This is a genomic window from Corynebacterium sp. 21KM1197 (assembly GCF_033783015.1).
Taxonomy (GTDB): Bacteria; Actinomycetota; Actinomycetes; order Mycobacteriales; family Mycobacteriaceae; genus Corynebacterium.
In genome coordinates, this window is sequence record NZ_CP123907.1 from 846,487 (window position 1) to 959,180 (window position 112,694).

Genomic DNA, 112,694 nt, shown 5'->3' on the forward strand with positions numbered 1-112,694 from the left:
TTATCCCCCTGGGGGAGGAGCGCCGAGGCTTGCCCGATGAGCGAGCAGCACCAACGCCACACGGTTGCGGCAGTGGAGTTTGGCGAGCAGGTTCGAGACATGGGTTTTTACCGTGGCAGGGCCGATAAAGAGTTCTTGGGCGATCTCCGCGTTGGTATGGCCCGCCGCGATAAGGGAGAGAATATCGAGTTCGCGCGGAGTGAGCAGGCTTAGACCCTGGCGTTGCTGTGGCGATAACTCCGATACCCCGGCCACGGCCTGCCGGTATGCGCGGAAAAGGTGTCCGGTGGCCCCGGAACTGAGTACGGACTCGCCGCGGGCTACGGCACGGATAGCCTGGGTGAGTTCCTCCGGTTCCGCGTCCTTGAGCAGGAACCCGGCGGCCCCGGCCTCAATGGCTTCCCGCATGAGGGATTCCTCATTAAAAGTAGTGAGGATCAGCACCGTGATTCCGTGTTCCACCAGGGCACGGGTGGCCTCAATGCCGGTGACCTTGGGCATACGAATGTCCAGTACCGCGACGTCGATGAGGTGCTGGCGCGCGGCATCGAGGGCCTGGGAGCCATCGTGGCAGGTGGCCACCACGGTGATGTCCGATTCCGCGCTCACAATGGTGCTTAGCGCGGAGGCCAGCAGTGGTTGATCGTCCGCGATGAGGACGCGCAGAGGATTAGTCATGGGATACCTCCGCGAGGGGTAGCAGCGCCGATACTCGCCAGCCGTCTGCGGTGGGGTGGGCGTGGAACTCACCGCCCAGGGATTCGGCCCGCTCCCGCATACCAACGACCCCCACCCCCGTACCGGAGGAACTTGGCTTCGGCGCGCCGGTGCTGGTGATGGTCAGGCGCAGGGCGCGCGGCTCCCGCGTCAGGCGATAGTCCACGATGGTGCTAGGCCCCTGGTGACGCAGTGCATTGGTGAGAGCCTCGGCGCTGATTCGGTGCAGTGCCAGGGAATGTTGCGCTGGGAGCGTGGAAAGAATATTCGGTGGATACTCTGCCTTAATCGCCAGTCCCGCCGAGCGGAACCGTTCGAGGGTTTCCGCCAGGGTGCTGGGGTGCGCGACGGTCTCATGGACATTACGCAGCGTGGCGACAATCCCGCGCACCTGGGCGAGGGCCTCCGTACTGACTTCGCGTATGGTGCGCAGGGACTCCACGGCGGCAGTGGGATTGACGCGCGAGGCCACGATCCCCGCCGAGGATTGCACGGTAATCAACGTGAGGTTATGGGCCAGGACGTCATGAATCTCCTGGGCGATGAGGACGCGCTCGTGTTGGCGGGCGGCGGCCTGCGCGGCGGCGGCCTCCTGTGCCCGGTGGTGTTCCTGGTGGCGGCGGTACAGCGCCCACAGGTAGGCCAATCCCAGGAGGAGCCAGTGCAGGGCTAGGGTGGCAAGAAAGCTGGTCCCGGAGCGGTAGCGTAGATCGTTCGTCTCGGCGAAAACCCACATGGCGGGGCTAAGAAAGCTGCCCGAGAGGCAGAACAACAGAACACCCACCCCCACGCGGCGGTCCCCCAGGTACCGGGTGGTGGAATACACCGCCAGCGGAGCGGCGAAGAGATAGGGCGGTATGCCGGTATTGGCGGGCAGCGCCACCAACACGGAGGCCGCCCACCCGGCAAGCAGCGCGAGGAGCGCCAGGGCGGCGGGGAGCACGTGGGTGCGCCAGAGGAGGAGCGCCGGCACGAAGCCCAGCGCGAGCACCGCCTGAGCGCATAACACCGGGGTGGGGTGTTCCACGGCGATGAGGAGATAGACCAGTGCCGTGAGCGCCCCGAGTCCGCCCAGGGCGGCGTCGCCCCACTTAATCCCCATCACCCGTGCCTTCCACGAACTGCGCCAGATACCGTCCGGTGGTGGTGCCGGAGGCCGCGAGGCGGGCGGGGGTACCGCTAAACACCACCTGGCCACCCTGGGAACCGGCACCGGGGCCGAGGTCGATCACGTGATCCGCCCGCGCGATCACGGAGAGGGAATGTTCCACCACGATCACGCTGATTCCCTGATCCACCAGGCGATCCAGCACGTTCACCAGGTTCTCCACGTCCGCCAGGTGCAGGCCGCGCGAGGGTTCGTCCAGGATGTACCGGGTGGCTTTGTCCGCCATGTGAGTGGCCAGTTTGAGGCGCTGGCGCTCGCCGCCGGAAAGTTCCGTGAGTGGCTGACCAAGGGTGATGTACCCCAGGCCCACGTCGTTGAGCCGCTGGCAGATCTTGGCGGCGGCCGGAACCTTGGATTCCTTGGCGGCAAAGAACTCTGCGGCCTGGGTGGCGGAGAGTTCCAGCACGTCCGCGATGGTGAGGCCACCAAAGGTGTATTCCAGCACGGATTCCTCGAAGCGGCGGCCCTCGCAGACCTCGCACGGGCTGGCCACCCCTGCCATGATTCCTAGATCCACGTAGATCACGCCCGCGCCCTTGCAGTGGGGGCAGGCACCGTCGGAGTTGGGGGAGAAGAGCCCGGGTTTGACGCCGTTGGCCTTGGCAAAGGCCTTGCGGATGGGGTCGAGCACCCCGGTGTAGGTGCCGGGGTTGGAGCGGCGGGACCCCTTGATGGCGCTCTGGTCGATGTACACGGTGTGCTCGTCGCGCGGCAGGGAGCGCACCAGGGAGGATTTGCCGGACCCGGCCACGCCGGTGATTGCGGTGAGCACGCCCAGGGGAACGTCCACGTCCACGCTTTGGAGGTTGTTGTGCCGCGCGCCGCGAATTTCTATAACGCCCTGCGGCTCGCGCACCTGGGCCTTCAACCGGCCGCGATCAAAAAGGTGCTGGCCGGTGATGGTGCCTGCGGCCTCCAGGCCGGAGACGGGGCCGGAATAACACACCGTTCCGCCCTGGGTACCGGCTCCCGGCCCCATGTCCACCACGTGATCGGCCGTGAGAATGGTCTGCGGATTGTGCTCCACCACCAGCACCGTATTGGACTTATCGCGTAGGCTCCCCAGCAGCGCGTTCATCTTCTCCACGTCGTGCGGGTGCAGGCCCGCGGTGGGTTCGTCGAACACGTAGGTGATGTCCGTGAGCGCGGAGCCCAGGTGGCGCACCATCTTGGCGCGCTGCGCCTCACCCCCGGAAAGCGTGGCGGTGGTGCGATCCAGGGTGAGGTACCCCAGCCCCACGGAAACGAAATTATCGAGGGTGGCGCGCAGGGCGTCGATAAGCGGCGCGAGGTTGGGGTGCTCTAGCCGCGCGGCCCACTCGCGTAGTTCCGTGATCTCCATGTTGCACAGATCCGCGATGTTTTTGCCCTCGATGGTGGATTCCAGGGCGTGCGGGGCCAGACGGGTGCCGCCGCAGGCGGGGCAGGCGATAAACGTGACGGCGCGATCCACAAAGTCGCGGATATGTTTTTGCATTCCCTCCCGATCCTTCGCCAGCATGGAGCGCCGCAGGCGGGGCAGGAGGCCCTCATAGGTCATGTTCATTCCGGCTATTTCCATCTTGGTGGGTTCCTTTTCTAAGAACTCCGCCATTTGCTCCTTATTAAAGGAACCGATGGGCTTATCCGCCGGGAACAGGCCGGATTCCGCGTACATGCGATACGCCCAGCCGCCGGTTTTATAACCGGGTACCTTGAGCGCGCCGTCCTGCAAACTCAAGGAGGAATCAAAAACCTCATCGAGGTCAAAGTCCGTCACGCGGCCCGTGCCATCGCACTCCGGGCACATTCCGCCGGTGCGGTGAAAATCCTGGCGCTCCTTTTTACCCCCATTGACGGACATCGCCCCGGAGGCGCTCACCGAGGGCACGTTAAAGGAATACGCGCCGGGTCCGCCCGCGCTCGGGGTGCCCATGCGGGAGAAGAGGATGCGCAGCATGGCGGTGGCGTCGGTAGCCGTGCCCACCGTGGAGCGCGGATTGGCCCCCAGCGGCTCCTGATCCACCACGATGGCGGTGGTGATCCCCTGGAGCACGTCCACGTCCGGCCGGGGTAGGGAGGGCATAAACCCCTGGACAAAGGAGGAATACGTCTCATTGATCAGCCGTTGCGATTCCGCCGCGATGGTGGAAAACACCAGCGAGGACTTCCCCGAACCGGACACCCCCGTGACCACCGTGAGCGTGCGTTTGGGCAGTTCCAGATCGACTCCGCGCAGGTTGTGCTCGCGCGCGCCGATGATCCGAATGGTCTGGTGGAGGTCGTTTGTGGCCATGCCCGCGATCCTACTAGGTGGGTGGGACGGGCTATGTTCGATAGATATGTCTGATACTTACGACGCCACCCCGGCGGACACCCAGCCCGAAAGACCCCCGCGCCCAGGGCGCACCCGTGCCTTTCTGCGGGAGGTGACCTACCCGCACAGCATTCATCCGGCCCTGGTGCCCGGCGTGAGCGTGGAGGATCAGAAGATTCGCTACCGCATCGACCGCCCCATCACCCTCAGCGTGGGCGGCCTAATCCTGGCGTTCGTGGCCTGGGGCGTGCTCGCGCCGGAGCAGGTGCTGCGCGTCTCCACTGCCGCGCTGGACTGGGTCATGCTCAACCTCGGCTGGGTATTCAGCAGCCTGGCGATCGGCCTGGTGGTATTCCTGTTGGCCCTGGCGCTGTCTCGGTATGGCCGTATCCCCCTGGGACTCGACGGCGAGGAACCGGAATACTCCACGCTCTCCTGGGCCGCCATGCTCTTTGCCGCAGGCATCGGCATCGCCATCATCTTCTTCGGTCCGTTTGAGCCGATGAGCTTCTACCTCAGCCCCCGCCCCGGGGCTTACGACGCCGCCTCCGACGACGCCGTGCTGGGTGCGCTCGCCCAATCCGCCCTACATTGGGGGATGAACGCCTGGGCGATCTATGCGGTGGTGGGGCTGGCGGTGGGCTACGTTTCCTACCGGCGTGGGCGCGTGCCCCTGATGAGTTCCATTCTCATGCCGCTCCTGGGGAACCGCCCCACCACCTCCGTGCCCGCGCGGATCATCGACTCGCTGGCGATCATTGCCACGCTCTTTGGCACCGCCGCCTCCCTGGGTATCGGTGCCCTGCAAATAGGCACCGGGGTGGAGGTGGTCAGCGGTTGGTCGCGTGAGGGAAACGCACTGGCCATCGCGGTGATCGTGGTGCTGACCATCGGCACCATCGCCTCGGCGGTATCCGGGGTGGCCAAGGGAATCCGTTGGCTCTCCAATATCAACCTCGTGTTGGCGTTGGGCCTGGCGCTCTTTTTCTTCATCGTCGGCCCCACGGCCTTCCTCATCAATATGCTGCCCGGCGTGTTGGTGACGTACCTGGGCTCCGCGCCGGACATGTTGGCGGCCAACATGGGGCAGGGGGAGGATATGCAGCAATTCCTTTCCAGTTGGACCACCTTTTATTGGGCGTGGTGGGTATCCTGGTCACCCTTTGTGGGGGTATTCGTGGCCAAGATTTCCAAGGGCCGCACCATCAGGCAATTCGTATTCGGTGTGCTTTTTATCCCCTCCACCATCATTATTCTGGCCTTTAGCATTCTGGGCGGCACGGCGATCTGGTTGCAGCGCCGCGACGGGAGCATCGCTCCCGGCAACGACCCCGCAGCGTTGCCCAACCCGGAACACATCTTCTTTGTGGTGCTCGATCACCTCCCCGGGGCGCAGATCGTGGCGCCCATCGTGATCGTCATGCTGGCGGTATTCTTCATCACCACCGCGGATTCCGCCTCCCTGGTCAATTCCCAGCTCTCCCAGCAGGGAAACCCGCAGCCGCGCCGTGCGGTTACCGCGTTCTGGGCGCTGTGCATGGCGGGAATCGCCGTGGTGATTCTGCTCAGCGGTGGAGATAACGCCTTGAAGGGACTGCAAAACCTCATTACCATCACCGCCTTGCCCTTTGCCCTGATCCTGGTGGGAATGGTGGTGGCGCTCCTGCGGGAACTGCGCCACGATCCCGCCGCGATCCGGCAGGACTATCAACGCCGCGCCGTGGCCAACGCCGTGGTGCACGGGGTGCGGGAATACGGGGATAACTTTGCCCTGGCCGTGGAACCGAGCCGGGAGGAGGAGTATGCCACGGGGGCGGACTTCGACTCCGCTGCCGAGGAGGTGGTGGAGTGGTACGCGCGCACCGATGAGGAGGGTAACCGCGTGGGCTATGACTATGAGACGGGGGAGTATCTGGAGGAGCCGAACGACGGGCCGAATCGGGGCTGAGGCTTTGCGCCTGGTTGGGAGTTGGGTTTCTTAGGGGTGGGGTCGGGGGTAACGAGGGGGTATTTTTGGGTGTGGCCTTGTGTGCGGGGGAGGTGGTGGCTCCGGTGGCCGCGCCTGCCGGGGTGGCCTGGGGTTATAGGAGAATCTGCGGGTGGGGCTGGAATATCCTATGATTTGTACTAAAAACTTTAGAGGAAAGTATTGTGTCATTATTTCCCTCCGTGTATCGTCATGTTCAGCACTCGAAAGTATGGGTGCAATCCAGCCCAAGTTGGCGGTCGGGTGCCGCCCCAAGTGTTAGGAGGTTGCCGTGGTGAAGAAAAAGATTGCGGGAACTATGATCTCCATTGGACTTGTCTTTGGCATATTGGTGCCAGTGGTTCATGCAGAAGAATTGGTGTCTGATTCTGTGGCGGAGACTGATTATGCAGGATATGATTCCGGCGTCTTGAAGGAGGTGAGGGAAAATTCTAACTCCCGTCCGTTCCGGTTCCTTTCTGTGGGTAAAAAGATAGCCCACCCGTATGGTGGAGGAAGATGGGAATATGGATTCTGGCAAGACAGGGTTCGATCCTATTTCAATCATTCCAGCCGGTGTCATGGAAGTACCGTGGTGCTGAATGGGCATAAGGTGCGAAGTATAGATACTGCTCCTGGGAAGTTTTCGGATGCCTCTAAATGGGCCTATAACCTTCCCAATTCTCGCGATGAGTACTACTATAGATTCTGCTGACTAGATGGCGGTCGGGTCGTGCTTGTGTGGAGTGCGGCTTGGCCGTTTATTTTTACTGTTGCTAGCAGTAGGGGTATTTCTTTTATGGGTAGATATATTCAGCGGGTAGTTATTATTCTGTGCGGGGTTATCGTCGCTGCTATTGTCTCCATGCTGGCGCTTCTGGTAACGGAACTCGATGATAGAAATGCCGCCCTCGCGCTTAATCCCGCCTATATTGCGGAGATCGACTTCTCTGAGAGTGATGTTCCGGCGGCCCGGGCGCACAAGCGCCTGGTGGAATTGAACGAGGAATGGGGGCTTGGCCTGGTGAAGCCGCTTCGTCGTTCCACATCGGAGACGTTTGTGTTCTTCGAACATGGTGCGGAGGGGATACCGGGGGAGGTTCCGCGCATGGACGGTTCCGTCTCCGCCGCCGCCTCGGTAGCGGCGCTGGAACATTCGGTACCGGGTGGCGTTTACCTCGTGTTAGAACGTGGCGCTGACTTGGAGGGCTTTTCTCACGGGCTCCGTGAGATGGGCGCGGAACTAAGCCGCGTCGAGGAGGTTTCGGTGGGCGGTATCTTCCGCTTTTACCTGGTGCAGCAGCCGATGATTTTGTTCTCCATTTTCGCCCTGCTGCTCTTGCTTGGGGCCCTCACGGTGTACTGGGTGGGAGTGCGGGGGAGGCGCCGCCAGCAGGAACTATTCTTTGGGCAATCGGCCCGTTTGATCATCGCTCGGGACGTTCTCACCCTCACGCTTCCTTTTGTTCTGGTGCTGGCATTGGGAGGGGCGGTGCTCTTTTTCTCCGTGGATTCTCCCTTTCATCGGGCGGTGCTGCTGGTAGTGCTAAAGATCTATCTCTTCCTCATCGGTGCGCTTCTCACCCTTCTGTTCTTTGCTCTGTGGATGGTTAGGCCCCGGGTGAAAGCGGCGGGGAGCCGCACGGCGTGGATGGAGCGGCTGCGTCCGCTTATCTTCCCATCGAAGGGGCTGGCCATCGCGTGTATTCTCTTGGCCTTTCCCTGGGTGATCTTGGCCTATTCCGATTCCACGTCGGCGCGGCGGGCGCATGACATCGCCTACCGTATTGAGCCCTTTGCCGGATTCGGTGTGGTGGATATGCCCAACGAGGATTTTGAGAATAATCTTGCCGATTTTGGCGAGGTAGTCCTGGATTTGCAGCGGGAAGGCTCTGCGGTGTTCAGTTACCTGGCTCCGCCCATGTCCGTGGGGCTATCGGAAGAGGATAGCGCGCTGGGCTTTGCTAATACGCCGTGGTTGGAGGCGGTGGATTTTTCCGGCCGGGTGGATAGCGATGAGGTGGTGACCTGGGCGGGGTTGCCGCAAAAGTATCGGGAAAGTATCCCGGCGGAGATTTGGCTGCGGGAGAGGGATACCCCGCCGGAGGAGTGGAGGTATCACATCGTGAGGTCCGGTTCCGGAATTGGAATGTTATTGCCCAATATGAGCGGGGTGGAGTTGGTGCACGATATGGTTTTGGTGGAGGTGCCCAGCATTGCGGACTTTAACGATAGTTTCCTCACCTCCGCGCTATCTATGGGGAATATCGTGGCGAGGGATATAGACGAGGCATACCGCGCGCGGGATAGCAGTGAAATTGGGGAGTATATTTCCGTTTATTATATTGGAGAGAACGCCATGTACATCGCTAAGATGTTGGAGTATCGTGAGCGGATCATGGTTATTTCTTTCGTGGTTCTTGTGATTGCTTTTGTGGTGTTGCTTCTGAGTGTGGCGGCGGTTGATTCGGCGCTTAACGCCAGGCGGAATATGCTGCGCAATCTCGCGGGCTATTCCCTGTGGGGAATATCCCTGTCTTCTGTACGCGCGGACATGATCGTGATTTCCTTGTCGATGGTGCTTTCTGCGGCGGTAGCCGCGATCTTTGGAAATCACGGCATTGTTTTTCTTCCCGGCGTGGCGGTCGGCCTCACGCTCGTCTCCGTATTGGTGTATCTGGTTATGGCAAAGAGGACGGTCGCAGCCGCCATGCAGAGGAAGATCTAAGGAAAGGGGAGAATAGACATGATGATTCGCGGCGAGGAATTAGGATTCTCCTTTGGGGATAAGCGGGTGTTTGCGGGGATAAGCGTGGAGGTACATCCCGGCGCCATCACCGCCTTGGTGGGGCCCAGCGGCAGCGGAAAGACCGTTCTGCTGCACACCCTGGGCGGTATGATCGCTCCCGATCAAGGGGCGGTGTACGTGGACGGGGAGGAGGCCTCGGCGTGGCCCGATTCCCGCAGGCTCCGTTTCTGGCGGGAGTCTGCCGCCTTTATCCAACAGGATTATGGCGTGGTGGAGGAGGAAAGCGTGGCCTTTAATATCACCATGCGCAGTTCCCTGTGGGGCCGCACGATCATTCCTGATCGCCCCAAACTCGAAGAGGCGCTAGAGCGCGTGGGATTGACAGGCCGGGCAGCGGAGACCGCCGCGCGGCTGAGCGGTGGGGAAAAACAGCGCGTGGCCATTGCGCGGGCGCTGTATAAGGGGGCCCGGGTGTGGTTTGCCGATGAGCCCACGGCCTCGCTGGATGCGGATAACCAGATGCTGGTGCGCACCTTGTTCCGGGAGGCGGCGGAGAGCGGGGCCGCGATCATCGTGGCCACGCACGATCTGGACTTTGCCCGCAGTTGCGAACAGCGCGTGCAACTGGCTTCACGGCGATAAAGTCCCAGGAGAAAACCGCCCCTAAGCCTCCTCGGCCTCTAGGAAGCGCTGCCACTTTGGCCACTCGCGGGCGGACTGCAGGGCCCCGCGATCAAAGGAGCCCTGCAATTTCTTCCCGTTGAGTTCCGTGGAGGCCACCAGCCTGCCGGAGGGGAAGAAGAGGTAGGCCCGTCCCTGCTTTTTCAGCTCCATAAGCCGCGCGATGGTGCGGTTATATCGGGTGTGGCGGGTAATCAGTCGCTCGGCCACCACGGGGTAGTCGCTGAGCAGGTTGCGCAGCAGTCCCGGCCGCTTGATGGGGGCCTTGGTGTAGCCGCGCGGGTGGGTGAGCACCACGAAGAAGCGGGTGTAGCCGTCGGCCTCGGCAGCGTCGAGGGGAATGCCGCCGGAGGGGCCAAGCGCCCCGTCCACGTAGGAGACGCCGTCGATCTCTGGCAGGGGCATGAGCAGCGGCAGGGTGGAGGAGGCTCGGGTGCAGGCCAGGAGGGATTCGGCGCTGTCTACGTCGGAGCGTCCCCAGTACACGGAGCGCCCGGAGTGGGCCTGCACCGCCCCGATGCGGAACTCGGTGGCGTTGCGGGAGATGGCGTCATAATCCAGCGGGCCGGGCAGGTTGAGGGTGGGGGCACGGCCGTAGATGTACTCGGCGTTGAAGTAGCCGCGTCCGCGCAGCAGGGAGGCCATGCCGCCAAATTGGGGGTCGGCGGCAAAGTCCACAAAGCTGTGACGGGCGCGTTCGCGCTCGCCGGAAAGGTAGTTCACGGTGTGGGTGGCTCCGGCGGAGATCCCGCCCACCCAGCCAAAGCGCACGTCCTCCGCCAGCAGCCTGTCTACCACTGCGGCGGTGTAGGAGGCGCGCATTCCACCGCCTTCGAGGACGAGTGCGGTCTTGGGGGCGTGAATCGTCATGGTGTTCCACGGTACCCGTTTGGGCGCCGCAAGGTAGCACTTTGCGGCCGCGGGCAATGATCCCGCTCACAGCAAACAAATACCCGTGCAGGTGGGTAACGTAAGGCAGAACTAAGGGGTACATTGCCTTGTATGACCTCTTCCACGGCTCGGGTGAGCACCGATCGCCCCGCGCGCTATGCCAAGCAGATGGCCGATCACTTTGGCCGCAAGATCACGGCTCATTGGGACGAGGGCACCGGCCAGGGGGCGCTGATCTTTGATAACCCCGAGCGCCCGGTGCGTGGCGAGGTATCCCTGGTGGCGGGCGAGGGGGTGTTGCTCATGCACCTGGAATCTGAAACGGAGGAGCAGTGCGCCACCTTGGAAAAGGTGGTGGCCATTCACCTGGTGCGCTTTGGCCGCAAGGATGAGTTGGCGGTGCGGTGGCGGCGCGCCGGGGGTGAGGAGGGGAGCGCCTGGGGAGTGGAGGATCTGGATTAACGGGGAGTTTCGCCTACAATAACGGCGAGAAAGACATCAAAAACACGGGTGCCCGGAGATCGACCGGGCTGAGATGTTGCTGCAAGTAACAAACCGTATGAACCTGATCCGGTTAGTACCGGCGCTAGGGAGGATAAATATGGCTCATCGTGTGCAACAATGGCGCGTGGTGGACATCGTGGTGGCCGCCGTGCTGGGCCTGGCTTGCGGGCTGATCTTTGTGGTGTGGAACCAGGCGGGCACGCTGTGGCTGGAGGCGATGAACGCGCTCACCCCGGGGCTGGGTGGCCTGGCCACGGGCGTGTGGCTGATCGGCGGGGTGATCGGCGGGTTGGTGATCCGCAAGCCGGGGGCGGCGCTGTTCACGGAGCTGCTGGCGGCGGTGGCCTCCGCGCTGCTGGGCAGCCAGTGGGGCTGGTCCACCGTGTACTCCGGCCTTGCGCAGGGCTTGGGTGCGGAGTTGATCTTTGCGCTCTTTATGTATCGCTCCTTCAAACTCCCCACCGCCATGCTGGCGGGCGTGGGCGCGGGCATCGGTGCCTTTATCTTGGAACTGTTTAGCGCTGGTCACCTGGCGCGCTCCCTGGAATATAACGTGATTTACCTGGTGTGCCTGATCATCTCCGGGGCGCTGCTGGCCGGTGCCCTGGGCCACTGGCTGGTCAAGGCCCTGGCGCGCACGGGGGCACTGGATCGTTTTGCCGCCGGGCGCGAGGTGCGCGGCACCGTATGACGGCGCGTGGCATGACGGAACAAGAACAACGAGGCAGAATCCGCGCCCGGAACTTCTCCTGGCGGCACGCCACCCGCAGACAACCGGCGCTGCGCGGCATCGACCTGGATATTTCCCCCGGAGAGAGGATCATTCTCACCGGGGATTCCGGTGCGGGCAAGTCCACCCTGCTCGGCGCGATCGCCGGGCTGCTCGGCGGCGAGGAGGATGGTGAATCCGCAGGCGCTCTGGAGGTTGATGGCGTGGTGGGCCTGGTTCTCCAGGACCCGGACTCCCAGGTGATCTCCAGCCGCGTGGGCGATGATGTGGCCTTTGGCTGCGAGAACTTGGGTGTACCCCAGGAGGAGATATGGCCCAGGGTGCATCGGGCGCTCGACCTGGTGGGCCTGCGCCTGCCGCTGGACACCCCCACCCGCTATCTCTCCGGCGGGCAAAAGCAGCGCTTGGCCCTGGCCGGGGTGGCGGCGATGGGTGCGGACGTGGTGCTTCTCGATGAACCCACGGCCAACCTTGACCCGCAGGGCTGCGGGGAGGTGCGGGGGGCCGTCGATAAGCTGGTGGCGCACACCGGGGCCACGGTGCTGATCGTGGAACATCGCCCCGAGCTGTGGCGCGACCTGGCCACGCGTTGCCTGCACTTGGGGGAGGACGGGATACGGGAGATCACCCCGCAGCAGTGGCCGCGCCGCCCGGAGTTGGCCCCGGCCCGCCCGCAGGCGCGGGAGAACCCCGCGCTGCTGCGCACCGAGGGGATCGTGACGGCGGCGGGCCCGGCCCCCGACCTGGCGCTGCCGCGGGCGGCCTCCACGGTGATCACCGGCCCCAACGGCGTGGGAAAGACGCAACTGGCGATGGTGCTGGGTGGCCTGGACGCCCCGCGCGCCGGGCGGCTGCACCTGCACCCCGACCTCGCCCAGGGGCTGAGCACCCCGCCGCATCGCTGGCGCTCCAAGGACCTGGCGCGGCGCATCGGCACGGTGTTTCAAAATCCCGAGCACCAGTTTGTGGCCCGCACGGTGGAGGAGGACCTGCTGGTGGGCGGGCCCGCTGAGCGCGCGGAGGAGCTCATGGCGCGGCTGCGCTTGGGGCACCTGCGCAAGGCGAACCCGTACACGCTCTCCGGCGGGGAGAAGCGCAGGCTATCCGTGGCCACGGCCCTGATGGGAAGCCCCTGCCTGCTGGTGCTCGATGAACCCACCTTTGGGCAGGATACGGGCACCTTTGTGGAACTCACGCTGCTGCTGCGCGAACTCACCGAGCGCGGTACCACGGTGGTATCCATCACGCACGACGCGGACTTCGTGCGCACCCTGGGCGATCACCACGTGGAGATCCCCGCGCGCGTCGATAAAGCCGCCGAGGAGGAGCAACGATGAACCTGCTGCGTGGCGTCAATCCCGTTACCCGCGTGGCCGCGATGATGGTGGCCACCACGCCGCTGCTGCTCAGCCTGGACTGGCTCTCCGCGCTCGTGGCGATCATAGGCACGTTCCTGCTCGCGCCCCTGTGTGGCGTGGGCTGGGGCGCGCTGCTGCGCCGCAGCCTGCCGCTGCTGCTTATCGCCCCGATCACGGGTATCTCCATGCTGCTGTATGCGCGCCCCGGAGGGCGGGAGTATTTCTCCTTCCTCGCCATTCACATCACGGATAATTCCCTGACGCTTAGCCTCGCCATCGTGCTGCGCGTGCTGGCGCTGGGCCTGCCGGTGATGGTGCTCTCCGCCCGCGTCGATCCCACGGACCTAGGCGATGGCCTCGCGCAGGTGGCGCGCCTGCCCGCGCGCTTCGTCATCGCCTCGGTGGCGGCCACCCGCCTGCTTACCCTGGTGCGAGACGATGCCGCCTCGCTGCGCCGTGCGCGTCGCGCGCGCGGGGTGGCCGATCGCGGCCGGATACGCGGGGCGTTCACCCTGCTCTTCGGCCTGTTGGTCTCCTCGCTGCGGCGCGGCACTAAACTCTCGGTGGCGATGGAGGCGCGCGGCTTCGGGCGCGCGGGTGTGGAGCGTACCTGGGCGCGCCCCTCCACGGTGGGGCGGCGCGATGCGGCGGCGCTGCTGGCCTGGGCGCTGCTGCCCGCCGTGGCCCTCGGGTGCGCCTGGCTTGCCGGTACGTTCCGCCTGCTGGGGGTGGCATGACCCGCGTGTGGCTTATCGACGGCCCCTCCGGCTCCGGCAAGACCACCTACGCCACGGCGCTGGGGCAACGCCGGGGGCACCGGGTGGTGCACCTTGACGATTTCTATCCGGGGTGGTCCGGCCTGGCGGCCGGGGCGCGCATGGTGTCCGAGTGCGTGCTGCACCCGAGCGCGCCGGGGTATCGCCGCTGGGATTGGGAGCGCGATCGACCCGGCGAGTGGGTGGCGCTGCCGGTGGGGGAGCCACTGATCATTGAGGGTGTGGGCGCGATCACCCAGGCCTCGGTGGCGGCGGCGCGGCGCCTGGGGGAGGTGCGTACCGTGTGGGTGGACGCCCCGGAGGCGGTGCGCCGCGCCCGGGCCCTGGCGCGGGATCCCTATTACGAGCCGTGGTGGGAGATGTGGGCCAGCCAGGAGCGCGAGCACTTCCGGGCGATAGCGAACATGGACGTGGACGAGAGGGTAGACAATGGATAATGAGCGGATCATTCGCATCGCCGCCGTGGTGCTGCGCAACGAGGCCGGGGAGGTGCTCACGGTGCGCAAGCACGGCACGGAGGCTTTTATGTTTCCCGGCGGCAAGGTGGAACCGGGGGAGCCGACGCGGGCTGCGGCCCGCCGGGAGATCGCGGAGGAACTGGGCCTTGACCTGCGGGAGGAGGATCTGACCTCGCTGGGGGAGTTGAGCGCCCCGGCAGCCAACGAGCCCGGATACACCGTGCGGTGCGCGGCCTTTGCGTGGCGGGGAACGCTTGACCAAGCCCCCGAGGTGCGCGCGGAGATCGCGGAGGCGCGATTTTATTCCCCGGAGTCCCGCTCCCCGGAGATCGCCCCGCTCACCCGGGACGTGGTTTTCCCCTTGCTGTTAGATAGGGAGCGGGGAAATTAAGATGTAGCGGCCTTCACAGACTATGCTGTCTGAAAAATAGTAAGGAGGCAGCATGGTTCGAAGAAGGATCATCGCCCTGCTGGCGGCGATGAGCATAGCGGGAGGGGGATTGGCGGCCTGCGGTTCCGATGACCCCACGGATTACATCACCGCTAGCGGGTCAGAACCACAGAACCCGCTGCTGCCCGGAATGACCAACGAGACCGGCGGCGGCCGCGTGATCGAGCTGATCTATTCCGGGCTGGTGTCCTACGACGCTTCAGGCGAACCCTATAACGAGGTGGCGGAGTCCATCGAGTCCGAGGATGGTCAGCACTACACTATTCGCCTCAAGCAGACCTCCTTTGCCGATGGCACCCCGGTCAAGGCCCAGAACTTTGTGCGCGCCTGGAATTACGCGGTGGCTAACTCGCAGACCATGGAATACGCCTTTGAGGGGGTCGAGGGCTACGAGGAGGGAATCGAGGAGCTGCCCGGAGTGCAGGTGGTGGACGATTATACCTTTACCGTGGCGCTCAAGCAGGTGCAGCGGGACTTCCCCGTGCAGCTGGGCTACCAGGCGTACTACCCGCTGCCGGACGTGGCCTTTGAGGACATGGAGGCCTTTGGCCAAAACCCCGTGGGCAACGGTCCCTACCGCGTGAGCGCGTGGACGCACTATGACAACATCAAACTGGTGCCCAACGAGCACTACCGGGGCGCCCGACAGGTGCACAACGACGGCGTGAAGTTCATCTTCTACGCCACCCAGGACGCGGCCTACGCCGACCTTTTGGCCAATAACCTCGACGTATTGGAATCACTACCGGATTCCGCCTTTGCCACCTACGAGCAGGAGCTAGAGGGACGCCAGGTAAACCAGCCCGCCGCGATCTTCCAGGGATTTGTCATCCCCGAGCGCCTGGAGCACTTCTCAGGGGAAGAGGGGGCTTTGCGACGCCGCGCCATCTCCCGGGCGATCAACCGCGAGCAGATCACCGACCTCATCTTCGAGGGCACCCGCACCCCGGCCACGGACTTCACCTCGCCCACCATTCCCGGCCACTCCGATGACCTCCCCGGTGCGGAGGTACTGGAGTACGACCCCGAGGAGGCCAGGCGGCTGTGGGCGCAGGCGGACGCGATCTCCCCGTGGAGCGGGGAGTTTAGCCTCGGGTACAACGCCGATGGCGGGCACCAGGCCTGGGTGGACGCGGTGACCAACCAGTTGCGCAACACCCTGGGCATCGAGGCTGTGGGCAAGCCCTACCCGGACTTCAAATCCCTGCGCGATGAGATCGGCAACCGCGCCACCAGCGGGGCCTTCCGCGCCGGCTGGCAGGCCGATACCCCCATGCTGAGCGACTTCCTGGTGGCTATGTACACCACCACCGGCGGCTCCAATGACAGCGATTATTCCAACGCCGAGGTGGACAGGCAGGTGGCCCTGGGCAAGGCTGCCGAGACCACGGAGGAGGCCAACGAGCACTACAACCTCGCCCAGGAGCAGTTGCTCAAGGATCTTCCCTGCATTCCGCTGTGGTATTCCAACACCGTGGGCGGGCACAGCGAGAACGTGAGCGACGTTTCCTTCGCCTGGACCTCCCTGCCCGTGATGGAGGAGATCAGGAGGGTGGAATCATGATCCGCTACTTGGGCCGTCGCCTGCTCCACATGATCCCGGTGTTCTTTGGAGCCACGTTCCTGCTCTACGCCCTGGTATTCCTCATGCCGGGCGATCCCGTGGCCGCCCTGGGTGGGGATCGGGGCCTGAGCGATGCCGCCCGCCAGGCCATCGAGGAGGAATACAACCTGGACAAGCCCTTCCTGGTGCAATACCTGCTTTACCTCAAGGGCATACTCACCCTGGACTTTGGCACCACCTTCTCCGGCCAGCCGGTCACGGAGGTCATGGCCAGGGCCTTCCCCGTGACCATCGTGCTGGCCGTGATGGCGTTGATCTTCGAGGCCGTGCTCGGCGTGCTCTTCGGCGTGATCGCCGGGGTGCGCAAGGGCGGGATCTTTGATTCCACGGTGCTGGTGCTCTCCCTGCTCGTGATCGCGGTGCCCTCCTTTGTGATCGGCTTCGTGCTGCAATTCCTGGTGGGCGTGAAGTGGGAGTTGCTGCCCGCCACGGTGGGCAGCAATGAGTCCCTGGTGGCCCTGATTCTCCCGGCGGTGGTGCTGGGTTCCCTCTCCTTCGCCTACGTGCTGCGGCTCACCCGCCAGTCCGTGAGCGAGAACTTGCAGGCGGATTACGTGCGCACCGCCAAGGCCAAGGGGATCAGCTCGTGCCGGGTGATGACGCACCACGTGCTGCGCAATTCCCTCATTCCCGTGGTCACGTTCTTAGGCGCCGATCTGGGTGCGTTGATGGGCGGGGCGATCGTCACCGAGGGCATCTTTGGCATCAATGGCGTGGGTGGCGCGATCTACCAGGCCATTCTCAAAGGCGAGCCCACCACCGTGGTCTCCATCGCCACGGTGCTGGTGATCGTGTATATCCTGGCCAACCTGCTGGTGGACATTCTGTATGCCGTGCTCGACCCGAGGATTCGCTATGTCTAATTACCCATTCCAAGAGCATTTCGTGGCCGAGGCGGAGGCACCGGCGCAGGCCCCCGGGGCGTCGAAAAGCGACGACGCCGGGAACGCCCCCTCCTCCCAATGGGCGGTGGCCTGGCGGCACCTGCGGCGCAGGCCGCTGTTTTGGGTCAGCGCCACCCTGATCCTCGGGGCGGTGCTCATGGCCGCCTTCCCGCAACTTTTTAGCTCCGCAGACCCGCGCGCCTGCGATCTCGCACGCTCCCTGGCGGGCCCGGAATCCGGCCACATCTTTGGCTTTGATCGCCAGGGCTGCGATATTTACGCCCGCACCGTGTATGGGGCGCGGGCCTCGGTGCTGGTGGGAATCCTCACCACCGTTGTGGTGGTGCTCATCGGAACCACCGTGGGGGCCGTGGCCGGGTACTTCGGCGGCATCGCGGACACGATCCTTTCGCGGCTCACGGACGTATTCTTTGCCGTGCCGCTGGTGCTGGCAGCCATCGTGGTCATGCAGATGTTCCGCGATCACCGCACCATCATCACGGTGGTGATCGTGCTGGGACTCTTTGGCTGGACCAGTATCGCGCGCATCACGCGCGGCACGGTGATGAGCGTGAAGAACGAGGAATACGTGACCGCCGCCCGCGCAATGGGGCAGCCGGGGTGGAAAACCCTCATCACCCACATCGTGCCCAACTCCGCCGCGCCCATCATCGTCTACGCCACGGTGGCCCTGGGTACCTTCATCGTGGCGGAGGCCACGCTCTCCTTCCTGGGCATCGGGCTGCCCACCACGGTGGTGTCCTGGGGCGGCGATATTTCCGCGGCCCAGGCCAGCCTGCGCACCAAGCCGATGGTGTTGTTCTACCCCGCGGCGGCCCTGGCGCTGACCGTGCTGAGTTTCATCATGATGGGCGACGTGGTGCGCGACGCCCTCGACCCGAAGGCGAGGAAGCGATGACCCCTCAACCCCTCTTGCAGATCAGCGATCTCCACATCACTTTCGCGGCCGCCGCCGGTGCCGTCCACGCCGTTAAGGGAGCCAACCTCACGGTGTACCCCGGGCAGTCCGTGGCCATCGTGGGGGAATCGGGCTCCGGCAAGTCCACCACCGCGATGTCCGCGATGGGCCTGCTGCCCGCCAACGCCCGGATCACCGGGGGTACCGTGCTCTTTGAGGGCAAGGACGTGACCCACCACACCGAGCAGCAGTGGCAGCAGTTGCGCGGCCGAAAGATCGGCCTGGTGCCCCAGGACCCCATGAGCAACCTCAACCCCGTGTGGCGCGTGGGCCATCAGATCGAGGAGGTTCCCGGCGAGCACGACGTGGTGGCCCTGCTGGAGGAGGCTGGACTGACCGAGGCCGCCCGCCGCGCAAAGCAATTCCCGCACGAGTACTCCGGCGGCATGCGCCAGCGCGCGCTCATCGCGATGGGCCTGGCGGCGCGCCCCAAGCTGCTCATCGCGGACGAACCCACCTCCGCCCTGGACGTGACGGTGCAAAAGCTGATCCTGGATAACCTGGAGACGCTCACCAAGGAACTGGGCACCGCCGTGCTCTTTATCACCCACGACCTCGGCCTGGCCGCCGAGCGCGCCGAACACCTGGTGGTGATGAATGGCGGAAAGGTGGTGGAATCCGGGCCCAGCCGCGAGATCCTGGCCAACCCGCAGCACCCCTATACCCAGCGCCTGGTGCAGGCCGCCCCCGCCGTGGGCACCCCCGGCGAACCACGCCACCGCCCGGGGGAGGAGAAGGTGATCAGCGTGGAGAACCTGACCAAGGACTTTGGCAAGAACCGCGCCGTGGACGACGTTTCCTTTTACGTGCGCACCGGCACCACCACGGCGGTGGTGGGGGAGTCCGGCTCCGGCAAGTCCACTGTGGCCAACATGATCCTGGGCCTGTTGCAACCCACCTCCGGGATCGTGCGGTATAAGGGGAAGAACCTCGATGAACTCTCGCGCCGCGAGAAGTTCGAGATGCGCCGCCGCATGCAGGTGGTGTTCCAGAACCCCTACGGCTCCCTCGACCCCATGTACTCCATTCAGCGCTGCATCGAGGAACCGATGAAGATCCACGGCATCGGCCGCAAGCAGCGGGCGCAGCGGGTGGGCGAACTCTTAGAGATGGTGGCCATGCCGCGCTCGACGGCGCGACGCTACCCCAACGAACTCTCCGGCGGGCAACGCCAGCGCATCGCCATCGCCCGCGCCCTGGCGCTGGAACCGGAGGTGATCGTGCTGGACGAGGCCGTCTCCGCCTTGGACGTGGTGGTGCAGGATCAGGTGCTCAGCCTGCTGGGCAGCCTGCAAGAGGAACTGGGGCTTTCCTACCTCTTTATCACCCACGACCTCGCGGTGGTGCGTCACACCGCCGATGACGTGGTGGTCATGCGCGGCGGGAAGATCGTGGAACGCGGGGCCACCGAACAGATCTTCCGGCACCCCGAGCAGGAGTACACGCGCAACCTTATCGACGCCGTGCCGGGCTGGGGGTAGGGGCGCTGGTTTACTCCGTATCTTCGGTGCCGTCGGCGTCACGGTAAAAGAGGTGTTTCACCTCTTTCTCCCCGTATCGGATAAACTCTACCTTCTTTATTTCTATGGTGATCGGCCCTTCCGGGTCGATTTTCCTATAGGAATCACCGGGTGAGGCGCAGGAGTTGATTTTGACGGGGTTGAACCACTCTACGATGGGCTTTTTCTCCTCGTCGCGGAACTTGATCCCTATTCCGGTGTTTGTCTCCCATTGCATATAATCCCTGTCGATGCTATAGAAGCTCTTGCGATCAAACCCCAATTCCTCCCCGCGTTCCTCGTCGGCATAGGAACAGAACACGTAGGCCTCTGCGATGGGTTCCTCAAATACCTCGCTCAGACTAAAACTCTCCTGCGTGCTCAGCACGGTCTCCGTGATCTTTCCGCCCGTGCTAGGCGCGCATCCGGCGAGGGCGGGGAGTAATGCCGGTGCGGCGTATCTTTTCAGGGTGCCCGCTGTGTATTGCTGCGTCATGATTGTGCTATCCGTGGGTGTTGGTGGTGCGAATAAACCCATTATGGCATTTCGGTGAGATGGCGGAGCCCGGAATATCTCAGGCGAGGCATGTTCTCTTCCCCGGAGAGGGGGAGAAACCCGGTGTAAACTCCCTCGATTATGACCTCCTCTTCCTCCCTGGATACCAAAGCACGGCGCACCGTGGCGGTGGTGGCCGGGCTTAACGGCGCCGGATTCCTCCTGGAAATGACGATGGCATTTCTCATAGGCTCGGCGGCGCTCTTTGCGGACGCCGCCGATTTTCTTGAGGATTTCCTCATCAACGTCCTGGTGCTCAGCGCCCTGGGGTGGGCGGTGAGCAGGCGGCGCAAGGCCAGTTATCTTCTCGCGGGATTAATTCTCATTCCGGGGATCGCCGGGTTTGCCACGGCGGGGTGGAAGATCTTTTCCGGGGAGCCGCCGGAACCCGCCGCGCTCTCGCTCACCGCCCTGGCCGCCGCCGCGATCAACGTGATCTGCGCCCTGCTCCTGACCCGCCTGCGCGGGGCCCGGAGCGCGCTGGTGCGCGGGGCGTGGTTGGCCGCGCGCAATGATGTGGCGGCTAACGTGTTGATCGTGCTCGCGGGGTTGCTCACCGCGTGGTGGTGGAGCGTATGGCCAGATGTGATCGCGGGCGTGGTGATCGGCCTCATCAACCTCTCTGCGGCCAAGGAGGTGTTCGAGCAGGCGCGGGCGGAGGACCCGGAGCTGGAAGATTAAGGCGAGCACAAGAGCGCCCCGCCGACCGGAAACAGGGGGGGGCGGGGCGCTCTGTGTTCAGTGCTCAGTGGCGCAAACGGATCAGGCGATACCCTCGCGTTGCTTGAACTCGCGGCGGCGAGCGTGCAGGATCGGCTCGGTGTACCCGGCGGGGGACTCCGTGCCCTTGAGGATCAGATCCTTGGCGGCCTGGAAGGCGATGGAGTAATCGTAGTCGCGGGACATCGGCAGGTAGGCGGCGTCGCCCTCGTTCTGCTTGTCCACCACCACGGCCATGCGCTCAAGGGAGTCCACCACCTGCTCGGTGGTGATCACGCCGTGGCGCAGCCAGTTGGCCAGCAACTGGGAGGAGATGCGCAGGGTGGCGCGGTCCTCCATGAGGTCCACGTTGTGAATATCCGGCACCTTGGAGCAGCCAATGCCCTGTTCCACCCAGCGCACCACGTAGCCCAGGATGGACTGGCAGTTGTTGTCCACCTCCTCCTTGATCTCCTCGGCGGACCAGGAGGGGTTCTGCGCCACCGGCACGGTGAGCAGGTCACCGAAGGTATCGCGGCGGCCCGCCTCCACCAGTTCCCGCTGCACCGCGCGCACGTCCACCTTGTGATAGTGCGTGGCGTGCAGGGTGGCGGCGGTGGGGGAGGGCACCCAGGCGGTGTTGGCCCCCTCGCGGAGCTGGCCGATCTTCTGCTCCACCATCTCCGCCAGCAGATCGGTCTTGGCCCACATGCCCTTGCCGATCTGCGCGCGGCCGGACAGCCCGCGCTCCAGGCCCGCGTCCACGTTGTTGTCCTCGTAGGCCTGCTTCCACGGGGCGGTCTGCATGTCCGCCTTGCGCACCATCGCGCCCGCCTCCATGGAGGTGTGGATCTCATCGCCGGTGCGGTCGAGGAAGCCGGTGTTGATGAAGGCCAGGCGCTGAGACACCGCCTGAATGCAGGCGTCCAGGTTGGCGGAGGTGCGGCGCTCCTCGTCCATCACGCCCACCTTGAGGGTGTGGGGTTCCAGGCCCAGCAGTTGCTCCACGCGGCCGAAGAGTTCGTCGGTGAAGGCCACTTCCTGCGGGCCGTGCTGCTTGGGCTTGACGATGTAGATGGAGCCGGTGACGCTGTTGCGCAGCGGGTTGTCCTCGCGGGTGCCGGGGATGGCGCAGGCGGCGGTGATCACGGCGTCCATGATGCCCTCGTAGATTTCCTCGCCGTCGATGAGGATCGCCGGGTTGGTCATCAGGTGGCCCACGTTGCGCACCAGCAGGGTGGAGCGCCCCTTGAGCACGGTCTGGGAGCCGGTGCGCGAGATGTACGTGCGATCCGGGTTGAGTTCGCGGGTGAAGGTCTTTTCACCCTTGGTCACCTCCTCCTTGAGGGAGCCGGTGTTGAGCCCAAACCAGTTGCGGTAGCCCAGGGTCTTATCCGTGGCGTCCACCGCAGCCACGGAATCCTCGAAGTCGATGATGGTGGAGGTGGCGGCCTCCAGCACGATGTCCTCCACACCGGCGGGGTCGGTCTTGCCCACCGGGGAGGCGGGATTGATCCGAATGTCGATGTGCAGGCCGTTGTTGTACAGGATGATGGAGGAGGGGTCACCGAAGTCGCCCACGAATCCCTTGTACGCCTTGGGGTTCTTCAGCGGGATGCACTCGCCGTCCACGCGGGCGCACAGGCTGCCGCGCACCACGCTGTAGCTCTCGACGTCCGCGTGGCTCGCGCCGTCGAGAGGCACCACCTCGTCGAGGAAGGCGCGGCCCCAGGCAATGACCTTGGCCCCGCGCACGGGGTTGTACGGGCCGGAGCGGTGCGCGCCATCGTCCTCGGAGATGACGTCGGTGCCGTAGAGGGCGTCGTAGAGCGAACCCCAGCGGGCGTTGGTGGCGTTGAGGGCAAAGCGTGCGTTGAGCACGGGCACCACCAGCTGCGGCCCGGCAATCTCGGAGAACTCGGGATCGGTGTTCTCGGTGCGGATCTTAGCCTTTTCCGGGGTGGGCTCCAGGTAGCCGATGGAGCGCAGGAACTCCTCGTGCTGCTTCGGGTCGGGTCGGCCGGGGTTGGAGCGGAAGTACTCGTCGAGTTGGCGCTGTAGTTCCTCGCGGCGCTCCAAGAGTTCCTTGTTGCGGGGGGTGAGGTCCGCCACGATGGCTGCGAATCCCTGCCAGAAGGCGTCGGCCTCCACACCGATTTCGGGTAGTACCTCCTCGACGAGGAAGTCGTAGAGGACACGGGCAACGTCCATTCCGGCGACCTGGACGCGGTCGTCCTTCGTGCTAAGAGCCGTGGTCGTGGGCATCGGGGAACTCCTCAATGATCTGGCGAGCGGATGGAAGAGCGACGTGATCGCCGCTTGGAGGCTCATCGTATGTGCGTGAGGTCACCATGAAAAGTAGCTGGCGGATTTTTTCTTCGGACTACCCCCGGTCCGATCGGGAGTGGGGGTGCGGGGGAGCGGGGGTAGTCAGAGAAGTTTCCGTTAGGATAGTAGGCGGTCTGACAGGCGGTTTTGTGGGGTGAGTCACGGGGTGGGGTGGGGGTGATTTTTGGAAGGAGAACTAACATTGATCGCTTTTTTTGAGTCCGTTCCGCTACCCCCGTTCTGAAAAATATCGGCCGAATCCATTGACGTGAGCCGCCGATCCTGCCATTGTTGTGAAGCACGCCACCAGATGTGGTGTGAAGGGTTCTCATCGCAGGCTATCGCGTGAGTGCCTCGCAGTACCCCGCTTTTCAAGACCGACGAAGGAAGTTGGTGCGATTATGACCGCTACCGGCAAGGCCCGTACAGCCGAGGAAATTCAGAAGGATTGGGACGAAAACCCCAGGTGGTCTGCAATTCAGCGTGACTACACGGCTGAGCAGGTAGCCAAGCTCCAGGGCAACGTCATCGAGGAGCACACCCTGGCTCGCCGTGGCGCGGAGATCCTGTGGGACGAGATCAACAAGGGCAACGGTGCCTACATCAACGCCCTGGGTGCCCTCACCGGTAACCAGGCCGTGCAGCAGGTTCGCGCGGGCCTCAAGGCCGTGTACCTCTCCGGCTGGCAGGTCGCGGGTGACGCGAACCTCTCCGGCCACACCTACCCGGATCAGTCGCTCTACCCGGCCAACTCCGTGCCGCAGGTTGTTCGCCGCATCAACAACGCCCTCCTGCGCGCCGATGAGATCGCTCGCGTCGAGGGCGATGACTCCGTGGACAACTGGCTCGTGCCCGTCGTGGCGGACGCCGAGGCCGGCTTCGGTGGCGCCCTCAACGTCTACGAGTTGCAGAAGGCCATGATCGCCTCCGGTGCCGCCGGTACCCACTGGGAGGATCAGCTCGCCTCGGAGAAGAAGTGTGGCCACCTGGGCGGCAAGGTGCTCATCCCCACCCAGCAGCACATCCGCACCCTCTCCTCCGCACGCCTGGCCGCCGATGTCGCCAACGTTCCCACCGTGATCGTTGCCCGCACCGACGCCGAGGCCGCCACGCTGCTGACCTCCGACGTGGACGAGCGCGACCACGAGTTCCTCACCGGCGAGCGTTCCGCCGAGGGCTACTACTACGTCAAGAACGGCCTGGAGCCCTGCATCGCCCGCGCCAAGAGCTTTGCTCCCTACGCGGACCTCATCTGGATGGAGACGGGTACCCCGGACCTGGAGCTGGCCAAGAAGTTCGCCGAGGGCGTGCGTTCCGAGTTCCCGGATCAGCTCCTGGCCTACAACTGCTCGCCCTCCTTCAACTGGTCGGCGCACCTGGACGCGGACGAGATCGCCAAGTTCCAGAAGGAGCTGGGTGCGATGGGCTTCGTGTTCCAGTTCATCACCCTGGCTGGCTTCCACGCCCTGAACTACTCCATGTTCGACCTCGCCCACGGCTACGCCCGCAACGGCATGACCTCCTTCGTGGACTTGCAGAACCGCGAGTTCGAGGCTGCCAAGGAGCGCGGCTTCACCGCCGTCAAGCACCAGCGCGAGGTGGGTGCTGGCTACTTCGACGCCATCGCCACCACCGTGGACCCGAACTCCTCCACCACCGCCCTGAAGGGCTCCACGGAGGAAGGCCAGTTCCACTAGGCCCTCGCCCGTGACCAGCCCCGCGCGGTGCATCGGGCCGCGTACACCCGGCCCAGTGCACCCGTCCGCGCGGCGAGTGAGGAAGCGGTAATGAAAAGCAGTGCTTGAGAGTACAACGTTGCGCTCAGGCACTGCTTTTGGCTTTGTACAAGAACCTCGAAGGAGAAAGAACATGACGCAGTTCATTCCCACCGCGGACCTGGTGGACATCATCGGTGAATCCGTGCGCAGTTGCGATACCCAGTTGCGCACCATCGGCGGGCGCACGCAATTCTGTGGCAAGATCACCACCATTCGGTGCTTCCAGGACAACGCCCTGGTCAAGCAGACCCTCAACGAGGAGGGGGAGGGCGGCGTGCTGGTGATCGACGGCGATGCCTCCGTGCACACCGCCCTGGTGGGCGATCTCATCGCCGCCGCCGGGCGGGATCACCATTGGGCCGGGGTGATCGTCAATGGCGCGGTGCGCGATTCCGCGGTGATCGCGGAACTGGACTTCGGCTGCAAGGCCCTGGGTACCAACCCGCGCAAGTCCAGCAAGGACGGCACGGGGGAGCGCAACGTCACCGTGCACTTTGGCGGCGTGGACTTTGTGCCCGGCCACTACCTCTACGCGGACGCGGACGGGATCGTAGTCACCGAGGAGCCGATCACTCCTCCGCAGGCATAAGGCGCACCTCCGGGGCCCAGGAGAGCGGTACTCCCTGGGCCTTCAGCCACGCCTGGGGGTCCTCGCCGTGCCTGCTGCTCCCGGCCACGGCCGTGATGGTGGTGCTCATGGCTAACTCGGCCTCCTCTGGGGAAATCAGCCCGGCGTGCGTGGCGGCGGCGAGTTCATCGAGGTCCAGCACCTCCAGGGCGGTGGGCGGGTTGCTTACCAGATCCACGTAGAGGTCGCGGGTACGCCATACCCCCTCGCGATGGCTAATGCGGGCGACGTCAATATAGAGGTGTTGCTGGGCCTCCACGCCGGGGCGGAAGTGGAAGATATTGGCCCGCAGGTTCCACTCGGGGAGCAGCCACGATTCCAGGTAGCCAAAGCGCGGGTGATTGGCCCCGCGCGCCATGTACAGGCCCCAGTCCGTGACCTCAAAGCGATCCACGCGGCGCTCGAAGCCCTTGGGGTCAATGTTGATTCCGGCGGCGAGGTCGAAGGTTTCCTGTTTGACGGGGTGGAGATCCGCTGACATGGGTGCCGATTCTAGCGTTTCCCCACTCCGTGCTCGGGGTGATGTGGGGCTTGGGGTGATGTGGCTTGGGGCGGTGTGGCTCGGGGTGGTGGCCTAAAGCCTAGGCCGGGGTGGCGGCGGTGGCGGCCGGATTCTTCGGGTTGTTCACGATGCCCGCCGTGGGGGCGTAGGTGCAGGTGCCCTCCTCGGTGTTTACCGATCCGGTGATCACGGCCACGATGGTGCCCTTGCCGGTATCGGCGGTGGCGGAAAGGGTGGCCGGGCCCTGGGGGTTGATGCCGTGATTGCCCAGCGGCGTGGTACCGGCGGCCAGGGTGTTCAGGTTGAACCAGTGCACGGCCATGTCCTTTTGCTCGGGCGTGGCGGCGGCGGTGCCCAGCCCGGTGAAGAGGAAGGAGGTTTGCCCCTCGCCCGCGCCGGGGGCGGGGATCTGCGCGGGGCCGGGAACACCAATGGCGGTGCCCACGGAGTTCATCTGCCCGCCAATGCAGTTACCCGCCACGGTGGGCCAGTAGAACTGCGCGATGTGGGGGGCGTTCTCCGGCAGGGGCACCGCGCCCTCGGAGTTCCCGGTGCCCTCATAAAAGTCCGCCGCCGCGCGGATCGCGGAGGAAATGTCCTCGGGCAGCCAGGGCTGGGCGGCAAAGTCGCGGGCCTGCTGCACCTGCTGCTTGCTGGGCAGGTAGAGGGGGCCCTCCGGCAGCGGCGGCACCGGCAGGGTAACGGCACCGGCGGTGGGTGCGCTCAGGGCGAGGCCAAGGGCGGTGACCAGGCCGGTGAGACCGGCGGCGAGGCGGCGGCGGGAGAGCAACACGGTGCGAGAACCTTCCGTTGGGGAAATCAACGTGTGTCACTCTAGTACCACGGCGGGGGTTTTGTCTCCCCGCGCCCGCGTGGGGGCTTATCGGCGCCGCCGCCAAGGGGCCGGGGGCCAACGGGGAACCTGCGGGAACGCCGAGGTGCGCCCGTGGCGTGCAGGGAGTAACCTTTCTTCAGTTCACATATTCCCTTTTGTGCTAGGAGTACCCCCGTAGTGAGCCATCCAGAGTTCCGTAACGTCGCCATCGTCGCGCACGTGGACCACGGCAAGACCACCCTTGTTAATGCCATGCTGGAGCAGTCCGGCGTCTTTGGCGATCACGAGGAGGTGGCCGATCGCGTGATGGACTCCGGCGATCTGGAAAAGGAAAAGGGCATCACGATCCTGGCCAAGAACACCGCCATTCGCCGCAAGGGCCTGGGCAAGGACGGCAATGACCTCATCATCAACGTCATTGACACCCCCGGCCACGCGGACTTTGGCGGCGAGGTGGAGCGCGCGCTGTCCATGGTGGACGGCGTGGTGCTGCTGGTGGATGCCTCCGAGGGGCCGCTGCCGCAGACCCGCTTTGTGCTGGGCAAGGCCCTGGCCGCCAAGATGCCGGTGATCATTCTGGTGAATAAGACCGACCGCCCGGACGCGCGTATCGACGCCGTGGTGGAAGAGTCCCAGGACCTGCTGCTGGAACTGGCCTCGGGTCTGGATGACCCGGAGGCCGCCGAGGCCGCCGAACAGCTCCTCGACCTGCCCGTGCTCTACGCCTCCGGGCGCGAGGGTAAGGCCTCCACCGAGAACCCCGGCGATGGCAACGTCCCCGAGGCCGAGGACCTTCAGGCGCTCTTTGACGTGATCTATGACGTCCTCCCGGAGCCCACGGCCACCCTGGATGGCCCCTTGCAGGCGCACGTGACCAACCTGGATTCCTCCTCCTTCCTGGGCCGCATTGGCCTGGTGCGCATCCACTCCGGCGCGTTGAAGAAGGGCCAGCGCGTGGCCTGGATTCACTACGACGAGGAGGGCAACCAGCACACCAAGGACGTCAAGATCGCGGAGTTGCTGCGCACCGAGGGCGTAAACCGCGTGCCCACCGACGAGGTGGTTGCGGGCGATATTGCGGCCGTTTCCGGCATCGACGAGATCATGATCGGTGACACCCTGGCCGACCTGGAGAACCCGGTGGCCCTGCCCCGGATCACCGTGGACGAGCCCGCCATCTCCATGACCATCGGTGTGAACACCTCCCCGATGGCCGGGCGCGGCGGCGGCGATAAACTCACCGCCCGCCTGGTCAAGGCGCGCCTGGATCAGGAACTCATCGGTAACGTCTCCATCCGCGTGCTGCCCACCGAGCGCCCCGATGCCTGGGAGGTGCAGGGCCGTGGCGAGATGGCGTTGTCCGTGCTGGTGGAGACCATGCGCCGCGAGGGCTTCGAGCTGACCGTGGGCAAGCCGCAGGTGGTTACCCAGACCATCGACGGCAAGTTGCACGAGCCCTATGAGATCATGGTGATTGATATTCCCGCCGAGCACCAGGGCGCGGTCACGCAGCTCATGGCCTCCCGCAAGGGACAAATGCAGGCGATGGATACCACCCCGGGCTCGGACTGGATTCGCATGGAGTACCGCGTGCCCGCCCGCGGCCTGATCGGCTTCCGCACCACGTTTATGACGGAGACGCGCGGCACCGGCATCGCCAACTCTTACTCCGATGGCATGGACGTATGGGCCGGGGAGATCAAGGATCGCCCCAATGGCTCCCTGGTGGCCGATCGCTCCGGGCAGGTCACGGCCTATGCCTTGACCCAGTTGGCCGATCGCGGTGACTTCTTTGTGGAGCCGGGTGCGGAGACCTACGAGGGCATGGTCGTGGGCGCGAATAACCGCGATGAGGACATGGACATCAACATCACCAAGGAAAAGAAGCTGACGAACATGCGCTCGGCTACCGCCGACGCCACCGTCACGCTGGCCAAGGCTCGCACCCTTTCCCTGGACGAGGCGATGGAGTTCTGCGGTGGCGACGAGTGCGTGGAGGTGACCCCGGACGTGCTGCGCGTGCGCAAGGTGGTGCTGGGTGCCACGGAGCGCGGCCGGGCGCGTGCCCGCGAGAAGGCGCGCAATAAGTAGCGTCGGTTGCGGGTGGACTAGCCTGGTTCTGCGTGAGCCTCGTGAAGAAACAACAGCGCGCGCTCGTGGCGGTGGTGCTCGCGGCGTGCGCGGCGGGTTGCGCGGCTAATCCCAGCCCGCCCCCGGTGGTGGACACGGCGCGGGAGACCGCCGCCCCCACCACTACCTCGGCGGCGCGTTCCGCGCGGGAGGAACCCAAGCGGACGTCGATAAGCGTGGGCATTGACCCGCTGAGCAATGGCTTTAATCCGCACCTGCTGGCGGATTCCACCCCCTTTGTGCGATCCCTGGCGGACCTGGTGCTGCCCTCGGCCTTTGTGGCGGGTGCGCCCAACCCGGATCTGGTGATCTCCGCCGAGCAGATCGAGCCCGCCCCGGAGGTGGCGCAGACGGTGCGCTACGTGCTCACCCCGGAGTCCCAGTGGTCCGATGGCACCCCGGTGAGCGGGAATGACTTTGTGTACCTGTGGCAATCCATGCGCGATACGCCGGGGGTGCTCGGGGAGGCGGGCTACCGGGCGATCGCGGACGTGCGCACCACCGGGGGCGGTAAGACCGTAGAGGTAGATTTTGCCCACCCGATTGCCCAGTGGCAGGGTCTATTTAGTCACCTTCTGCCCGCGCACCTCATGCAGGGCACGGATTTTGAAGCGGGTATGCGGGAGACCATTCCGGCCTCCGCCGGGCGATACATGGTGCGCGCGGTGGATCGCGCGCGCGGCACCGTGGAACTCAGCCGCAACGACCGCTTCTGGGGCAGCAACCCGGCGGCGACGGAACTGCTCATCTTCCGCCCCGTGCGCGGCACCACGGAGGGCGCGGATCAACTGCGCAGCCACCAGCTCAGCTACCTGGACATCACCCCGGCGGAGACCTCCGTGCAGGCGTTTTCCCTGGTGCCGGAGAGCCGCGTGCACAGCATGACCACGGGCAGGGAACTCGCGCTCACCATGTCCGTTACCTCGCCCACGCTTGCCGACGCCCCCCTGCGCGAGGCCCTCTCCGCGCTCATCGACGTCCCCGCCCTGGCCCGTCTGGCGGCGGGGCGCAGCGCCGACCTCGCGGTGCCGGAGCACCCGGTGCCGGAGGTAGCCGAGGAAACTTTGAATCTCCTACGCGAGCGGGCGGCGGCCCAACCATTGCGGATCGCCGCCGACCCCACCGATGGTCAGGCGGCGGCCGCGGTGCGGGGCCTGGCCGATAGCCTGGTGGGGCTGGGGGTGCAGGCTCAGGCGATCAATGCCGATCTCAGCGAGGTGGCCGAGCAGGGGCTCGGCGCGGGCGAGGTGGACGCCGTGGTGTCCTGGCGCTCCAGCGAGCCGGACGCAGTGGAGGCCGCCAGCCGCTATTCCTGCCCGGTGGAGACGCTGCGCGGCAGCAACCTCTCGGGATACTGTTCCCCGGAGACCCAGGACGTGATCGGCGCGGTGCTGGCCGGGGCGGAGGCCCCGGAGGCGCTGCGCGCGGTGGAGGAAACGGAACACTTAAGCGTGCCGCTGTTGCGGGAGACCCGCCTCATGGTGGCCGGCCCCGAGGTAGAGGGCCTGCCCGAATCGCCCGAGCAGTGGCAGGGGCTGACCACGGCGGCGCAGTGGACCAAGCGATAAGGAGGGCACATTGACGAGGAATCTGCGGGGAAAGAGCGTGGTGGCCGTGCACGCCCACCCGGACGACGAGGCGATCTGGACGGGCGGTGCCCTGGCCCGATTGGCGGGCCTGGGCGCGGAGGTCACCGTGGTCACCTGCACGCTGGGGGAGCAGGGCGAGGTAATCGGGGAGCCGTATGCGCACCTGGTGGCCGAGCGGGCCGATCAACTGGGCGGGTTCCGCATCGCCGAGTGGCGGGAATCCCTGGAGCGCCTGGGCGTGCGGGGAGTGTTTTTGGGCGGGGCCGGAAAATACCGCGACTCCGGCATGGCCGGCACCCCGGCTGCCGAGCACCCGCGCGCCTTTGCTTCCTCCGGGGAGGAGGCCGTGGTGGATCTTGCGGGGATATTCGAGCGGCTGCGCCCCGACCTGGTGCTGACCTACGGGCCGGACGGTGGTTACGGGCACCCGGATCACATCCGGGCTCACGAGATCACGCACGCGGCGGTGCAGAAGGTGTGGGGTGCTTTGGCGGAGTCGCGGCCGGATTCTGCGCCGGTGGTGTCTGAGCCGGCGGGGGAGCGGCGCGCCGAGGTCCCCGGAATCCTCTGGGCCGTGACGCTGGAATCGGAATTGCAGGCGGGCCTTGGTGCCATCGAATCCATACCGCAGGGCTGGCGCAGGGCGCGGCCCGGGGAGATCGCCTGCGTGCCGGAGGCGGACCTCGCCATAGAGATGACCCCCGGAGAGGCCGCCGCCAAGATCGCCGCCATGCGCGCGCACGCCACTCAGCTATGGCTTGCCGATGGCTCCGTGAGCGCCACCAACCCCCACGCGGCCTATGCCACGCTGCGCCACCCCGGCCCCGCCGCAGGGGTCTTTGCGCTCTCCAACCTCATCGCGCAGCCCGTGACCTGGCGGGAACACTACGCGGTGGGGCAGGGCAGCGCGGAGATCGACGGCGAACGCTGGTGGGAGGTGCGTCCGGGTGAATAAGCGGCAGGAGGGGAATCAGGAGGCGATCACCCGCACCGATTTCTCCCGGGGCGAGGCCGCCCTGGGGCTATTTTGGTTGGCGTTGGCGGCCCTGGTCTCCGTGCTTCTGGAGGTGATGTACCTGGGTACCTGGATCACCCTGCCCGGTGGGGCCAAGGTGGCCTTTCCCTACATGATCGCGGTGGCGTTCCTGTTTAACCGCGTGCTTAGCCGCACGGCCCTGCTGTGGACCCGCAACGCCGCCATCGCGGGGATACCCCTGTGGACCTGGCTTGCGGGCTACGTGGCCCTCACGATGTGGGTGGCCGTGAGCGGGGATCAACTGGTGGGCAATAATATTCGCAGCGTGGCCCTGCTGATCGCGGGAATGATCGGAGGCGGTTGGCCGCTGGTGCTGCGGAGGTGACATACTAGGCAGTTGTCACTGCGTTTCCGGCGCCGCCCCGGGTGGAAAATCTCGCGGAGGTGGCGCATGATTTCCCGTAATTCTGGAGTACCCGATACACGATGACTTATACAATCGCACAGCCCTGTGTGGACGTCATGGATCGCGCCTGCGTGGAGGAGTGCCCGGTGGATTGCATCTACGAGGGCAAGCGCTCCCTGTATATCCACCCCGATGAGTGCGTCGATTGCGGTGCCTGCGAGCCCGCCTGCCCGGTGGAAGCCATCTTCTACGAGGACGATGTGCCCGACGAATGGTTGGACTATAACGACGCCAACGCCGCCTTTTTTGATGACCTCGGCTCTCCGGGCGGGGCACAAAAACTCGGCCCCCAGGACTTTGATCCGCCGCTGATTGCCAACCTCCCGCCACAATCCGAATAACCCTTTTGTGAGAGAAGGCCCGCCATGACCCGCACCCCGTTGGGAAACACCCTCCCCGATTTCCCTTGGGACTCCCTGGCCCCCGCCAAAAAGAAAGCCACCGAGCATCCCGAGGGAATCGTGAACCTCTCCGTGGGATCCCCCGTGGACGAGGTGGCGCCGGGGATTCAACTGGCCCTGGCGGAGGCGGCGGCCCATCCGGGTTACCCCCAGACCATCGGAACCCCGGAGCTACGGAAAGCGATGGTGACTTCCGCCGCGCGCAGGTACGGGATCACCGACCTGACGGAATCCGGGGTGCTCCCGGTGGTGGGCACCAAGGAGGCCATCGCCTGGCTACCCACGGCCCTAGGCCTGGGGCGGGGGGATACGGTGGTGATCCCGGAGTTGGCGTACCCCACCTACGAGGTGGGCGCGCGCCTGGCGGGGTGTGCCACCGTGCGCACCGATTCCACGGTGGCACTGGGCCCCCAAACGCCGAGCCTGTTCTTCCTGAACTCGCCCTCCAATCCCACCGGGCGGGTGCTGGGCGTGGAACACCTGCGCAAGGTGGTGCAGTGGGCGCGCGAGCGCGACGTGATCGTGGCCTCCGACGAATGCTACCTGGGCCTGGGCTGGGACGACGATCGCCAACCGCTCTCCCTGCTTCATCCCGAGGTCTGCGGCGGCGACCACCGCAACCTGCTGGTGATCCACTCTCTTTCCAAGACCTCTAACCTCGCCGGTTATCGCGCGGGCTTCCTGGCCGGTGATGAACAACTTATCGCGGAACTCACCCTCGTACGCAAGCACGCCGGGCTCATGGTGCCCTATCCCATTCAGGCCGCCATGACCGCCGCCCTGGACGAGGACACCCAGGAGCAGGTGCAAAAATTGCGCTACGCCTCCCGCCGCGCCACGCTGCTGCGCGCGCTGACCGACGCCGGTTTTAGCATCGAGCACTCCGAGGCCGGACTCTACCTCTGGGCCACCCGTGGGGAGGATTGCTGGGAGACCGTGGACTGGTTTGCCCAGCACGGAATCCTCGTGGCCCCCGGGTCCTTCTATGGCCCGGCGGGGCAGCGGCACGTGCGGGTTTCCCTCACCGCCACCGATGAGCGTATCGACGCCGCTGCGTCCAGGTTGTCCAGGCTAGGTGCTTAAGCCCCCTAGCGGCTAAAGTAGATCGTCACGCCATATACCCGATCATTCTTGTGGAATCGAGGCCCGATCTCAGTGCACCCTGCTAGTTCCTCAGAGCGCCTTTCCCGGAACTTACGGCAATTCCTCACCTTCGGGATCATCGGCGGTTCCGGCACTCTGGTGAACCTCCTGGTCACCGCGCTTTCCAAGAAGATAGCCGGGTGGACGGCGGGTATTTCCGAGCACGATGCCTTTTTGAACCTGCTGGGCACGCAATTTCATATCCGGTGGTTTCATATCTTCATGGTTATCGGTTTCCTCTTTGCCAATACCTGGAACTACCAACTCAACCGCGTGTGGACATTCCGGGGCGTGAGCACCCGGAGCTGGTGGCGGGGATTCTTCCCCTTCCTCTTCACCGGGCTCAGCGCCCTGGTGGTGAGCAGCATCGTGGCCACCTTCCTGATGAACCCCACCTCGCCCATCGCGCTGCCCTCCGATATTTTTGACGACTCCACCGGGCTGCGCACCAAGTTTTACTGGGCCACGGCCATCTCCATCGTGGTGGCCATGCCGGTGAACTTTGTGCTCAACAAACTCTGGACGTTCCGCAGCAGGCCCGCCGCGGTGACCGTGGTGGAGGAACAGGAGCCCGTGGCGCGGGTCTAATCCTCCGTGGAATCGGGGCCGAGTTTGCGGTCCAGTGCCTTTCGATCCTCCTCGCGGCGTGCTTCGGACCGCTTGTAGGCGTAGTAGGTGCCTAGCAGGCCACCGGAGGCGGGCAGGATGAAACTGAAAGGATCCTTGGGCCACCCGATGTTGTGAAAGACCCCCACGACGATGGCGGCAAAAATGATTACCTGTAGGATGATTTCCCATTTGGAGGGGGCTAAATAGCGGGGCCGGGGAGTAAATCGGCGCAGCCATTGTATGCCGATGAGGCGGGAAAACGTGATGGGAGCTATCGCGATGAGTCCGGCCAAGGAGTAATAGCCGGGAAGAATCCATGCCAGTATCACGGCGCTGCCAAGGCATAGCCAATCGTTATAGGCCAGCGCCACGGTGGAGGATTTGTGGAGCATGGCGCGTTCAAACTCATCATCGACGAGTCGTTCATGCTGTTTAATGGCAAAGTCTGCGTAACTCATTGTGGGGTTTCCTTTGCGGGGGATTGCGGGGTGGTGGTTTCTCCAAAAACATGTTCGACGGTTTGGCGGAGTTCGCGGCAGATCGCCAGGGCCAGATGCACCGAGGGGGAGTAGTTTCCGCGTTCGATATTGGCGATGGTTTGCCGCGAGACGCTGACGCGCTGCGCGAGTTCCGCCTGGGAGAGTTCATTCCAGCGGCGATACTTGCGCACGAGGTTGGTGGGTGGATCTGTCATGTATATTTCTCCTTCCTGCGTGGATACATGTCAAAGTGTAAATGATACTTGTCATTATGTCCAGGGTGTTGCTCGGTGCGGGAAAGAAAAAGAGGGCCGCTCCCTCGGCGTATCTATACCGGGGGGCGGCCCTCTAGCGGGCGCTTTACTTAGTTAGCGTGCAGTTCCTCATTGAGGGATACCGAGGAGGTATAGGGGGTGGCCTCCACAGCGCCGGAGACGGAGTTGCGACGGAAGAGCACACCGGAGGCGCCGGAAAGAGCGGAAGCCTTGACGGCGGAGCCATCTTCGACCCCGGCGGCCTGGGCCACAGCACCAAATACGGAAACCTTGGTACCGGCCGTGACGTACAGGCCGGCCTCCACCACGCAGTCATCACCGAGGGAGATGCCCACGCCGGCGTTGGCGCCCAGCAGGCAGCGCTCACCGATGGAGATGACCTCCTTGCCGCCACCGGAGAGCGTGCCCATGATGGAGGCTCCGCCGCCCACATCAGAACCATTGCCCACTACCACACCGGCGGAAATGCGGCCCTCTACCATGGAGTTTCCCAGGGTGCCCGCGTTGAAGTTCACAAAACCCTCGTGCATGACGGTGGTTCCCTCGGCCAGGTGGGCACCCAGGCGCACGCGATCGGCGTCACCGATGCGCACGCCGGTGGGAACCACGTAATCCACCATGCGCGGGAACTTGTCCACGGAATACACGGTTACCGGGCCGCGCGCGGCAAGGCGGGCCCGCACCATTTGGAAATCGGCGGGAGTGCAGGGGCCGTAATTCGTCCACACCACGTTGGCCAGGAGGCCGAAGATACCGTCCATGTTTTGCCCGTGCGGGCGCACCAGGCGGTGGGAGAGCAGGTGCAGGCGCAGGTAGGCGTCATAAGCGTCGGCAGGGGCCTCATCCAGGGAGGCAATGCGGGTCTCCACCGCCACGCGAGCTACGCCACGATCCTCGTCCGGGCCGGTGAGCGCGGTGAGGTGGGCGGGGGTCTCGTTGAGGCGATCCGTGCCTGCGGTCAGTGGGGTGTCGTGCAGTTGTGGGGCGGGGAACCACACGTCGAGCACGGTGCCGTCGTGAGTAAGGGTGGCTATTCCTTGAGCAGAAGCAGAAGTCATGCCTTTGAACCTACCTGAGTGGAACCACGGTTCGTGAGAAAGGACAGCACAATGAGTACGGCCATCATCACGAGCACGGAGAAAATCTGGGAGCGGGAACCATCGTCAAAGAGCATGAGGACCACGAAGGCCAGGAGCGCGGCGATGGTGCCCCAACCCAACCAGGGGTAGCCCCATACCCGCACGGTAGAGAGTTCCCCGTTGCGCTCTAACTGTGGGTGGAGTTTGAGGTAACTAGCCGCCACCATGATCCAGATAACGATGAGGATGCCACCCACGGCGTTGAGGAGGAAGTCCAGCAGGCCGGTGGGATTCCACCACTGCAAGCCCACCGAGGCGAAGGCAAAAACCATGGAGAGCAGCACCGCGTTGAAGGGCACGTTGTCCTTGCTCAGTTTGCCCAGTGCGGCGGGGGCATGGCCCTCGGCGGCCAGGGAGTAGGCCATGCGGGAGCTGGCGTAAATCTGAGCGTTAAAGGCGGAAAGCAGGGAAACCACGATCACGGCCTCCATGAAGCCCACCACGCCGGGAATATCGGCAATCTTGAGCACCTGGGTGAAGGGAGACTCTGCGGCCGTTTCCGCGCCGCCTATCTGGGAGGCGGGAAGCAGGAAGGTAATGACCAAGACGGAGCCAAGGTAGAACAGGCCGATACGCCACAGGGTAGAGCGAATGGCGGTTTTGATGGCGTGCTGCGGGTTCTCTGATTCCGCTGCCGCGATAGTCACGATCTCAATGCCGCCGAAGGCGAAGGCCACGGCCAGCAAGCCTGCGGCCAGGCCGGGAATACCGTTGGGCATGAAGCCGCCATCTCCCAAAAAGTGCTGAGTACCCACGAAGTCATGGCCGGGGAGAATCCCGAAGATAAGCAGAACGCCCAGAACCAGGAAGAGGATAATCACGCTGACCTTGATGAAAGCGAACCAGAACTCGAACTCGCCAAAGCCGCTGACCTTTGCCAAGTTGATGATGGCAAACAGGGTGACGCACACCAGCGCGGGTATCCAGGGTTCCACGCCAAACCATGAGGCCATGATGGCGGCGGCGCCGGTCATTTCCGCGCCCAGCACCATGATCATCATGAACCAGAATAACCAACCCAGGGTGAAACCGGCCCACGGGCCGAAAGCCGCGCGCGCGTAGGTGGCAAAGGAACCGGGGGCGGGGCGGGCGGCGGCCATTTCCCCCAGCATGTACATCACGGCCATGACCACGGCCCCGGCGATGATGTAGGCGAGCAGAATGGAGGGGCCGGCGGCACGGATTCCCACTCCGGTACCCAGGAAGAGTCCGGCGCCGATGGCAGAACCGAGACCCATCATGGTGAGGTGGCGGGTTTTTAGCCCGCTCCCCAACTGTGTTGCGTCGTTCTGGTTAGTCATTAGTGATCCTTTTGCTGGGAGCTTTCTACGTGCTTAGTGATGTGCGGTTCCGCTTAATGTAGCCGGTCGGCGCGTGAAAAACGCTATCGCCAGGATGACACCGCAGATCACCAGCACGGCATATACCTGCGTGCGGGCGGCGGCGTCGGCAAGCATGAGCGTCACGATGGCGATGACAGCCAGCAGAGTTCCCCACGCGGCCCACGGATAACCCCACATTTCCACACCGGCGATCTCTCCATTGCGCACTAACTGGGGGTGCAGACGCAAATATGAGGCGATGATGGATACCCAGATCACCACGAGGCAACCTCCCACGGCGTTGAGGAGGAAATCCAGTAGGCCGGTGGGATTCCACCATTGCAGCCCCACCGAGGCGAAGGCGAAGAATACGGAGAGTAAAAGTGCGGGCGTGGGGACCTGATTATTCCCGGTACGCGCGAAGATCGCGGGGGCATCGCCACGTTGGGCCAGGGAGTAACAGAGGCGGGAGGAACCGTAAAGTTGTGCGTTGAATGCGGAGAGAAGAGCCACCACAATCACCACTTCCATGAATCCCACCACGCCGGGAATCTGTGCTTGTTCTAGCACTAGGGTGTAGGGAGAATCGGCCGCGCTATTGGCACCTCCGAGCGTGTCAAAGGGGAGCAGGAAGGCGATGACCAGCACCGAGCCGATATAGAAGATACCGATGCGCCAGATCACGGAATTGACCGCCGTGGTGATGGAACGCTGCGGATCCTCGGACTCGGCGGCCGCGATGGTGACCATCTCAATGCCGCCGAAAGCAAAGGCCACGGCGAGAAGCCCCGCGGCTACGCCAGACCAGCCGTGAGGCATGAAGCCATGCTCGCCCAGAAAATTCTGAGTGCCCACAAAACTGTGTCCGGGCAGCCCACCAAAAATAAGGAGCGCGCCGATGACCAAGAAAGCGATAATCACCGCCACCTTGATAAAGGCAAACCAAAACTCAAATTCACCAAAACCCCGCACGGAAAGGAGATTGACGGCCGCCAGAATCACCACGGAGACAAGAGCCGGAATCCAAGCGGGCACCCCAAACCATGAGGCCATGATGGCGGCGGCGCCGGTCATTTCCGCGCCCATAATCATCACCATCATGAACCAATACAACCAGCCCACGCTAAACCCTGCCCACCGGCCAAAGGCTTGCTCAGCATAATCGGAAAAGGAACCAGAGGAGGGGCGGGCGGCTACCATTTCCCCGAGCATGCGCATGATAAGCACAGTGATGATGCCCGTGATGAGGTAGGCGATGAGCACCGCGGGGCCAGCGGCGCGTATCCCTACCCCGGTGCCTAAAAAGAGGCCGGCACCGATGGCGGACCCCAGGCCCATCATGGTGAGGTGTCGGGTGCGTAGGCCGTGGCCCAGGCCGGTGTTTGTCGAGGTGGACATGCACAAACTGTATAACTGCCGCGTGACCACCTCCCACCGGGTACCCCCTTTTGTTCGATAACGGGGGAGGAAAAAGGGGGTGAAATGGCGGACGGTGTCCCGCCAGCCCTCTACGCTCGGTGGGCATGAACGCTTCATTGGATTCTTCTTCCGGCTCTTCCACCCATGCCTCTACCCGCACTTCCCCCCACCGTGAGCACAAAGCTGACGGCGGCAATGCTGAAAACGGTTTTGGGCAGGCGCAGCTCCTTGACCTTACGGGCGATCCGATCGCGCTCACCGCCGCGCTCGTGGACATCGCCAGCCCTTCCCACCACGAGGAAGATATTGCCAACGCGCTAGAAAGCGCCTTACGCGCCACGGTGCCTCCCGAGGTGGAAGTGCTGCGATATCACAATAATGTGTTGGCCCGCACCCATCGAGGGCTGGGATCAAGGGTCATTCTGGCGGGGCACCTTGATACGGTGCCGCTGGCGGATAACGTTCCCCACCGCAGGGGCGAGGATGCACAGGGGCGGGACACCCTCTTTGGCTGCGGAACGGTGGATATGAAGTCCGGTTTAGCGGTATATGCGCAGGCTTTTGCTTCCTTAGCCGGGGCAGAAAACCTGCGCCACGATCTCACCTTCATCGCCTATGAGGGGGAGGAAGTGGCCACTGAGTTTAATGGTTTGGGGCACATTGAAAAGGAGCATCCGGAGTGGTTGCGTGGTGATATAGCGCTCTTGGGTGAGCCCTCCGGGGGCATGATCGAGGCGGGTTGCCAGGGCTCCATTCGGTTGCGGGTGCAGGCTACCGGCGCTCGCGCTCATTCGGCGCGCGCTTGGTTGGGGGATAACGCCATCCACCGGCTCAGTCCCGTCATAGAAAGGATTGCGCAATACACCCCGCGTGAGGCCGTGGAGATAGATGGTTGCGTGTATAGGGAGGGGCTCAACGTGGTGCGCCTAGAGGCGGGTGTGGCTAATAACACGATTCCTGATGAAGCGTGGTTCTTTGTGAACTTCCGCTTTGCTCCCGATCGCACCAGCGAGCAGGCCATGGAACATCTGCTGGAGGTACTGGGAATTGAGGGGGAGGAGAACCTGAGCTACGAGGTGGATGACGTGGCCGGAGCGGCGGCACCGGGATTGGGTGCCCCGGCGGCGCAGGACCTGGTGCAGGCCGTGGGCGGGCAGGTACGCGCGAAGTATGGCTGGACCGATGTGTCTCGGTTTGGACAGTTGGGGATTCCGGCGGTGAACTTTGGGTGTGGAGATCCCGGATACGCGCATAAGAAGGATGAGCAGTGCCCCGTGGAGCACATCAGTGCGGTGTCCGAGGTATTGCACAGGTATCTCACGGGTGCTTGATGAGGAGAGCGGTGGAGCGAGATAGCTCACTCCGGTGATCCTTGCAGGGTAATTCTTGCAGTGTAATCCCGATTGGGTGATTCTTCCCAGGCGTTCCGCGCGCCGATTCTAGGAGAAAGGTGGTTCTGGTGGCCTGTTTTGAAAGATCGGGAGAGGGCACTCGTGCGCCAATCCACGGTGAGCGGGCGCTACGTGGTGAGCGAGCACTATGGGGAAGCTGAGAATCCCAATACCCTGCTGTCTCGTCCCGTGCGACGGAGCACCGCACCATAAGGGATTCAAGAAAATTGCGGAAATGACAACAAGCAGCAAAGCCCGCTGTGGGGCATGGGGATTCAGTATCGGCTAGGTTCGGAGGTTGTGTCAGACAAGATGGAAGAAATGAGTTCTCAGACCGAAAGCGATAAGAAAGAGGCACTAACCTCCGGCGAGCACGCTGGTGCATACGCCAGCGAGAACGTCCGCGACAATACCGGCGGCGACAATATCGGTGGTGATGAGAAGCCGGATGGCACCGGGGATGGTGGCGGCAGAGATCGTGACGGGCACGGGGGCACGGGAGCAAAGCGCACTCTGCGCGGGCCGCTCCTGCTCCGCTCCACGGGAGATCAGGAGTCCACGTATGATCAGCGCCTTTTGGAATTGCGGGCGGATCATGATTGGATGCACGCCGATCCCTGGCGGATTCTGCGAATTCAATCGGAGTTTGTTTCCGGGTTTGATGCGTTAGCCGATCTTCCACCTGCCGTGAGCGTTTTTGGCTCTGCCCGCGTGGATAAAGCGCACCCGTATTATTCCTTGGGGGTGGAAGTGGGGCGAGCGCTAGCGGAGGCACACTATGCGGTGGTTACCGGTGGCGGGCCGGGCCTGATGGAGGCCCCCAACCGTGGGGCGCAGGAGGCCGGTGGGCTTTCCGTGGGCCTGGGCATTGAATTGCCGCACGAGCAGCACCTTAATGAGTGGGTGGATGTGGGGCTGAACTTCCGCTATTTCTTCGTGCGCAAGGTGATGATCCTCAAGTACTCCCAGGGCTTTGTGTGTTTGCCGGGCGGCCTGGGCACTTTGGACGAGTTGTTTGAGGTGCTGTGCATGGTGCAAACGGGGAAGATGAGCAATTACCCCATTGTGCTCATGGGCACGGAGTATTGGGGTGGTTTGATCGAGTGGATACGGCACCGCTTGGTGGAGGAAAAGATGATCGCTCCCGATGACGCTCATCTTTTTCTGGTGACCGATTCCGTTTCTGAGGCCGTGGAGCACATTCGCTCGGTGCATAAGGCGGTGTTGGGCACGGCCCCGGAAGCCACCGCAGAACACAGCGGCGGAGAGCACAGCACCGCGCAATACAGCACCGCGCAGCAGCGAGGAGAAAGCAAGCAATGAGTCACGCAGAGGCACCCACGGTGATTCCGCAGGTCATGGCGATTGTTAATTGCACCCCGGATTCCTTTTATGACAAGGGCGCAACCTATCGGCATGAAGAGGCGCTGGATCGCGCGGAGGAGATGCTAGAGCAGGGTGCCTCGATCATCGACGTCGGCGGTGTCAAAGCGGGCCCGGGGCCGCTGGTGGATGCGCAAGAGGAGTCCCGGCGCATCATTCCGGTGATCGCGGAGCTGCACCGCAGGCACCCCGAGGCTTTGATTTCCGTGGATACCTGGCGTGCGGAGGTGGCCACCGAGGCCATCGCCGCCGGTGCCGGGTTGGTAAACGATACGTGGGCCGGTGCTGACCCGGAATTGGTGGAGGTTGCGGGGGCGCACGGCGTGGGTTATGTGTGTTCTCATACGGGCGGGGCCACCCCGCGCACACGCCCGCACCGGGTGCATTATGACGACGTGGTGGCGGACGTGATTGAGGAAACCACCGCCCTGGCCGAGCGCGCCGTGGCCTGTGGGGTGCCGCCGGAAAAAATCTTTATCGATCCCACCCATGACTTTGGCAAAAACTCCTTTCATGGCTTGGAATTGCTGCGGCGCGTGAAGGAATTGGTGGATACCGGCTGGCCGGTGCTCATGGCGCTTTCCAATAAGGATTTCGTGGGAGAGACGGTGGATCGCCCTGTCCGCGAGCGCGTGGCCGGGACGCTGGCGGCCACGGCCTGGGCCGCCCAGCACGGGGTGGCGGCGTTTCGCGTGCACGAGGTGGCACAGACCCTGGACGTGATCCGCATGACTGCGGCCATTCAGGGCACGATGGCTCCCTTGTCCACCATGCGAGGTCTGGCATGAGTTCCCCGGGGCAGGCGGGAGCACACGCTGGATTAGCGCACGTGAGCGTGGTGATTCCCGCTCTTAACGAGGAGGCCACGGTGGCGCGCGTGGTGCGCGCGGCCCTGGCCGATCGCCCGGGGCAGGTGCTGGTGATAGATGCGGATTCGCGGGACGCCACCGCTCGGCGCGCCGCCGAGGCCGGGGCCACGGTGGTGAATTGGCGCGAGGTGCTTCCCGAGGTGTCCACGGTGCCGGGGAAGGGGGAGTCGCTGTGGCGCGGAGTGGCGGCGGCTTCCGGGGAGGTCGTGGTTTTCCTGGACGCAGATCTCACGGCTGTGGAACCCGGCATGGTTCGCGCGTTGAGTAGCCCCTTTGCCAATCCCCAGGTGCAGATGGTCAAGGCGCATTATGTCCGCGCCCTGCACGGTCAGGAGGGCTCGGGTGGCCGCGTCACGGAATTGACCGCCAAGCCCCTCCTAGCGGCATTGTTTCCACAGGTCAGGGGGATTCAGCAGCCGCTCGGCGGGGAGTACGCCCTGCGCCGCAGCGCGGCCTTAGAACTCCCCTTTGTCGCAGGGTACGGGGTAGAGGCGGGGTTGCTTATCGACGTCGCCCGGCGCTACGGGCAGGAGGCCATCGCGCAGGTGGATCTGGGCGTAAGGCACCATAGGAATCGCCCGCTAGCGGAACTTGGGCCGATGGCGCACCTCGTGGCCGCCACGATCCTTGGGCGCGCCGGGGTAGGAGAGCAGGAAGTGCCTCAACGCCCACCGCTTTCCACCATGCTGAGTACCGATAAAAGGAGCCTTGCCCCATGATGTTTTTGATGTGGATATTGCTGATCCTGGTTCTGGGAGCGCTCACCGTGGTGGGCACGTGGGCCTGGGGGCGGATATTCGGGCGCGGAGAGGTGGACGCCCCGGTGCTGGACCAAGCCCGGGTGCGCGAGCATAATCAGGAGGCCCTGGATCGGGGCGACCTGGACGATGTGCGCTTTGACCTGGTTATTCGCGGTTATCGCCCTGATCAGGTGGACGCGGTGGTGGAAGCCTTATGGCAACGCATTAAGGCATTGGAGGAGCAGGCCGCCCAGCGCGAGCAGGTGAAAAGTGACTAGGCTTGTTGGGGTACCTGAAGAAAAGTATCAAGGAGCCTTGGTGAAATGGCAGCGATGAAGCCGCGTACTGGTGGCGGTCCGATGGAAGCCGTGGTGGAAAACCGCAAGATCGTTATGCGTATCCCCTCCGATGGTGGTGGAAGGCTCGTGGTGGAGATGACGCACGAGGAGGCGGCGGAACTGGGAGAGTTGCTTAGCCAGGCCGCTGAGTCCTAAGAAGAGAGTCACCTTATATCCTGTGGGGAGTATCACCCCACGACCCCGGACAGGAGTAGCCGCCCCACATGCTGCACGATGTCATTGACGTTTTGGCCGATCCCATTGACGGGACGCCCCTGCGCGGGGCCGATGATTTTCGGCGCCTAGAATCCGAGTCTGGCCATAGCTATGACATCGCCCGCCAGGGTTACGTTACCCTGGCCGGGGGTTCGGGGTTGCGTCATTCCGGCGATGATATGGACATGGTGCGCAATCGGGAGACCTTCTTAAGCCGAGGGCACTTCGCCCCCTTCGTGGAGGCGGTGACGCACGCCGTGGATGATGCCCTCGATGCCGCCCAGGTTCCCGATGACGCCGAGCCCGTGATCTGCGAGGTCGGCGCGGGCACCGGCTATTATCTTTCCCATACCCTTGACACCGTGGTGGGGGCCCGGGGTGTGGGCCTTGATGTATCCATGCCCGCAGCGAAGCACCTGGCCAAATGCCATCCACGAGTAGGGGCGGTGGTGGCGGATGCGTGGTCGCGCCTTCCGCTGCGCGATTCCTCGGTGGACGTGATCACCGTGATCTTTGCTCCCCGTAATGCGGAGGAGTTCGCCCGCGTGCTCACCGAGCGCGGCGAGGCGGTGGTGCTCACGGCCGATACCGGACACCTTGCTGAGTTGCGCGAGCCGCTGGGGATCATTGATGTGGAAAAGGGCAAGGTGGATCGCCTTATCGAGCAGGCGGCCGGGCATCTTGTCCCGGTGGCGCAGCCCCGTACCATCGAGTTCCCCATGACGCTGGATCAGGATTCCATCGCGGCGCAGATCGGTATGAGCCCCTCCGCCCGGCACATCGAGCCTGCGGAGTTGCAGCGCCGGATTGCCGCCTTGCCGCCCACGATGACGGTCACAGCCCGGGCGACCATCACGCGGCTGGGCCGCGCACGCTAGAAAACTAGAGCGCTAGAAACTAGAGGAGCCGCCACCCCCGGCGAAGCCACTGCTAAAGGTGGTGTTCACCGCGCTGGTGGAGCCGGAGCCGCCGGAGGAATCGCTGGTATCGCTGAGGTACCAGCTGTGCACCAGCATGAAGGGCACGAAGGAGTGGACTCCGTAGCCCGGACGCCAGTCGGAGTCGCCAAGTCGGGGCACGCGGTGCGTATCGGAGGTTTCGGCAAAGTCCGTGTCCCGTATATCGCGGATTGCCTCGGCGTAGTCGCGGAGCAGGGCGGCGTAACGATCGGGGAAGTCCTCGGCGGAGAGATCGGAGCGTAACTCCGCGGCGCGGTGGGCGAGGTCTTGTACCCGTGAACTCTTGGCGTGGTCGAGGGCGCTCTCAATATCCTTTTCCAGGCGGATCGCCTCCGCCTCGCGCGCGGTGGCGTCGCCACGCTCGATCTTGGCCAGGAGTGTGATTTGCTGGCCCGCCAAGCGCAGGGAACCCATGAGCGCGTGGGCCCGGCCGATGTCCTTGCTGTGGCGGCGGAATTGCTTATTGGGGGAATCCGGGGTGAGGCCCCAGGAATCCATCTCCTGGGGCAGTGCGGAAAACCGCGTACTCAGGGAATCCCAGCGTTCCCGCAGATCCTCGGAGGCCAGGGGAGAACGCAGCCCACGCAGTTCCTCGGTGCTGCGCGGCACGGTGAGTGCCAGGTGCGCGTATTCCGAGCGCAGTTCCTCGTAGCGCGTCCTGGCAGTTTGGGCGTTCCTGCGGCGGAAAATACCAAGGAGTAGCGCCCCGAGCCCGGCCCCGCCGCCCGCGAGGGCCCCGAGGATCGTCCACGGAAAGTCTTCGTCCTCCGGCTGAGCCGTGGCGGCGTGGAGCCCGTCCAGAAAGCCCTGGGCTATATCGTCCTTTCGCAGCGCGGGCTGCATGGCGGAGAGCGCGGATTCCCGGTGGGATTCCTCATTGAGGTGCAGGTCCTCGCACACCTGATCGGCGCAGTAGATACCCATGTTGCGGTCGGCCATATCGGCGGACACGATGAGGCTGCCCGGGGCCCACGTCTTTCCCTCGCCGGTTCCCTGGGGAACCAGATCGGGGCGGTGTTCTCCTATCCAGTCCAGGAAAGCGTCGTTAAAGGAGGAGCCCAGGTGATCTACCACCACGTAATTCACCTGGGTCACGGACTCCGGCAGGCCTAAGCCGGGGGTTTCGGCTTCCAGCCGCTGCGTATCGTCGGCATCGAGGCGGTATCCAGGATCGTCAATGCGCACGAATCCCTCGGTGGCGCCCACCGGGGAGGCGGCGATCATGAGTACCGCGGTGGCGGCGAGGAGGCCTTTAGAACTCCGCATCGAGTTCCTCTTCCGCCCAGTCGGGCAGCCGGGAGGTATCCAGGGAACCGGCGGAGCGCTGGAAGCAGCGTTCCACCCGAGCGGCCCCGGATTCGTGCACGCGGATCTCGGCGCAGCCGCCCTCGATGTACACGCGGCTGGCCATGGAGACGGCACCGCCATCGGCAAAGACCTCCACGGTGGAGCCGTCCACGATGATGGTGAGGGAATCGGAATCGCCCTCGGCGAGGGGAGCGGTGGCCGGAACATCGCCGGTGTGATGGGGATTCATGGAGCGATCCAGCACCAGGGTGGAGCCTCGGTGAGAGATGCTGGCGGCGGGGGCCCCGGTGGCGTCGATAAGCTCCACGGTGACCTCGGATCCCTCCGGCACCTCGCACAGGCCCGTCCAGGATTGGGCGCGCTGGGTGTGCGTGATTTGTTCCACCAATCCGGCGGCGGGGGTTTGGAAGAGCACCCCGCCCTGGAGGGTGGTCACGCGGGGAATGGACATGGCGTTGGCCCAGCCCTCGGCGGCCAGGCTGCGGTGCGCGGTGGGATCGTCCAGGCGGCCCACGCCGTTGAGCTGGCCGACGATCGCGGCGCGGTCAAAGCGATCGTCCTCCTCCATCGTACCGAAGGTGAAGGTGGTGTTGCGCGGGCGGGTGAAGTCGTGGCCATAATCAATGCGGCGGAACGGGCTGCTCACGGTAAAAACGGCCTCGTGCAGGTGGCCCACCAGGTAACCGGAGACGTCGATCCCCTCGCTCTCCAGGGTCACCAGGAGTACGTCGTGGATCTGGCCGTCCACTTCATCGCGCAGGCGCAGGATACGCGGGGAGACGATGCGGGATTGGGGATCGATCCCGGTCTCTTCCTCGAAGCGCAGCACGCCCTGGAATAGCCAATCTCGGCCGTCCTCGGAATGGAGCATGGCCAGGCCGGGTTCTGCCATCGTGCCGGTGACGGCGAGCATGAGCCAGCCCGCGTGCCCCTCGTTGCGATCCTCGTTGGTCACCCAATCCGGCACCACGCAGGGGGAGCGGAAGTTGGTGATTCCGGCCTGAGCCCCGGTCTCATCGCCCACCACGGGGCCCAGGCGGCGTACCTGGGAATCCACGGCCAGGGGATCCTCGGAGAGATCGGCGGTGGTGGCGGGGAGGTTATCGATGCGGGCCAGGTGAATCTCGGTGCTCTGGTGGGCGCCGCTCTGCTCGGTCACGGAGGTGAAATAGAGGTTCAGCCCGCCGTCGATAGCGGCTACGGAACCCGCGCGCACCTTGGCCTCGCCCTCGGCGGGGGCCAGCACATCGTCGCACTCCTCCCACTCGTAGGGGGTGTCCTCGGAGAACTGGTGCCCCCAGCGGGCGGGCGCCGCGGGGTGGGGGCGGTACTGGTGAAAGACGTGCCAGGTATCTCCGTCGAGGAGGACGGCGGCGGGGGCGTCGAGCACACCGGCCTCGGCGGTGAGGTGAAGCTCGGGGCGATAGTATTCGATGCTCATGGTGAAAACGCCTTTCGTGATAATGAGGTGGGGGAGACTATTGCTTGATTTCCGTGGTGTGGATTTGCTGTTCTAAATCCTCGGGGGCGAGCATAGCCCGGGAAAAGTCGGCGGTGAGGGGGAGCCGCAGGGAAAGGTCCGTGCCGGGGCATAATTCCACCACCCCGGAGGCCAGCGTGAAATCTAAAACGTGCCCACCCGCGCTGCGCTGGGAATCCAGAAAATGCACGTGGCAGCCGGGCACACCAATGCCCTTTTCATACACCGGGGTGCGGAAACCTCCGATCACCCCCGATACCTGGTGGAAATGCCGCTCGGTATCGTCGCCGGTGGCCTCGATCATGGGGCGATATGGCTTGGACTGCTTTGTCACGGTACGCACCGTGACCTGGCTAAACGTCCCGGTGATGCGCACCGCATACATGTAATTCTCGCTGGGTTGCAGCTCATCAATAAAGGCCGCGAGTTCCGATCGGCGCAGCCCCGGCGGGGGAGTCCCGGTGATGTGGGGGACGAAATTGGTCATCACGGTAAACGGGGAGCGCTGATCCAGGGTCGCGCGCCGGGCGCTGCCATCGCCGCGCACCTGATAACACACCCCATCGAGCACAATCATTTCCCCGTCCAGGGCATCAAAGGTGCCGATACCAAAATTGCCGTGGCCGAGAAGTTCGCCCACGGTCATTTCACCATCGTAAATGCCGTCCAGGAGGGCCGTCATCAAAGAGTTCTGGAAAATGGTATGCCGCTGCGTGGGAAATGCCTTTCCGTTCCCATGCCGCCCGAGGATAGTCACGCGCGCCATTTCCTGCACGGAGGCGGGGAGGAAAGCTAAGAAAGGCGCGTGACCAGCGTCATTCCCGCACCGAAAGGCAGGTGGGATACCAGGGCCTGCTCGCCCAGGGAACCCAGGTGCTCCTGGGCGGTGCGAGCGGCCACGGTGGCCTGATCCTTGCGGGAGGCATCGCCCACGGTGGCGTCGAGAAGCGCGTCCGCGAGCACCAGCGTGCCGCCGGGAACGAGCAGGGGCCAGGCGGCGTCGATCACCGCGCGCAGATCCACGGGCTCCACCTCGGCATAGACCAGTTGATAGCTTGCGGGGGCCATGCGGGAGAGGACGTCGAGTGGCCGGGAGGGGAGGAAGCGTCCGCGCGAGGGCGGGTAACCCGCCGCGCGGAAGGATTCCTTGGCCTGGCGCTGGTGCTCGGCCTCGGGGTCGATACAGGTCACCGTGCCCTGCCCGGGCATACCGCGCAGCAGGTACAGCCCCACCACAGCCAGCGCCGGGGTCAGCGCGATGGCCCCCATGGACTTTTCCCGGCCGCCGGCGGCCGTCAGCGTGCTTAGCAACATTCCGGTGAGGTGATCGGGGGCGTTGAGCCCGTACTCCTCGGCGTCGCGCCGCGCCGCGGCAATGGCCTTATCGACGCTCGCTTCCGGACCCTCGTCCTGGGCGGGGAGCGAATTGATGAAGTCTCGGAGAGAATCGAAGGCTGTTTCAGTCACGCCCCTTAGTGTAAGCCGGGCGTGCGGCGCACCGAGGCAGGGCGCGCGGGGATGTTTTTGTGCCTCACAGGTACCTCTACGGAGGCTCTATGGCCTTTGGGAGATCGACTTGGCAAGATGGAGGCCATGATGACGCACGAACGCGATGATAACGCCATGCTTGCCGACGCCCCGGGAGACACCGAGGCATTGACCGGCACCGCCGCGTTCGATGCGGGAACGGGAGACATGCCCTCCTGGGGTGAACTCGTGGCCGAGCACGCCGATAGCGTGTACCGCCTGGCCTACCGCCTCAGTGGCGATCAGCACGACGCCGAGGATCTCACCCAGGAGACCTTCATGCGCGTGTTCCGCTCGCTCAAGCACTACCAGCCGGGCACCTTCCGGGGCTGGCTGCACCGGATCACCACCAACCTCTTTCTGGATATGGTGCGCCACCGCAACAAGATCCGCATGGAGGCTCTACCGGAGGACTACGAGCGGGTGCCGGGCACGGACATGACGCCCGAGCAGGCCTACCACGTCAATCACCTCAACCCCGTGCTTCAGGAGGCCCTGGACCAACTGGCCCCGGATTTTCGCGTGGCCGTGGTGCTCTGTGACGTGGTGGGAATGAGCTACGAGGAGATTGCCGACACCCTGGGTGTGAAGATGGGCACGGTGCGCTCGCGCATTCACCGGGGCCGCTCGCAGTTGCGCGCCAGCCTGGAAAACGCGGCGGAGGGAAGCGAGGACGCGCGCCTGCTGCTGCCGATCGCGCAGCGCTAATCGGGCAAGGAGGGGTAGCGTTGAGCACCATGAGCTTTGATACACACGAGCGGGAGCACCGCGGAGGGCAGCCGCGCAAGAAGCGCCCCCGCGTTTTTGCCTCGGTGGATCATCTGAACCCCGAGGTGGTGGCGGCCTTCGTGGACGGCGAACTGTGCGAGGTTGCCCTTCACCGCGCCCGCGTTCACCTCGTACATTGCGGGGAGTGCCGGGGGGAGGTACACCGGCAGCGCCTGGCCGCCGAGGCCCTGCACGAGGCGAACTGGACCGCCGACGTCCGCCCGCCCCGCGAACTGCTGGGACGGCTCCACGACATCGCCAAGGGGGCCTGCGCTCCGGGCCCCGGCGCCGAGGCGGTGCCCACGCCGCAACCGGAGACGGTGCTGGATAAGTTAGAGGTATTCATGCGCACCATGCGCAAGAACACTGGGCTGCGGTGATGGAATAGTGTTTTCGAGCATCGGTTGGCCGGAGATTTTTGCGATTCTCATTCTGGGGCTCATCGTGATCGGCCCGGAGCGGCTTCCGGGATTGATCCAGGACGTGCGCGCCGCAATTTACGCGGCGCGCAAAGCCATTCATAACGCCAAGGCGGAACTCAACGGGGATTTGGGCGCGGAGTTCGAGGAACTGCGCAAACCCATCTCCGAGGTGGCCAAATGGCAGCGCATGGGGCCGCGCGCGGCGATCACCAAGGCGCTCTTTGATGGGGACGAGGAGTTCATGGATTCCTTTGATCCCAAGAAGGTCATGGCTCAGGAAACCGCGGGGCAGGCGCACCGGCGGGCCACCGGGGAGGCCGCTGCGCATGCGGCTCCCAGCGCTCCGGCTGCTTCGTCTCGGCGCGCCCCTGAGGCTGCGCCGCAGCACCGCTCGGCCCCTCCCGCAGCCGCGGGCGGGGAGTTTAACTGGGCCGATATTATGTAAGCCCGCGCTCTTCGCGTTCCCCGTGCTCCGTGCTTAACGCGGGGAGCGGGTGACCCCCAGCCCCAGTGGCCTCCCGGCCAGGGATTGCCGCCGCACCGCCAATTTCTCCGCCAGGGCCGAGCAGGCCTGGCCAGCGGGGGAGTCCGGCTCGCTCAACACCACCGGGGTGCCGGTATCCCCGTGCACGCGCAGCGCCGGGTCCAGGGGGATCTGCCCCAGCAGCGGCACGCTGCCCCCGGTGAGCGTGCTCAAACGGCTGGCCACCTTCTCGCCGCCACCGGAGCCAAAGACCTCCATCGTGGTGCCATCGGGCAGCACCATCGCGGACATATTCTCGATCACCCCGGACACCCGCTGCCGGGTCTGCTGGCTGATCGAGCCCGCGCGCTCCGCCACCTCCGAGGCCGCCGCCTGCGGCGTGGTGACGATGAGCAATTCCGCGTTGGGCACCAACTGCGCCACCGAGATGGCCACGTCGCCCGTGCCGGGGGGAAGATCGAGGAGCAGCACGTCCAGATCGCCCCAAAACACGTCGCTGAGGAACTGCTGAATAGCGCGGTGCAGCATGGGGCCGCGCCACACCACCGGGGCATTGCCCTCCACGAACTGCCCGATGGAGATGAACTTCACCCCGTGGGCGATCGGGGGGAGGATCATGTCCTCCTCCATCACGGTGGGGGCCTGATCCGAGCCCATCAGGTGCGGCACCGAGTGGCCATAAATATCGGCATCCACAATGCCCACGCGCAGGCCCTTGGCGGCGAGCCCCGCGGCCAGGTTCACGGTCACGGAAGACTTCCCCACTCCGCCCTTGCCCGAGGCCACCGCGAATACCCGCGTGGTGGAGTCCGGCTGGGCAAAGGGGATCACCGGCTCGCTGCCGGAACCGCGCAGGGTGGTGCGCAGTTGGCGGCGCTGCTCATCACTCATCACGTCCGTGGTGACGGTGACGGACTCCACGCCCGGGATCTCGGCCACGGCGGCACGGGTATTGGTTTGCAGGGTATCGCGCATGGGGCAGCCCGCGATGGTGAGGTAAATCTCCACGGCCACCGCACCGCCGTCGATGGCGATGGACTTCACCATGCCCAGCTCGGTGATGGGTTTGCCTAGTTCCGGATCCTCCACGCGGGAGAGGGCCTTGCGTACATCGGATTCGCTCAGGGTAGACATCACCTCACACCTTACTCCCCGCTAGGGGCGAGTCTCCTCTCTCAGATCGCCCTGGGTGGGCTCGCGCAGATCGGCGGGGGATTCCATGGCCTGAGCTGCGGCATCATCAAGCTTGGCCTCGATGCGCTCCAGCAGCGCGTGGACGTCTTCTAACTCGTGGCGCAGGTAATCGCGCGAGACCATGTCACCCACCGCCAGGCGCACGCCGGCGAGTTCCCGCGCCAGGAACTCAGTATCGGCCTTGGTTTGCTCCGCGCGGCGGCGATCGTTGTTGAGGGTGACTTTATCGCGGTCTTCCTGGCGGTTCTGGGCCAAGAGGATCAGCGGGGCGGCGTAGGCCGCCTGGGTGGAAAAGGCGAGGTTGAGCAGGATGAAGGGGTAGGGGTCCCAGTTCCACCAGAAGCCGCCGACGTTGAGCGCGATCCACACGATCACAATGACGGTCTGCCACATGAGGTACTTGCCCGTGCCAAAGAAGCGGGCCACCTTTTCCGCCACCGCGCCCACGGCGTCATCGTTGATATTGATGAACTTGCGCTTGGACTTGGCCACCGGGGTGTCGAGGAAGTGAATACGCTCGCGCTCGGCCATGATGGTTCTCCTTGGGCGTGAGGGGGATGTGGATGGGGATTAGCCGCGCTGATGGGGGCGCAGGCCGTGCTCGCGCCAGTTCTCCGGCAGCATGTGATCCAGCAGATCGTCCACGGCCACGGCGCCGAGCAGGTGATTATCCTCGTCGATCACCGGGCCGCACACCAGGTTATAGGTGGCGAAGTACCGGGCGGCGGTTTCCTGATCGTCATCGGCATACAGCGGGGGAAGGTCGGGGTCGAGGATTCCCGAGATGAGCGTGGACGGCGGCTCCCGGAGGAGTTTTTGCAGGTGAACGCAGCCCAGGTAGCGGCCGGTGGGCGTGGCCGTGGGCGGGCGCACCACGAAGATGAGGGAGGCCAGGGATGTGGGTAACTCGGGATCGCGGGCCAGGGCCAGGGCCTCGGCCACGGTGGTTTGCGGGCTCAAGATCAGCGGCTCCGGGGTCATGAGCGCGCCCACGGTATCCGGGGAAAAACTCATCAGGCGGCGCACCGGGGCGGATTCCTCCGGGTCCATGAGTTCCAGCAGCACCTCGGCGGTGTTATCGGGGAGTTCCTGGAGAATATCGGCGGCGTCGTCCGGGTCCATCTCCTCCAGCACGTCGGCGGCGCGCTCGATGTCGAGGGTTTCGAGCAGTTCCGCCTGGCGCTCGTCGGGCATCTCCTGGAGGACGTCGGCCAGGCGGTCGTCGTCAAGCTCATTGGCGAGCTGATTGCGCTGCGTGGAGGGCAGGGAATGGAGGTAATTGGCCACGTCCGCCGGGCGCATATCCTCAAAGGAGGCGATGGTATCGGCCAGGGTATCGGTGCGGCCCACGCCAGCGGCGGTGATGCCGTGCACGTATTGCCACTCCACGGTGAACAACTCCCGGGAGCGGAAGCCCTGGCGCGCGCCGAACACGGCCACGCGGGAGAGCACCCAATCGCGGGTGCGGGTGCGCTCCAACTCCACGTCTGCGATCTCCACCGCGCGCCCGTGCAGGTGCTCCAATTCTGGCTCGTCCGTGTGGATCTTCGAGCCCACCAGATCGCCCATCACGGTGAGTTCCCCGGTGCGCGGCTGGAAGGAGCGCATGGATACCGAACCCGTGGCCAGGGTGATGTCACCGGGCTCGATGGCGGCGATGCGCAGCATGGGCACGAAGATCTTGCGCTTGTTCACCAACTCCACCACCAGGCCCAGGGCGCGGGAGGTGTGTCCCTCCGGGCGGATATTGACCACGACGTCGCGCACGCGGCCGATCGGGTCCATATCCGGGCCGCGCACCACCATGCCGGAAAGCCTGCCGGAATATACGCGGGTGACTGCACTCATAAATGCAGAGTGTACAGCAGGGGCGGGGCGGGGGAACTTTTGTTCGCGTCACGGCGTTGAAGTGCGTGAAAAGACCAATAACGCTGTAAGGAATTACTCAATGACTTCCCCGCAATCCGCTTTGAACCTGTACGAACGCCCCTCCGGCTGGCCCGTGGGCAGCTTTGACAATTACGCCCAGGCCCAAAAGGCCGTGGACACCCTCTCCGATAACAACTTCCCGGTGGATAAACTCACCATCGTGGGCGTGGATCTCATGCAGGTGGAGTCCGTGACGGGGCGGCTCACCTGGGGGCGCGTGATCGGCGGCGGCGCGCTCTCCGGTGCGTGGATGGGTATATTCATCGGCCTGCTGCTGGGCATTTTTGAATCAAACTTCCTGTTTCCCATCCTCACCGGCATCGTGATGGGCGTGTTCTTTGGCATCATCATGGCTGCCGTGCCCTACGCCCTGAGTCAGGGGCAGCGGGACTTCACCTCCGCCACCAGGATCGTCGCTGGGCGATACGACGTCCTCTGCGAGCCGGATCTGGCACCCCAGGCGCGCGACGCCATCGCCAAGATGAATCTGGGTTCCGCGCCGCAGTCCGAGTAAAAACCTGCGGGTAGAATTGTGCGGCATGAAACGCCGCGCCGCCTCTCTCTTCCGCCTCCTGCCCGGGTTTGCTCGGGGGCCTCGCCCCAGTACCCCCCGCGTTTCTCGTGCTTCCCGCGCCTCCCGGCGGGGAGCGCGGCGCGGGGGTGTTGTTCTTTCCGTGACCGCCGTGGCGTGTGCGGCCTGTTCCGCGGCGGAACCGGAGAGCCCCGAGGCGCAGCAGCAGACTCCCGGTGCGATCCACATTGTGGCCGCCAGCGATTCCATAGAGCAGCAGGCGCTCGCTCACCTGTATCGCATGGCGATGGCGGAGGAAAATGTGGCCGCCACCGTGGAGACCCAGGAGCGCAGCGACGAGGATCGCCTGGAATGGCTGCGCGATCCGGGGGTGGACATGGTAGTGGGATGCACGGGGGAACTGCTCACGCACGCCTCTCCCAGCCAGGCGGCGGAACTATCCGAGCAACTTGAGGGCGGGGAGGCCAACCCCAATTCCCAGGAGGGAATGCAGCGAACCTATGAGGCTGTGATGGGCACCCTGGACTATGAATACGGGGTGCCCGATCCCTCGCCCGCGCAGGGGTGCGCGGAATCGGAGGCCTCCGAGGAGGCCGGGACGAGCGTTTTACCGCAGAACATCTTGCCGGTATTCCGCAAACTAAGCGTGGGGCGCGAGGGACTCAAGGAGATGAATCGCCTCACCCGCCTGATTACTACGCACGATGTGGAAACACTGGTGGAGGAGGCCATGGAATCCGGGGACGTGGCCGCCACGGCGGAGGAGTGGTACCGCAATAACGCCACGATCTAGGGGAGTGCGCGAATCGTGCATGAATAAAGAGCGAGGGGCCGGAGAGATGTTCTCTCCGGCCCCTGACTTATGGTGAGGCAGCAGGACTGTGGGCGGCTTACTTACCAAAGACCTCGTTAATCAGCTGCTCCTGCTCCGCCTGGTGCACCTTGGCGATACCCGTGGCGGTGGAGGACTGAGCGCGACGCGAAACGCGGCGCATGGGCAGCAGGTCGGGGATCAGCTCCGGCAGGTGCTCGTGGAGGAACGGCCACGGACCCTGGTTGGCGGGCTCGTCCTGGCAGAACACGATCTCCTCGGCGTTCGGGTAGCACTCGAAGGCCTCGCGCAGGCGGTTGAAGGGGATCGGGTGCAGCATCTCCACGCGCACGATCGCCACGTCCTCGCGCTTGTCCTTGGCGCGGCGCTTCTCCAGCTCCCAGTAGAGCTTGCCGGAGACCAGCAAGATGGTGCGCACCTTATCGGTATCGCCCACCACGGCACCGGAGAGATCGACCTTGTTGGGGTCGTTGATGACGGAGCGGAAGGAGGTGACCTCCGTGAAGTCCTCCGGCGCGGAGACCGCAGCCTTGTTGCGCAGCATGGACTTCGGGGTGAACACCACCAGCGGGCGCTTCATGGTACCCAGCGCGTGACGGCGGAGGAGGTGGAAGTAATTGGCCGGGGTGGAGGGCTGCGCGATGGTCATGGAACCCTCGGCGGCCAACTGGAGGAAGCGCTCGATGCGGGCGGAGGAGTGGTCCGGGCCCTGGCCCTCGTAGCCGTGGGGGAGCAGCAGCACCACGGAGGAGAGCTGGCCCCACTTGGCCTCGCCGGAGGAAACGTACTCATCAATGATGGTCTGGGCACCGTTGGCAAAGTCACCGAACTGTGCCTCCCAGGCCACCACGGCGTCCGGGTTGCCCACGGAGTAGCCGTACTCGAAGCCCATGCCGGCGTATTCCGTCAGCGCGGAGTTATACACCAGGAAGCGGCCGCCCTGGCCCTTCGCGGTGGCGAGGTCCGCCAGGGGATTGGCCTCCTGGCCGGTATTGGGATCAAACAGCACGGCGTGGCGCTGGGTGAAGGTACCGCGGCGGGAATCCTCACCGGCCAGGCGCACGAGCTTGCCGGAGTTGGCCAGGGAGGAAAACGCGATGAGTTCCGCCCAGCCCCAGTCGATGCCGCCCTCGCGGACGGAGGCGGCGCGCTGCTCGGCCACCTTCTTCACGCGGCGGTGGAACTCAAAGCCGTCCACCGGCTTGGCGTAGGCCTCACCGATCTCCACCAGCTCGGAGCGGGTGATGGAGGTATCCAGGCCCCGGGTGAGCTGCTGAGAGGAGGTAATGCCGGTCTGCTCCTGGGCGGCCTTCTTCTCGCCCTCCTTGACCTCGTTGAACACGGACTCCATCTGATCGTGGAAGTCGCGCGCGGCGGCCTCGGCGTCCTCGGTGTTGAGGTCGCCGCGCCCGATGAGGTCCTCGGTGTACTGGGCGCGCACGGAGGGGCGGTTCTCGATCTGGGCGTACATGGTGGGCTGCGTCATCGAGGGATCATCGGCCTCGTTGTGGCCGCGACGGCGGTAGCAGATGAGGTCGATGAACACGTCCTTGCCAAAGCGGCGGCGGTACTCGGTGGCCAGGTTACCCACCCACACCACGGCCTCGGGGTCATCGCCATTGACGTGGAACACCGGGCAGTCATAGGCCTTGGCGAGGTCGGTGGAGTAGTAGGAGGAGCGGCTGGAATCCGGGGTGGTGGTGAAGCCGATCTGGTTGTTCACCACCACGTGCACGGTGCCGCCCACGGTGTAGCCGCGCAATTGCGCGAGGTTCAGCGTCTCCTGGACGATGCCAAGGCCTGCGAAGGAGGCGTCGCCATGCAGCATGAGCGGCATGACGGTGTAGCCATCCTCGCCCTTGTCCAGGATGTCCTGCTTGGCGCGGGCGATGCCCTCCATCACCGGGTCCACGGCCTCCAGGTGAGAGGGGTTGGCGGTGAGGGTGACCTTGATCTCGCCATCGCCAAACATCTGAAGGTGCTCGCCCTCGGCGCCGAGGTGGTACTTCACGTCGCCGGAGCCACCGATCTGGCCCTGCTGCATGTTGCCCTCGAACTCGTTGAAGATCTGAGCCAGCGGCTTGCCCACGATGTTGAAGAGCACGTTGAGGCGGCCGCGGTGCGGCATACCGATGACCACCTCGTCGAGCCCCTGGCCCGCGGCGGTGTCGATGGAGGCATCCATGAGCGGGATGAGGGACTCCGCGCCCTCCAGGGAGAAGCGCTTTTGGCCCACGTACTTGGTTTGCAGGAAGTTCTCAAAGGCCTCGGCCGCGTTGAGTTTTTGCAGGATGTACTTCTGCTCCGCGGTGGTGGGCTTAGGCATACCGGCCTCCAGGCGATCCTGGAGCCAGTGGCGCTCGTCCTTGTCCATGATGTGCATGTACTCGGAGCCCACCTTGAGGGTGTAGGCGGCGCGCAGGCGCGAGAGAACCTCGCGCAGGGTCATGGTCTCCTTGCCGCCAAAGCCGCCCACGTTGAACACGCGATCCAGGTCCCAGATGGTCAGGCCGTGGGACTCGATGTTGAGGTCGCTGTGATCCGGCACCGGCAGACCCGGCTGCTGCCAGTGCAGCGGATTGGTATCCGCGATGAGGTGGCCACGGGAGCGGTAGGCCTCGATCAGCTGGATCACGCGGGTGTTCTTGTCGATGCCCTGGTTGGGCACGTCCTGCGCCCAGCGCATGGGGGAGTAGGGGATCCCCATGGCTTTGAAGATCTCATCGTAGAACTCGTCGTCCACCAGCAGGCGGGACATCTCGCGCAGGAACTCGCCGGACTCCGCCCCCTGGATCACGCGGTGATCGTAGGTGGAGGTGATGGTGACGAGTTTGCCCACGCCCAGTTCCGCCAGGCGGTCGGTGGAGGCACCGGCGAACTCCGCGGGGTAGTCCATAGCTCCCACGCCGATGATGGTGCCCTGGCCCTTGGTCAGGCGGGGGATGGAGTGGCGGGTGCCGATGCCGCCGGGATTGGTCAGGGAGATGGTCACGCCCTGGAAATCGTCCATCGTGAGCTTGTTCTTGCGCGAACGCGCCACGATGTCCTCATAAGCATCCACGAAGTCGTGGAAGTTCATCTTTTCCGTTTCCTTGATGGCGGCCACCACGAGGGCGCGCGCACCATCCTTCTGCGGAAGATCAATGGCCAAGCCCAGGTTGATGTGCTCGGGATTGACCACGGTGGGCTTGCCGGCGTCGTTAAGCTCGTAGCGCACATTCATCGAGGGATGAATCTGCGTGGCCTTGATGAGCGCCCAGCCGATGATGTGGGTGAAGGAGATCTTGCCGCCGCTGGTGCGGCGCAGGTGATCGTTGATAATGGCGCGGTTTTCAAACATGAGCCGGGCGGGCATATCGCGCACCGTGGTGGCCGTGGGAATCGTGAGGGATTCCTCCATGTTCTTGGCGATGGCCTTAAACGTGCCCTTGAGCGGCGCCGCCCCGGCCTCGGGGAGTTCCTTAATATCCGCCAGCGGGGAAACCGGCTTGGTGCGCACCGGCTTGGGACGATCCGGGGAACCACTGCGCGGGGCCTGGGCCCGCTCGGCACGGGCTGCCTGGGGCGCGGACTGCTTGGTGGAAGCCTTATCCGCACTGCCCGCACCGCCGTTCTTATCGGTGAGGTTGGTGGCGGGTTCCGCGGCGGAGGACGCCGGGGTGGGAGCGGAAGCAGGGGCGGTGGGGGTATCCCCCTGCTGGGCAAAGAGATCGCGCCACTCCTTGTCCACGGATTGCGGGTCCTTCTGCCACTGCTGGTACATCTGTTCAACCAGCCACTGATTTTGGCCGAAGTTGCTAGCGCTGCTCACGGCAGTTACTCGCCTCATTTCATTGATGGGTTGTACTCGCGTACTCGACTTTATCTGTCTACTGTAATGATCTTTGAAAATGTCGGGGGCGGGCCCCGCCATGAGCGCGGTACTTGCACGTCATGGAGGTTCCGGGGTGGGAGTGGCCTCCCCCAAATGTGGGGATTGTGAACAGAACTTTTTAGGCCTTCAGTTCCGCAAGGGCCTCCCGGGTGTGCTGGATCATGCGCTTGGCGATCTTGCGATTGGCCATGAGTCCCACCACCGCGCCGATACCCAGCGGCATGAGCTTGCCCACCCAGGCCCCGGCCATCTTCTTGGTGGTGCGCTTGAGCACGGTGCGCAGCAGACGATTATTAATCTGCCCCAGGGCGGAACCGGAGAGCCGAGAAACGCTGGGGACGGAAAGCCGATCGGCTCCGGCGGGTAGGAGGGCGTCCACCACGGCGGTGCCCGAGGCCCCTAGCAGGCACATCATCACGATCATGCGGCGGCGCTCGGGATCGTGAATGTCCACCCCCTGCGCGTGGGCGCTGGCCACGGCGTAAAAGGCGGCGGTGTCGAGGAACACGAGGGATTCGGCGCTTAGCGCGGCGGCCCCGGTGAGCAGGCCCACGCCCGGAATGGCGGAGGCACCACCGGCGGAGGCGCCGGAACCGGAAACCAGGCGCAGGAAGTGCTTGTCCAGTTTCTCCTGAATCTCTGCGGGCGTGGCCTGGGGATTCTTGGCGCGGAGACGCTCCACGTAGGACTCAATCGTGGAGGCCTGAATCCGCACCGCGCGGTCGAGCCCCTTGACCAGGGCGCGGGCGGCGGGGTTACGGGGTTCCTCGGTGGGCAGGTTTGACATGTCTATTCTCCTTGAAAATTATCCGTTTATTCCGAGGTAGCGTGGGCCGTCTGGGCGGCGTGAGTAGCGTGGGTGCGCGATGTGGTCGAGGTATCCGCCGCAGCCGCGTATTCCTCGGCTGCGCGCACCTGCGCGGGGGTGGGGGTGACCCCGGTATAAAGAGCAAATTGCTCGGCGGCCTGCAAGGCGATGATCTCTCCACCGTGGATCACGGGTAGCCCCAGGGTACGGGCGCGGCGGATCAGCGGCGTGGTCACGGGCATGGCCACGACGTCGCATACCGCCTTGGCGTGGGCGAGGTCGGCGTCGCTAAACGCCTGCACCTCCTCGTCCGCCCCGCGCATGCCCAGGGGCGTGACATTGACCAGGAACGTGGCCTCGGCGGGTACCTCGGTGGAGTAGTCCCAGCCCAGGCGGGAGGCCAGATGGGAGCCGGTGAGGTGATTGCGCGCCACGATGGTGCCGTGGAAGCCCAGGTCCGCGAGCGCGGTGGCCACGGCGGAGGCCATGCCGCCGGAACCGCGCAGCGCCACGGGCTGGGCGGGATCAACCTGGTGCGTTTCCACCAGGGACTTCACGGCGAGGTAATCGGTGTTATAGCCGGTGAGGCGCCCGCCGTCATTGACGATGGTATTGACCGATTCCAGCCGCTTGGCAGAGGGGTCCAGCGAGTCCAGCAGCGGAATGACCTCCTGCTTATAGGGCATGGACACCCCCGCCCCGCGGATCCCTAGGCCCCGGATGCCCACCACGGCGGCGGTGATGTCCTCCGGGGCGATGGACTTATACAGGTAATTCAGGCCTAGCTGGGCGTAGAGCCAGTTGTGAAAGCGCACCCCGTGGTTGGAGGGGCGTGCCGCGAGGGAGATACATAGGGTGGTGTCGCGATCAACGAGGTTTACCATGTGCTCCACCGTAGAACATGGGCGGGACAGGGCGCATGAACTGGGTAAATGTGGAGGAGCGGCGCGTAACGGGCGCGGGTAGCGCAAGCGGGCTAGTCTGGTGCGTGTTCATTCCTCGTTGCTGGGAAGGTAGGCAAGACCATGAGCTTCTTTGAGGACATCGCCGCTGCGCTTGATTCCGATGGCATTGAGTCCCGCGTGGGGGGCGAGGTGCTTTTTGTGCCCATCACCTCCGAGGTGGAGATTCAGTTCGTTGAGATCGACGCCCTGCTTCCCGCCGCCAACGTTTACATCGCCGCCGCGGATGTGGACGAGGACGATGAGGACTTTGAGGCCGTGCTCGTCTCCGTGGTGTTCTCCGTGGAGGACGCCGTGGCCACCGTGGCCCACCACATCGCCACCGATCAGGTGGTTACCGTCCTGCGCGACCTTCTGGATGGCACCGACGAGCGCATCAGCGACCTGGAGTTCTACCAGGACGCCCTGGAGCCCAACCTGGTGCATGCCGAGGTGGGGGAGAACTCCGAGGTGCAGGTGTTCGTGGAGCTTATCGACGGTCGCCCCACCGCGCGCGTGAGCTTCATCAGCGCGGGGGAATCCTTCGACGATTTGGTGGATCAGGCGATCGAGGAACTGTGGGAGTCCGATGGCGAGGCCATGCTCACCGAGGAGGATCGTCAGCGCCTCTTCAGCGGCCTCGGTGAGGGCGCGGACCTGGGCGAGGAGGAGGTCCTGGAACTCGGAGAGTTTACCGACTTCGATCGCCTCTTTGACGTGCTTTCCCTGGCCGTGGATCAGGCGGAAAGCTGGGAGGAGCAACTCCTGCCCTTCGACGAAGAGGACTATGACGGCGAGGACTACGAGGATGAGCCGGAGGTATATGACCCGGAGGATGACCTCGTGGACGCGGACGGCGCAGATGACGGGGAGGAAGAAGAATAGTTCCCCAGGTTCTCCTCGACTGCGATACCGGGATTGATGATTCCCTGGCACTGATGTACCTCGCCGCCCTCCATCGCGCCGGGGAAATAAAGTTGTGCGGAGTGACTTGCACGGCGGGGAATACCACGGCGGCGCAGGCGGCGAGGAATAGCCGCTATATTCTGTATCGCTGCGGGATCACCGATATCCCCGTGGTGGCGGGGGTACCGGCCCCGCTGGCCGTGGACCTGGTGACCACCCCGGAGACGCACGGCCCCACGGGGCTGGGCTATCTCCATGCGCCGGAAGCACGGGGTTTCCAGCACCAAGACCCCGAGGCCGGTCAATCCTGGCACGACCTATGGGCCGAGCACCCCCAGGCGCACGTGATCGTGGTGGGGCCGGCCACCCACCTGGCCTTGTGGGGATCGCGGGAGAGGGCCACCCTCATGGGCGGGGCATACCTTTATCCCGGAAATACCACTCCCACCGCCGAGTGGAACTCCTGGGTGGATCCACACGCCGCCAAGCGGGCCTTTGCGCAGGCCACCACCCCCATTACCGTGTGTTCCCTGGGAGTGACGGAGCGATTCACCCTCGATCCCACTTCCCTGGATGTGCTGGTGGCGGCCCTGGGACAGGCGGATATTGCCCGCGATCTCCCGGAACTCCTGCGCTTTTACTTTGAGTTTCACCACGCACAGGGCGAGGGATACCTGGCGCAGATTCATGACCTGTTCACCTGCATGATCGGGCTGGGCACCGTGGCCGCAAAGGGGAAACTCACGCGGGTAGACGTGGAGGCAGATTCTCCCCTCCTGCGCGGCACCACGGTGGCGGACGTCCGAGGACATTGGGGCCTGCCGCCCAACGCGCGATTAATAGAGGAAGCCGATGTGCCGGGGGCGCACCGGGAACTGCTGCGTGCGGCGGCGCTGCTGCGGGAATGTTAAAGTATTGTCCCGATAACGGAGCCACCAGTCAGGTCAAGCACCGTCCCGAGGTGACATAGGGGCGGGGTTTTCTGTGTGCCTCCATTTCCACGTATCTCACCCGATACCCACCCGATGAGGGAGTGCTTTTGCCCATGAGCCTGTCACTGAGCCTGCCCCGCCGTATCCTCGCCCTCGCGGGCGTGGTGTGCATCGTTGCCACCTGGCTTTACCTGGTTCTTGTTCGGCCCGCCGATTGGGAATCCGTGGGCGGTTCCGCCTCCGCGATCATCACGCTGGCCGGATATGTGGGCGGCGCGGTGTTGCTCCTGGCCGCCACCCTCCCCGCGGTGCCGGTGCGCACCATTTCCTTGATCCCGGTGGCCCTGGTGCTCAACATCGTGGTGGGGGAGATCGTGGGCAGCGTGGGGATACCGCTCTACCTGGATTCCCTGGGCACCGTCCTGGTGGCGGCGCTGGCCGGGCCCCTGGTGGGCCTGGCCACCGGAACCCTTAGCTCCGTGGTCTGGGGCCTGATTAATCCCGCCGCGCTGCCCTTTGCCGCGGCGAGCGCCCTGGTGGGCGGCCTGGCTGGCTGGCTGCTGAATAACAAGAAGGTGGTGCGCACCTGGTGGGCCACGGCGCTCTCCGGCGCGCTGGTGGGGATCATCTGCGGCATGATCGCGGCCCCGGTGGCGGCCTTTGTGTATGGCGGCACCGCTGGGGTGGGCACGGGTGCCCTGGTTTCCGCCTTCCGAGCGATGGGCAATAGCCTGCTGGGCTCGGTGACCTTGCAGTCCTTCATCTCCGATCCCCTGGATAAGATCCTGGTATTCCTCCTGGTACGCCAGGCCGTCATGGCGCTGCCCAAGCGCACGGTGGCGCAGTTGCGGGGTGAGGGTGCCTAGCAGCGGAGTGAGCGTTCACCCCTTTACCAGCCTTTCCCTGGCTGCCAGCGGGTGGATAGCGGTGGTGGGACTCAATTCCCCCTGGTTCTCCGCCGCGTGTGTTCTGGTTTCCTGGGTCTATGCGGGGGTGTGCGCGGCGCAGCCAAAAAACCTCATGAGCCGGGTGGTGCGTGTGCCGCTATGGAGCGTGGCCCTCAGTGCGCCGGTGGCGGCCTCCATGATTCTCATTCACGCACCGCACGGGCGGCAGCGCTTGGCACCGTTGCTCACCAGCGATGGTCTCCTGGTGGCCCTGGAACTGACGCTGCGGTTCATGGCCTTGGTAACGGTGGTGGTGGCCGCGACCGCCACCTTTAAGGTCGCGGATTTGGCCAAGGCGCTACAGATGGCGGGGGTACCGGCTTCCCTGGGATACGTGGTGGGGGCCACCTTGCAGTTGGCCCCGGAGGCGCGCTCCGCGATACGTCGCATTAAGGAAGCCAACGCGCTGGCGGGGCGCTCCACGCGGGGATCGGCGGTGTTTCCCAGGGTGGTCGTGCCGCTGATGACCACGCTGATGGTGCGGGCCGCGCATAGTTCTGCCACCTTGGAGACGCTGGGTTTGGGGCGCACTGGGCCGCGAACAGTGCTGAGCCCGGTGCCGGATTCTCCGGGGCAGCGCGTGCTGCGCTGGGCCGTACCGTGCGTATCCGTGGCCGTGGTAGTGGGGGGTTACGCGCTATGAGGAGGGCACGGGCTATTGAGCAGATCCGGGAGCGGTATCTGTTGCCGGGAACGATCACGCAGGTGGTGGGGGAATCTGGCAGTGGTTTGAGCACGCTGGCGCGCGAGGTCACGGCCGCCCACGGCGCGGCGGTGATGGTGGCGCAGGACGCCGAGGGCGCGCTGAGCGGCTTGCGTGAAACGGTCCGCGAGGAGGTGGCCTTTGGCCTGGAGCAGCGGGGAATACCCCGCGAGCGCATGAAGAGCGCGGTGGCGGAGGTAATAGAGAGCCTGGAATTGGGCGATCTGGCGCATGCGCACCCCGCCGCGCTTTCCGGCGGGCAGACCCGCAGGTTGGCGCTGGCCACGATGGCGGTGCTCCTTTCCTTCGATACCGCAGCGCTGGTGGGCGATGATCCCCTGGCCGGATTGGACGCGGAATCGCGCCGGGCGGTGGTGAGTTTGTGCCGGGATCTGACGCGGTGCGGCCGGGCCGTGCTGCTGGTGGGCTACGAGGCGGCACCGGAACTGCCGGGCCCGGTGCTGTGGTGGGACGGTGAGGAACTGCACGACGAGGTGTCTCAACCACGGTTTTTCCCTCCCGAACCCGTGGCGCCGCGCCCGCAACGCGAGTATTTCCACGGGGTGTGGGTGCGGCGGGGAGCGGGCTTCCGCAGTGGCCCCCACGATCTCAGCGTGGCGCGCGGCGGGGTGACCTGGGTGCGTGGCCCCAATGGGGCGGGCAAGACCTCCTTGCTGCGGGCCCTCGCCGGGCTCGACGGGGCACAACCCAGCGTTGGGGTGGCCCTGGCCTTGCAGCGCAGCCGCGATCAGGTATTGGACACCCAGGCGGCGCGCATGGTGGGGGACCCCGAGGTGTGTCGGCGCTGGGGGATCGATCCGCAGGCGCACCCCCTGGACCTGTGCGCCAGCGATCTGCGCTGCGCACAGGTACTGGCGGCGGCGGAGTTGGGCCGCCCGGTGCTGGCCCTGGACGAGCCTGACGTGGGGTGTGATCCCTCCGGGAGGCATCGCCTGCACCGCATCGTGGCCGAGCGCCTTGAGGTGGGTACGGCGGTGGTGATGACCTGCCATGACCGCGCCTTCATGGAGCAGGTGGCGCGATATGCCACGGTGGAAACCCATGATCTTCTCAGGCCGCAGAGGCCGATGAGGCCTCGGTAAACAGGGAAGGTGGGGTGTCGAGGGGAAGGAAACGCCCGTCTACGCACCAGCGATAGGTGGGCGTGGCTTCCCCCAGGAACTCGTGGACGGCCGTGATCGCCCCCTCGGGGAGCAGCGCGCGCACCCAGGCCTCCGCGACGGCGGGGCGAACCGGCTGGCCGTCGGCCCGGCTAAAGCGCAGGCTGATGAGGTAGGCGGCCTCGTGATGAGGATTGAAGCCGCGAATCCGGGCGCGGGCGCGAGGCCCCATGCGGTGACGGCTGAGCGCCACGTTGAGTTCGCCGCCGGTGAGGGGATCGGGCAGGCGGTGTACGGGAGGCCGCCATAGCGCCCGGCCGGAGTGCGTGCGCGCGAGGCACCGGGGGTGCCGCAGGATGGCGGCCAGGCGGCCTAGAAGATCGCCGTGATGATCCCGCAGATAGCGTGAAAGCATGGCGCTGAGATCGGGGTGGGCAAGGGGCGTGATGGTACCGATTTTCTTCATGTGCTGAACCATAGGGGAGAGGTGGGACGGGAGACGGACGCTGTGTGAACGTATGTTCTAATAATACCGCGCGGCGGGGAAGAGGTCTAGGGTAGAAGCGCTATGGCCAAAAACATCACCATGATCCCCAGGGAAATCTGGGTGCTCGTCAGCGCCGCCTTTCTCATTGCCCTGGGGTACGGGCTTATCGCCCCGATCATTCCGCAGTACGCCCAGACCTTTGACGTGGGCATGGCGGCCGCCAGCGCGGTGGTTTCCATCTTTGCCTTCTTCCGTCTGGTCTTTGCCCCGGCTTCCGGCAGGCTTATCGACGCCCTGGGCTCCCGCGCCGTCTATATCACCGGCCTGGTGCTGGTGGCCCTGACCACGGCGGCGCTTGCCCTGGCCCAGGAATACTGGCAGATCCTGGCCCTACGCGGCCTGGCCGGGGTTGGCTCCACGATGTTTACCGTCTCGGCCATGAGCCTCATCGTGGCCCTCGCCCCGCCGCAGATTCGGGGTCGGTGTTCCTCGGCCTATGCCTCGGCCTTTCTCTTAGGCAGCATCATCGGTCCGCTCGTGGGTGCGGCCTTAGCCCCGCTCGGATTACGTGTACCTTTTGTGCTGTATGGGGCCACGCTGCTGGTGGCCGCCGCCGTGGTGTGGCGGCGCATGCCTGGGGGCGTCGATAAGCCCAAGAGTGAGGGCATGGCCACCTTGGAGTTTAGGGAGGCCTTCCGCGATTCCGCGTATCGCTCCGCGCTGGTGAGCGCCTTTGCACACGGGTGGTCTAATTTTGGGGTGCGGGTGGCCACGCTGCCGCTCTTTACCGCCGCCGTGTTCGCGGAATCGGCTGCGGCGGCGGGGTTCGCGCTCACCGCCTTTGCCGTGGGCAACGCCGCCTGCCTGCAATTCTCCGGGCGCTGGGCGGACTCGGTGGGCCGCAAACCCATGATCGTGGCGGGCCTGGCGATCAACGGCATCTTCACCGCCGCCGTGGGGCTGGCGGATAGCCTGGTGCTGCTGCTGGCGGCGTCGGTTCTGGCGGGTGCCGGGGCCGGAATCCTCAGTCCTGCGCAGCAGGCCGTGGTGGCGGACGTGGTGGGCAGTGAGCGGTCCGGCGGGCGCGTGCTGGCGAACTTCCAGATGGCGATGGATTCCGGTGCGATTCTCGGGCCTCTGGTGGTGGGCGCGGTGGCGCAGGCGTGGGGGTTTGGCTGGGGCTTTGGCCTGTGCGGCGCGCTGACGCTGGCTGCGGCGGTGGCCTGGCTGTGGGGTAGGGAGACGCTGCCGGACTAGGAGTTTATGCCTTTACCTGCGCAATGCAGGCAAAACCCCGCAGGTGGCGTATTCTGGGGCGACAATGAGCATTACCGATAACGCCACCGGCGGCGTGAGCGAGCCGGATAACGTGACAGCGTCGGAATCTCAGGAACTATCGCAGGGTGGGGAACAAGACACCAGGGACGCGATGACTTCTGAGGCTACCGACTCCGCAGCAGCGGACAACGACCAGCCCACATTCGATAACCTTGGTCTCCCGGATAACGTGCTAAAGGCCGTGTCCAAGGTGGGTTTTGAGAACCCTTCCCCCATCCAGGCGCAAACCATTCCCCTCCTGATGGAGGGCAATGACGTGGTGGGCCTCGCCCAGACGGGTACCGGAAAGACGGCGGCCTTTGCGCTGCCGATCCTCTCCCGGATTACCGTCTCCGAGCGCTCCCCCCAGGCCCTCATTCTGGCCCCCACCCGCGAACTCGCGTTGCAGGTGGCGGACTCCTTCCAGTCCTTTGCGGATCACCTGGGCAACATTCACGTGCTGCCCATCTACGGTGGCCAGGCCTACGGGATCCAGCTTTCCGGCCTGCGCCGAGGCGCGCAGATCATCGTGGGTACCCCCGGCCGCGTGATCGACCACCTGGAAAAGGGCTCGCTGGATATCTCCTCCCTGCGCTTCCTCGTGCTCGATGAGGCCGATGAGATGCTGAACATGGGCTTCCAGGAGGACGTGGAGCGGATTCTGGAGGACACCCCGGAGGATAAGCAGGTGGCGCTCTTCTCCGCCACCATGCCCTCGGGTATTCGCCGCATCTCCAAGCAGTACCTCAGCGATCCGCGCGAGGTCACGGTGAAGTCCAAGACCCGCACCAACACCAACATCACGCAGCGCTGGCTGCACGTGGCACACCGCAATAAGCTCGATGCCCTCACCCGGATTCTTGAGGTGACGGAGTTCGAGGCCATGATCGTCTTTGTTCGCACCAAGAACGAGACGGAGGAGGTGGCGGAAAAGCTCCGCGCTCGTGGTTTCTCCGCCGCCGCGATCAACGGCGACATCGCCCAGGCGCAGCGCGAGCGCACCGTGGATCAGCTCAAGGACGGCCGTCTGGACATACTGGTGGCCACCGACGTCGCCGCGCGCGGCCTCGACGTGGAGCGCATTAGCCACGTGCTCAACTTCGATATTCCGAACGACACGGAATCCTACGTGCACCGCATTGGCCGCACGGGCCGTGCTGGGCGCTCCGGCGAGGCGATCCTCTTTGTTACCCCCCGCGAGCGCCGCATGCTGCGCTCCATCGAGCGTGCCACCAACGCGCCGCTCACGGAGATGGATCTGCCCACCGTGGACGAGGTGAACGAGTCCCGCAAGGCCAAGTTCGCGGACTCGATCACGCAGTCCCTGGAGGATTCCCAGCTGGATATTTTCCGGGCCTTGGTCAAGAGCTACTCCGAGCAGAATGACACCCCGCTGGAGGACATCGCCGCAGCCCTGGCCACCCAGGCGCAGGCGGGCGATGAGTTCCTGATGAAGGAGCAGCCCAAGGAATCGCGGCGTGATCGCCGCGACCGCTTCGACCGCGAGGATCGCGGCGGCCGGGGCGGCCACCGGGATCGCCGGGATCGCTTTGACCGGGATGGTCGCGGGGATCGCGGCGACCGGGGCGGGCGCTCCCGCTTTGAGGCGGAGCCGGGCAAGAAGATGTACCGCCTGGCCGTGGGCAAGCGCCAGCACGTGCGCCCCGGCGCCATCGTGGGTGCTCTGGCCAACGAGGGCGGCCTGAACTCCAGGGACTTTGGCCGGATCTCCATCTTTGGCGATCACACCCTGGTGGAGTTGCCGCAGGATCTGCCGCGCGAGGTCTTTGATCGCTTGTCCGATACCCGCATTTCCGGCCAGCTCATCAACATTGAGCCGGATACCGGGCGTCCCCCGCGCGATCGCGGTGGATACGACCGTGGTGGATACCGTGGGGATCGCGGCGAGCGAGGTGACCGCGGCGACCGGGGCGGCAGGCGCGACTTTAAGCGCCGCGGCGATCACCGTGGCGACCGGGGTGATCGCGGAGATCGTGGTGACCGCTACGGCGATCGCGGCGAGCGCCGGAACCACCGCGGCAGGGATCGGTACTAAATCCCTCCGCGCGTTCCGCACCGAGATAAAGCCCGATATAAAAAGGAGGCCGGGCCGCACTAATTCCACCTGGAATGTGCGGCCCGGCCTTTGCCGTGCTTTTGGCTCATCCCTCGCTCGGAGGCGCGGGGGACAATTGCGCGGGGGAATAACCGTGAGGGAAATAATCCCCCTGCGTTTTAGAGGAACAGTTCTAGAGGAACATCAGAATCAGGATGATCACCCAGAGCAGGGAGAAGATCCCGCCGAACATGGAGAGCTGGCCCTTGGCCTTTTCCCAGTTGGCGATGTGCGCACCGCCCTCGGGAACCTCATCGGCCTCCAGCAGACCCAGGGCGGCCATCATCTTCTTCTGGCGCGGAATGATGAGGAAGAACAGCAGCGCCCAGGCGATCAGCGCGAGGAGCAGGGCGCCGTGGAAGATGCCGTTCTTCCAGTACGTGCCGGGATCGGTGAACATGACCGCCACGCCCAGCAGCGGTACCAGCAGGGAGAGCACGCCGTAGGAGGAGGTAATGCGGTGCATGAGGCTGGCCATGCCGGCGGCCTGGGGGTCATTGTTCTTGGCCTTGACCGCGTGAACCTGGAAAGAGGAGACGGCCACGGTGACGGGGCCGAGGAAGAGTGCTGCGGTGAGCACGTGCAAGATAAGGAGTACGGTGTACAAAAACATCACGCCTTTCGGGGGTACAGTGCACTCCTTAGCCTAACGACAGCATGGGAAGTTCCCTAAACCGGCATTGAGCCTTCATCTCCGCGATGTCGCCTTGAGGTAAGGGGAGGTGGTAGGCGGCGGCTACTTGGGCCAGTCTGCGTGAATACCAGCATCGGGAGGGACGGTGGGAGGGCAGCCAGCGAGAGGGGAGTTGATCCGATTTCTCCCGATTTTCCTTTCTGGATACGGCCACGAGGTTGAGGGTATCGTTGGCAAAGCGTTGGCGTTGCGCCGGGGTCCAGGAGTGCGCGCCCAGGTCCCACGCGGCGGCAAGCGGGTAGAGATGATCGACGTCGATGCCGGCGGGGTCGAGAGGAGTGCCCGAATAGGGATCGGGCCCGGCGGAGACGATCCGGCACTGCCGCACCGAGTGTTCCCCGAATTGGGTCTGGGCGATGGCCTCGCGGGTACTGCACGCCCCGGAGGTGGCCCAGCCGGAGCCGAAGGCGGAGCGCCGGTAGCCCAGGACGGTCACACGCTGCGCCACGGGGCGAACCTGGGCGAGGCTGTCCCGCAGCGGAGGGCCGGGGGCCACGCCGGTGGGGGTGGAGTGGGGTGGCCACGCCAGGGCGAGGGTGACCATAAAGAGAATAAGACCAAAGAGAAAGCGCGGTGGGGGCATGCTTGCTTAGACTGCTCCCACCGCGTTCATGGTTCCTAAGAGCGGTTCCCAGGGGAGGTTCCTGGGTGAGGGCCCGGCGGAGGTTCTTCAGAGAAGGTCACCTTTAAGCGCGCGGCGCGGTGGCTTGCTGGAACTCCGCCACGGTGGTCTTATCCGGGGCGGCCGTGGCCCGGGAGACCAACCAGATGGCGGTGGCGGAGAGCAGGAAGCCGGGGATTAACTCGTAGAGGTGATCCGAGAGCGGGGACATGCCCCACGCGAAGGACACCACCGCGCCGGTGATCATGCCGGCGAGCGCGCCGGGGGTATTGAGGCGGGGCCAGTAGAGGGCAAAGAGCATGAGGGGGCCAAAGGCGGAGCCGAAGCCGGCCCAGGCGAAGCCCACCAGGCCCAGAATGGAATCGCTGGGGTTGATGGCCCACAGCGCGGCGAAGATGGAGACGCCCACCACGGCGGTGCGGGAGAGGTTGATGAGCAGGTGCTCATCGGGCTTTTTCTTGGCAAAGATCCGGTAGAGATCCTCGATGAGGGAGGAGGAGACCACCAGCAGCTGGGAACTCATGGTGGACATGATGGCGGCGAGCACGGCGGTGAGCACCAGGCCGGCGATGAGCGGGTGGAAGAGGATCCGGCCCATGTCCAGGAAGATCGTTTCAAAGTTCACCTGGTCGGTGACCGAAATATCGGGGTTCTGGGCAAAGAACACGGTGCCCACCACCGCGGCGGAGACCGCTCCAGTAATGCATAGCGTCATCCAGGCGATGCCAATCCGACGGCTGCTCTTGGCCTCCTCGGAGGAGCGCAGCGCCATGTAGCGCACCACGATGTGCGGCTGGCCGAAGTATCCCAGGCCCCAGGCCAGGTTGCCGATGATCGCGGCGGCGGAGGCCCCGCCGAGGAGGTTGAAGAAGTCCGGGTTGCCGGTGCCGTCGGTGTAGGGGCCGTAATCGTTGTGGGAGGCCCAGGTGAAGATGTCCCAGGGGTCGTCGAGGGCGATGAGCGCCATCGCGGGGACGATCAGCAGGGCGGTGAACATGATGAGGCCCTGGACGACGTCGGTAAGCGAGACGGCGAGGAAGCCGCCGATGAAGGTGTAGCCCACGGTGACCGCCGCGATGATGAACATTCCGGTGAGGTAATCGCCGCCGAAGGTCGCCTCGAAGTAGCGGCCCCCCGAGACCATGCCGGAGGAGACGTAGAAGGTGAAAAAGACGATGATGATGGTGGCGGAGACGATGCGCAGCGCGCGGGAGCGATCGTGCAGGCGGTTTTCAAAGAAGCTGGGCAGGGTGATGGAGTTATTGGCCACCTCGGAGTAGGAGCGCAGGCGCGGGGCCACGAAGGTCCAGGAGGCGTAACTGCCGATGAGCAGTCCGATGGCGATCCAGAGCTCGGAGAGCCCGGAGACGAAGAGCGCGCCGGGCAGGCCCATGAGGAGCCAGCCGGACATATCCGAGGCTCCGGCGGAGAGCGCCGCCACGAAGGGGTTGAGCGAGCGGTCTGCGAGGACGTAGTCGTCATACTTATCGGTGCGGCGGTAACTCCAATAGCCGATGGCGAGCATGGCGAGCATGTAGATGATGATCGCCAGCACAAACCATGTAGTCTCAGTCACGAGTGTGCTCCTTGGTGAGGCTGCAAACAAAGATGGCTGTAGATTGTAGAACACTGTGCGCTCGGGGTACCCCCGTCGAGGGAAACGCACGGCAGATTCCCCGCTAATCCCCACCCTGATTTTCCGATTTTTACAGGGTGTTTATACAAGAAAAGCGGGTGGGGCGGGGGTGATGGTAGGTTGGCCCCTATGGCCGATTTCCTCCTGCATGGACTATGGGTGCAGAAGTCTGGGCTGCACCTATGGATTGAGCAGGTGGAGGGGCACCGCATTGTGCTGCCCGATCAGGTGCCGGACGGCACCTTTCCCCCGAGCGTGACCGCGATCCTGGAGCGCAGTAGTTTTCGGCATCGCCTGCGCGCCACCCTGCGTACCCCCAAGGGGCGCGAGGTTTCCCTAGTGATTCCCACCTCCGCATGTACCCCCGAGCAGGCGGTGCAGGTGCTGGCCAGCATGGTTTTTCTGGATGAGCAAAGCCCCGCCGCCACCCGCGCCCAGCGCGAGGCCATCGCCCCCGATCTGCGCTGGCTCATTCGCATGTACGCGGGCCTGCGCCGGTTTGTACAGGCGGGGCGGCTGACCCTCAAACTCGCCTACGTGGACGATCAGTGGTGGCCGCAGTGGCAACTCTCCCAGGGCCTGGGCGAGCGCGGGTGGATCGCGGAGATGATGGCGGCCGCGCCGGGCATCTTGAGCCTGAACAACCGCAACCTCGATGAGGACATCACCGAGGTGCTGCCGCACTGGATCGCCTCGGCGGAGTTGGCGGATCTGCGCGATACCCCGCGCCCCCACCCCTGGCATGACTTTTCCACGGCGCTCCTGCACAATCAGCCGCTGCGCCGGGGCGGGGTGGGCCTGCTCAATCGCCTGCGGGAATGGAAGGAATCCATCGCGGCGGTGGATCTCCAACTGGTGATCATCGTGGAGCAACCCCCCAGCGGGGATAGCGAGGTCACAGCAGACCCCGAGGCGGCGGTGTGGCCGGTGCGCTTTCAGGTGCGCTCCGGGGTGGAAAGCCCCATTCCGCTGCGGGAAAACCGCCTTGATCGGGGCAGCGTCATGCAGTTGGATCAGGCGCGCCAGCGCGCGCGCAAGATCTCCACGCTGCTGGGGGGCGTGGCGCGGGAGGACGCGCCGGAGGGCTTATCGACGCCCCCCGCACCTCCGCAACAATCCTCGCTGCGGGACGCTGCGCTGGGAGGGGCGTCGATAAGCGAATCCCCGCTACCGGCGTACACCGGGCCGCTGAGCCGCGTGGACAGTGCCGGGGACTGGGACGTGTACCTGACCACCGGACAGATCGTGCACTTCATCGCCCACGATGTTCCCCTGCTCAAACGCGCCGGTTTTACCGTCATGCTGCCCAAGGCCTGGGCGTCCTATGACACCAAGGCCACGTTGGTGACCTCGGAGGGGGAGGGTGCCACCCAGCGGCACATCGGCATGGACAAGGTGGTGGACTATAACTGGAAACTCTCCGTGGGCGACACGGAACTTACCGATGCAGAGATGGCGGAACTAGTGCGTTCCAAGTCCGGGCTGATCCGCCTGCGCGGGGAGTGGGTGCTGGCGGATACGTCCTCCCTGTCCAAGATCACGGCCTACATGGAGGAACTGGCGCAGAACTCCCGCAAGCGCAGCAAGGCCCGCCTGGAGGAGGCCGCCATGCGGGCCGAGTTGGCTCGGGTGAATAACGAGCCCGGCTGGGAGAGCCTGGCGGCCGAGGCGGAGCGCCTGCGCGAGGAGTTCAACCGGGACCAGGAACACCGGGGCCAGGTTTCCGTGGCGGAACTGCGCCAGATTGCTCTGGAGGCGATGTCCGCAGAATCTGCGGCGCCGGTGGAGTTCACCGGCTCCACCTGGTATTCCTCGCTGCTGGGCGGCACGGATACCCCCGCCCCGGAGTGGGTGGAGATACCGGAGACGGTGCAGGCGGAGTTGCGCGAGTACCAGCGCCGCGGCGTGGACTGGTTGTACTGGATGTCCCGCAACGACCTCGGCGCTGTTTTGGCCGATGACATGGGCCTGGGCAAGACTCTCCAATTGCTCACCCTGCTGGCGGTGGAGCACCATCGCGGGGAAAATACTGGGCCGACGCTGGTGGTGGCGCCCACCTCCGTGGTGGGAAACTGGGCGCGGGAGGCGCGCCGCTTCGTGCCCCACCTGCGGGTTTTGGTGCACCACGGGAATACCCGCCTGCGCGGCGAGCGATTCCAGCGGGAGGTGGCCCGCACGGACCTGGTGATCAGCAGCTACGGCGTGCTCAACCGCGACCACGCCCAGTGCGCCGAGGTGCAGTGGGATCACGTGGTGCTCGATGAGGCGCAGCACATCAAGAACTCCGCCACGCGCTCGTCCAAGGCGGCGCGCTCTCTCCCCGCGCGGCAGCGCATAGCGCTCACGGGTACCCCGGTGGAAAACCGGCTTTCGGAAATGCGCTCCATCTTGGACTTTGTGAATCCCGGCGTGCTCGGCTCGGCCTCGTTCTTCCGCAACCACTTTGCCAAGGCCATCGAGAGGGAGCAGGACGAGCAGATGACGGAGCGGCTGCGCCTGCTCACCGCGCCCTTCATCATGCGCAGGCTCAAGACGGACCCCAATATCATCGACGATCTCCCGGAGAAGTCCGAGCAGGTACGCACCGTGACCATGACCTCCGAGCAGGCGGCGCTGTACACCGCCTACGTGGAGGACATGAAGCGCAAACTCATCGAGGTGGAGGGGATCGCGCGCCGGGGCCTGGTGCTGGCCTCCCTGACCCGGATCAAGCAGATCTGTAATCACCCCGCGCATTTCTTAGGCGATGGTTCCGGGGTGACGCTGCGCGGAGCGCACCGCTCCGGCAAGGTGGCGGAGCTGGTGGAGCTCCTCGATGAGAGCCTTACGGCTGGGAACCGCGTGCTGATTTTTACCCAGTACCGCGCCTTTGGCGAGATCTTGCAGCCCTACCTCTCCGAGCGGCTGGGGGAGCGGATCGACTTCCTCCACGGCGGCATCTCTCAGGCCGCGCGCGATCGCATGGTGGAGCGCTTCCAGGACCCGCAGGGCCCGCCCGCCATGCTGCTTTCGCTCAAGGCCGGCGGCACGGGCCTGAACCTCACGGGGGCCTCCGTGGTGGTGCACATGGATCGCTGGTGGAACCCCGCGGTGGAAAACCAGGCCACGGATAGGGCGTTCCGCATCGGACAGAACAAGAACGTGCAGGTGTACAAGATGATCACGGCGGGCACAATGGAGGAGTCCATTCAGGACATCCTCGATGGCAAGACCCACCTGGCCGGGGCCGTGGTGGGCGAGGGTGAGGGTTGGATTACCGAACTTTCCCCGGAGGATTTGGCGCACCTGATGAGTTATCGTGGACGGGAAGCATCGCAGTAGCGCCCACAGATCACAGGGGGTAGAACGTGCCCACGAGGCCCCGCCAGGACAACGTCATTTACGCCAACTTTGGCGCGCGTTCCGCTGCGACGAAGAACCCCACCCACGAGGTGCGCAGGAGCACCACGTATCCCCCCGCCGCGCAGTGGCTTATCGACGCCCTGGCTCCCGTGGATTCCCAGCGCTATCAGCGCGGCCGGGACTACGCGCGCACGGGGCACGTGCTCTCCCTGGAACTAGAGCACGGCAGGATTGCCGCGCAGGTGGCGGGCAGCCACAACGAGCCGTTTTCCGTGGTGATCTCCCTGCCGTGGCGCGGCCCCGACGACCTCACGGCGGTGCCCCGGGCGCTGGCCGCCACCAGCGGGAGCCTGGATCGCGCGCGCAACGGGCAGCTCGATCCCGTGGTGTTAGAGGCGCTGGTGGGCGAGGGGATCACGTTCCGCTGTGATTGCCCCGATCACAGCGAGATCTGCAAGCACGCCGTGGCGGTGGCGGAGGTGGCCGCGCAGCGCATAGCGGAGCGCCCCACCATGCTCTTTGAACTCCGGGGCCTGGACATGGGCTCCGTGGAGCGGCAGATGATCGAGCAGGCCCGGCAGGTGGGGGAGGAATCCGCCCGGGCCACCGATGATCGTTTTTGGCAGGGGGCGGCCTTACCGGAGCTTCCCAACCCCTCCGCGTCCCCGGCCCTGGAGGATTCCGATCTCAACCTGCTGCACAAGGCCATGCGCACGGTCTCTTATACCGCCGTGGAACAATTACGCGCGGTGGCCGATATAGAAGATATGTATGACTACCTTCTACGGAGATAAGGGGGCGGCATGGCTGCTACCACGTTTATTCATACCTCGGACCTGCAATGGGGCATGACGCGCTGGTTCCTGGACGCGGATGCCCAGGCGAGGTTCGAGGCCGCGCGGCTGGACGCGGTGCGCAAGATCGGGGAGATTGCCCGCTATCGGGGGGCGGACTTTGTGGTGATGGCGGGGGATATTTTTGATAAAAATAGCCTCTCCCGCCGCACACAGGGGCGTGCCCTGGACGCTCTGGCCAGCATGGGGGTGCCGGTGTTCTTGCTTCCGGGCAATCACGATCCCCTGGTGGCGGACTCTCCCTTTTATGCCGCCGCCGATATTCCGGGGGTGACCATTCTGCGCGATCAGCAGCCGGTGATCGCCCGCGAGGGCGTGGAGGTGGTGGGGGCTCCGCTCAAAGCCAAGTACGCGAGCACCGATCTGGTGGCTCAAACCTTGGCCGGATTGAAACCCACTTCCGGGGTGCGGGTGGCGGTGGGCCACGGCCAGGTGGAGGGGCGCGCGGGGGAGGCGGACCCGGCTCTGATCGACCTATCGCGGGTGGAAAGTGCGTTGGCGGCCGGGGTGATTGATTACCTGGCGCTGGGGGATACCCACTCCACGCAGCAGGTGGGGGATAGCGGCCGGGTGTGGTTCTCCGGTGCCCCGGAGGTCACGGATTTTCACGATCACTACCAGGGAAAAAACGGCGGCGAGGTGGATTCCGGCAACGTGCTCTGCGTGAGCATAGAAAAAACCTCCGCCACCCATGCTCGCGTGGAGGTGGAAAAAATCCCCGTGGGCAGCTGGCTCTTTGAGGCCCTGGACGCGGAGGTTAATACCGCCGAGGAGGTGGCGGACTTCCTGGCCGCTTTGGAGGCCTATCCGCACAAGGAGCGCACGGCGGTGAAATATTCCCTGCGCGGCACGCTGGGGCTTGCGAACATGCGCGCCCTGGAGGCGGGATTGGAGCGGCTAGAGCCCGTGTTCGCGGCGCTCTACGAGCGACGTCGCCTCATGGACCTGCATTTGGCCCCCAACGCGGAGGAGATCGCGGGGGCGGATATTCGGGGCTTTGCGGCCGCCGCCCTGGAGGAATTGGTGGCCGCCGATGAAACGGACGCGGTCAATCTCCTGCTGAGGCTGAGCGCACGAGCGGAGGAGCGAGCATGAAGATCCGCAGCCTGGTGATAGAACACTTCCGGGGCATTGAGCACCTGGAACTGAGCGATGTCCCCGAGCGCGGCGTGGTGCTGATCGCCGGGGACAACGAGCAGGGCAAGTCCACGCTCATGGAGGCGGTGCGCGGGGTGCTCCAGGAGCGGCACTCCGGCAAGAACAAGAAGGTCAAGGCGTGGCAGCCGGTGGGCACCGATGAGGCGCCGCAGGTGAGCCTGGCGGCCACGATCGGCCCCTACGAGGTGGAGGTGACCAAGAGGTGGCTGCGCAAAGCCATGTGCACCCTGCGCCTGAGCGGGGAGACAACGGAAAACCTCAGCGGGCGTGAGGCCGATGATCGCCTGGAGAAGTTGCTCGCGGAGCACACCGATGAACACCTCCTCGACGTGCTCTTCCTGGAACAAGGAGAGGCGGCCGAACTAGCGCAGGCCGCGGGTATTCCCTCGCTGACCAGGGTGCTCGACGAGCGTATCGGGCAGGAGGCCCAGGATTCCCAGGCCGATTCCGCGCTGATGGCGGCCGTGGCGGAGGAATACCAGCGCTATTACACCGAGGGTGGAAAACCACGTGGTGAGTTGCGCGCGGCGCAGCAGGAGGACACCCAAGCGCGGGAACACCTGGCCCAGGCGCGCACGGAGATGGACAACCTCTCCGCCCAGGTGGACAAGGTGGAAAGCCTGCGCCGCCGCGAGGCCGAGGCGCGGCAGGCGCTGCCGGAGGCGGAGGAGGACGCGGCCCGGGCCGAGGTCCGATACCGGGCCGCCGCCAAGGCCACCGAGGAGCGCGAACGGGCGCAGCGGGAATTGCGCGACGCCACCGTGCTCTGGGAATCCGCCGAGGCGCGGTATAAGGAGCGCCAGAAACTGCGCGCGGAGTGCGAGGGGGCGGCCGTTGCGCTGCGCGATCTCAAGGCGGCGAGCGCGGAGGCCGGCCGTGCGGCGGAGGCCGACGATCAGGCCCTGCGGGAGGCCCTGGGCGCCAGGGATAAGGCGCGTGAGGCTCTGGGCGAGGCGAAGAAGAGCCACGGGGTGACCAAGGAAAATCTCAGCGCCGCCCGCGCCCAGCAGAAACTCAGCGAAGCGGAGGAAATACTCCGCCGGGTGAGCGAGATGGATGAGCACCTGGCCGCCCTGGGCAGCCGAACCGTGAGCAAGAAGCAGCTCAAGGAGGCGGAGGAGGCCTATAGCGAGGTGCGCGTGGCGGAGGCGGTGCGCAGCAGGACCACCGCGCGCCTGCTGCTGAGCGGCCCGGCGGAGAGCACGGTGCTTATCGACGACACCCCCGGCCCCCTGCCGCAGGAGGTGGAACTGCGCGAGGGCACCCGCGTGCAGATTGGTGAGGTCACCGCCGTGTACTCGCAAGGAGAAGAGCGAGGCGAGGACCCGGTGCTGGCCGCCGAGGAACACCTGGCGCGGCTTCTGGAAAACCTGGATTGCGAATCCCTCGATGAGGCTCGCGCGGCCGCCGAGTCCACCGAGCAGCGCGGCCTAATACGCAAGGAACGCGAGGGGGCCCTGCGCGGGCGCAAGCCTGAGGAGGTGCGCGCGGAGCGCGAGGACATGCGCGCGCGGGTGACGGGCAGGGAGGAGATCCCCGAACTGGACGAGGCCGAGTCCGCAGAGGAGCAGGCCGCCGGTGAGGTGGAGGAACGGGAAAAATCGGTGAACCTCGCGGAGCAAGCCGTGGAGGAACTGCGGGAGAGCCCCACCGTGGCGGCCCTGGCGCGGGCGCAGGCCAGCGCGGAACTGGCGGAGCAGCGCCACCGCGATCTTGAAACCCGGCTGGCCCAGGCGCAGGAGGAGGCCCCGGAGGAAAACCTGGCGGCCGCCGCACACGAGGCCGCCGCGCGCCGGGATTCCGCCCAGGTGACCTATGAGCGGGCCAAGAAGGCCGAGGAGGGCACCGATCCCGAGCAGAGCGAGCGGCTATGGCGCGGGGCGGTGGCGCAGTGCGAGAGCCTGCGCGAGGAGGTGGCGCGTACCACCAGGGAATTAGACCGCCTGAGCAGCTATATCGAGGCGGCCTATGGCGCGGGCGAGCGCCTGGCCCAGGCGGAGGCCCAGGCGGAGGCGGTGGGACGCAGATTGGCGGCGGTGCAGCGCCGCGCCCGGGCCGCCGCCACCGTGCGCGAGGCGCTGGTACGCCACCGCGACGCCGCTCGCTCCCGCTATGCGGGGCCGTTTGCGCAACAACTCACCGCGCTGGGCCGCACGGTATTCGGCCGCGATGTGGAGTTCCGCCTCACCGAGGATCTGGCGATCCAGGAGCGGGTATTGGCGGGAAGAAACATCGCGGTGAGCGACCTCTCCGGGGGTGCCCAGGAACAGGTGGCGCTGATGACGCGCTTTGCCATCGCGGGGCTGGTGGGCGATTCCATGCCGGTGTTTATCGACGACGCCCTGGGCAGCACCGACCCCGACCGCCTGGCGCTCATGGCCGCGCTGCTGAGCAAGGTGGGGGAGGAGCACCAGGTGTTCGTGCTCACCTGCGTGCCGCAGCGCTACGCGCAGGTGGTCAAGCAGCGCGACTATCGGATCGAGGACCTTAAGAGTTCTTAACCGCGGAACCCTCGATCTCGATGGCGATCTCCTCGGAGAGCATGAGGCCACCGGCCTTCATGGGCATCTGGAAGTCCACGCCGTAATCCTTGCGGTTGATGGAGGTGGTGGCGCTAAAGCCCAGGCGGGTGGCTCCCATCGGGTCCTCTGCCTGGCCGAATACCTCCACGTCCAGGGTGACGGGCTTGGTGGTGCCCTTGATGGTGAGGTCGCCGGTGATGGTGCCGGAGTTCTCGTTCTTGATCTCAAAGGAGGTGGCGGTGAAGGTCATCTCCGGGAAGTTCTCTACGTCAAAGAAGTCGCTGCCCTTGACGTGGGCATCGCGGTCGGCGTTGCCGGTATCGATGGAGTCCGTCTGAATGGTGGCGGTAACGGAGGAGTGGGACTGTTCCTCGGCATCGACGGTGATATTCCCCTCGAAGGAGCGGAAGAAGCCGCGCACCTTGGAGATCATGGCGTGGCGTACCACAAAGCCGACGGTGCTGTGGGTGGCGTCGAGGGTGTAGGTGCCGTTGAGGTTGGACAGGTTGGACATGGTGTTTTCCTTTCTTCGTGGGTGCCTTGCGGCGGTACGGGATCCAGCATAACCATTTATATTGATATGTCAATATCTTTGGTGGCGTGTATTCTTCCGCGTGGTCTTTCGTAGGGGGCTGCGTGGAGACTATGGCCTGGGCAACACGGTTTTTTCGGGGCGAGAGGTCTGACTATGGTGAGGTTCATGGCAATATCACCGCGGTGGCTCACGGAGGAAGAGCAGGCCCTGTGGCGGCTCCTCCTGGCCGCCATGAGGAAGATCGAGCGCGTCTTGGATGAGACGCTTCAGGTGGGGCAGGACCTTTCCGGCTCGGAGTTTGGCGTGTTGGCCACCCTCTCCGAGGAGGAGGGGCGATCCATGCGGCTGCGGGATTTGTGCAATGCCCTTGACTGGGATCGCAGCAGGGCCTCGCACCTGGTGACCCGCATGGTCAAGAGGGGGTTGGTGACCAAGGGGCGCAGCGAGGAGGATGCGCGAGGGGTGGAGGTGTCCATCACTGAGGAGGGGATGGAGCGCTTGCGCCTTGCCGCGCCCGAGCATGTGGAGAGTGTGCGCAGGTTGATCTTTGATCACCTCACGGGGGCGCAGGCGGAGGGATTGGCGGAGTTTCTGGAAGGGGTGCTGGCGGTGGACAATGTTCCCGGCGCTCCCGGTTTTAGCGGCACCTTGTGTGAGGACGTGCGCAGGGGCGGGGGTGAATAGGGGGTGGGTAGGGGTGCTGCGGGGGGATGTAAAAGGTCAAGTCGGGGGGACTGTGGGGAACCTCGGGAACGTTTTCCGCTGCGAGTATGTGTGGGATGGTTTCCTTGGCAATGATATGAGGTAGACGATATTGCATAATTGGCAATGGGAAAAGTGAACTTTTCTTGTGGTGGTGCTGGGCATGGACTTATTTTCAGGTAAGGTCATGCGGCAATGGCGGGGAAAACGCTGCGATCCTTTTGGTGTTTCTCCTCACTTTTGAGTAGTGCAGTACGGGCAATGCAATAAGAAAGGGAGGTTTCCCAGTGACCTCACGTTTTACCTCTATGGATCTATCTTCTATGGGCCGCCGCATTGCGGCCGCCGTCGCGGCCGTGGGGCTTGCCGCAGGGGCGGGAGTGGACGGGGTGGCGGTGGCACCGGCCACCGCAGCGCCCTCCGCTATCGCCTCGAACCAGCCGGTAGTACCTGCCGGGGAGTCGGGATCGGTGTCCGGGAATCGGGATGAGGCGCAGCCGGGAGAGGTGCTGGCCTGGACGGGCATGGGGCCGCACGTGGCCCCCGTGGATAACATCGTGGCCTCCATGGCCACTCAGGCCAGGTACACCAATCCCAGCCCCATGAATACCAACGTGGAATGTACCCCCGCGCCGGGGAAAATCCCGTGATTTTCATTCACGGAATGTCCGCTAATTTCTACCAAACCTACGCCTCTTTTGCGCCCTACATCGCGGCGCAGGGCAAGTGCGTGTACGGCATGAACTACGGGGCCTTTAATGGCAGCGAGGGGACGGAGGGGAGTTCCCTGGCGGGTTCCATTCCCGGGGCGGGAGCCTTGGCCCCCATGAGTTCCTCCCTGGAGGTGGTCACGGAGCAGATCGAAAGAGTGAAAAAGAACACCGGGGCCGCCGAGGTGGACCTTGTTGGCTACTCCGAGGGCGGCTCGCTCGCCGCGGCCTATACCAAGAACGTGGGCGGGCAGGGCGTGGGTACCGTGGTGACCCTGGCTGGGGTGCTGCGCGGTACCTCCATGCTGGGCCTTTCCACCGTGGCCACCGGACTCAACAACGCGGGTTCCTCCGTGGACCCCGCCATTGATGCCATCATGGGCCCCGGTGCCCGCGATCTCCTGGAGCACTCGGACTTCATGGTGAACTTGCGCGAGGGGGGAATAGAGGTGCCCGGCGTGCGCTACGTGGCCATCTCCACGCTTTTCGACGAAGCCGCCACGCCACTGAGCCACACCCAGTTCTCCGGCGGAGATTATCGCAACATCCTGCTTCAGGAGGGTTGCGTGCAGGATCGCTCCGATCACCTGGGAATCACGTTCTCCCCGCGCGCCTACGCGCTCACGGCTAACGCGCTGGGCCGCAACGTGGAGGTGCCGTGCACGGCGATGGCGGGCCCCATTCCGGTTTCCGCCCCCTCGGCCGGATCTAGCCCGCTTAGTTCCTAGGTTCGGGGATTGATGAGGCCGGAGCCTGCCGGGGCGTGGGCGGGATCCTCGCCGTATTCCACCTGGCGGTTGTGCTTATCGACGAACACCACGCGCGGGCTGTATCCCGCCAACTCCTCCTCCGAGTACATTGCGTAGCCGATGATGATGACGAGATCACCCGGGGAGATGAGGCGGGCGGCGGCGCCGTTGATACCGATGATGCCGCTGCCGCGCTCGCCGGCAATGGCATACGTGGTTAGGCGGTGGCCATTATCAATGTCCACGACGTCAATTTGCTCGCCTTCCAAGAGCCCGGCCTGGTCCATGAGGTCCTGGTCGATGGTGCAGGAACCCACGTAGTGCAGATCCGCATGGGTGACCGTGGCGCGATGAATCTTTGACTTCAGCATGGTGCGAAACACGATTGTCCACCCTACCCTGCCTGGTGAGCCCTCTTGACGATGCGGCTGGGGGCGGGGATCCTGGGAAAGGACAGCCCGCCCAAGACTGTCAAAAGGCGAGGAGCCTCACCCGTCGCCTAAAGCAAGTGAGGCCCCTCGTGAGGCTAGTTGAACAGTCGCATGGTGACATCACGGACAATGTCCGCGATTTCTGTGGCTATCAACGTCACCAGCACCTGGACGCAATCTCATGGATCGCGCGCCAGGTGCTTTTGCTTAACCCCGTTATTATGCACCTCAGAAACGACAAACCCCAGGTAGAAAACCTGGGGTTATAAAAAGTGCCCCCGACAGGAGTCGAACCTGCGACCTACGGTACCGGAAACCGGCGCTCTATCCACTGAGCTACGGAGGCGTGTGCCCACCATTGATGGGCAACGCAGCGATTCTATCACCGGCGGGGAATCTAACCTAACCGGCGGTACTCCTCGCTCATCGTCTCCTGCATGAAGGCGGCGATCCCGTGGGGGTCCTCGAAGAAGTCACGCGTGGCGCGGAAGGCGGTGGTGTCCCTCAACGTCGCGGGGGCGATGCCCGCCTCGATGATTTCCCAGATCGCGGCCCCGGGCAGGGAGAGCAGGATTGGGGAGTGGGTGGACACGATGATCTGGGCCCCGCCGCGCACCAGGGCATGTAGTTCCGCGAGCAGGGCCATCTGCCGGGGTATGGAAAGACCGGCCTCGGGTTCGTCGAGGATATAGAGGCCGTTGGCGTGGAAGTATGTCCCGATGGTGTGCATGACGGATTCGCCGTGGCTCAGCGGAACATTCGAGTGGGAATTGATGTGGGTTTCCGCGCGCAGGTAGTAGCCCTGCATCGGGCGGGAGCCCCGGATCACGGCGGCGATGCCTTTGAACGGGCTTTCTCCTATCCGGGGATCGTTATGGGCGGTATAGCCGGTGGTGGGTTGCACCCCGTAGGGGCCACCTTGCAGATCAAACCCACACCCCACGGCGATGGCCTCGATGAGCGTGGACTTCCCCATGCCATTTTCCCCGGTGATAAAGGTGGCGGGCGCGGTCAGCGGGAGCGGCTCGCGCTCCATCGCGCGAATGGCGGGGACCTCCGCCGCCCACTCGGGCAGAGTGTGCTTGCGGTGGTGGGGGCGGAAAAGGAAGAAGGATTCCACGAAGAGGTCAGGCATGGCGATCCTCCACGAGAAAGTCGGTGGTGCCCTCGGGGTCGGCAAGGAACTCCCTGGTGGCGCTCACCGCTCCGGCGCGCTCGAAGTCGATGGGGGTGATTCCGGTGCCGTTGAGTTCCAGGATCGTGGCACCGGGTGCGGCCATGAGGATGGGGGAGTGGGTGGCGATGATGAATTGCGCGCCCCGCGAGGCCAGGTGGGCAATGCGGCCCAGGAGTTCTAATTGGCGCAGCACGGAGAGCCCGGCCTCCGGCTCGTCGAGGAGGTAAAAGCCGCCGGGGTGAAAGCGGTACTGAACAATCTGCATGAGCGATTCCCCGTGGCTCATGTGATTAAGGTGAATGTCTCCGGGAGGCTCGTCCTCCCCGTAGCGGATGGCCACGTTGAAGTGCGTCTCCCCGCGCAGGAAGTAGCCGTGGGAAGGATTGCGCTCCCGGGCGAGGGTGAGCACCGTGTGTAGCGGGGAGACGTCGCCGTCATTATCGGCGTGGAGGTTGCGGGTGCCGCCGTGGTGGGGGAATCCCATGCCCAGGGCGATGGCCTCGATGAGGGTGGATTTTTCCCGCGCCGTTTTCCCCGCTGAGAATGGTCACGGGGGTGGGAAACCGCAGGGGTTTTTGGGTGAGGTGGCGCACGGCGGGCACCCCCGCGAGGTAGTTCCCGGGGAGGTGCTCCGGCGGGACGTCGATAAGCATGGAACGGAGGAAGCCCATGCCCGCCCACGGTAGCGAAAATCCCAGTACGTGAGCCTTATCACGAAAGTTCTGGTGTGCCGTGAGGTCTGCGATACTAGGCACACTCATTCAGAAAGGTAACCCCATCGTGGATTCGCTTGCGCTTGCCGCATTGGCGGGAGTCACCCCGCTCATCACGTTTTTTGTTCTCCTCATGGGCCTCAAGTGGAAGGCCCTATGGGCTGCCTTGGGGTCCGTGTTGGTGGGCCTGATCCTGGCCGTCACCCTGTTCGATACCCCGGCTATCGACGCCGCCCTGGCCTTCGCCCAGGGTGTCTCCTTTGGTATCTTCCCCGTTATTTACATCATCATCGCCGCGGTGTGGATCTATGACCTCACCGTGACCTCGGGGCGCTTTGATGATCTGCGCCTGGTGTTTTCCAAGATCGGTCGCGGGGACATGCGCGTGCAGGCCATGCTCATCGGCTTTGCCTTCGGTGGCCTGCTGGAGGCCCTGGCGGGCTTCGGTGCTCCCATTGCCATCGTGGCGGCCATGCTGTACGCGATCGGCATGAAGCCGCTCAAGGCCGCGCTGGTGACCCTGGTGGCTAACGCCGCCCCGGTGGCCTACGGCGCGATGGCGATTCCGGTGACCACCGGCGGTGCCCTGGCTCAACTGCCTGCGGAGGAGGTCGCGGGGCTCGTCGGTAAGCAGGTGTCCGTGCTGGCCCTGGTGGTGCCCTTTGTGCTCTGCCTCATCATGGACGGCTGGCGCGGGCTGCGCCAGGTGTGGCCGATGGCCCTGGTCCTGGGTGTTTCCTTCGGTGGCGGGCAGTTCCTGGCCTCCAATTACTTTGCCTATGAGCTCACTGACGTGGTGGCCTGCCTGCTCTCCCTGGCCGCAGGCCTGGCGCTGCTTCGGGTGTGGAAGCCCACCACCCCGGAGGATCAGGCCTCCCAGTCCGATGCGGGCCAAGGCCAGCAGGCCGTGCTCACCCCGGCCCGGATCGGCCTGGCGCTGTTCCCCTACGTGCTGATCGTGGTGGTGTTTGCCGTGGCCAAGCTATGGCGGATCGGCGTGGATATTCCGGCGGCCCTGGCCAGCACGGACGTGCTCATCGAGTGGCCGCGCCTGGGCACCACCTTCACCCTGAACTGGCTCTCCGGGCCCGGCACTATCTTGATGCTCTGCGCGCTGATCACGGTGGCGGTGCTGAGCACCTTCGATGAAAACGGCACCTACCGCCTGGGATGGGGGAAGGGCTTTGCGCAACTGACCGGCGGGATCGTGCGCATGCGGATGTCCTATTTCACCATCGCCGCGGTGATGGGCCTGGCCCATGTGATGAACTTCTCCGGTCAGACCGCAGCCATCGGCGCGCTGCTGGCCTCCACGGGGGCGATCTTCCCGCTTATCTCCCCGGTGCTGGGCTGGCTGGGTACCTCCGTGACGGCCTCGGCCACCTCCTCGAACGCCCTGTTCGCGCAGATGCAGGCCACTACCGCCGTGCAGGTGGGGGCGGACCCAGCCTTGCTCGTTGCCGCCAATACCTCCGGCGCCACCCTGGGTAAGATGCTGGCCCCGCAGACGGCCGCCATCGCGGCGGCGGCCACCCAGATGGAGGGCGGGGAGTCCAAGATCCTGGCCACCTCGGTGCGGTACTCCCTGCCGCTCCTGGCGGGAATGTGCCTGCTGGTATTCCTGCAATCCAGCATGGGATAGGGGCGAGGTAGAGACTCGTCACAACAGGGGCTGCGGGGGTGGGGTGCGGCGAGGAAAAGCCGGGAAGGTGGACTAGACTTCCCGGTTATGACCCCTGTTGAGCTTTCTTCCTTGATTCGTCGCCGCGCCGCCATGGTGCTGGCCGAGCACAACCTCGACGCCTCGGTTCTGCCGGAGCAGGTCACGGTGGAGCGCCCGCGCAACCCCGAGCACGGCGATTACGCCACCAACCTGGCGCTTCAGGTGGGTAAGAAGGCCGGGGCGAACCCGCGCGAATTGGCTCAGTGGCTGGCGGATTCCCTGGCGGAGGAGCCCTCGATCACCTCTGCGGAGATCGCCGGCCCCGGCTTTTTGAACCTGCGCCTGGCCGCCGCCGCCCAGGGGGAGATCGTCGCCCGGGTGTGGGAGCAGGGAGACAAGTACGGCCACAGCGATCTGTACCGGGGCACCAAGGTGAACCTGGAGTTCGTTTCCGCCAACCCCACCGGCCCCATTCACCTGGGCGGCACCCGCTGGGCGGCCGTGGGGGATTCCCTGGGCCGCGTGCTGGAAGCCTCTGGCGCGGAGGTGACCAGGGAGTATTACTTCAACGATCACGGCGAGCAGATTGATCGCTTTGCCCGGTCCCTGGTGGCCGCCGCCAAGGGGGAGCCCACCCCGGAGGACGGGTACGGCGGAGACTACATCGCGGACATCGCCCGCGCTGTGCTGGAGAAGCGTCCCGACGCCCTGGAACAGGCCCCGGCGGAGGCCCAGGAGATCTTCCGCGACCTCGGCGTGGACATGATGTTTAGCCACATCAAGGAATCCCTGCACGAGTTCGGCACGGACTTTGACGTGTTCTTCCATGAGAACTCCCTCTTTGAGTCCGGCGCGGTGGACGCCGCCATCGCCACCCTGAAGGAGAACGGCAACCTTTATCCCGAGGACGGGGCCTGGTGGCTGCGCACCACGGACTTTGGCGATGACAAGGACCGCGTGGTGCTCAAGTCCGACGGTAACGCCGCCTACATCGCTGGGGACATCGCCTACATCGGGGACAAGATCGGTCGTGGCCACAACCTCTGCATCTACATGCTGGGTGCGGATCATCACGGCTACATCAAGCGCCTCAAGGCCGCCGCCGAGGCCCTGGGCTACTCCGCCGATCAGGTGGAGGTGCTCATTGGTCAGATGGTGAACCTCATCAAGGACGGCACACCGGTGCGCATGTCCAAGCGCGCGGGCACCGTGATCACCCTGGATGACCTGGTGGAGGCCATCGGCGTGGACGCCGCCCGGTACTCCCTGGTGCGTTCCTCGGTGGATTCCTCCCTGGACATCGACCTCGGCCTGTGGGCCTCGCAGTCGGCGGATAATCCCGTGTACTACGTGCAGTACGCGCACGCGCGTCTATGTTCGCTGCGCCGAAAGGCGGAGTCCGTGGGGGCGCTGACCGAGGATGCCCCGGATTACTCCCTGCTCACCCACGACCGCGAGGGCGATCTGATCCGAACGCTGGGCGAATACCCGGCGGTGGTGAAGGCGGCGGCAGAACTGCGCGAGCCGCACCGCCTGGCGCGCTACTGCGAGGAACTGGCCGGGGTGTTCCACCGCTTTTATGATCGCTGCCAGATCCTGCCCAAGGAGGGCGAGGAATTGGCCCCGATCCACACCGCGCGCCTTTCCCTGGCGGGCGCCACCCGATTGGTGCTGGCCAACGCCTTGAATCTAGTGGGGGTGAGCGCGCCCGAGCGCATGTAGCCGCTGGCAGGCCCTGGGGTCTGTGTTCCCGCTCGGACCCTGTGAAGGACGGAGAGCCATGCCGGAAATGAGGGGGCACGGTGCGCGATGAAACATTGAGGGCGAGGCGAAGCGCATCTAAAGAAGGCGGAAAGTAGGATGCGCGCGGGCCCGCGGTGTAGCCTAACGCGCATACGTTTTTGTCCGTGACCGTGCGCGGCAGCCGTGGGCGCAGCCCGGCCCGCCCGAAGAAGTGCCAAAGGAACCGATGGACGCCGATACGTTCAATGAGTTGCCCAGCCACGTGTGGCCCGCTCACGCCCGCCGCCAGGAGGACGGCGTGGTGACGATCGCCGGGGTGCCGCTCCCGGAGATCGTGGAGGAATACGGCAGCCCCGTGCTGGTGCTTGATGAGGCCGATTTCCGCTCCCGCTGCCGCGCGATGGCCCAGGCCTTTGGCGGGCCAGGCAACGTGCATTACGCGGCCAAGGCCTTTCTCACCCGCGCCGTGGCCCGGTGGGTGGAGGAGGAGGGGCTTTCCCTCGACGTGGCCTCCGATAACGAATTGCAGATCGCGTTGGCGGCGGGCTTCCCCGCCAGCCGCATCGCCGCGCACGGGAATAATAAGACGCCCGTGTTCCTGCGCCGCTGCGTGACCGAGGGCGTGGGCGGAGTGATCCTGGATTCCTTCCAGGAGATTGGCCGCCTGGCCGAGGCCGCGCGGGAGGTCGGGACGGTGCAGCCGGTGCTGGTGCGCGTGAAGCCCGGAATCAAGGCGCATACCCACGAGGCGATCGCCACGGCGCACGAGGACCAGAAGTTTGGCTTTTCCCTGGCCGCCGGGTCCGCCTTGCGGGCTGCCCGCGAGGTGTTGGAGAGCCCGCACCTGCGCCTGGTGGGCCTGCACTGCCACGTGGGTTCCCAGGTCTTTGACGCTGAGGGTTTCTCCCTGGCCGCCGAGCGGGTGCTGGGGCTGGTGGAGCAGATCCTTGAGGAACTCTCCTCCCTCCACCCCGGCGGGCGGGAGGGGCTGGCCGAGCAACTCTCCACGCTGGATCTGGGCGGCGGTTACGGCATCGCCTACCTGCCGGAGGAGCAGCCGCTGGACGTGGCGGCGGTGGCCGAGGATCTGCTGAGCAAGGTGCGCCAGCACGCCGATCACCTGGGGCTGCCCACACCCACGGTCACGGTGGAGCCGGGGCGCGCGATCGCCGGGCCCTCCACGGTGACGGTCTATACCGTGGGCACGGTCAAGGACGTACACGTGGAGGATGATCGCACGCGCCGTTACCTCTCCGTGGACGGGGGGATCTCGGATAATATCCGCCCCGTGCTCTACGGCGCGCAGTATGACGCCCGCGTGGTGTCCCGCTTCGTGGACGGTGCGCCGGTGGAAAGCCGCGTGGTGGGCTCGCACTGCGAGTCCGGAGATATTCTCATCGAGGACGCCCACTTACCCGATGACATCGGCCCGGGCGATCTACTGGCCCTCCCGGCCACGGGGGCGTACTGCTACGCGCTGTCCAGCCGCTATAACGCCTTTGGTCGCCCGCCGGTGATTACCGTGAACTCCGGCAAGGCACGCGTGATGCTGCGCCGGGAGACGGTGGCGGACTTCCTGGCCCTGGAGGCAGAGTAGGGGGGTAGCGCTCTGCGCGGGGCTGGGGGATTGGTTGTGGTGCGCGGGCGACTGCGTGTGGGGTGGCTGTGTGGAGCGGCTGCCCGGCACCGCCCGCCGCGCGGGGGTGTAGGGGGCAGAAAATAATCGTGCCATCTCTGTGATTCCTGGCCTATAGTGAGGCAGAAAGATTGGACACGATTTTCTGGGAGAACGATGACTACCACGGGTGCACAGGGCTTTCACGAAGGTAAGGGCGAGGGGCACGAGGTGGGCGTGGCCATCCTGGGCCACGGCACCGTGGGTTCCGAGGTGCGCCGCCTCATGGAGGCCAACTCCGAGGCATTCTCCCACCGCATTGGCGGCCCGCTGGCGTTGCGCGGGGTGGCGGTGTCCAACCCCACGAAGCACAGCAGGACCCTGCCCAAGGAATTGCTTTTCGACGACGCGATGGAACTCATTGCCCGCGAGGACGTGGACATCGTGGTGGAGGTGATCGGCGGCATCGAGTATCCCCGTAAACTCGTGCTCGCCGCGCTGAATGCCGGAAAGTCCGTGGTCACCGCCAATAAGGCGCTGGTGGCCGCGCACGCCGATGAGCTTGCGGACGCCGCCGAGGCCGCCGGGGTGGACCTCTACTTCGAGGCCGCCGTGGCCGCCGCGATTCCGGTGGTGGGTATGCTGCGCCGCTCCCTGGCGGGCGATCAGATCGAGCGCATCTCCGGCATTGTCAATGGCACCACGAACTTCATCCTGGACGCGATGGATGAGACGGGGGCCTCTTACGATGACATGCTGGCCGAGGCCACTCGCCTGGGCTACGCGGAGGCCGATCCCACCGCCGACGTGGAGGGCCACGACGCCGCCTCCAAGGCCGCCATCATGGCCTCCCTGGCCTTCCACACCAGGGTCAAGGCCTCGGACGTGTACTGCGAGGGAATCACCAAGATCACCGCGCAGGACATCGAGGCCGCCAAGAACGCGGGTTACACCATCAAACTCCTGGCCATCTGCGAGCGGATCCGGGACGAGGCGGGGCGGGAATCCGTCTCCGCGCGGGTGCACCCCACCCTGGTGCGGCGGGATCACCCCCTGGCCAGCGTGAATGGTTCTTATAATGCGGTATTTGTCGAGGCAGAAGCGGCAGGTCGATTGATGTTCTACGGAAATGGTGCTGGCGGCAATCCCACGGCCTCGGCCGTGCTGGGCGATCTGGTGGGGGCCGCGCGTAACAAGGTTCACGGCGGCCGGGCTCCGGGGGAGTCCACCTACGCCAACCTGCCCCTGGCGGACTTCGGCCAGGTGCCCACCCGCTACCACATCGACATGCACGTGCGCGATCGCGTGGGCGTGCTGGCGGAGATCTCCGCCGTGTGCGCCAAGAACGGCATCTCTCTGCGCACGGTGCGCCAGGAGGAGCGGGACGACGCTGCGCGGCTGATCCTGCTCACCCACACGGCCTCCGAGGAGAGCCTGGACACCACGGTGGAGGAACTGTCCACCCTGGAGGACGTGCTCACCGTGGACACCGTGATCCGGTTGGCGGAATAGCGGAAAGGATAAGGGCGCGATATGAGCGTGGAACTAGAGGTGGGGCGCCGCGCGGTGGTGCGGGTGCCCGGCTCTACGGCTAACCTCGGCCCCGGCTTTGACACCCTGGGCATGGCGGTGAGCATGTATGACACCGTGGAGGTGGAGGTGATCGCCTCCGGCCTGGAGGTGGTGATTCACGGCGAGGGGGAGGAGGATCTTCCCCGCGATTCCTCGCACCTGGTGGTCAAGGCCCTGCACTCGGGCCTGGCGGCGGCGGACGTGACCGCCCCCGGGCTGCGGCTGGTGTGCACGAATACGATTCCGCAGTCGCGCGGCCTGGGTTCCTCGGCGGCGGCGGCCGTGGCCGGTGTGCTGGCGGCCAATGCCCTGGCGGGCTTCCCTCTTGACGAGGATCGCCTGGTGCAACTCTCCTCCACCTTTGAGGGGCACCCGGATAACGCCGGGGCCTCGGTATTAGGCCGCGCGGTGGTCTCCTGGACGGAGATTCCCGTGGATGGGCGCAGCCAACCGGCGTACCGCGCGGTTTCCATTCCGGTGCACGAGGGGATTCGGGCCACGGCCCTGGTGCCGGACTTCCACGCCTCCACCCAGGCGGTGCGCCGCGTGCTGCCCAGCCACGTCACGCACACGGACGCGCGCTTCAATGTCTCGCGCACCGCCGTGATGACGGTGGCGCTGCAAAGCCACCCGGCGTTGCTGTGGGAGGGCACCAGGGATCGCCTGCACCAGCCCTATCGCGCGGACGTGCTTCCGGTGACGGCGGAGTGGGTCAATCGCCTGCGCAACCGGGGCTACGCGGCGTATCTCTCCGGCGCGGGGCCCACCGTGATGGTGCTTTCCACAGAGCCGGTGGAGCCGAGTATTCTGGCCGAGGCCCGTGAGGCGGGCCTGGCGGTGCACGAGTTAGAGGTGGCGGATAAACCCACGGTTCAGGTGGGTACGGCCTAACACCGCCTAGGCGCGTCCCTCGCCCTCCAACATGATGGTGCAGGTGCAGTTGGCGCGCAGGGGGAGCACGCGGGTGTTTTCGGGCGCGCTGAGGAACTCCTGGAAGAACCCCTCGTGCATGCTGCACACCGAGGGGTGCGGGGGAGCGGATTCCCGCACAAAGGGGCAGGCCCGCAGGTCAAGGGCCTGATCCTCCTCCCGGAGCTCGGGATCAAAGCCGAGGCCCTGGAGTTTTCCACCAGATCCTCCACGCTGCCCGAGCCCTCGGATTGCGCCCAGCGCCGTCCTATCTCCCGCGCCTGATCCGGTTCGATGGCCTGGGCCAGGTGCCCGATGAGGCTGATGTATTCCTGGGCCACCGCCCTGGTATCGGGCACTCGCGCCTGGAAGATGAGGGTGGGGCGCCCCCGCCCCTGAGCGGGCGCGGAGTGCTGGCTCACGGCCTGGTGGGCCAGGAGTTCTTCTAGGTGCCCGCGCACGGTGTTGGCGTGCATGCCCAAGCGCTTGGCAAGTTCCGTGGCGCTGGCTCCGTGCGGAAACTCGCGCAGCGTGTTGAGCACGAGGCTCTGCTTGGGGCTGAGAGTGAGGGCCTCGGGGAAAAGTTCGGTGGCAGCGCGAGGGGGGTGCTGCGAGGCCTCGGGCACGAATTACTCCTTCGGTGGAAGAGGGGTGACGTCAGATGAAGATACGTCATTGTAACCGCCGGGAGGGCTCAATTCGAGTTTGCTGCGATGTGAATTGGATTACGCTACTTAGGTGGCCGCCGCTTTCTCTCCGGGGCCGGGCAGGGCAATGACCTCGTATTCTCCCGCGGCAAGGTGCTTACGTAGGTCTTTCTTATCAAACTTATTCACCGAGGTCTTGTCGATGTTCTCCACGAAGGTCCAGTATTCCGGGAGCATCCAGTGTGGAATGGAGGCGCGCAGGCGCTCCCGCAGCATGATCGCGGTCTCGGCGGTGGGCTCGAAGGAACCGTGCAGCACCGTGACCACCAGGGGGCGTTCCCCCCACTTCTTATCCGGGTAGCCGATCACGGCGGCCTCCACCACCTCGGGGGCCTCCATCACCAGGTTTTCCAGGAGGGCGGAGTAGATCCACTCGCCGCCGGAGCGGATCACGTCCCGGGCGCGGTCGTGAATGGTGAGGTACCCATCCGAGGTCACGGAGCCGACGTCGCCGGTGCGCAGCCAGCCATCGGCGGTGAACTGCTCCGGGGGTTGTTCCCCGGTGGAATCGGCGTAGCGGGCGGCCACCAGGTTGCCGCGCACCTGGATCTCACCCTGGTTGCGGTCGGTGGCGGAGACCACCTTGCCGTCATTGACCACGCGATATTCCAGGGAGGCGGGGAAGCGGCCCTGGCTGATGCGATACGTCCAGCGGGCCTCGCCGGATACCCCGGCCGGGGGGCGCGATACCGTGCCCACGGTGGAGGTCTCCGTCATGCCCCACACGTGGATCACGTCCACGCCGTAGCGCTCCTCCCACATGCGGATGAGAATGGGCGGGGCGGGGGAGCCGCCCACGTAGATCTCCACCAGGGACATGCGCTCCGGGGGGTGGTGCAGATAATGCACGATGAGTTGTATCCACACCGTGGGCACGCCGTGGGCCACGCGCGGGTGTGTGGTGGCGATGAGATCGGCCAGCGTGGTGGGGGAGAGATCGGCGCCGGGGAAGATCAGCGGCGCGCCGGCCATGAAGGCGGCGTAGGGTACGCCCCAACTGAGCACGTGGAAGATGGGCACGCAGCATAGGAAGGACTCCCCCTCGGTGATGGCAAAGGAATCCGTGGTGCGCAGTTCCATCGCCATGAGGTACATGGAGCGGTGGGAGTAGGCCACGGGCTTGGCCGGGCCGGTGGTGCCGGTGGAGTAGCACAGGGCGGCGGCGGTATTTTCGTCGAGGGTGGGCCACTCGTAGACGGTGGAGCGGCCGTCGAGAAGCGCCTCGTAGGAGTGCATGCCGATGGCATCGGGGAAGTGTACCTGCGGCAGGGAGCCCGGCCCGGTGAAAAGCACCGCGCGCACGCTCGGGCAGGATTCCACGATGCCGCGCAGTTGCTCGGCCAGGCGGGGATCGGCCACGATCACCTCCACCTCGGCGTGGCGGATCATGTGCTGAATCTGGGAATCCATGAGGTTCTTATTCAGCGGGGTGAGCACGGCCCCCATCGCGGGCACCGCCAGGATGGTTTCCAGGTGCTCGGTGCAGTTATCCATGAACGTGCCCACGCGCTGATCGCCGGTGATCCCGAGGTCATCGTGGAGGGCGTGGGCGAGGGCGGCGGCGCGCGCGCCGACCTCCGCGAAGGTGCTGTAGCTGCTGTTTCCGCTCTCCCAGGTGGTCACCCGGGTATCACCGTGAACGGTGGCCCCGTAGGTGAGAATGCTGGCGAGGGACAGCGGAATGTCCTGCATCGTGGACTGCATGGCCTCTACCTTAACCGGCTTGGGGCGCGGTGGTGCGGGAGGCGGGTGCGCCGGGTGGGTGCGGGGTGGGTACGTGTGGACGGGGCGGATACGTTACACTAAGTGAGGATCAATCCTGGGGTGTTTTTCCGGCGTCGTTTTCGGAAGAGAACACAAGAAACGCGGGATTGAGTATTTCCACGTGGGGCTCACCATTACTCTCTTTGACGTATATGCGGGAGCATTTCCACGGGCGCGGCTTCAGCATGATCGCCTCATGATCGCCTTTGGCGGGAGGATGGATAGTGCCGCCGCGTGAGATTTCGGACAAAGCTTCCGGCACCACCGGAGAATGGGCGTGACGATCCGCCCGCGCTTATCTCACATCACTTCTGGTCAAGCGATGAAAGGACATCTGTGACCACACCGGAGAACACCGCCCAACCAGGCGGTTCCGAGCAGAACCTGGCGAGCCTGCGTATTCCAGAATTGCGCGCGGTGGCCGCACAGATGGGGCTCAAAGGAATATCGGGGCTGCGTAAATCCGAGTTGATTGACGCCATCGAAGGTCGGGGGCCGCACGGAACTACTCGGAGAAAGAGCACGAGAACAATGGCGAAGGAACCAGAGGAATTGGTGGATCGGGTCATCGTGCAGGAAACCCCCGGCGATACCGCTAGGGATCACCGCGAGGCCCCCCGCGAGCGGAACGAGCGCCGCGAAGGTGACGGTCGGCGTGCCGACGCCCCCACGCACGCGAGCCGCACCGAGGCCACGGAGAAAACGGAGGACGGGGAGAACCGCCAGCACTCGGAGGGGAACCACGAGAGCAACCACTACGAGTCCCGCGCCGCCGCGCGCCGGGCGCGCCGCAACCGCGCTCGCCAGCAGCACCGCGAGGAGCATGGCGGCGGGGCCGAGCAGGGCAATAACGAGGCGCAGGAGCGCGAGGATTCCCGTGGGGATCACGAGCGCCGCGATCATTCCGATCAGCGCGATGCCCGCAACGGGCGCAACAACCGCCGCAATAACCGGCGCAACAACCGCCGGGGCCGGGGTAACGAGGGCGGCCGCGAGTCCCGCGAGCACAACGAGCCGCTGCTGCCGGAGGAACTGGAGCAGGTGGCCGGCATCCTGGACATGGTGGATAACAACGTGGCCTTCCTGCGCACCACGGGCTATCACCCTTCCTCCGCGGACGTGTACGTGAGCAATCAGTTGATCCGCAAGTGCGGGCTGCGCGCCGGTGACGCCATCGTGGGCCAGGTCAAGCAGGGGCAGACCCAGACGCGCGGCCACGGGCGCAATAAGCAGAAGTACAACAACCTCGTGCGCGTGGACACGGTCAATGGCATGACGGTGGACGAGGCCCGGCAGCGCCCGAACTTTGCCAAACTCACCCCGCTGTATCCCAACCAGCGCCTGCGCCTGGAGACGGAACAGAAGATCCTGACCACCCGCGTGATCGACCTCATCATGCCCATCGGCAAGGGACAGCGCGCGCTGATCGTCTCCCCGCCCAAGGCCGGTAAGACCACGATCCTGCAAAACGTGGCCAACGCGATCTCCACCAATAACCCGGAGTGCTACCTCATGGTGGTGCTGGTGGACGAGCGCCCCGAGGAGGTCACGGACATGCAGCGCTCCGTGAACGGCGAGGTGATCGCCTCCACGTTTGATCGCCCGCCGAGCGAGCACACCGCCGTGGCGGAACTGGCCATCGAGCGCGCCAAGCGCCTGGTGGAGCAGGGCCGCGACGTGGTGGTGCTGCTGGATTCCATCACCCGACTGGGCCGCGCCTATAACAATTCCTCCCCGGCCTCCGGCCGAATCCTCTCCGGCGGCGTGGATTCCAATGCCCTTTACCCGCCCAAGCGCTTCCTGGGCGCCGCGCGCAACATTGAAAACGGCGGCAGCCTCACCATCATCGCCACGGCGATGGTGGAGACGGGTTCTGCGGGTGACACCGTGATCTTCGAGGAGTTCAAGGGCACCGGCAACGCGGAGTTAAAGCTGGATCGCAAGATCTCCGAGCGCCGCGTGTTCCCGGCCGTGGACGTGGGCCCCTCGGGCACCCGCAAGGACGAGTTGCTGCTGGCCCCGGAGGAGGCCCGCCTGGTGCATAAACTGCGGCGTATCCTGGCGGCATTGGATAACCAGCAGGCCATCGACTTGCTGATGAAGCAACTGAAAAAGACCAAGAATAACGGCGAGTTCCTCATGCAGGTGGCGTCGTCCGCACCGATGGCCAAGCGCGAGGACGAGGAGGATTATTCCTAAGATGGCGGATCAGGTTTCAGCCGTCGATGACGTGCTCTCTGAGTATAAGGGCATCGAGGCGCAGATGGCCGATCCCGAGGTGATCGGGGATCAAGCGCAGTTCCGTAAACTCTCCAAGCGCTATACCCAGCTTCAGCCCATCGTGAAGGTGGCCACCGACCTGGAGCAGGTGCGCACCGACCTGGAGGACGCCCGCGAGATGGCGCGCGAGGATCGGGAGTTTCAGGCGGAGGCCGAGCGCCTGGAGGCCGCCCGGGTGGAGCTGGAGGAGAAGCTGGCGGACCTGCTGGCTCCCCGTGACCCCCACGATGGCGATGACATCATCATGGAGATCAAGGCCGGCGCGGGCGGTGAGGAGGCCGCGCTCTTTGCCGGTGATCTGGTGCGCATGTATGAGAAGTACGCCGATAAGCACGATTTCTCCTACGAGATCCTGGGTCTGGCGGAGTCCGATCTGGGCGGGGTCAAGGACATGACCTTGTCTATCCGGGCCAAGAACCCCTCGCGCGACGGCGCGTGGAGCGTATTCAAGTTCGAGGGCGGGGTGCACCGCGTGCAGCGCGTGCCGGTGACCGAGTCCCAGGGGCGCATCCAGACCTCGGCGGCGGGCGTGCTGGTGTACCCGGAGCCGGACGAGGTGGAGCAGGTGGAGATCGACGATAAGGACATTCGCGTCGATGTGTACCGCTCCTCCGGCAAGGGCGGCCAGGGCGTGAACACCACGGACTCCGCCGTGCGCATCACGCACCTGCCCACGGGCCTGGTGGTGACCTGCCAGAAGGAGCGCTCGCAGATTCAGAACAAGGCCCGCGCCATGCAGGTGCTGGCCGCGCGCCTCCAGCAGATGAAGGAGGACGAGGCGGAGGCCCAAGCGGCCGAGGGGCGCGCCAAGCAGGTGCGCACGATGGATCGTTCCGAGCGGATCCGCACCTATAACTGGCCGGAGAATCGCATTTCCGATCACCGCATTGGGTTTAAGGCCAATAACCTTGACCAGGTGCTCGACGGCAACCTGGACGATCTCTTCACCGCCTTGCAGGCCGCCGAGCGCGCCGAGCGCCTTGAGGCAGAATGACCCTGCGCGCAGAACTTGCTCGCGCTAGTGCTGAGCTGGCCCGCGCCGGGGTGCCCAGCCCGGAGGTGGATGCCCGGGAGATCGCGGCGCACCTGCTGGGTTGCTCGCTGCTGGAGGTGGGCTGGCGAGAGGCGACCCTACCCCCGGAATACGGGGATCTGGTGCGCCGCCGCGCCCGCCGGGAGCCGCTTCAGTACATCCTGGGTCGGGCCCCCTTCGGGCCGCTGACCCTGGCGGTGGGGCCGGGGGTGTTTATTCCCCGCCCCGAGACGGAGGTGCTGGCGGATTGGGCGGTGGGGGCGCTGCGGGGCGTCGATAAGCCCCTGGTGGTGGACCTGTGTACCGGCTCGGGCGCGCTGGCGGCGTATATCGCCCACGCGCGTGCCGACGCCCAGGTGGTCGCCGTGGAACGCAGCCCTAAGGCGGCGGCCTGGGCGCGGCGCAACCTCGAACCCCTGGGCGTGGAACTCCGGGAGGGAGACGCCACGGATCTTCGCGTGGTGGCCGACCTGGTGGGCCGGGCGAGCGTGGTGGTGAGCAATCCCCCGTATGTGCCGGAGGCGGACGACCTGCCCGCCGAGGTCTATCACGATCCGCACGAGGCCGTCTTTGCCGGTGCGGACGGCATGAGTGTGATTAATCGCCTGGTGGAACCCGCCGCCGCGCTGCTGGCCCCCGGGGGATACCTGGGCATAGAGCACGATGATGCCACGGCGCGGGACGTGGCTCGCGTGGTGTCGCGCTGCCCCGGGCTGAGCGCCCCGGTGGCGGTGCGGGATCTCTCCGGTAGGGAACGTTTTGTCACAGCGAGTAAACTGAGCAACTGACCTATTGCCGTATGTATTGCCGCGTCCCGCACAGGGGAGGAAAGGGGTACGCCCTATGGGGGCCATCGTGAGTTGCATGGACGCCCGCACCCGAGCACAGACCATCGCCGCCGCGGCGCACAGCGCGCGGGAGGGAAAATTGGTGGTGCTGCCCACCGACACCCTTTACGGCATTGGCGCAGATGCCTTTAATAACGAGGCGGTGGCGGCCCTGCTGGCGGCCAAGCGGCGTGGCCCGGACTATCCGGTGCCGGTGCTGGTGGGCTCCTGGGATACCCTCGCCGGGCTGGTGGACTCCATGAGCCAGACCGCGCGCACCCTCGTGGAGGCGTTCTGGCCGGGCGGGCTCTCCCTGGTGGTGCGCCAGGCCCCCTCGCTGCCCTGGAACCTGGGCGATACCAACGGCACCGTGATGGTGCGCATGCCCAATCACCCGGTGGCGGTGCAACTCCTCCGCGAGGTCGGCCCCATGGCCGTCTCCTCCGCGAATCTCCACGGGCACCAGCCACCCACCACGGCAGGGGAGGCGCAGCGCCAACTTGGCGACGCCGTGGATACCTACCTCGACGCCGGGCGCGCCACCGTGGGCAAGCCCTCCACCATCGTGGACCTCACGGGGAACACCCCGGAGATCCTGCGCGAGGGCGCGATCGGCGCCGAGGAGATCGCGGAGGTGCTGGGACTTCCCGTGGCTCAGTTGCGGGCGGAGGGACGCGCGCCGGAATCCGGGGGAGCGGCCTAGATGGGGGTGGGCATGGAGGGCGTGCCCCTGCGGGAACTGGGGTTGGTGCTCCTGGTGGCCGCCGCCGTGACCTTCCTGACCACCGGGGCGGTGCGCTACCTGGTGCTGCGCTCGGGACGGGTGGCGGAAATCCGCGCCCGAGACGTGCACGTGCAGCCCACCCCCAGCCTGGGCGGGGTGGCGATGTTCACGGGCTTTCTCTCCGCCGTGTTGGTGGCCAATCAGTTACCCGCGCTGACCCGCGGCTTCATGCCGATCACCCCGGAGATGAACGCCGTGGTGTGGGCGGGCGTGGCCATCGTGCTGGTGGGGATCGTCGATGATCTCTACGAACTCGACGCGCTGACCAAGTTAATCGGACAACTCCTAAGCGCGGTAGCGATGAGCCTGCTGGGGCTTTCCTGGACGCTCCTGTATTTCCCCGTGGGGGAGGGAACCACGGTGGTCCTCGATCAAGTCCAGTCCACAATCTTGACCGTTTTCCTTACGGTGCTGCTTATCAACGCCGTGAACTTCGTGGACGGTCTCGATGGGCTCGCCGCGGGCCTCGGCATGATTGCCGGTGGCGCGATCCTGCTCTTTTCGCTTACCGTCCTGCACGATCAGGGCGGAACGGTCTCCGCCTACCCCCCGGCGATCATCGCGGCGGGATTGGTGGGCATGTGCGCGGGCTTTCTGCCGCATAACTTTGAACCCTCGCGGATTTTCATGGGGGATTCCGGGGCCATGCTGATCGGCCTGCTGTTGGCGGCGGCCTCAACCTCGGCCTCGGGCAAGATCAACATGTCCCTCTACGGAGCGGTGGACGTGATCGCGCTGATGAGCCCGCTCATCGTGGTGCTCGCGGCCGTGTTCGTCCCCGTGCTGGACCTCGTGATGGCGGTGGTGCGCCGCCTGTCCAAGGGGCGTTCCCCCTTTGCGGCCGACCGCCTCCACCTGCACCACCGGCTGCTCTCCCTGGGGCACACCCACCGGCGCACCGTGCTGGTGCTCTATCTCTGGGTATCGGTGGTGGCCTTCGGGGCGGTGTCCTTCTCCGTGGTGCCGCCGCTCGTGGCCGTGGTGGGCACCGCGATAGCGCTGCTGGCGGCGGCCGGGCTCACGGCGGTGCCCTTGCGACGCCGCAGGCGGGCCGCGCGGGCGGCTGCGGTTGCGGCGGGGGCTGAGTAATGGGTGCGTAGTTGGGGTGTGGTTGGGGCCGCCGAGGTCGCTGGGATGGGGGACGGTGTCGCTGCCGGTGGCGGCGTCGATCGGATGGGGCGGGCGTGGGTAGACTCGGCGGGGTGAGTGACGTGCAAGAAGAAAACTTTGACGATCCCCGCCGTCCGCTGTTGCGCGCCCTGCGCTTGGGCAGCATTGCCCTGGCCGTGATCACGGTGGTGTCCCTGGCGCTGTGGGGGTGGATCGCGGGCACCCCCGGCGTGTGGGGCGTGCTGGTGGGGGCCGCCGTGGGGGGCGGCTTTGTGCTCATGACGGTGGCCAGCGTGCTGCTGACCTCGCGGACCTCCCCGCAGACCACCGGGGCGGTGGTGCTGGGCAGTTGGCTGCTTAAACTCGTGCTGGTGATGCTGGTGATGTGGGGGATCTCCGGCCTTGACTTCTACGATCGCTGGGCGCTGCTGGTGACCGTGGTGGTGGTGCTGGTGGTGGTGCTGGCCACGGAAACCTGGGGCGTGCTGACCTCGCGGGTGACCTATACCAATCCCGCCTCATAATCGGGGCGCGGGGGTGGCGCCGCTAGGCGGGGACTTTCTGGGGTCGCGCCATGCCGGTGCTGGGGTAGCGCTGGGGAAAATGGTGCACCCGCTGGGGCCGATCTGTGAAGCACCCGAAAACGGGGGTGAAGCCGGATAAGTGAATTACCTCCACACCTGATACTATGTAGCGCGGGTAACCCGGCCGTCGTTTTTCTTAGCAGCGTGAGGCTGCGTGAGGGGCGAGGTCCTACCCCTGGTTTCGTTTCGTAGACGTGCGACGGAGTCCACGGCGGAGCCAGTGAGCATGTAAGACGTCCATCGCACCGTGGGAGTTCGTCTCCCCACGGCCCGAACACGGGAGAGATCGCTGAGCGTTACAACTTTGGCCTTTAAAGGCGAGTTTCACCCGCCTTCACTGGATCACGAATTCTTCCCGGGGCATGTGAACGAGAACGGCGACCCGGTTGGCCTGTGGCTGACCGGCTTCGCCAATGACTGGTTCGCGCTAGACCGTCTGATGTTCGTCCGCCTTCTGATGGCGGCAGTCATTGCACTCTTTTTCGTCATAGCCATGCGGAACCCCAAGCTGGTTCCGTCTGGGGTGCAGAACTTCGCGGAGATCTGCCTGGACTTTGTGCGGGTCCACATCGCTGAGGACATCCTTGGCAAGAAGGAGGGGCGCCGTTTCCTTCCCTTCATTGCCACGGTATTCTTCCTCGTCTTTGCGATGAACCTTCCCGCTATCATTCCGGGCCTCAATATCTCGCCCAACGCCCGCATCGGTATGCCTCTGGTGCTGGCGGTGGCGGGATACTTGGTGTTCATCTACGCGGGTGCGAAGCGCTACGGGTTCTTCAAGTTTGTGAAGTCCTCCGTGGTGATCCCGAACTTGCCTCCGCTCCTCCACGTTCTGGTGGTGCCGATCGAGTTCTTCTCCACCTTTATCCTGCGCCCGGCCACGCTCACCATTCGTCTGATGGCGAATATGCTGGCCGGTCACATGATCCTTGTTCTGCTGTTCTCCGCCACCAACTTCTTCTTCTTCCAGTTCAATGGTTGGACGGCTATGTCGGCAGTGACCCTTGTTGCCGCCGTCGCGTTTACGCTCTTCGAAATACTGGTCATTTTCTTGCAGGCGTACATCTTCGCCCTGCTGTCGGCCGTGTACATCGAATTGTCGTTGCATGCAGATGAACACTGATCCTTATCGTCCCGATCAGGGACGGCCCTAACCCCACACACTTCTCGTTCGGCCGCAGAACTGCCTTGGATTCACGTCCTGGGGCCGAGCAATACGAAAGGGAAAGACTAGAAATGCAAGACATCATCCTCGTTGCCGCTGACGAAGCCGCCAAGGTGCAGGGTTACGGCGCCATCGGCTACGGCCTGGCTGCCATCGGCCCCGGTATCGGTATCGGTATCCTCGTGGGCAAGGCCCTGGAGGGCATGGCTCGCCAGCCCGAGATGGCCGGCCAGCTTCGTACCACGATGTTCCTGGGCATCGCCTTCACCGAGGCCCTCGCCCTCATCGGCCTTGTTGCCGGCTTCATCCTGTAACAAGTCAGCCACGAAACGAAGGGTCCATTACAGATGACGGACGTATTAAGCGTTCTCGCGGCGGGGACTGAGCGGGATTTGCCCCTTTCCACGGGCAATAACCCCATGCTGCCCATGCCGTATGACATCGTCTGGTCCGCCGTTTGCTTCCTTGTTGTCCTGGTTCTCTTCTGGAAGCTCGTTCTTCCTAAGTTCCAAGAGGTTCTGACCGAACGCGAGGACAGGATTCAGGGTGGAATCCAGCGCGCGGAGGCCGCACAGGCTGAAGCCAAGGCGGCCCTAGAGAAGTACAACGCCCAGCTTTCCGACGCCCGTGCGGAGGCCGCGGAGATCCGCGAGCAGGCCCGCGAGCGCGGCAAGCAGATCGAGGCCGAGATGAAGGCCCAGGCGGCGGAGGAGTCCAACCGCATCATCGAGTCCGGTGAGAAGCAGCTTCAGGCTTCCCGCCAGCAGGTGATCACCGAGTTGCGTCAGGAGATGGGGCAGAACTCCATCAACCTGGCCGAGAAGCTGCTCGGTGGCGAGCTTTCCGAGGCCACCAAGCGCTCGGGCACCATCGACTCCTTCCTGGCGGACCTCGATTCCGTTGCCCCGGCAGGAAAGTGAGCGATATGCACGCAGCGAGCCGCAAAGCACTGGCAGAGGTAGCACAGAGCCTGGACACCCAGATTTCTGGTTCCGTGGTCACGGCCGCCACCCTGGGTGCCGAGCTCTTTGATGCCGTTGAGTTCCTTGACGATAACCGCGGGCTGCGCGTGGCGGTGGCGGAGGCTTCCTCCACCGCCGAGCAGCGCCAGGGCCTCATTGCCGAAGTTTTTAACGGCAAGGTGTCCCCGGAGACGCTGACGGTGCTCAAGGAATCCGCCGGTGCGCGCTGGTCCACCCCGCGTGAGTTCCGCACGGGCTTGGTGGTCTTGGGCCGCCGAGCGCTGCTGCGGGGCGCGGAGCTGGAGGGCACGCTGGAGCAGGTGGAGGGTGAGCTTTTTGAACTCAGCCGCCTCCTGGAGCGCCACCCCGAGCTGACGCAATTGCTGTCCGAGCGCGCTGTGGCGCGTTCCCGGCAGCGGGGTCTGCTGGCGAATGTGCTCTATGGAAAGGTGAGCAAGTACACCGAGGCGCTGGCGCTTCAGGTGATTGGTCGCCCGGAGCACAACCCCATCGACGATATTGCGGCCCTGGCCGCCGAGGCCGCGCACCTGCGAGGCCGCAAGGTAGCCAAGGTGACCTCGGCGGGGCCGCTGAGCGAGGAGCAAAAGCAGGCGCTTGCCCAGAAACTGGGGCGCATTTACGGTGCGGAGATGGACGTGTTTACCGAGGTGGATGAGTCCCTCCTCGGCGGCATGACGATCCGCGTTGGCGATGAGCGTATTGACGGCTCCACCGCCGGCAAGATCCGTAGGCTCCGTGCCCAGCTTGCCTAGGACCAGAGAAAATTGACGATTTGCACGATTCAACCGAGAGCAGGAAGAACATGGCGGAGCTGACGATCTCCTCCGATGAGATTCGTAGCGCGATAGCGAACTACACCTCGAGCTTCTCCGCGGAGGCCTCCCGTGAGGAGGTCGGCGTGGTCATTTCCACGGCTGATGGCATTGCCCAGGTTTCGGGTCTGCCTTCCGCAATGACCAACGAGCTGCTTGAGTTCCCCGGCGGCGTGATTGGCGTCGCGCAGAACCTTGAGACCGATTCCATCGGTGTGGTGGTTCTGGGTAACTTCGAGTCCCTCAAGGAGGGCGACGAGGTCACGAGGACCGGCGAGGTCCTGTCCATTCCGGTCGGTGACGAGTTCCTCGGCCGCGTAATTAACCCCCTGGGTCACCCCATCGACGGCCTCGGCGCGATCAACGCCGAGGAGAACCGCGTGCTGGAGCTTCAGGCCCCCACGGTGTTGCAGCGTCAGCCCGTGGAGGAGCCCATGCAGACCGGCATCAAGGCCATCGACGCCATGACGCCGATCGGCCGCGGCCAGCGCCAGTTGATCATTGGTGACCGTAAGACGGGCAAGACGGCCGTCTGCATTGACACCATCTTGAACCAGAAGGCCAACTGGGAGTCCGGCGATAAGAACAAGCAGGTGCGCTGCATCTACGTCGCCGTGGGCCAGAAGGGCTCCACGATCGCCGCGGTGCGTCGCACCCTGGAGGAGAAGGGCGCCCTGGAGTACACCACCATCGTGGCCGCTCCGGCTTCCGACGCCGCCGGCTTCAAGTGGCTGGCTCCCTTCGCCGGTGCTGCCCTGGGCCAGCACTGGATGTACCAGGGCAACCACGTCTTGGTGATTTACGATGATCTGACCAAGCAGGCCGAGGCCTACCGCGCGATCTCCCTGCTGCTGCGCCGTCCCCCGGGACGCGAGGCATACCCCGGTGACGTGTTCTACCTGCACTCCCGCCTGCTGGAGCGTGCGGCCAAGTTGTCGGATGACATGGGCGCGGGTTCGATGACGGCCCTGCCGATCATTGAGACGAAGGCGAACGACGTTTCCGCCTTCATTCCCACCAACGTGATCTCCATTACGGACGGCCAGGTGTTCCTGGAGTCCGATCTGTTCAACCAGGGTGTGCGCCCGGCTATTAACGTCGGTGTGTCCGTTTCCCGTGTGGGTGGCGCGGCGCAGACCAAGGGTATGAAGAAGGTTGCCGGTTCGCTGCGTCTGGATCTCGCCGCGTACCGCGACCTGGAGGCCTTTGCTACCTTCGCGTCCGATCTCGATGCTGCGTCCAAGGCGCAGCTTGAGCGCGGCCAGCGCCTCGTGGAGCTGCTGAAGCAGCCGGAGAGCTCCCCGCAGCCGGTGGAGTACCAGATGGTCTCCATTTGGTTGGCCGGCGAGGGCGTCTTTGACGTGGTGCCGGTGGCGGATGTGCGTCGCTTCGAGGCGGAGTTGCAGGAGTACCTGCGCGCCAACGCCCCGCAGGTCTTTGACCAGATCGACGGCGGCGCGGCACTTAGCGACGAGTCCAAGCAGGCCCTGCTTGCGGCTTCGCAGGACTTCACGGCCTCCTTCCGCACCAGCGATGGCACCCCCGTGATCAACGAGCCCGAGGTGGACGCCCTGGATTCTTCCGAGGTGAAGAAGAACCAGCTCAACGTCTCCCGTGCTAAGACGGCCTAAGTAGCGGAGATGATTCCGAATACCATGACCGTCATCAAGCAAGAAGGGAGGAGGGTATTCCATGGCTAATCTTCGAGAACTGCGCGACCGTATCCGGTCGGTCAATTCCACCAAGAAGATCACCAAGGCCCAGGAGCTGATCGCTACCTCGCGCATTACTAAGGCGCAGGGGCGCGTTCAGGCTGCGGCGCCGTACGCAACGGAGATTCAAAGCGTGGTGGAGCGGCTCGCTGCGGCGAGTTCCCTCGATCACCCCATGCTCCGCAAGCGTGAAAACGGCAAGGTTGCGGCCGTCCTCGTGGTGACCTCGGATCGCGGCATGTGTGGTGGCTATAACCACAACGTGCTCAAGAAGGCCGCCGAGCTGACCCGCATGTTGGAGGATAGCGGCTACGAGGTGGTTCGGTTTGTCACCGGCACCAAGGGCATTGGGTACTACGACTTCCGCGGCGAGGCCGTCGCGGGATCGTGGGCCGGATTCTCCCAGGATCCCAGTTGGGATGCCACGCATGACGTGCGCCAGCACATCGTGCAGGGCTTCCTGGCGGGTTCCGCGGGAACCGCGCAGACCCGCGAGGGCGTGGCCGATGCCCAGGGCTTTGACCAGGTGCACGTGGTGTACACCGAGTTTGTGTCCATGCTGACGCAGACGGCCCGGGCACACCAGTTGCTGCCCATCGAGCCGGTTTTTGAGGACGTTCCCCTGGAAAAGGGCGAGGATCTTCTTTCTACGGCAGGGACGGCGGAGCCGGATTACGAGTTTGAACCCGATCCGGACACGCTGCTGGAGGCGCTGCTGCCCAAGTACGTCTCGCGCAGCCTGTTTTCGATTTTCCTCGAAGCCGCCGCCGCGGAATCGGCCTCGCGCCGTACCGCCATGAAGTCTGCTACTGATAACGCCACCGCGTTGGTCAATGACCTTTCCCGCGTGGCCAACCAGGCACGTCAGGCGCAGATCACCCAGGAAATCACAGAGATCGTCGGTGGCGCTGGCGCGCTCGCCGAAAGCGGAGAAAGTGACTAATTATGAGTACAGCTCTCAGTGAGCACAATGCACAGCAGGCGACCACCGCCGGCCGTGTTGTGCGCGTCATCGGTGCTGTCGTCGATGTGGAGTTTCCACGTGGCGAGCTCCCGGCGCTGTACAACGCGCTGACGGTGGAGGTTACCCTCGAAGCGGTGGCCAAGACCATCACCCTTGAGGTGGCGCAGCACTTGGGCGATAACCTCGTGCGCACCATTTCCATGGCTCCCACCGATGGTCTGATCCGTGGCGCCGAGGTCAAGGACAGCGGCTTCCCCATTTCGGTGCCGGTGGGCGACGTGGTCAAGGGCCACGTCTTTAACGCCCTGGGCGACTGCCTGGATGCGCCGGAGATTAACAGCGATGCCGACGTGGAGCGCTGGGGTATCCACCGCGACCCGCCCCCCTTCGATCAGCTTGAGGGCAAGACCGAGATCCTGGAGACGGGCATCAAGGTTATTGACCTGCTGACCCCGTACGTGAAGGGCGGCAAGATCGGCCTCTTCGGCGGCGCCGGCGTGGGCAAGACGGTGCTGATCCAGGAGATGATTACCCGTATCGCCCGCGAGTTCTCCGGTACCTCCGTGTTCGCCGGCGTGGGCGAGCGCACCCGTGAGGGCACGGACCTCTTCCTCGAGATGGAGGAGATGGGCGTGCTGCAAGATACCGCCCTGGTGTTCGGCCAGATGGACGAGCCGCCGGGAGTGCGTATGCGCGTGGCCCTGTCCGGTCTGACCATGGCGGAGTACTTCCGTGACGTGCAGCACCAGGACGTGCTGCTCTTCATCGATAACATCTTCCGCTTCACCCAGGCCGGTTCCGAGGTGTCCACGCTGCTGGGCCGTATGCCCTCCGCCGTGGGTTACCAGCCGACCCTGGCCGATGAGATGGGTGTGCTCCAGGAGCGCATTACCTCCACCAAGGGTAAGTCGATTACCTCTCTTCAGGCCGTGTACGTGCCTGCGGATGACTACACCGACCCCGCCCCGGCCACCACCTTCGCCCACCTGGACGCGACCACGGAGCTTGACCGTTCCATCGCCTCCAAGGGTATTTACCCGGCCGTGAACCCGCTGACCTCTACCTCTCGTATCCTGGAGCCCAGCATCGTGGGCGAGCGGCACTACGAGGTGGCGCAGCGCGTGATTAACATTCTGCAAAAGAACAAGGAGTTGCAGGATATTATCGCGATCCTCGGTATGGACGAGCTTTCCGAGGAGGACAAGATCACGGTGCAGCGTGCCCGCCGTATCCAGCGCTTCCTGGGCCAGAACTTCTTTGTGGCCCAGAAGTTCACCGGCGATCCGGGCTCGTACGTCCCGCTGTCCGAGACGATCGACGCCTTCGAGCGCATCTGCAACGGCGATTTTGACGCCTACCCGGAGCAGGCCTTCAGCAACCTGGGCGGTCTGGACGACGTCGAGGCTGCATACAAGAAGCTGACCGAGAAGTAGGAGAGTCATGGCTGCCATCACCGTAGAATTGGTCTCCGTGGAGAAGAAGCTGTGGTGCGGCGAGGCCAGCATTGTCACGGCCGAGACCACCGAGGGTGAGATCGGCGTGCTGCCCGGCCACGAGCCCATGCTCGGCCAGTTGGTTGAGAATGGCGTGGTCACCATTCGTCCCGTGGACGGCGATCGCCTCGTGGCGGCCGTCCAGGGTGGGTTCCTCTCCGTGTCGGCGCAGAAGGTGATTATCCTTGCCGATTACGCAGTGTGGGCCACCGATGTGGACGTGGCCGCCGCACAGGCGGATCTGGGTTCGCAGGATGACCTGCTGCGCAGCCGCGCCGACGCCGCGTTGAAGGCGCAGCGTCGTTTAGCGCAGGCATAGTCTGCTCTCTTGTTCAAAAGCCCTCCCGCGGGTTCGCCCAGGGGAGGGCTTTTTAGTACAATTTTCCCAATATAGTGGCTGGTTAGCGGGTGAAAAGAGGTGTGTGCCGCGTGGGTGACATCGCCGTGTGGTTGGTTGTGGCTCTGGTGGGGATCGTCCTGGCCCTGGCGGCGTGGCGTTTTTTTGGTCTGCGTTCGCGGGGCACCACGGTGGTGCTGCGTCCGTTGCCAGCCTCCGGCACGCACGGCTGGCGTCATGGCCTGGTGCGGTACGAGGGGGAGGAACTTCGGTACTACAAGTTGCGTTCGCTTGCGCCCGTGGCCGATGTGATCTTTGATCGCCAGGCGCTTCACCTTGCCTCGCACCGCGATATGAGCGCGCGCGAGGCCTCTTTTATGGCTGAAGGCAGCCGGATCGTGGTAATGGAGCACGGCAACGAGCAGTGGGAGGTCGCCGTGGATATGCGCACGGAGATGGCCCTGCGGGCATGGCTGGAATCGGCCCCGGATGTGCGCCAGGAGCGGCCCAATTATCGGGTGCTCAAGCGCAGGATCACCCATCTGAGGCGTCGATAGCCCGCTCGGATAGGGTGGGTGCTTATGCGCTTAGTTATCGCTCATTGCTCGGTGGATTACGTTGGTCGCCTGGAGGCTCACTTGCCCCTGGCGGATCGGCTGCTCTTGGTCAAGGCCGATGGCTCGGTGAGCGTTCATGCCGATGACCGCGCTTATAAGCCCCTGAATTGGATGACTCCGCCGTGTACCTTGAGCGATCTGCCCATCGAGGGCGAGGACGGGGAGGAAACCGGGGCGCGCCTGTGGATCGTGGAAAACTCCAAGGGGGAGCAACTGCGCATCACCATCGAGGAGATTCATCACGAGGCCTCCTTTGACCTGGGGGAGGACCCCGGCCTGGTCAAGGATGGCGTGGAGGCGCACTTGCAGGAACTCCTGGCGGAGAACATTGACACCCTGGGGGAGGGCTATAGCCTGATTCGCCGCGAGTACCCCACGGCCATTGGCCCGGTGGATATTCTGTGCCGGGATTCCCAGCAGGCCACCGTGGCGGTGGAGATCAAGCGTCGCGGCGGTATCGACGGCGTGGAGCAACTCAGCCGGTATCTGGAGTTGCTCAACCGAGATTCCCTGTTGGCCCCCGTGCGGGGTGTGTTTGCAGCCCAGGAGATCAAGCCGCAGGCGCGCACCCTGGCGGAGGATCGCGGTATTCGGTGCGTGGTGCTGGATTATCAGGAATTGCGTGGCATTGAGAGCGATGAGTTGCGGCTTTTCTGATGGCTAAGAGACGCTCCCGCCGCAGCGCCCCGCGCCCCGCTCATCGCCCCTTGGGGGCGGTATGGGATACCACCAGCGTCGGGGGCTATATGATGCGCCCGATCACGGCGGAGCGCGCGCTGAAGGAATATCGCTGCCCGGGGTGCCACCAGATCATTCCGCCGCGCATGGCGCACGTGGTGGCCTGGCCGGTGGAGGGCGGGGCACAGGAGCGGCGGCACTGGCACCGCTTTTGTTTCGAGCGGCTGCGCTGAGATCGGCAGGACTGAGAGTGGCCGCGCTGAGGGCGGAACCTCGCTAGTAGAGTGGGCCGCATGATCGTAGCCTTTTCTGTGGCACCCACGCAGACTCCCGGCAAAGACGCGGAGATGGCCGACGCGGTCGCGCAGGCCGTGGCGGTGGTGCGTGCCTCGGGTTTGCCCAATGAGACCAATGCCATGTTCACGCTGATCGAGGGGGAGTGGGACGAGGTGATGGCGGTGGTCAAGGAGGCCTCCGAGGCCGTCCTGGCGGTATCTCCCCGGGTATCCCTGGTGCTCAAGGCGGATATTCGCCCCGGGCACGTCAATCAGTTGCGGGGCAAGGTGGAATCGGTGGAGAAGCGTTTGAAGGGAGAACAATAAATCATGACGGCACCGGATAGGTTTATGTACGGCGCGGTGGATCTGAGCCAGGTCAAGGCCGCGGCGGAGGCGCGCGAGACTCCCGCGGGGGAGGTGCCGGTGCTCACGGAGGTGAGCGCGGGGAACCTGGAGGCCGCGGTGTTGCAGCGCTCCACTCAGGTGCCGGTGGTGGTGCTGGTGGGTACCGCGCGCAGCCCGGAATCGGAGCAGTTGAAGGCGGACCTGGCCGCCCTGGCGCAGGAGGCGCAGCGGGCGTTCCTGGTGGGATACGTGGACGCGGATCGCGCCCCGGAGGTGGCGCAGGTCTTTGGCGTGCAGGTTTTGCCCACGGTGGTGGCGGTGGCGGCGGGCCGCCCGGTGACCTCCTTTGAGGGTGGGCAGCCCAGACAGGCCCTGAAGCAGTGGACGGACGCCCTGGTGGCACAGGTGGGCGGCCAACTTTCCGGTTTGGCGCAGGAGGACCCCTCCGCCGCGCAGGAGGAGCAGGGCGAACTCAGCGAGCTGGATTATGCCATCGCCCTGGCCGCTCAGGGGCAAGACGAGCAGGCAGCCCAGCTCTTCGAGGCGCTGGCCACGCACAAGCAGGACGCGCGGGCGGCGGCCTACCTGGGGCTGTACCAGAGGACTCGCCAGACCGAGGCGTCCGAGGAGAGCGCCGCACAGCAAACACAGCAAACCCTGGCGCGCGCCGATGAGCGGGCGTGGGCCGGACACATCGAGGAGGCCTTCGATCTCGCCCTGGGGCTGCTCTCCACGGGGGAGGCGGAGGCGAAGGAACGCGGCAAGGAGCGCCTGCTGGAACTTTTCCGGCTCTGTGATCCGGCCGACCCCGCCGTGGCCTCGGCGCGGACGCGCCTGGCCAGCGCCCTGTTTTAGGGGGAAACCTATTGTCGGTCGCGGGATCGTCGATAAGCAATGCGGAACTTCACGCCCAACCTATGCCAAAATGGTTGCTGTGAATGAGCAACGCCAGGACTTGTTGATTGATTTCCGGGACGTCTCCGTGACGCGGGGCGGCGCCACGATCCTTGGCCCGGTGACGTGGCAGGTGGGGTTGGGGGAGCGGTGGGTGATCGTGGGACCCAATGGCGCGGGCAAGACCACCCTGGTGAATATCGCCTCCGCCGGGGAATACCCCTCCCGGGGGCAGGTGAGGATCCTGGGCGAGCGACTGGGGCGCACCGACCTGCGTGATCTGCGCACCGCCATCGGTATCTCCTCCTCCGCGCTGGCACACCGCATTCCCGGCGAGGAGAAGGTGGGGGATCTGGTGGTCTCGGCGGGCTACGCGGTGCTGGGCCGCTGGCGCGAGCGCTACGACGAGCAGGACTTTGAGCGCGCCCACGAGATTCTGGAGCAGGTGGGG

The 112,694-nt window shown here is 65.0% G+C and carries 109 protein-coding genes, 1 tRNA gene, 2 pseudogenes and 1 riboswitch (1 of these 113 running past the window's edge); of the genes and pseudogenes, 76 read left to right on the plus strand and 36 right to left on the minus strand.

What is annotated here, in order from left to right; genetic code table 11:
• Genes OLW90_RS04150 through OLW90_RS04160 form a run of 3 tightly spaced genes read right to left on the minus strand, consistent with a single transcriptional unit; the run spans window position 1 to window position 4,160 of the window.
• The gene (locus OLW90_RS04150) at window positions 1–678 is read right to left on the minus strand and encodes a response regulator transcription factor (RefSeq protein WP_319651498.1); all 678 of its coding nucleotides are present in this window, start codon (window positions 676–678) and stop codon (window positions 1–3) included.
• Window positions 671–1,819, minus strand: coding sequence for a sensor histidine kinase (locus OLW90_RS04155; protein ID WP_319651499.1), 1,149 nt, complete (start codon window positions 1,817–1,819; stop codon window positions 671–673). The genes OLW90_RS04150 and OLW90_RS04155 overlap by 8 nt, the downstream gene beginning before the upstream one ends.
• On the minus strand, window positions 1,809–4,160 hold the full coding sequence (locus OLW90_RS04160; RefSeq protein ID WP_319651500.1) for an excinuclease ABC subunit UvrA: 2,352 nt from the start codon (window positions 4,158–4,160) through the stop codon (window positions 1,809–1,811). Before OLW90_RS04160 ends, OLW90_RS04155 begins: the two co-directional genes overlap by 11 nt.
• A 46-nt stretch (window positions 4,161–4,206) precedes the next feature.
• Between OLW90_RS04160 and OLW90_RS04165 the strand changes: the two genes are divergently transcribed.
• The 4 genes from OLW90_RS04165 (at window position 4,207) to OLW90_RS04180 (ending at window position 9,538) form a co-directional block, all read left to right on the plus strand.
• Window positions 4,207–6,129 (plus strand): BCCT family transporter, encoded by a 1,923-nt coding sequence (locus OLW90_RS04165; protein ID WP_319651501.1) that lies wholly within the window; start codon window positions 4,207–4,209, stop codon window positions 6,127–6,129.
• Between the two features lie 310 nt (window positions 6,130–6,439).
• Window positions 6,440–6,862, plus strand: coding sequence for a lactococcin 972 family bacteriocin (locus tag OLW90_RS04170; RefSeq protein ID WP_319651502.1), 423 nt, complete (start codon window positions 6,440–6,442; stop codon window positions 6,860–6,862).
• 150 nt (window positions 6,863–7,012) lie between these two features.
• A complete protein-coding gene (locus OLW90_RS04175) occupies window positions 7,013–8,875 on the plus strand; it encodes a hypothetical protein (protein ID WP_319651503.1) in 1,863 nt (620 codons plus the stop codon).
• A gap of 18 nt (window positions 8,876–8,893) precedes the next feature.
• A complete protein-coding gene (locus OLW90_RS04180) occupies window positions 8,894–9,538 on the plus strand; it encodes an ABC transporter ATP-binding protein (RefSeq protein WP_319651504.1) in 645 nt (214 codons plus the stop codon).
• A 21-nt stretch (window positions 9,539–9,559) separates the two neighbouring features.
• Here OLW90_RS04180 and OLW90_RS04185 read toward each other — a convergent pair whose 3' ends face one another.
• The gene (locus OLW90_RS04185; RefSeq protein WP_319651505.1) at window positions 9,560–10,447 is read right to left on the minus strand and encodes a patatin family protein; all 888 of its coding nucleotides are present in this window, start codon (window positions 10,445–10,447) and stop codon (window positions 9,560–9,562) included.
• A gap of 132 nt (window positions 10,448–10,579) precedes the next feature.
• On the opposite strand from OLW90_RS04185, the gene OLW90_RS04190 reads away from it, so the two are divergent.
• From OLW90_RS04190 to OLW90_RS04235, 10 genes are all read left to right on the plus strand, one after another.
• Window positions 10,580–10,930: a DUF2218 domain-containing protein gene (locus OLW90_RS04190; RefSeq protein WP_319651506.1), complete on the plus strand. Its 351-nt coding sequence runs from the start codon at window positions 10,580–10,582 to the stop codon at window positions 10,928–10,930.
• 34 nt (window positions 10,931–10,964) lie between these two features.
• Window positions 10,965–11,078, plus strand: a riboswitch (TPP riboswitch).
• A complete protein-coding gene (locus tag OLW90_RS04195) occupies window positions 11,070–11,663 on the plus strand; it encodes an ECF transporter S component (RefSeq protein ID WP_319651507.1) in 594 nt (197 codons plus the stop codon). (Overlaps the previous riboswitch by 9 nt.)
• On the plus strand, window positions 11,660–13,039 hold the full coding sequence (locus tag OLW90_RS04200) for an ABC transporter ATP-binding protein (RefSeq protein ID WP_319651508.1): 1,380 nt from the start codon (window positions 11,660–11,662) through the stop codon (window positions 13,037–13,039). The genes OLW90_RS04195 and OLW90_RS04200 overlap by 4 nt, the downstream gene beginning before the upstream one ends.
• On the plus strand, window positions 13,036–13,797 hold the full coding sequence (locus OLW90_RS04205; RefSeq protein WP_319651509.1) for an energy-coupling factor transporter transmembrane component T: 762 nt from the start codon (window positions 13,036–13,038) through the stop codon (window positions 13,795–13,797). Before OLW90_RS04200 ends, OLW90_RS04205 begins: the two co-directional genes overlap by 4 nt.
• Window positions 13,794–14,273 (plus strand): hypothetical protein, encoded by a 480-nt coding sequence (locus OLW90_RS04210; RefSeq protein WP_319651510.1) that lies wholly within the window; start codon window positions 13,794–13,796, stop codon window positions 14,271–14,273. Before OLW90_RS04205 ends, OLW90_RS04210 begins: the two co-directional genes overlap by 4 nt.
• A complete protein-coding gene (locus OLW90_RS04215; RefSeq protein WP_319651511.1) occupies window positions 14,266–14,685 on the plus strand; it encodes an NUDIX domain-containing protein in 420 nt (139 codons plus the stop codon). The genes OLW90_RS04210 and OLW90_RS04215 overlap by 8 nt, the downstream gene beginning before the upstream one ends.
• Window positions 14,686–14,737: 52 nt before the next feature.
• On the plus strand, window positions 14,738–16,309 hold the full coding sequence (locus OLW90_RS04220; protein WP_319651512.1) for an ABC transporter substrate-binding protein: 1,572 nt from the start codon (window positions 14,738–14,740) through the stop codon (window positions 16,307–16,309).
• Window positions 16,306–17,232: an ABC transporter permease gene (locus tag OLW90_RS04225; RefSeq protein ID WP_319651513.1), complete on the plus strand. Its 927-nt coding sequence runs from the start codon at window positions 16,306–16,308 to the stop codon at window positions 17,230–17,232. Before OLW90_RS04220 ends, OLW90_RS04225 begins: the two co-directional genes overlap by 4 nt.
• Window positions 17,225–18,172, plus strand: a complete 948-nt coding sequence (locus OLW90_RS04230) for an ABC transporter permease (RefSeq protein WP_413464487.1) — start codon at window positions 17,225–17,227, stop codon at window positions 18,170–18,172. The genes OLW90_RS04225 and OLW90_RS04230 overlap by 8 nt, the downstream gene beginning before the upstream one ends.
• On the plus strand, window positions 18,169–19,713 hold the full coding sequence (locus OLW90_RS04235; protein WP_319651515.1) for an ABC transporter ATP-binding protein: 1,545 nt from the start codon (window positions 18,169–18,171) through the stop codon (window positions 19,711–19,713). Before OLW90_RS04230 ends, OLW90_RS04235 begins: the two co-directional genes overlap by 4 nt.
• 10 nt (window positions 19,714–19,723) lie before the next feature.
• On the opposite strand, the gene OLW90_RS04240 is transcribed toward OLW90_RS04235, so the two are convergent.
• The gene (locus OLW90_RS04240) at window positions 19,724–20,227 is read right to left on the minus strand and encodes a hypothetical protein (RefSeq protein ID WP_319651516.1); all 504 of its coding nucleotides are present in this window, start codon (window positions 20,225–20,227) and stop codon (window positions 19,724–19,726) included.
• 141 nt (window positions 20,228–20,368) lie between these two features.
• Here OLW90_RS04240 and OLW90_RS04245 point away from each other — a divergent pair, with 141 nt between their 5' ends.
• Entirely contained in the window at window positions 20,369–20,968 is a 600-nt protein-coding gene (locus OLW90_RS04245; protein WP_319651517.1) for a cation transporter, read from the plus strand.
• Window positions 20,969–21,049: 81 nt separating this feature from the next.
• Here the strand turns inward: OLW90_RS04245 and glcB are convergent, their stop codons facing one another.
• Window positions 21,050–23,251: a malate synthase G gene (glcB, locus tag OLW90_RS04250; RefSeq protein WP_319651518.1), complete on the minus strand. Its 2,202-nt coding sequence runs from the start codon at window positions 23,249–23,251 to the stop codon at window positions 21,050–21,052.
• A gap of 464 nt (window positions 23,252–23,715) precedes the next feature.
• Between glcB and aceA the strand changes: the two genes are divergently transcribed.
• Entirely contained in the window at window positions 23,716–25,011 is a 1,296-nt protein-coding gene (aceA, locus tag OLW90_RS04255; RefSeq protein WP_319651519.1) for an isocitrate lyase, read from the plus strand.
• A gap of 172 nt (window positions 25,012–25,183) precedes the next feature.
• Window positions 25,184–25,681 carry a ribonuclease E activity regulator RraA gene (gene rraA, locus OLW90_RS04260; RefSeq protein WP_319651520.1) on the plus strand — a complete coding sequence of 166 codons (498 nt, stop codon included), beginning with the start codon at window positions 25,184–25,186 and terminating at the stop codon, window positions 25,679–25,681.
• Here rraA and OLW90_RS04265 read toward each other — a convergent pair.
• Both OLW90_RS04265 and OLW90_RS04270 read right to left on the minus strand, forming a co-directional pair.
• Window positions 25,662–26,201, minus strand: a complete 540-nt coding sequence (locus tag OLW90_RS04265) for a DUF402 domain-containing protein (RefSeq protein WP_319651521.1) — start codon at window positions 26,199–26,201, stop codon at window positions 25,662–25,664. The genes rraA and OLW90_RS04265 overlap by 20 nt on opposite strands.
• Window positions 26,202–26,301: 100 nt before the next feature.
• The gene (locus tag OLW90_RS04270) at window positions 26,302–27,015 is read right to left on the minus strand and encodes a hypothetical protein (protein WP_319651522.1); all 714 of its coding nucleotides are present in this window, start codon (window positions 27,013–27,015) and stop codon (window positions 26,302–26,304) included.
• A gap of 219 nt (window positions 27,016–27,234) precedes the next feature.
• Here OLW90_RS04270 and typA point away from each other — a divergent pair, with 219 nt between their 5' ends.
• The 7 genes from typA (at window position 27,235) to OLW90_RS04305 (ending at window position 34,350) form a co-directional block, all read left to right on the plus strand.
• Window positions 27,235–29,148, plus strand: a complete 1,914-nt coding sequence (gene typA, locus OLW90_RS04275) for a translational GTPase TypA (RefSeq protein ID WP_319651523.1) — start codon at window positions 27,235–27,237, stop codon at window positions 29,146–29,148.
• 32 nt (window positions 29,149–29,180) lie between these two features.
• Entirely contained in the window at window positions 29,181–30,755 is a 1,575-nt protein-coding gene (locus tag OLW90_RS04280) for an ABC transporter family substrate-binding protein (RefSeq protein ID WP_319651524.1), read from the plus strand.
• 10 nt (window positions 30,756–30,765) lie between these two features.
• Window positions 30,766–31,731 carry an N-acetyl-1-D-myo-inositol-2-amino-2-deoxy-alpha-D-glucopyranoside deacetylase gene (gene mshB / locus OLW90_RS04285; RefSeq protein WP_319651525.1) on the plus strand — a complete coding sequence of 322 codons (966 nt, stop codon included), beginning with the start codon at window positions 30,766–30,768 and terminating at the stop codon, window positions 31,729–31,731.
• On the plus strand, window positions 31,724–32,137 hold the full coding sequence (locus tag OLW90_RS04290) for a hypothetical protein (RefSeq protein WP_319651526.1): 414 nt from the start codon (window positions 31,724–31,726) through the stop codon (window positions 32,135–32,137). The genes mshB and OLW90_RS04290 overlap by 8 nt, the downstream gene beginning before the upstream one ends.
• Before the next feature lie 101 nt (window positions 32,138–32,238).
• The gene (gene fdxA, locus OLW90_RS04295; protein WP_319651527.1) at window positions 32,239–32,559 is read left to right on the plus strand and encodes a ferredoxin; all 321 of its coding nucleotides are present in this window, start codon (window positions 32,239–32,241) and stop codon (window positions 32,557–32,559) included.
• 24 nt (window positions 32,560–32,583) lie between these two features.
• Window positions 32,584–33,702 (plus strand): succinyldiaminopimelate transaminase, encoded by a 1,119-nt coding sequence (gene dapC / locus OLW90_RS04300; RefSeq protein ID WP_319651528.1) that lies wholly within the window; start codon window positions 32,584–32,586, stop codon window positions 33,700–33,702.
• A 72-nt stretch (window positions 33,703–33,774) separates the two neighbouring features.
• Complete coding sequence (locus OLW90_RS04305; protein ID WP_319651529.1) at window positions 33,775–34,350, plus strand: GtrA family protein; 576 nt, start codon at window positions 33,775–33,777, stop codon at window positions 34,348–34,350.
• Here OLW90_RS04305 and OLW90_RS04310 read toward each other — a convergent pair.
• From OLW90_RS04310 to OLW90_RS04330, 5 genes are all read right to left on the minus strand, one after another.
• Complete coding sequence (locus tag OLW90_RS04310; RefSeq protein ID WP_319651530.1) at window positions 34,347–34,829, minus strand: hypothetical protein; 483 nt, start codon at window positions 34,827–34,829, stop codon at window positions 34,347–34,349. The two genes, OLW90_RS04305 and OLW90_RS04310, sit on opposite strands and share 4 nt — an antisense overlap.
• Complete coding sequence (locus tag OLW90_RS04315) at window positions 34,826–35,065, minus strand: helix-turn-helix transcriptional regulator (RefSeq protein ID WP_319651531.1); 240 nt, start codon at window positions 35,063–35,065, stop codon at window positions 34,826–34,828. The genes OLW90_RS04310 and OLW90_RS04315 overlap by 4 nt, the downstream gene beginning before the upstream one ends.
• A gap of 149 nt (window positions 35,066–35,214) precedes the next feature.
• Window positions 35,215–36,183, minus strand: coding sequence for a 2,3,4,5-tetrahydropyridine-2,6-dicarboxylate N-succinyltransferase (dapD, locus tag OLW90_RS04320; protein WP_319651532.1), 969 nt, complete (start codon window positions 36,181–36,183; stop codon window positions 35,215–35,217).
• Entirely contained in the window at window positions 36,180–37,565 is a 1,386-nt protein-coding gene (locus OLW90_RS04325; protein WP_319651533.1) for an amino acid permease, read from the minus strand. The genes dapD and OLW90_RS04325 overlap by 4 nt, the downstream gene beginning before the upstream one ends.
• 33 nt (window positions 37,566–37,598) lie before the next feature.
• Window positions 37,599–38,984, minus strand: a complete 1,386-nt coding sequence (locus tag OLW90_RS04330) for an amino acid permease (RefSeq protein WP_319651534.1) — start codon at window positions 38,982–38,984, stop codon at window positions 37,599–37,601.
• Window positions 38,985–39,109: 125 nt separating this feature from the next.
• Here OLW90_RS04330 and dapE point away from each other — a divergent pair, with 125 nt between their 5' ends.
• From dapE to OLW90_RS04365, 7 genes are all read left to right on the plus strand, one after another.
• Entirely contained in the window at window positions 39,110–40,336 is a 1,227-nt protein-coding gene (dapE, locus tag OLW90_RS04335; RefSeq protein ID WP_319651535.1) for a succinyl-diaminopimelate desuccinylase, read from the plus strand.
• A gap of 573 nt (window positions 40,337–40,909) precedes the next feature.
• Entirely contained in the window at window positions 40,910–41,719 is an 810-nt protein-coding gene (locus OLW90_RS04340; RefSeq protein WP_319651820.1) for a TIGR00730 family Rossman fold protein, read from the plus strand.
• A complete protein-coding gene (folP, locus tag OLW90_RS04345; protein ID WP_319651536.1) occupies window positions 41,716–42,567 on the plus strand; it encodes a dihydropteroate synthase in 852 nt (283 codons plus the stop codon). Before OLW90_RS04340 ends, folP begins: the two co-directional genes overlap by 4 nt.
• A complete protein-coding gene (locus OLW90_RS04350; protein ID WP_319651537.1) occupies window positions 42,564–43,367 on the plus strand; it encodes a glucosyl-3-phosphoglycerate synthase in 804 nt (267 codons plus the stop codon). The genes folP and OLW90_RS04350 overlap by 4 nt, the downstream gene beginning before the upstream one ends.
• Window positions 43,364–43,666: a DivIVA domain-containing protein gene (locus OLW90_RS04355; RefSeq protein WP_319651538.1), complete on the plus strand. Its 303-nt coding sequence runs from the start codon at window positions 43,364–43,366 to the stop codon at window positions 43,664–43,666. The genes OLW90_RS04350 and OLW90_RS04355 overlap by 4 nt, the downstream gene beginning before the upstream one ends.
• Window positions 43,667–43,711: 45 nt before the next feature.
• Entirely contained in the window at window positions 43,712–43,882 is a 171-nt protein-coding gene (locus OLW90_RS04360) for a DUF3117 domain-containing protein (RefSeq protein ID WP_319651539.1), read from the plus strand.
• Between the two features lie 68 nt (window positions 43,883–43,950).
• Window positions 43,951–44,820: a methyltransferase domain-containing protein gene (locus OLW90_RS04365; RefSeq protein ID WP_319651540.1), complete on the plus strand. Its 870-nt coding sequence runs from the start codon at window positions 43,951–43,953 to the stop codon at window positions 44,818–44,820.
• Window positions 44,821–44,832: 12 nt separating this feature from the next.
• Here the strand turns inward: OLW90_RS04365 and OLW90_RS04370 are convergent, their stop codons facing one another.
• The 4 genes from OLW90_RS04370 to OLW90_RS04385 are packed head-to-tail and all read right to left on the minus strand — an operon-like array spanning window position 44,833 to window position 49,156.
• Window positions 44,833–46,167, minus strand: coding sequence for a hypothetical protein (locus OLW90_RS04370; protein WP_319651541.1), 1,335 nt, complete (start codon window positions 46,165–46,167; stop codon window positions 44,833–44,835).
• Complete coding sequence (locus OLW90_RS04375; protein ID WP_319651542.1) at window positions 46,154–47,650, minus strand: glycoside hydrolase family 32 protein; 1,497 nt, start codon at window positions 47,648–47,650, stop codon at window positions 46,154–46,156. Before OLW90_RS04375 ends, OLW90_RS04370 begins: the two co-directional genes overlap by 14 nt.
• Window positions 47,651–47,687: 37 nt before the next feature.
• Window positions 47,688–48,440: an acetolactate decarboxylase gene (gene budA, locus OLW90_RS04380; RefSeq protein ID WP_319651821.1), complete on the minus strand. Its 753-nt coding sequence runs from the start codon at window positions 48,438–48,440 to the stop codon at window positions 47,688–47,690.
• Between the two features lie 41 nt (window positions 48,441–48,481).
• Window positions 48,482–49,156, minus strand: coding sequence for an O-methyltransferase (locus tag OLW90_RS04385; RefSeq protein ID WP_319651543.1), 675 nt, complete (start codon window positions 49,154–49,156; stop codon window positions 48,482–48,484).
• Window positions 49,157–49,285: 129 nt separating this feature from the next.
• Here OLW90_RS04385 and sigE point away from each other — a divergent pair, with 129 nt between their 5' ends.
• Genes sigE through tatB form a run of 3 tightly spaced genes read left to right on the plus strand, consistent with a single transcriptional unit; the run spans window position 49,286 to window position 50,851 of the window.
• Complete coding sequence (gene sigE, locus OLW90_RS04390) at window positions 49,286–49,924, plus strand: RNA polymerase sigma factor SigE (protein WP_319651822.1); 639 nt, start codon at window positions 49,286–49,288, stop codon at window positions 49,922–49,924.
• A gap of 29 nt (window positions 49,925–49,953) precedes the next feature.
• Window positions 49,954–50,364, plus strand: coding sequence for a hypothetical protein (locus OLW90_RS04395; protein ID WP_319651544.1), 411 nt, complete (start codon window positions 49,954–49,956; stop codon window positions 50,362–50,364).
• 7 nt (window positions 50,365–50,371) lie between these two features.
• Window positions 50,372–50,851: a Sec-independent protein translocase subunit TatB gene (gene tatB, locus OLW90_RS04400; RefSeq protein ID WP_319651545.1), complete on the plus strand. Its 480-nt coding sequence runs from the start codon at window positions 50,372–50,374 to the stop codon at window positions 50,849–50,851.
• A 33-nt stretch (window positions 50,852–50,884) separates the two neighbouring features.
• Here tatB and OLW90_RS04405 read toward each other — a convergent pair whose 3' ends face one another.
• Genes OLW90_RS04405 through OLW90_RS04415 form a run of 3 tightly spaced genes read right to left on the minus strand, consistent with a single transcriptional unit; the run spans window position 50,885 to window position 53,932 of the window.
• Window positions 50,885–52,024 carry an Mrp/NBP35 family ATP-binding protein gene (locus OLW90_RS04405; protein WP_319651546.1) on the minus strand — a complete coding sequence of 380 codons (1,140 nt, stop codon included), beginning with the start codon at window positions 52,022–52,024 and terminating at the stop codon, window positions 50,885–50,887.
• Between the two features lie 21 nt (window positions 52,025–52,045).
• A complete protein-coding gene (locus OLW90_RS04410) occupies window positions 52,046–52,615 on the minus strand; it encodes a DUF1003 domain-containing protein (RefSeq protein WP_319651547.1) in 570 nt (189 codons plus the stop codon).
• A gap of 39 nt (window positions 52,616–52,654) precedes the next feature.
• Window positions 52,655–53,932, minus strand: coding sequence for a magnesium transporter MgtE N-terminal domain-containing protein (locus OLW90_RS04415; protein WP_319651548.1), 1,278 nt, complete (start codon window positions 53,930–53,932; stop codon window positions 52,655–52,657).
• Between the two features lie 100 nt (window positions 53,933–54,032).
• Between OLW90_RS04415 and OLW90_RS04420 the strand changes: the two genes are divergently transcribed.
• Both OLW90_RS04420 and OLW90_RS04425 read left to right on the plus strand, forming a co-directional pair.
• The gene (locus OLW90_RS04420) at window positions 54,033–54,527 is read left to right on the plus strand and encodes a general stress protein (RefSeq protein ID WP_319651549.1); all 495 of its coding nucleotides are present in this window, start codon (window positions 54,033–54,035) and stop codon (window positions 54,525–54,527) included.
• Between the two features lie 25 nt (window positions 54,528–54,552).
• Window positions 54,553–55,338, plus strand: a complete 786-nt coding sequence (locus OLW90_RS04425) for a hypothetical protein (protein WP_319651550.1) — start codon at window positions 54,553–54,555, stop codon at window positions 55,336–55,338.
• Between the two features lie 97 nt (window positions 55,339–55,435).
• Here the strand turns inward: OLW90_RS04425 and OLW90_RS04430 are convergent, their stop codons facing one another.
• From OLW90_RS04430 to OLW90_RS04440, 3 genes and pseudogenes are all read right to left on the minus strand, one after another.
• A complete protein-coding gene (locus OLW90_RS04430; protein WP_319651551.1) occupies window positions 55,436–59,188 on the minus strand; it encodes a multifunctional oxoglutarate decarboxylase/oxoglutarate dehydrogenase thiamine pyrophosphate-binding subunit/dihydrolipoyllysine-residue succinyltransferase subunit in 3,753 nt (1,250 codons plus the stop codon).
• Between the two features lie 181 nt (window positions 59,189–59,369).
• On the minus strand, window positions 59,370–60,038 hold the full coding sequence (locus tag OLW90_RS04435; protein ID WP_319651552.1) for a hypothetical protein: 669 nt from the start codon (window positions 60,036–60,038) through the stop codon (window positions 59,370–59,372).
• 104 nt (window positions 60,039–60,142) lie between these two features.
• Window positions 60,143–60,943, minus strand: a pseudogene (locus OLW90_RS04440) (shikimate 5-dehydrogenase); the annotation flags it as partial.
• A 141-nt stretch (window positions 60,944–61,084) separates the two neighbouring features.
• Here OLW90_RS04440 and OLW90_RS04445 point away from each other — a divergent pair.
• The 5 genes from OLW90_RS04445 to OLW90_RS04465 all read left to right on the plus strand — a co-directional run bounded on the left by OLW90_RS04445 (window position 61,085) and on the right by OLW90_RS04465 (window position 65,591).
• The gene (locus tag OLW90_RS04445) at window positions 61,085–61,885 is read left to right on the plus strand and encodes a hypothetical protein (protein ID WP_319651553.1); all 801 of its coding nucleotides are present in this window, start codon (window positions 61,085–61,087) and stop codon (window positions 61,883–61,885) included.
• The gene (locus tag OLW90_RS04450) at window positions 61,882–62,817 is read left to right on the plus strand and encodes a nucleoside hydrolase (protein ID WP_319651823.1); all 936 of its coding nucleotides are present in this window, start codon (window positions 61,882–61,884) and stop codon (window positions 62,815–62,817) included. Before OLW90_RS04445 ends, OLW90_RS04450 begins: the two co-directional genes overlap by 4 nt.
• A gap of 134 nt (window positions 62,818–62,951) precedes the next feature.
• The gene (locus tag OLW90_RS04455) at window positions 62,952–63,704 is read left to right on the plus strand and encodes an ECF transporter S component (protein ID WP_319651554.1); all 753 of its coding nucleotides are present in this window, start codon (window positions 62,952–62,954) and stop codon (window positions 63,702–63,704) included.
• A gap of 7 nt (window positions 63,705–63,711) precedes the next feature.
• Window positions 63,712–64,428: an energy-coupling factor transporter transmembrane component T gene (locus OLW90_RS04460; RefSeq protein WP_319651555.1), complete on the plus strand. Its 717-nt coding sequence runs from the start codon at window positions 63,712–63,714 to the stop codon at window positions 64,426–64,428.
• Window positions 64,425–65,591 (plus strand): ATP-binding cassette domain-containing protein, encoded by a 1,167-nt coding sequence (locus OLW90_RS04465; protein WP_319651556.1) that lies wholly within the window; start codon window positions 64,425–64,427, stop codon window positions 65,589–65,591. Before OLW90_RS04460 ends, OLW90_RS04465 begins: the two co-directional genes overlap by 4 nt.
• Here the strand turns inward: OLW90_RS04465 and OLW90_RS04470 are convergent.
• Window positions 65,560–66,075 (minus strand): hypothetical protein, encoded by a 516-nt coding sequence (locus OLW90_RS04470; RefSeq protein WP_319651557.1) that lies wholly within the window; start codon window positions 66,073–66,075, stop codon window positions 65,560–65,562. The two genes, OLW90_RS04465 and OLW90_RS04470, sit on opposite strands and share 32 nt — an antisense overlap.
• Window positions 66,076–66,177: 102 nt before the next feature.
• On the opposite strand from OLW90_RS04470, the gene OLW90_RS04475 reads away from it, so the two are divergent.
• Window positions 66,178–67,353: an MFS transporter gene (locus tag OLW90_RS04475; protein ID WP_319651558.1), complete on the plus strand. Its 1,176-nt coding sequence runs from the start codon at window positions 66,178–66,180 to the stop codon at window positions 67,351–67,353.
• Window positions 67,354–67,417: 64 nt separating this feature from the next.
• Window positions 67,418–69,469 (plus strand): DEAD/DEAH box helicase, encoded by a 2,052-nt coding sequence (locus OLW90_RS04480; RefSeq protein WP_319651559.1) that lies wholly within the window; start codon window positions 67,418–67,420, stop codon window positions 69,467–69,469.
• Window positions 69,470–69,662: 193 nt separating this feature from the next.
• Here OLW90_RS04480 and OLW90_RS04485 read toward each other — a convergent pair whose 3' ends face one another.
• The 3 genes from OLW90_RS04485 to putP form a co-directional block, all read right to left on the minus strand.
• A complete protein-coding gene (locus OLW90_RS04485; RefSeq protein WP_413464488.1) occupies window positions 69,663–70,142 on the minus strand; it encodes a DUF2269 domain-containing protein in 480 nt (159 codons plus the stop codon).
• Between the two features lie 28 nt (window positions 70,143–70,170).
• On the minus strand, window positions 70,171–70,806 hold the full coding sequence (locus tag OLW90_RS04490) for an HNH endonuclease family protein (protein ID WP_319651561.1): 636 nt from the start codon (window positions 70,804–70,806) through the stop codon (window positions 70,171–70,173).
• Window positions 70,807–70,909: 103 nt separating this feature from the next.
• Window positions 70,910–72,421 (minus strand): sodium/proline symporter PutP, encoded by a 1,512-nt coding sequence (putP, locus tag OLW90_RS04495; protein ID WP_319651562.1) that lies wholly within the window; start codon window positions 72,419–72,421, stop codon window positions 70,910–70,912.
• A gap of 189 nt (window positions 72,422–72,610) precedes the next feature.
• On the opposite strand from putP, the gene OLW90_RS04500 reads away from it, so the two are divergent.
• The 4 genes from OLW90_RS04500 to OLW90_RS04515 are packed head-to-tail and all read left to right on the plus strand — an operon-like array spanning window position 72,611 to window position 80,336.
• The gene (locus OLW90_RS04500; RefSeq protein ID WP_319651563.1) at window positions 72,611–75,802 is read left to right on the plus strand and encodes a DEAD/DEAH box helicase; all 3,192 of its coding nucleotides are present in this window, start codon (window positions 72,611–72,613) and stop codon (window positions 75,800–75,802) included.
• A 26-nt stretch (window positions 75,803–75,828) separates the two neighbouring features.
• Complete coding sequence (locus OLW90_RS04505) at window positions 75,829–76,617, plus strand: hypothetical protein (protein WP_319651564.1); 789 nt, start codon at window positions 75,829–75,831, stop codon at window positions 76,615–76,617.
• 9 nt (window positions 76,618–76,626) lie between these two features.
• Entirely contained in the window at window positions 76,627–77,772 is a 1,146-nt protein-coding gene (locus OLW90_RS04510; RefSeq protein ID WP_319651565.1) for a DNA repair exonuclease, read from the plus strand.
• Window positions 77,769–80,336 carry an AAA family ATPase gene (locus OLW90_RS04515; RefSeq protein ID WP_319651566.1) on the plus strand — a complete coding sequence of 856 codons (2,568 nt, stop codon included), beginning with the start codon at window positions 77,769–77,771 and terminating at the stop codon, window positions 80,334–80,336. The genes OLW90_RS04510 and OLW90_RS04515 overlap by 4 nt, the downstream gene beginning before the upstream one ends.
• On the opposite strand, the gene OLW90_RS04520 is transcribed toward OLW90_RS04515, so the two are convergent.
• Entirely contained in the window at window positions 80,323–80,862 is a 540-nt protein-coding gene (locus tag OLW90_RS04520) for a YceI family protein (RefSeq protein WP_319651824.1), read from the minus strand. The two genes, OLW90_RS04515 and OLW90_RS04520, sit on opposite strands and share 14 nt — an antisense overlap.
• 195 nt (window positions 80,863–81,057) lie before the next feature.
• On the opposite strand from OLW90_RS04520, the gene OLW90_RS04525 reads away from it, so the two are divergent.
• The 3 genes from OLW90_RS04525 (at window position 81,058) to OLW90_RS04535 (ending at window position 83,032) form a co-directional block, all read left to right on the plus strand.
• Window positions 81,058–81,576, plus strand: coding sequence for a MarR family winged helix-turn-helix transcriptional regulator (locus OLW90_RS04525; protein ID WP_319651567.1), 519 nt, complete (start codon window positions 81,058–81,060; stop codon window positions 81,574–81,576).
• 326 nt (window positions 81,577–81,902) lie between these two features.
• A complete protein-coding gene (locus OLW90_RS04530; protein WP_319651568.1) occupies window positions 81,903–82,244 on the plus strand; it encodes a hypothetical protein in 342 nt (113 codons plus the stop codon).
• Window positions 82,245–82,258: 14 nt separating this feature from the next.
• A complete protein-coding gene (locus OLW90_RS04535; protein WP_319651569.1) occupies window positions 82,259–83,032 on the plus strand; it encodes a lipase in 774 nt (257 codons plus the stop codon).
• Here the strand turns inward: OLW90_RS04535 and panD are convergent.
• The 5 genes from panD to OLW90_RS04560 all read right to left on the minus strand — a co-directional run bounded on the left by panD (window position 83,029) and on the right by OLW90_RS04560 (window position 85,332).
• A complete protein-coding gene (gene panD / locus OLW90_RS04540; RefSeq protein WP_319651570.1) occupies window positions 83,029–83,436 on the minus strand; it encodes an aspartate 1-decarboxylase in 408 nt (135 codons plus the stop codon). The genes OLW90_RS04535 and panD overlap by 4 nt on opposite strands.
• 321 nt (window positions 83,437–83,757) lie before the next feature.
• A tRNA-Arg gene (locus tag OLW90_RS04545) sits at window positions 83,758–83,830 on the minus strand.
• Window positions 83,831–83,881: 51 nt separating this feature from the next.
• Complete coding sequence (locus OLW90_RS04550) at window positions 83,882–84,619, minus strand: AAA family ATPase (protein WP_319651571.1); 738 nt, start codon at window positions 84,617–84,619, stop codon at window positions 83,882–83,884.
• On the minus strand, window positions 84,612–85,145 hold the full coding sequence (locus OLW90_RS04555) for an AAA family ATPase (protein ID WP_319651572.1): 534 nt from the start codon (window positions 85,143–85,145) through the stop codon (window positions 84,612–84,614). Before OLW90_RS04555 ends, OLW90_RS04550 begins: the two co-directional genes overlap by 8 nt.
• The gene (locus tag OLW90_RS04560; protein ID WP_319651573.1) at window positions 85,099–85,332 is read right to left on the minus strand and encodes a hypothetical protein; all 234 of its coding nucleotides are present in this window, start codon (window positions 85,330–85,332) and stop codon (window positions 85,099–85,101) included. Before OLW90_RS04560 ends, OLW90_RS04555 begins: the two co-directional genes overlap by 47 nt.
• A gap of 88 nt (window positions 85,333–85,420) precedes the next feature.
• On the opposite strand from OLW90_RS04560, the gene OLW90_RS04565 reads away from it, so the two are divergent.
• From OLW90_RS04565 to thrB, 5 genes are all read left to right on the plus strand, one after another.
• A complete protein-coding gene (locus OLW90_RS04565; RefSeq protein WP_413464501.1) occupies window positions 85,421–87,016 on the plus strand; it encodes an L-lactate permease in 1,596 nt (531 codons plus the stop codon).
• An 87-nt stretch (window positions 87,017–87,103) separates the two neighbouring features.
• A complete protein-coding gene (gene argS, locus OLW90_RS04570; RefSeq protein ID WP_319651574.1) occupies window positions 87,104–88,759 on the plus strand; it encodes an arginine--tRNA ligase in 1,656 nt (551 codons plus the stop codon).
• 247 nt (window positions 88,760–89,006) lie between these two features.
• The gene (gene lysA, locus OLW90_RS04575) at window positions 89,007–90,377 is read left to right on the plus strand and encodes a diaminopimelate decarboxylase (RefSeq protein WP_319651575.1); all 1,371 of its coding nucleotides are present in this window, start codon (window positions 89,007–89,009) and stop codon (window positions 90,375–90,377) included.
• 195 nt (window positions 90,378–90,572) lie between these two features.
• Window positions 90,573–91,907, plus strand: a complete 1,335-nt coding sequence (locus OLW90_RS04580) for a homoserine dehydrogenase (protein ID WP_319651576.1) — start codon at window positions 90,573–90,575, stop codon at window positions 91,905–91,907.
• 21 nt (window positions 91,908–91,928) lie between these two features.
• Window positions 91,929–92,858, plus strand: a complete 930-nt coding sequence (thrB, locus tag OLW90_RS04585; protein WP_319651577.1) for a homoserine kinase — start codon at window positions 91,929–91,931, stop codon at window positions 92,856–92,858.
• A 6-nt stretch (window positions 92,859–92,864) separates the two neighbouring features.
• Here the strand turns inward: thrB and OLW90_RS04590 are convergent, their stop codons facing one another.
• The gene (locus OLW90_RS04590; RefSeq protein WP_319651578.1) at window positions 92,865–93,017 is read right to left on the minus strand and encodes a hypothetical protein; all 153 of its coding nucleotides are present in this window, start codon (window positions 93,015–93,017) and stop codon (window positions 92,865–92,867) included.
• Between the two features lie 167 nt (window positions 93,018–93,184).
• Here OLW90_RS04590 and OLW90_RS04595 point away from each other — a divergent pair, with 167 nt between their 5' ends.
• Window positions 93,185–93,325 carry a hypothetical protein gene (locus OLW90_RS04595; protein ID WP_319651579.1) on the plus strand — a complete coding sequence of 47 codons (141 nt, stop codon included), beginning with the start codon at window positions 93,185–93,187 and terminating at the stop codon, window positions 93,323–93,325.
• 24 nt (window positions 93,326–93,349) lie between these two features.
• On the opposite strand, the pseudogene OLW90_RS11640 reads toward OLW90_RS04595, so the two are convergent.
• Window positions 93,350–93,502: pseudogene (locus OLW90_RS11640) on the minus strand (transcriptional regulator); the annotation flags it as partial.
• Window positions 93,503–93,610: 108 nt separating this feature from the next.
• Window positions 93,611–95,287 (minus strand): long-chain fatty-acid--CoA ligase, encoded by a 1,677-nt coding sequence (locus OLW90_RS04600; RefSeq protein WP_319651580.1) that lies wholly within the window; start codon window positions 95,285–95,287, stop codon window positions 93,611–93,613.
• Window positions 95,288–95,683: 396 nt separating this feature from the next.
• On the opposite strand from OLW90_RS04600, the gene rho reads away from it, so the two are divergent.
• The 20 genes from rho to OLW90_RS04700 form a co-directional block, all read left to right on the plus strand.
• Window positions 95,684–97,546 (plus strand): transcription termination factor Rho, encoded by a 1,863-nt coding sequence (gene rho / locus OLW90_RS04605; RefSeq protein WP_319651581.1) that lies wholly within the window; start codon window positions 95,684–95,686, stop codon window positions 97,544–97,546.
• A 1-nt stretch (window position 97,547) separates the two neighbouring features.
• Window positions 97,548–98,621 carry a peptide chain release factor 1 gene (prfA, locus tag OLW90_RS04610; protein ID WP_319651582.1) on the plus strand — a complete coding sequence of 358 codons (1,074 nt, stop codon included), beginning with the start codon at window positions 97,548–97,550 and terminating at the stop codon, window positions 98,619–98,621.
• Window positions 98,618–99,448, plus strand: coding sequence for a peptide chain release factor N(5)-glutamine methyltransferase (gene prmC / locus OLW90_RS04615; protein ID WP_319651583.1), 831 nt, complete (start codon window positions 98,618–98,620; stop codon window positions 99,446–99,448). Before prfA ends, prmC begins: the two co-directional genes overlap by 4 nt.
• Before the next feature lie 55 nt (window positions 99,449–99,503).
• Window positions 99,504–100,190 (plus strand): L-threonylcarbamoyladenylate synthase, encoded by a 687-nt coding sequence (locus OLW90_RS04620; RefSeq protein ID WP_319651584.1) that lies wholly within the window; start codon window positions 99,504–99,506, stop codon window positions 100,188–100,190.
• Window positions 100,191–101,360, plus strand: coding sequence for an MraY family glycosyltransferase (locus OLW90_RS04625; protein ID WP_319651585.1), 1,170 nt, complete (start codon window positions 100,191–100,193; stop codon window positions 101,358–101,360).
• Between the two features lie 122 nt (window positions 101,361–101,482).
• Window positions 101,483–101,905 (plus strand): hypothetical protein, encoded by a 423-nt coding sequence (locus tag OLW90_RS04630; RefSeq protein WP_319651826.1) that lies wholly within the window; start codon window positions 101,483–101,485, stop codon window positions 101,903–101,905.
• Window positions 101,906–102,269: 364 nt separating this feature from the next.
• Window positions 102,270–103,088 carry a F0F1 ATP synthase subunit A gene (atpB, locus tag OLW90_RS04635; protein ID WP_319651586.1) on the plus strand — a complete coding sequence of 273 codons (819 nt, stop codon included), beginning with the start codon at window positions 102,270–102,272 and terminating at the stop codon, window positions 103,086–103,088.
• A 113-nt stretch (window positions 103,089–103,201) separates the two neighbouring features.
• Window positions 103,202–103,444 (plus strand): ATP synthase F0 subunit C, encoded by a 243-nt coding sequence (locus OLW90_RS04640; protein WP_055122933.1) that lies wholly within the window; start codon window positions 103,202–103,204, stop codon window positions 103,442–103,444.
• Window positions 103,445–103,477: 33 nt separating this feature from the next.
• A complete protein-coding gene (locus OLW90_RS04645) occupies window positions 103,478–104,050 on the plus strand; it encodes a F0F1 ATP synthase subunit B (RefSeq protein WP_319651587.1) in 573 nt (190 codons plus the stop codon).
• 5 nt (window positions 104,051–104,055) lie between these two features.
• Window positions 104,056–104,865 carry a F0F1 ATP synthase subunit delta gene (locus tag OLW90_RS04650; RefSeq protein ID WP_319651827.1) on the plus strand — a complete coding sequence of 270 codons (810 nt, stop codon included), beginning with the start codon at window positions 104,056–104,058 and terminating at the stop codon, window positions 104,863–104,865.
• 50 nt (window positions 104,866–104,915) lie between these two features.
• Window positions 104,916–106,556, plus strand: a complete 1,641-nt coding sequence (gene atpA, locus OLW90_RS04655; RefSeq protein WP_319651828.1) for a F0F1 ATP synthase subunit alpha — start codon at window positions 104,916–104,918, stop codon at window positions 106,554–106,556.
• A gap of 61 nt (window positions 106,557–106,617) precedes the next feature.
• Window positions 106,618–107,580, plus strand: coding sequence for a F0F1 ATP synthase subunit gamma (locus OLW90_RS04660; RefSeq protein ID WP_319651588.1), 963 nt, complete (start codon window positions 106,618–106,620; stop codon window positions 107,578–107,580).
• Window positions 107,581–107,582: 2 nt separating this feature from the next.
• Window positions 107,583–109,034: a F0F1 ATP synthase subunit beta gene (atpD, locus tag OLW90_RS04665; protein ID WP_319651589.1), complete on the plus strand. Its 1,452-nt coding sequence runs from the start codon at window positions 107,583–107,585 to the stop codon at window positions 109,032–109,034.
• Window positions 109,035–109,041: 7 nt separating this feature from the next.
• Window positions 109,042–109,413 carry a F0F1 ATP synthase subunit epsilon gene (locus tag OLW90_RS04670; RefSeq protein ID WP_319651590.1) on the plus strand — a complete coding sequence of 124 codons (372 nt, stop codon included), beginning with the start codon at window positions 109,042–109,044 and terminating at the stop codon, window positions 109,411–109,413.
• A 110-nt stretch (window positions 109,414–109,523) separates the two neighbouring features.
• Window positions 109,524–109,988: a DUF2550 domain-containing protein gene (locus tag OLW90_RS04675; RefSeq protein ID WP_319651591.1), complete on the plus strand. Its 465-nt coding sequence runs from the start codon at window positions 109,524–109,526 to the stop codon at window positions 109,986–109,988.
• Window positions 109,989–110,012: 24 nt separating this feature from the next.
• A complete protein-coding gene (nucS, locus tag OLW90_RS04680; protein WP_319651592.1) occupies window positions 110,013–110,705 on the plus strand; it encodes an endonuclease NucS in 693 nt (230 codons plus the stop codon).
• Entirely contained in the window at window positions 110,705–110,959 is a 255-nt protein-coding gene (locus OLW90_RS04685) for a hypothetical protein (RefSeq protein WP_319651593.1), read from the plus strand. The genes nucS and OLW90_RS04685 overlap by 1 nt, the downstream gene beginning before the upstream one ends.
• A 60-nt stretch (window positions 110,960–111,019) precedes the next feature.
• Entirely contained in the window at window positions 111,020–111,328 is a 309-nt protein-coding gene (locus tag OLW90_RS04690; protein WP_319651594.1) for an MTH1187 family thiamine-binding protein, read from the plus strand.
• A 3-nt stretch (window positions 111,329–111,331) separates the two neighbouring features.
• Window positions 111,332–112,204, plus strand: a complete 873-nt coding sequence (locus tag OLW90_RS04695) for a tetratricopeptide repeat protein (protein ID WP_319651595.1) — start codon at window positions 111,332–111,334, stop codon at window positions 112,202–112,204.
• Window positions 112,205–112,274: 70 nt separating this feature from the next.
• Window positions 112,275–112,694, plus strand: partial view of an ABC transporter ATP-binding protein gene (locus OLW90_RS04700; RefSeq protein ID WP_319651596.1) — the 5' portion only. The gene runs 414 nt beyond the window's last position; only the first 420 of its 834 coding nucleotides appear in the window; it begins with the start codon at window positions 112,275–112,277; its stop codon lies off the right edge, out of view.

What these genes read in the sequence shown, in the direction of transcription:
- OLW90_RS04150 (WP_319651498.1), bottom strand. Translation starts at nt 678, where the DNA reads ATGACTAATCCTCTGCGCGTCCTCATCGCGGACGATCAACCACTGCTG.
- OLW90_RS04155 (WP_319651499.1), bottom strand. Translation starts at nt 1,819, where the DNA reads ATGGGGATTAAGTGGGGCGACGCCGCCCTGGGCGGACTCGGGGCGCTC.
- OLW90_RS04160 (WP_319651500.1), bottom strand. Translation starts at nt 4,160, where the DNA reads ATGGCCACAAACGACCTCCACCAGACCATTCGGATCATCGGCGCGCGC.
- OLW90_RS04165 (WP_319651501.1), top strand. Translation starts at nt 4,207, where the DNA reads ATGTCTGATACTTACGACGCCACCCCGGCGGACACCCAGCCCGAAAGA.
- OLW90_RS04175 (WP_319651503.1), top strand. Translation starts at nt 7,013, where the DNA reads ATGCTGGCGCTTCTGGTAACGGAACTCGATGATAGAAATGCCGCCCTC.
- OLW90_RS04180 (WP_319651504.1), top strand. Translation starts at nt 8,894, where the DNA reads ATGATGATTCGCGGCGAGGAATTAGGATTCTCCTTTGGGGATAAGCGG.
- OLW90_RS04185 (WP_319651505.1), bottom strand. Translation starts at nt 10,447, where the DNA reads ATGACGATTCACGCCCCCAAGACCGCACTCGTCCTCGAAGGCGGTGGA.
- OLW90_RS04190 (WP_319651506.1), top strand. Translation starts at nt 10,580, where the DNA reads ATGACCTCTTCCACGGCTCGGGTGAGCACCGATCGCCCCGCGCGCTAT.
- OLW90_RS04195 (WP_319651507.1), top strand. Translation starts at nt 11,070, where the DNA reads ATGGCTCATCGTGTGCAACAATGGCGCGTGGTGGACATCGTGGTGGCC.
- OLW90_RS04200 (WP_319651508.1), top strand. Translation starts at nt 11,660, where the DNA reads ATGACGGCGCGTGGCATGACGGAACAAGAACAACGAGGCAGAATCCGC.
- OLW90_RS04205 (WP_319651509.1), top strand. Translation starts at nt 13,036, where the DNA reads ATGAACCTGCTGCGTGGCGTCAATCCCGTTACCCGCGTGGCCGCGATG.
- OLW90_RS04210 (WP_319651510.1), top strand. Translation starts at nt 13,794, where the DNA reads ATGACCCGCGTGTGGCTTATCGACGGCCCCTCCGGCTCCGGCAAGACC.
- OLW90_RS04215 (WP_319651511.1), top strand. Translation starts at nt 14,266, where the DNA reads ATGGATAATGAGCGGATCATTCGCATCGCCGCCGTGGTGCTGCGCAAC.
- OLW90_RS04220 (WP_319651512.1), top strand. Translation starts at nt 14,738, where the DNA reads ATGGTTCGAAGAAGGATCATCGCCCTGCTGGCGGCGATGAGCATAGCG.
- OLW90_RS04225 (WP_319651513.1), top strand. Translation starts at nt 16,306, where the DNA reads ATGATCCGCTACTTGGGCCGTCGCCTGCTCCACATGATCCCGGTGTTC.
- OLW90_RS04230 (WP_413464487.1), top strand. Translation starts at nt 17,225, where the DNA reads ATGTCTAATTACCCATTCCAAGAGCATTTCGTGGCCGAGGCGGAGGCA.
- OLW90_RS04235 (WP_319651515.1), top strand. Translation starts at nt 18,169, where the DNA reads ATGACCCCTCAACCCCTCTTGCAGATCAGCGATCTCCACATCACTTTC.
- OLW90_RS04240 (WP_319651516.1), bottom strand. Translation starts at nt 20,227, where the DNA reads ATGACGCAGCAATACACAGCGGGCACCCTGAAAAGATACGCCGCACCG.
- OLW90_RS04245 (WP_319651517.1), top strand. Translation starts at nt 20,369, where the DNA reads ATGACCTCCTCTTCCTCCCTGGATACCAAAGCACGGCGCACCGTGGCG.
- glcB (WP_319651518.1), bottom strand. Translation starts at nt 23,251, where the DNA reads ATGCCCACGACCACGGCTCTTAGCACGAAGGACGACCGCGTCCAGGTC.
- aceA (WP_319651519.1), top strand. Translation starts at nt 23,716, where the DNA reads ATGACCGCTACCGGCAAGGCCCGTACAGCCGAGGAAATTCAGAAGGAT.
- rraA (WP_319651520.1), top strand. Translation starts at nt 25,184, where the DNA reads ATGACGCAGTTCATTCCCACCGCGGACCTGGTGGACATCATCGGTGAA.
- OLW90_RS04265 (WP_319651521.1), bottom strand. Translation starts at nt 26,201, where the DNA reads ATGTCAGCGGATCTCCACCCCGTCAAACAGGAAACCTTCGACCTCGCC.
- fdxA (WP_319651527.1), top strand. Translation starts at nt 32,239, where the DNA reads ATGACTTATACAATCGCACAGCCCTGTGTGGACGTCATGGATCGCGCC.
- dapC (WP_319651528.1), top strand. Translation starts at nt 32,584, where the DNA reads ATGACCCGCACCCCGTTGGGAAACACCCTCCCCGATTTCCCTTGGGAC.
- OLW90_RS04310 (WP_319651530.1), bottom strand. Translation starts at nt 34,829, where the DNA reads ATGAGTTACGCAGACTTTGCCATTAAACAGCATGAACGACTCGTCGAT.
- OLW90_RS04315 (WP_319651531.1), bottom strand. Translation starts at nt 35,065, where the DNA reads ATGACAGATCCACCCACCAACCTCGTGCGCAAGTATCGCCGCTGGAAT.
- dapD (WP_319651532.1), bottom strand. Translation starts at nt 36,183, where the DNA reads ATGACTTCTGCTTCTGCTCAAGGAATAGCCACCCTTACTCACGACGGC.
- OLW90_RS04325 (WP_319651533.1), bottom strand. Translation starts at nt 37,565, where the DNA reads ATGACTAACCAGAACGACGCAACACAGTTGGGGAGCGGGCTAAAAACC.
- OLW90_RS04330 (WP_319651534.1), bottom strand. Translation starts at nt 38,984, where the DNA reads ATGTCCACCTCGACAAACACCGGCCTGGGCCACGGCCTACGCACCCGA.
- dapE (WP_319651535.1), top strand. Translation starts at nt 39,110, where the DNA reads ATGAACGCTTCATTGGATTCTTCTTCCGGCTCTTCCACCCATGCCTCT.
- folP (WP_319651536.1), top strand. Translation starts at nt 41,716, where the DNA reads ATGAGTCACGCAGAGGCACCCACGGTGATTCCGCAGGTCATGGCGATT.
- OLW90_RS04350 (WP_319651537.1), top strand. Translation starts at nt 42,564, where the DNA reads ATGAGTTCCCCGGGGCAGGCGGGAGCACACGCTGGATTAGCGCACGTG.
- OLW90_RS04355 (WP_319651538.1), top strand. Translation starts at nt 43,364, where the DNA reads ATGATGTTTTTGATGTGGATATTGCTGATCCTGGTTCTGGGAGCGCTC.
- OLW90_RS04360 (WP_319651539.1), top strand. Translation starts at nt 43,712, where the DNA reads ATGGCAGCGATGAAGCCGCGTACTGGTGGCGGTCCGATGGAAGCCGTG.
- OLW90_RS04365 (WP_319651540.1), top strand. Translation starts at nt 43,951, where the DNA reads ATGCTGCACGATGTCATTGACGTTTTGGCCGATCCCATTGACGGGACG.
- OLW90_RS04370 (WP_319651541.1), bottom strand. Translation starts at nt 46,167, where the DNA reads ATGCGGAGTTCTAAAGGCCTCCTCGCCGCCACCGCGGTACTCATGATC.
- OLW90_RS04375 (WP_319651542.1), bottom strand. Translation starts at nt 47,650, where the DNA reads ATGAGCATCGAATACTATCGCCCCGAGCTTCACCTCACCGCCGAGGCC.
- sigE (WP_319651822.1), top strand. Translation starts at nt 49,286, where the DNA reads ATGACGCACGAACGCGATGATAACGCCATGCTTGCCGACGCCCCGGGA.
- OLW90_RS04395 (WP_319651544.1), top strand. Translation starts at nt 49,954, where the DNA reads ATGAGCTTTGATACACACGAGCGGGAGCACCGCGGAGGGCAGCCGCGC.
- OLW90_RS04405 (WP_319651546.1), bottom strand. Translation starts at nt 52,024, where the DNA reads ATGTCTACCCTGAGCGAATCCGATGTACGCAAGGCCCTCTCCCGCGTG.
- OLW90_RS04410 (WP_319651547.1), bottom strand. Translation starts at nt 52,615, where the DNA reads ATGGCCGAGCGCGAGCGTATTCACTTCCTCGACACCCCGGTGGCCAAG.
- OLW90_RS04415 (WP_319651548.1), bottom strand. Translation starts at nt 53,932, where the DNA reads ATGAGTGCAGTCACCCGCGTATATTCCGGCAGGCTTTCCGGCATGGTG.
- OLW90_RS04420 (WP_319651549.1), top strand. Translation starts at nt 54,033, where the DNA reads ATGACTTCCCCGCAATCCGCTTTGAACCTGTACGAACGCCCCTCCGGC.
- OLW90_RS04425 (WP_319651550.1), top strand. Translation starts at nt 54,553, where the DNA reads ATGAAACGCCGCGCCGCCTCTCTCTTCCGCCTCCTGCCCGGGTTTGCT.
- OLW90_RS04435 (WP_319651552.1), bottom strand. Translation starts at nt 60,038, where the DNA reads ATGTCAAACCTGCCCACCGAGGAACCCCGTAACCCCGCCGCCCGCGCC.
- OLW90_RS04445 (WP_319651553.1), top strand. Translation starts at nt 61,085, where the DNA reads ATGAGCTTCTTTGAGGACATCGCCGCTGCGCTTGATTCCGATGGCATT.
- OLW90_RS04455 (WP_319651554.1), top strand. Translation starts at nt 62,952, where the DNA reads ATGAGCCTGTCACTGAGCCTGCCCCGCCGTATCCTCGCCCTCGCGGGC.
- OLW90_RS04465 (WP_319651556.1), top strand. Translation starts at nt 64,425, where the DNA reads ATGAGGAGGGCACGGGCTATTGAGCAGATCCGGGAGCGGTATCTGTTG.
- OLW90_RS04470 (WP_319651557.1), bottom strand. Translation starts at nt 66,075, where the DNA reads ATGAAGAAAATCGGTACCATCACGCCCCTTGCCCACCCCGATCTCAGC.
- OLW90_RS04475 (WP_319651558.1), top strand. Translation starts at nt 66,178, where the DNA reads ATGGCCAAAAACATCACCATGATCCCCAGGGAAATCTGGGTGCTCGTC.
- OLW90_RS04480 (WP_319651559.1), top strand. Translation starts at nt 67,418, where the DNA reads ATGAGCATTACCGATAACGCCACCGGCGGCGTGAGCGAGCCGGATAAC.
- OLW90_RS04485 (WP_413464488.1), bottom strand. Translation starts at nt 70,142, where the DNA reads ATGTTTTTGTACACCGTACTCCTTATCTTGCACGTGCTCACCGCAGCA.
- OLW90_RS04490 (WP_319651561.1), bottom strand. Translation starts at nt 70,806, where the DNA reads ATGCCCCCACCGCGCTTTCTCTTTGGTCTTATTCTCTTTATGGTCACC.
- OLW90_RS04500 (WP_319651563.1), top strand. Translation starts at nt 72,611, where the DNA reads ATGGCCGATTTCCTCCTGCATGGACTATGGGTGCAGAAGTCTGGGCTG.
- OLW90_RS04510 (WP_319651565.1), top strand. Translation starts at nt 76,627, where the DNA reads ATGGCTGCTACCACGTTTATTCATACCTCGGACCTGCAATGGGGCATG.
- OLW90_RS04515 (WP_319651566.1), top strand. Translation starts at nt 77,769, where the DNA reads ATGAAGATCCGCAGCCTGGTGATAGAACACTTCCGGGGCATTGAGCAC.
- OLW90_RS04525 (WP_319651567.1), top strand. Translation starts at nt 81,058, where the DNA reads ATGGCAATATCACCGCGGTGGCTCACGGAGGAAGAGCAGGCCCTGTGG.
- OLW90_RS04530 (WP_319651568.1), top strand. Translation starts at nt 81,903, where the DNA reads ATGGATCTATCTTCTATGGGCCGCCGCATTGCGGCCGCCGTCGCGGCC.
- OLW90_RS04535 (WP_319651569.1), top strand. Translation starts at nt 82,259, where the DNA reads ATGTCCGCTAATTTCTACCAAACCTACGCCTCTTTTGCGCCCTACATC.
- OLW90_RS04550 (WP_319651571.1), bottom strand. Translation starts at nt 84,619, where the DNA reads ATGCCTGACCTCTTCGTGGAATCCTTCTTCCTTTTCCGCCCCCACCAC.
- OLW90_RS04555 (WP_319651572.1), bottom strand. Translation starts at nt 85,145, where the DNA reads ATGGGATTCCCCCACCACGGCGGCACCCGCAACCTCCACGCCGATAAT.
- OLW90_RS04560 (WP_319651573.1), bottom strand. Translation starts at nt 85,332, where the DNA reads ATGGGCTTCCTCCGTTCCATGCTTATCGACGTCCCGCCGGAGCACCTC.
- argS (WP_319651574.1), top strand. Translation starts at nt 87,104, where the DNA reads ATGACCCCTGTTGAGCTTTCTTCCTTGATTCGTCGCCGCGCCGCCATG.
- lysA (WP_319651575.1), top strand. Translation starts at nt 89,007, where the DNA reads ATGGACGCCGATACGTTCAATGAGTTGCCCAGCCACGTGTGGCCCGCT.
- OLW90_RS04580 (WP_319651576.1), top strand. Translation starts at nt 90,573, where the DNA reads ATGACTACCACGGGTGCACAGGGCTTTCACGAAGGTAAGGGCGAGGGG.
- thrB (WP_319651577.1), top strand. Translation starts at nt 91,929, where the DNA reads ATGAGCGTGGAACTAGAGGTGGGGCGCCGCGCGGTGGTGCGGGTGCCC.
- OLW90_RS04600 (WP_319651580.1), bottom strand. Translation starts at nt 95,287, where the DNA reads ATGCAGTCCACGATGCAGGACATTCCGCTGTCCCTCGCCAGCATTCTC.
- prfA (WP_319651582.1), top strand. Translation starts at nt 97,548, where the DNA reads ATGGCGGATCAGGTTTCAGCCGTCGATGACGTGCTCTCTGAGTATAAG.
- prmC (WP_319651583.1), top strand. Translation starts at nt 98,618, where the DNA reads ATGACCCTGCGCGCAGAACTTGCTCGCGCTAGTGCTGAGCTGGCCCGC.
- OLW90_RS04620 (WP_319651584.1), top strand. Translation starts at nt 99,504, where the DNA reads ATGGGGGCCATCGTGAGTTGCATGGACGCCCGCACCCGAGCACAGACC.
- OLW90_RS04625 (WP_319651585.1), top strand. Translation starts at nt 100,191, where the DNA reads ATGGGGGTGGGCATGGAGGGCGTGCCCCTGCGGGAACTGGGGTTGGTG.
- OLW90_RS04640 (WP_055122933.1), top strand. Translation starts at nt 103,202, where the DNA reads ATGCAAGACATCATCCTCGTTGCCGCTGACGAAGCCGCCAAGGTGCAG.
- OLW90_RS04645 (WP_319651587.1), top strand. Translation starts at nt 103,478, where the DNA reads ATGACGGACGTATTAAGCGTTCTCGCGGCGGGGACTGAGCGGGATTTG.
- OLW90_RS04650 (WP_319651827.1), top strand. Translation starts at nt 104,056, where the DNA reads ATGCACGCAGCGAGCCGCAAAGCACTGGCAGAGGTAGCACAGAGCCTG.
- atpA (WP_319651828.1), top strand. Translation starts at nt 104,916, where the DNA reads ATGGCGGAGCTGACGATCTCCTCCGATGAGATTCGTAGCGCGATAGCG.
- OLW90_RS04660 (WP_319651588.1), top strand. Translation starts at nt 106,618, where the DNA reads ATGGCTAATCTTCGAGAACTGCGCGACCGTATCCGGTCGGTCAATTCC.
- atpD (WP_319651589.1), top strand. Translation starts at nt 107,583, where the DNA reads ATGAGTACAGCTCTCAGTGAGCACAATGCACAGCAGGCGACCACCGCC.
- OLW90_RS04670 (WP_319651590.1), top strand. Translation starts at nt 109,042, where the DNA reads ATGGCTGCCATCACCGTAGAATTGGTCTCCGTGGAGAAGAAGCTGTGG.
- nucS (WP_319651592.1), top strand. Translation starts at nt 110,013, where the DNA reads ATGCGCTTAGTTATCGCTCATTGCTCGGTGGATTACGTTGGTCGCCTG.
- OLW90_RS04685 (WP_319651593.1), top strand. Translation starts at nt 110,705, where the DNA reads ATGGCTAAGAGACGCTCCCGCCGCAGCGCCCCGCGCCCCGCTCATCGC.
- OLW90_RS04690 (WP_319651594.1), top strand. Translation starts at nt 111,020, where the DNA reads ATGATCGTAGCCTTTTCTGTGGCACCCACGCAGACTCCCGGCAAAGAC.
- OLW90_RS04695 (WP_319651595.1), top strand. Translation starts at nt 111,332, where the DNA reads ATGACGGCACCGGATAGGTTTATGTACGGCGCGGTGGATCTGAGCCAG.